Annotated in this window: 110 protein-coding genes (1 of these 110 cut by a window edge); 63 read left to right on the top strand and 47 right to left on the bottom strand. The window is 60.5% G+C overall.

Annotated elements, in window-relative coordinates; translation table 11 throughout:
• Together eutH and exaC are read right to left on the bottom strand one after the other, a co-directional pair.
• Window positions 1–922, bottom strand: partial view of an ethanolamine utilization protein EutH gene (gene eutH, locus ACA057_RS27755; RefSeq protein WP_497343968.1) — the 5' portion only. It extends 359 nt beyond the left edge of the window; the window shows 922 of its 1,281 coding nt (coding positions 1–922); it begins with the start codon at window positions 920–922; the stop codon falls past the left edge of the window.
• A gap of 189 nt (window positions 923–1,111) precedes the next feature.
• Window positions 1,112–2,632 (bottom strand): acetaldehyde dehydrogenase ExaC, encoded by a 1,521-nt coding sequence (gene exaC / locus ACA057_RS27750; protein ID WP_046055564.1) that lies wholly within the window; start codon window positions 2,630–2,632, stop codon window positions 1,112–1,114.
• 322 nt (window positions 2,633–2,954) lie between these two features.
• Here exaC and ACA057_RS27745 point away from each other — a divergent pair, with 322 nt between their 5' ends.
• The 4 genes from ACA057_RS27745 (at window position 2,955) to ACA057_RS27730 (ending at window position 7,311) form a co-directional block, all read left to right on the top strand.
• Complete coding sequence (locus ACA057_RS27745; protein WP_497343966.1) at window positions 2,955–4,868, top strand: sigma-54-dependent Fis family transcriptional regulator; 1,914 nt, start codon at window positions 2,955–2,957, stop codon at window positions 4,866–4,868.
• Window positions 4,869–5,055: 187 nt separating this feature from the next.
• Window positions 5,056–6,405, top strand: coding sequence for a UDP-N-acetylmuramate:L-alanyl-gamma-D-glutamyl-meso-diaminopimelate ligase (mpl, locus tag ACA057_RS27740; protein WP_046055562.1), 1,350 nt, complete (start codon window positions 5,056–5,058; stop codon window positions 6,403–6,405).
• Entirely contained in the window at window positions 6,402–7,034 is a 633-nt protein-coding gene (ubiX, locus tag ACA057_RS27735) for a flavin prenyltransferase UbiX (RefSeq protein WP_497343964.1), read from the top strand. The genes mpl and ubiX overlap by 4 nt, the downstream gene beginning before the upstream one ends.
• A complete protein-coding gene (locus ACA057_RS27730; RefSeq protein WP_497343962.1) occupies window positions 7,027–7,311 on the top strand; it encodes a YceK/YidQ family lipoprotein in 285 nt (94 codons plus the stop codon). The genes ubiX and ACA057_RS27730 overlap by 8 nt, the downstream gene beginning before the upstream one ends.
• A 145-nt stretch (window positions 7,312–7,456) precedes the next feature.
• Here ACA057_RS27730 and ACA057_RS27725 read toward each other — a convergent pair whose 3' ends face one another.
• From ACA057_RS27725 to ACA057_RS27715, 3 genes are all read right to left on the bottom strand, one after another.
• Window positions 7,457–8,098: an NAD(P)H-binding protein gene (locus ACA057_RS27725; protein ID WP_497343960.1), complete on the bottom strand. Its 642-nt coding sequence runs from the start codon at window positions 8,096–8,098 to the stop codon at window positions 7,457–7,459.
• 27 nt (window positions 8,099–8,125) lie between these two features.
• Window positions 8,126–9,844, bottom strand: a complete 1,719-nt coding sequence (locus tag ACA057_RS27720; protein WP_497343958.1) for a C13 family peptidase — start codon at window positions 9,842–9,844, stop codon at window positions 8,126–8,128.
• A gap of 103 nt (window positions 9,845–9,947) precedes the next feature.
• A complete protein-coding gene (locus ACA057_RS27715) occupies window positions 9,948–10,403 on the bottom strand; it encodes a MaoC family dehydratase (protein WP_059402110.1) in 456 nt (151 codons plus the stop codon).
• Window positions 10,404–10,603: 200 nt separating this feature from the next.
• Between ACA057_RS27715 and ACA057_RS27710 the strand changes: the two genes are divergently transcribed.
• Genes ACA057_RS27710 through ACA057_RS27700 form a run of 3 tightly spaced genes read left to right on the top strand, consistent with a single transcriptional unit; the run spans window position 10,604 to window position 12,280 of the window.
• Window positions 10,604–10,966: a CidA/LrgA family protein gene (locus tag ACA057_RS27710; protein WP_059402109.1), complete on the top strand. Its 363-nt coding sequence runs from the start codon at window positions 10,604–10,606 to the stop codon at window positions 10,964–10,966.
• On the top strand, window positions 10,963–11,679 hold the full coding sequence (locus tag ACA057_RS27705; protein WP_401357607.1) for an LrgB family protein: 717 nt from the start codon (window positions 10,963–10,965) through the stop codon (window positions 11,677–11,679). The genes ACA057_RS27710 and ACA057_RS27705 overlap by 4 nt, the downstream gene beginning before the upstream one ends.
• A gap of 10 nt (window positions 11,680–11,689) precedes the next feature.
• A complete protein-coding gene (locus ACA057_RS27700) occupies window positions 11,690–12,280 on the top strand; it encodes an LON peptidase substrate-binding domain-containing protein (protein ID WP_008152802.1) in 591 nt (196 codons plus the stop codon).
• 26 nt (window positions 12,281–12,306) lie between these two features.
• On the opposite strand, the gene ACA057_RS27695 is transcribed toward ACA057_RS27700, so the two are convergent.
• Complete coding sequence (locus ACA057_RS27695; RefSeq protein WP_497343955.1) at window positions 12,307–13,623, bottom strand: bifunctional DedA family/phosphatase PAP2 family protein; 1,317 nt, start codon at window positions 13,621–13,623, stop codon at window positions 12,307–12,309.
• Between the two features lie 176 nt (window positions 13,624–13,799).
• Window positions 13,800–14,498, bottom strand: coding sequence for a DNA-3-methyladenine glycosylase (locus ACA057_RS27690; protein WP_497343953.1), 699 nt, complete (start codon window positions 14,496–14,498; stop codon window positions 13,800–13,802).
• A gap of 177 nt (window positions 14,499–14,675) precedes the next feature.
• Here ACA057_RS27690 and ACA057_RS27685 point away from each other — a divergent pair, with 177 nt between their 5' ends.
• From ACA057_RS27685 to ACA057_RS27625, 13 genes are all read left to right on the top strand, one after another.
• Window positions 14,676–15,947 carry a glutamate-5-semialdehyde dehydrogenase gene (locus ACA057_RS27685; protein WP_497343951.1) on the top strand — a complete coding sequence of 424 codons (1,272 nt, stop codon included), beginning with the start codon at window positions 14,676–14,678 and terminating at the stop codon, window positions 15,945–15,947.
• On the top strand, window positions 15,916–16,638 hold the full coding sequence (gene nadD, locus ACA057_RS27680; protein WP_497343949.1) for a nicotinate-nucleotide adenylyltransferase: 723 nt from the start codon (window positions 15,916–15,918) through the stop codon (window positions 16,636–16,638). Before ACA057_RS27685 ends, nadD begins: the two co-directional genes overlap by 32 nt.
• 73 nt (window positions 16,639–16,711) lie before the next feature.
• On the top strand, window positions 16,712–17,206 hold the full coding sequence (gene rsfS / locus ACA057_RS27675) for a ribosome silencing factor (protein WP_401357614.1): 495 nt from the start codon (window positions 16,712–16,714) through the stop codon (window positions 17,204–17,206).
• Between the two features lie 9 nt (window positions 17,207–17,215).
• Window positions 17,216–17,683: a 23S rRNA (pseudouridine(1915)-N(3))-methyltransferase RlmH gene (gene rlmH, locus ACA057_RS27670; RefSeq protein WP_007937439.1), complete on the top strand. Its 468-nt coding sequence runs from the start codon at window positions 17,216–17,218 to the stop codon at window positions 17,681–17,683.
• A gap of 10 nt (window positions 17,684–17,693) precedes the next feature.
• Window positions 17,694–19,589, top strand: coding sequence for a penicillin-binding protein 2 (gene mrdA / locus ACA057_RS27665; protein WP_497343946.1), 1,896 nt, complete (start codon window positions 17,694–17,696; stop codon window positions 19,587–19,589).
• A 31-nt stretch (window positions 19,590–19,620) separates the two neighbouring features.
• Window positions 19,621–20,724, top strand: a complete 1,104-nt coding sequence (gene rodA / locus ACA057_RS27660) for a rod shape-determining protein RodA (protein ID WP_283184636.1) — start codon at window positions 19,621–19,623, stop codon at window positions 20,722–20,724.
• Window positions 20,725–20,741: 17 nt separating this feature from the next.
• A complete protein-coding gene (gene mltB / locus ACA057_RS27655; RefSeq protein WP_497343944.1) occupies window positions 20,742–21,752 on the top strand; it encodes a lytic murein transglycosylase B in 1,011 nt (336 codons plus the stop codon).
• Complete coding sequence (locus ACA057_RS27650) at window positions 21,752–22,762, top strand: septal ring lytic transglycosylase RlpA family protein (protein WP_497343942.1); 1,011 nt, start codon at window positions 21,752–21,754, stop codon at window positions 22,760–22,762. The genes mltB and ACA057_RS27650 overlap by 1 nt, the downstream gene beginning before the upstream one ends.
• Window positions 22,763–22,944: 182 nt before the next feature.
• On the top strand, window positions 22,945–24,102 hold the full coding sequence (locus ACA057_RS27645; RefSeq protein WP_059402098.1) for a D-alanyl-D-alanine carboxypeptidase family protein: 1,158 nt from the start codon (window positions 22,945–22,947) through the stop codon (window positions 24,100–24,102).
• An 80-nt stretch (window positions 24,103–24,182) separates the two neighbouring features.
• Complete coding sequence (locus ACA057_RS27640) at window positions 24,183–24,458, top strand: DUF493 domain-containing protein (protein WP_008152827.1); 276 nt, start codon at window positions 24,183–24,185, stop codon at window positions 24,456–24,458.
• Window positions 24,458–25,105: a lipoyl(octanoyl) transferase LipB gene (lipB, locus tag ACA057_RS27635; protein WP_038361904.1), complete on the top strand. Its 648-nt coding sequence runs from the start codon at window positions 24,458–24,460 to the stop codon at window positions 25,103–25,105. Before ACA057_RS27640 ends, lipB begins: the two co-directional genes overlap by 1 nt.
• 1 nt (window position 25,106) lies before the next feature.
• Window positions 25,107–26,129, top strand: coding sequence for a lipoyl synthase (gene lipA, locus ACA057_RS27630; RefSeq protein WP_059402097.1), 1,023 nt, complete (start codon window positions 25,107–25,109; stop codon window positions 26,127–26,129).
• 175 nt (window positions 26,130–26,304) lie between these two features.
• Window positions 26,305–27,255, top strand: a complete 951-nt coding sequence (locus ACA057_RS27625) for a S66 peptidase family protein (RefSeq protein ID WP_497343939.1) — start codon at window positions 26,305–26,307, stop codon at window positions 27,253–27,255.
• Between the two features lie 121 nt (window positions 27,256–27,376).
• Here the strand turns inward: ACA057_RS27625 and ACA057_RS27620 are convergent, their stop codons facing one another.
• From ACA057_RS27620 to leuS, 5 genes are all read right to left on the bottom strand, one after another.
• The gene (locus tag ACA057_RS27620) at window positions 27,377–28,699 is read right to left on the bottom strand and encodes a lytic murein transglycosylase (RefSeq protein WP_497343937.1); all 1,323 of its coding nucleotides are present in this window, start codon (window positions 28,697–28,699) and stop codon (window positions 27,377–27,379) included.
• Between the two features lie 62 nt (window positions 28,700–28,761).
• Window positions 28,762–28,926, bottom strand: coding sequence for an alternative ribosome rescue factor ArfA (gene arfA, locus ACA057_RS27615; RefSeq protein WP_059402094.1), 165 nt, complete (start codon window positions 28,924–28,926; stop codon window positions 28,762–28,764).
• Between the two features lie 141 nt (window positions 28,927–29,067).
• Window positions 29,068–30,105 carry a DNA polymerase III subunit delta gene (gene holA, locus ACA057_RS27610; protein ID WP_497343934.1) on the bottom strand — a complete coding sequence of 346 codons (1,038 nt, stop codon included), beginning with the start codon at window positions 30,103–30,105 and terminating at the stop codon, window positions 29,068–29,070.
• A gap of 39 nt (window positions 30,106–30,144) precedes the next feature.
• Entirely contained in the window at window positions 30,145–30,750 is a 606-nt protein-coding gene (locus tag ACA057_RS27605) for an LPS-assembly lipoprotein LptE (RefSeq protein WP_497343932.1), read from the bottom strand.
• Window positions 30,751–30,838: 88 nt separating this feature from the next.
• Window positions 30,839–33,445, bottom strand: a complete 2,607-nt coding sequence (gene leuS / locus ACA057_RS27600) for a leucine--tRNA ligase (protein ID WP_497343930.1) — start codon at window positions 33,443–33,445, stop codon at window positions 30,839–30,841.
• Between the two features lie 279 nt (window positions 33,446–33,724).
• Here leuS and ACA057_RS27595 point away from each other — a divergent pair, with 279 nt between their 5' ends.
• On the top strand, window positions 33,725–34,045 hold the full coding sequence (locus ACA057_RS27595; protein WP_497343928.1) for a hypothetical protein: 321 nt from the start codon (window positions 33,725–33,727) through the stop codon (window positions 34,043–34,045).
• Between the two features lie 106 nt (window positions 34,046–34,151).
• Window positions 34,152–34,931, top strand: a complete 780-nt coding sequence (locus ACA057_RS27590; protein ID WP_497343926.1) for a YdcF family protein — start codon at window positions 34,152–34,154, stop codon at window positions 34,929–34,931.
• A gap of 100 nt (window positions 34,932–35,031) precedes the next feature.
• Here ACA057_RS27590 and lnt read toward each other — a convergent pair whose 3' ends face one another.
• The 5 genes from lnt to miaB all read right to left on the bottom strand — a co-directional run bounded on the left by lnt (window position 35,032) and on the right by miaB (window position 40,446).
• Entirely contained in the window at window positions 35,032–36,555 is a 1,524-nt protein-coding gene (lnt, locus tag ACA057_RS27585) for an apolipoprotein N-acyltransferase (protein ID WP_497343924.1), read from the bottom strand.
• An 8-nt stretch (window positions 36,556–36,563) separates the two neighbouring features.
• Window positions 36,564–37,403: a CorC family transporter gene (locus ACA057_RS27580; RefSeq protein WP_401357630.1), complete on the bottom strand. Its 840-nt coding sequence runs from the start codon at window positions 37,401–37,403 to the stop codon at window positions 36,564–36,566.
• Window positions 37,404–37,408: 5 nt separating this feature from the next.
• The gene (gene ybeY / locus ACA057_RS27575; protein ID WP_497343922.1) at window positions 37,409–37,903 is read right to left on the bottom strand and encodes an rRNA maturation RNase YbeY; all 495 of its coding nucleotides are present in this window, start codon (window positions 37,901–37,903) and stop codon (window positions 37,409–37,411) included.
• Complete coding sequence (locus ACA057_RS27570; RefSeq protein WP_095130815.1) at window positions 37,896–38,912, bottom strand: PhoH family protein; 1,017 nt, start codon at window positions 38,910–38,912, stop codon at window positions 37,896–37,898. The genes ybeY and ACA057_RS27570 overlap by 8 nt, the downstream gene beginning before the upstream one ends.
• 205 nt (window positions 38,913–39,117) lie before the next feature.
• Complete coding sequence (gene miaB, locus ACA057_RS27565) at window positions 39,118–40,446, bottom strand: tRNA (N6-isopentenyl adenosine(37)-C2)-methylthiotransferase MiaB (RefSeq protein WP_401357632.1); 1,329 nt, start codon at window positions 40,444–40,446, stop codon at window positions 39,118–39,120.
• Between the two features lie 135 nt (window positions 40,447–40,581).
• Between miaB and ACA057_RS27560 the strand changes: the two genes are divergently transcribed.
• A complete protein-coding gene (locus ACA057_RS27560) occupies window positions 40,582–40,911 on the top strand; it encodes a DUF1820 family protein (RefSeq protein ID WP_007894425.1) in 330 nt (109 codons plus the stop codon).
• 112 nt (window positions 40,912–41,023) lie between these two features.
• Here the strand turns inward: ACA057_RS27560 and ACA057_RS27555 are convergent, their stop codons facing one another.
• From ACA057_RS27555 to ACA057_RS27540, 4 genes are all read right to left on the bottom strand, one after another.
• Window positions 41,024–41,578, bottom strand: coding sequence for a tetratricopeptide repeat protein (locus tag ACA057_RS27555; protein WP_059402085.1), 555 nt, complete (start codon window positions 41,576–41,578; stop codon window positions 41,024–41,026).
• 225 nt (window positions 41,579–41,803) lie between these two features.
• Entirely contained in the window at window positions 41,804–43,087 is a 1,284-nt protein-coding gene (gene hemL / locus ACA057_RS27550; RefSeq protein ID WP_497343918.1) for a glutamate-1-semialdehyde 2,1-aminomutase, read from the bottom strand.
• A 15-nt stretch (window positions 43,088–43,102) separates the two neighbouring features.
• Window positions 43,103–43,726: a thiamine phosphate synthase gene (gene thiE, locus ACA057_RS27545; RefSeq protein ID WP_497343916.1), complete on the bottom strand. Its 624-nt coding sequence runs from the start codon at window positions 43,724–43,726 to the stop codon at window positions 43,103–43,105.
• Window positions 43,727–43,745: 19 nt separating this feature from the next.
• A complete protein-coding gene (locus tag ACA057_RS27540; protein WP_497343914.1) occupies window positions 43,746–44,543 on the bottom strand; it encodes a hydroxymethylpyrimidine/phosphomethylpyrimidine kinase in 798 nt (265 codons plus the stop codon).
• A 420-nt stretch (window positions 44,544–44,963) separates the two neighbouring features.
• On the opposite strand from ACA057_RS27540, the gene ACA057_RS27535 reads away from it, so the two are divergent.
• The 4 genes from ACA057_RS27535 to ACA057_RS27520 all read left to right on the top strand — a co-directional run bounded on the left by ACA057_RS27535 (window position 44,964) and on the right by ACA057_RS27520 (window position 51,448).
• Window positions 44,964–47,348, top strand: a complete 2,385-nt coding sequence (locus tag ACA057_RS27535; RefSeq protein ID WP_497343912.1) for a 7TM diverse intracellular signaling domain-containing protein — start codon at window positions 44,964–44,966, stop codon at window positions 47,346–47,348.
• Window positions 47,349–47,422: 74 nt separating this feature from the next.
• On the top strand, window positions 47,423–49,069 hold the full coding sequence (locus ACA057_RS27530; protein ID WP_497343910.1) for an acyl-CoA dehydrogenase family protein: 1,647 nt from the start codon (window positions 47,423–47,425) through the stop codon (window positions 49,067–49,069).
• Between the two features lie 173 nt (window positions 49,070–49,242).
• Window positions 49,243–50,742, top strand: a complete 1,500-nt coding sequence (amn, locus tag ACA057_RS27525; protein WP_178114332.1) for an AMP nucleosidase — start codon at window positions 49,243–49,245, stop codon at window positions 50,740–50,742.
• 70 nt (window positions 50,743–50,812) lie between these two features.
• Window positions 50,813–51,448 (top strand): pseudouridine synthase, encoded by a 636-nt coding sequence (locus ACA057_RS27520; protein ID WP_497343907.1) that lies wholly within the window; start codon window positions 50,813–50,815, stop codon window positions 51,446–51,448.
• Here ACA057_RS27520 and ACA057_RS27515 read toward each other — a convergent pair.
• Complete coding sequence (locus tag ACA057_RS27515) at window positions 51,443–51,652, bottom strand: DUF2788 domain-containing protein (RefSeq protein ID WP_007937369.1); 210 nt, start codon at window positions 51,650–51,652, stop codon at window positions 51,443–51,445. The genes ACA057_RS27520 and ACA057_RS27515 overlap by 6 nt on opposite strands.
• Before the next feature lie 215 nt (window positions 51,653–51,867).
• The gene (locus ACA057_RS27510; protein ID WP_007894448.1) at window positions 51,868–52,347 is read right to left on the bottom strand and encodes an Lrp/AsnC family transcriptional regulator; all 480 of its coding nucleotides are present in this window, start codon (window positions 52,345–52,347) and stop codon (window positions 51,868–51,870) included.
• 436 nt (window positions 52,348–52,783) lie between these two features.
• Between ACA057_RS27510 and ACA057_RS27505 the strand changes: the two genes are divergently transcribed.
• Entirely contained in the window at window positions 52,784–53,842 is a 1,059-nt protein-coding gene (locus ACA057_RS27505) for a DUF6515 family protein (protein WP_497343905.1), read from the top strand.
• On the opposite strand, the gene ACA057_RS27500 is transcribed toward ACA057_RS27505, so the two are convergent.
• Entirely contained in the window at window positions 53,839–54,732 is an 894-nt protein-coding gene (locus ACA057_RS27500) for a cation diffusion facilitator family transporter (protein WP_497343903.1), read from the bottom strand. The two genes, ACA057_RS27505 and ACA057_RS27500, sit on opposite strands and share 4 nt — an antisense overlap.
• A gap of 41 nt (window positions 54,733–54,773) precedes the next feature.
• Window positions 54,774–55,193 carry a periplasmic Zn2+ metallochaperone PmcY gene (gene pmcY / locus ACA057_RS27495; protein WP_497343901.1) on the bottom strand — a complete coding sequence of 140 codons (420 nt, stop codon included), beginning with the start codon at window positions 55,191–55,193 and terminating at the stop codon, window positions 54,774–54,776.
• A gap of 110 nt (window positions 55,194–55,303) precedes the next feature.
• Here pmcY and hrpB point away from each other — a divergent pair, with 110 nt between their 5' ends.
• From hrpB to ACA057_RS27480, 3 genes are all read left to right on the top strand, one after another.
• A complete protein-coding gene (gene hrpB / locus ACA057_RS27490; RefSeq protein WP_497343899.1) occupies window positions 55,304–57,823 on the top strand; it encodes an ATP-dependent helicase HrpB in 2,520 nt (839 codons plus the stop codon).
• A gap of 135 nt (window positions 57,824–57,958) precedes the next feature.
• The gene (locus ACA057_RS27485) at window positions 57,959–58,537 is read left to right on the top strand and encodes an NAD(P)H-dependent oxidoreductase (protein WP_497343897.1); all 579 of its coding nucleotides are present in this window, start codon (window positions 57,959–57,961) and stop codon (window positions 58,535–58,537) included.
• Between the two features lie 159 nt (window positions 58,538–58,696).
• Entirely contained in the window at window positions 58,697–59,080 is a 384-nt protein-coding gene (locus tag ACA057_RS27480; protein WP_497343895.1) for a MerR family transcriptional regulator, read from the top strand.
• A 261-nt stretch (window positions 59,081–59,341) separates the two neighbouring features.
• Here the strand turns inward: ACA057_RS27480 and ACA057_RS27475 are convergent, their stop codons facing one another.
• Window positions 59,342–60,271 (bottom strand): LysR substrate-binding domain-containing protein, encoded by a 930-nt coding sequence (locus tag ACA057_RS27475; RefSeq protein WP_497343893.1) that lies wholly within the window; start codon window positions 60,269–60,271, stop codon window positions 59,342–59,344.
• A gap of 227 nt (window positions 60,272–60,498) precedes the next feature.
• On the opposite strand from ACA057_RS27475, the gene ACA057_RS27470 reads away from it, so the two are divergent.
• From ACA057_RS27470 to ACA057_RS27450, 5 genes are all read left to right on the top strand, one after another.
• Window positions 60,499–61,992, top strand: a complete 1,494-nt coding sequence (locus ACA057_RS27470; protein WP_497343891.1) for an aldehyde dehydrogenase — start codon at window positions 60,499–60,501, stop codon at window positions 61,990–61,992.
• A gap of 31 nt (window positions 61,993–62,023) precedes the next feature.
• A complete protein-coding gene (locus ACA057_RS27465; RefSeq protein ID WP_497343889.1) occupies window positions 62,024–63,394 on the top strand; it encodes an aspartate aminotransferase family protein in 1,371 nt (456 codons plus the stop codon).
• Window positions 63,395–63,788: 394 nt separating this feature from the next.
• Entirely contained in the window at window positions 63,789–64,778 is a 990-nt protein-coding gene (locus ACA057_RS27460) for an ABC transporter substrate-binding protein (protein ID WP_497343887.1), read from the top strand.
• A 9-nt stretch (window positions 64,779–64,787) separates the two neighbouring features.
• Window positions 64,788–65,591, top strand: a complete 804-nt coding sequence (locus ACA057_RS27455; protein WP_008149230.1) for an ABC transporter permease — start codon at window positions 64,788–64,790, stop codon at window positions 65,589–65,591.
• Window positions 65,579–66,415: an ABC transporter ATP-binding protein gene (locus ACA057_RS27450; protein ID WP_497343885.1), complete on the top strand. Its 837-nt coding sequence runs from the start codon at window positions 65,579–65,581 to the stop codon at window positions 66,413–66,415. The genes ACA057_RS27455 and ACA057_RS27450 overlap by 13 nt, the downstream gene beginning before the upstream one ends.
• 144 nt (window positions 66,416–66,559) lie before the next feature.
• Here the strand turns inward: ACA057_RS27450 and ACA057_RS27445 are convergent, their stop codons facing one another.
• The 4 genes from ACA057_RS27445 to ACA057_RS27430 form a co-directional block, all read right to left on the bottom strand.
• Window positions 66,560–67,396, bottom strand: coding sequence for an IS3 family transposase (locus tag ACA057_RS27445; RefSeq protein ID WP_497342245.1), 837 nt, complete (start codon window positions 67,394–67,396; stop codon window positions 66,560–66,562).
• Entirely contained in the window at window positions 67,393–67,695 is a 303-nt protein-coding gene (locus tag ACA057_RS27440; protein WP_497342247.1) for a transposase, read from the bottom strand. Before ACA057_RS27440 ends, ACA057_RS27445 begins: the two co-directional genes overlap by 4 nt.
• A gap of 105 nt (window positions 67,696–67,800) precedes the next feature.
• On the bottom strand, window positions 67,801–68,880 hold the full coding sequence (locus tag ACA057_RS27435; RefSeq protein ID WP_497343883.1) for an endonuclease/exonuclease/phosphatase family protein: 1,080 nt from the start codon (window positions 68,878–68,880) through the stop codon (window positions 67,801–67,803).
• Between the two features lie 66 nt (window positions 68,881–68,946).
• On the bottom strand, window positions 68,947–69,621 hold the full coding sequence (locus ACA057_RS27430) for a YciC family protein (RefSeq protein WP_497343881.1): 675 nt from the start codon (window positions 69,619–69,621) through the stop codon (window positions 68,947–68,949).
• A gap of 178 nt (window positions 69,622–69,799) precedes the next feature.
• Here ACA057_RS27430 and ACA057_RS27425 point away from each other — a divergent pair, with 178 nt between their 5' ends.
• The 3 genes from ACA057_RS27425 (at window position 69,800) to ACA057_RS27415 (ending at window position 71,885) form a co-directional block, all read left to right on the top strand.
• Complete coding sequence (locus ACA057_RS27425) at window positions 69,800–70,558, top strand: DUF2076 domain-containing protein (RefSeq protein WP_497343879.1); 759 nt, start codon at window positions 69,800–69,802, stop codon at window positions 70,556–70,558.
• A 213-nt stretch (window positions 70,559–70,771) separates the two neighbouring features.
• Window positions 70,772–71,251 (top strand): LabA-like NYN domain-containing protein, encoded by a 480-nt coding sequence (locus tag ACA057_RS27420; protein ID WP_059402065.1) that lies wholly within the window; start codon window positions 70,772–70,774, stop codon window positions 71,249–71,251.
• 22 nt (window positions 71,252–71,273) lie between these two features.
• Complete coding sequence (locus ACA057_RS27415; RefSeq protein ID WP_059402064.1) at window positions 71,274–71,885, top strand: 3'-5' exonuclease; 612 nt, start codon at window positions 71,274–71,276, stop codon at window positions 71,883–71,885.
• Window positions 71,886–72,006: 121 nt separating this feature from the next.
• On the opposite strand, the gene ACA057_RS27410 is transcribed toward ACA057_RS27415, so the two are convergent.
• The gene (locus ACA057_RS27410; RefSeq protein ID WP_497343876.1) at window positions 72,007–72,462 is read right to left on the bottom strand and encodes an Lrp/AsnC family transcriptional regulator; all 456 of its coding nucleotides are present in this window, start codon (window positions 72,460–72,462) and stop codon (window positions 72,007–72,009) included.
• 163 nt (window positions 72,463–72,625) lie between these two features.
• Here ACA057_RS27410 and yedA point away from each other — a divergent pair, with 163 nt between their 5' ends.
• Both yedA and rhlE1 read left to right on the top strand, forming a co-directional pair.
• On the top strand, window positions 72,626–73,552 hold the full coding sequence (gene yedA / locus ACA057_RS27405) for a drug/metabolite exporter YedA (protein WP_497343874.1): 927 nt from the start codon (window positions 72,626–72,628) through the stop codon (window positions 73,550–73,552).
• A 78-nt stretch (window positions 73,553–73,630) separates the two neighbouring features.
• The gene (gene rhlE1 / locus ACA057_RS27400) at window positions 73,631–74,965 is read left to right on the top strand and encodes an RNA helicase RhlE1 (RefSeq protein ID WP_497343872.1); all 1,335 of its coding nucleotides are present in this window, start codon (window positions 73,631–73,633) and stop codon (window positions 74,963–74,965) included.
• 117 nt (window positions 74,966–75,082) lie between these two features.
• Here the strand turns inward: rhlE1 and ACA057_RS27395 are convergent, their stop codons facing one another.
• Entirely contained in the window at window positions 75,083–76,324 is a 1,242-nt protein-coding gene (locus tag ACA057_RS27395; protein ID WP_497343870.1) for a TIGR03862 family flavoprotein, read from the bottom strand.
• A gap of 280 nt (window positions 76,325–76,604) precedes the next feature.
• Window positions 76,605–77,525, bottom strand: a complete 921-nt coding sequence (locus ACA057_RS27390; protein ID WP_497343868.1) for a histone deacetylase family protein — start codon at window positions 77,523–77,525, stop codon at window positions 76,605–76,607.
• A 74-nt stretch (window positions 77,526–77,599) separates the two neighbouring features.
• Here ACA057_RS27390 and ACA057_RS27385 point away from each other — a divergent pair, with 74 nt between their 5' ends.
• The 3 genes from ACA057_RS27385 to ACA057_RS27375 all read left to right on the top strand — a co-directional run bounded on the left by ACA057_RS27385 (window position 77,600) and on the right by ACA057_RS27375 (window position 79,732).
• Complete coding sequence (locus ACA057_RS27385) at window positions 77,600–78,169, top strand: GNAT family N-acetyltransferase (protein WP_497343866.1); 570 nt, start codon at window positions 77,600–77,602, stop codon at window positions 78,167–78,169.
• Between the two features lie 103 nt (window positions 78,170–78,272).
• Window positions 78,273–79,142 carry an acyl-CoA thioesterase II gene (tesB, locus tag ACA057_RS27380; protein WP_497343864.1) on the top strand — a complete coding sequence of 290 codons (870 nt, stop codon included), beginning with the start codon at window positions 78,273–78,275 and terminating at the stop codon, window positions 79,140–79,142.
• Window positions 79,139–79,732: an HAD family hydrolase gene (locus tag ACA057_RS27375; protein WP_497343862.1), complete on the top strand. Its 594-nt coding sequence runs from the start codon at window positions 79,139–79,141 to the stop codon at window positions 79,730–79,732. The genes tesB and ACA057_RS27375 overlap by 4 nt, the downstream gene beginning before the upstream one ends.
• Window positions 79,733–79,853: 121 nt before the next feature.
• On the opposite strand, the gene ACA057_RS27370 is transcribed toward ACA057_RS27375, so the two are convergent.
• Together ACA057_RS27370 and ypfJ are read right to left on the bottom strand one after the other, a co-directional pair.
• Window positions 79,854–80,813 carry an alpha/beta hydrolase gene (locus tag ACA057_RS27370; protein ID WP_497343860.1) on the bottom strand — a complete coding sequence of 320 codons (960 nt, stop codon included), beginning with the start codon at window positions 80,811–80,813 and terminating at the stop codon, window positions 79,854–79,856.
• A complete protein-coding gene (gene ypfJ, locus ACA057_RS27365; RefSeq protein ID WP_401357668.1) occupies window positions 80,813–81,706 on the bottom strand; it encodes a KPN_02809 family neutral zinc metallopeptidase in 894 nt (297 codons plus the stop codon). Before ypfJ ends, ACA057_RS27370 begins: the two co-directional genes overlap by 1 nt.
• Window positions 81,707–82,037: 331 nt before the next feature.
• On the opposite strand from ypfJ, the gene ACA057_RS27360 reads away from it, so the two are divergent.
• Both ACA057_RS27360 and ACA057_RS27355 read left to right on the top strand, forming a co-directional pair.
• On the top strand, window positions 82,038–82,814 hold the full coding sequence (locus ACA057_RS27360; RefSeq protein ID WP_497343858.1) for an IclR family transcriptional regulator: 777 nt from the start codon (window positions 82,038–82,040) through the stop codon (window positions 82,812–82,814).
• 211 nt (window positions 82,815–83,025) lie between these two features.
• Window positions 83,026–83,904: a DMT family transporter gene (locus ACA057_RS27355; protein WP_497343856.1), complete on the top strand. Its 879-nt coding sequence runs from the start codon at window positions 83,026–83,028 to the stop codon at window positions 83,902–83,904.
• A 46-nt stretch (window positions 83,905–83,950) separates the two neighbouring features.
• On the opposite strand, the gene ACA057_RS27350 is transcribed toward ACA057_RS27355, so the two are convergent.
• Window positions 83,951–85,267 carry an MFS transporter gene (locus ACA057_RS27350; RefSeq protein WP_497350033.1) on the bottom strand — a complete coding sequence of 439 codons (1,317 nt, stop codon included), beginning with the start codon at window positions 85,265–85,267 and terminating at the stop codon, window positions 83,951–83,953.
• Window positions 85,268–85,601: 334 nt separating this feature from the next.
• Here ACA057_RS27350 and quiC point away from each other — a divergent pair, with 334 nt between their 5' ends.
• The gene (gene quiC / locus ACA057_RS27345) at window positions 85,602–87,503 is read left to right on the top strand and encodes a 3-dehydroshikimate dehydratase QuiC (RefSeq protein ID WP_497343854.1); all 1,902 of its coding nucleotides are present in this window, start codon (window positions 85,602–85,604) and stop codon (window positions 87,501–87,503) included.
• 102 nt (window positions 87,504–87,605) lie between these two features.
• The gene (locus ACA057_RS27340; protein WP_497343852.1) at window positions 87,606–88,283 is read left to right on the top strand and encodes a TetR/AcrR family transcriptional regulator; all 678 of its coding nucleotides are present in this window, start codon (window positions 87,606–87,608) and stop codon (window positions 88,281–88,283) included.
• A gap of 75 nt (window positions 88,284–88,358) precedes the next feature.
• Here the strand turns inward: ACA057_RS27340 and ACA057_RS27335 are convergent, their stop codons facing one another.
• The 3 genes from ACA057_RS27335 to ACA057_RS27325 all read right to left on the bottom strand — a co-directional run bounded on the left by ACA057_RS27335 (window position 88,359) and on the right by ACA057_RS27325 (window position 90,710).
• Window positions 88,359–89,213 (bottom strand): shikimate dehydrogenase, encoded by an 855-nt coding sequence (locus tag ACA057_RS27335; protein ID WP_497343850.1) that lies wholly within the window; start codon window positions 89,211–89,213, stop codon window positions 88,359–88,361.
• A gap of 5 nt (window positions 89,214–89,218) precedes the next feature.
• On the bottom strand, window positions 89,219–89,659 hold the full coding sequence (gene aroQ, locus ACA057_RS27330; protein WP_401357677.1) for a type II 3-dehydroquinate dehydratase: 441 nt from the start codon (window positions 89,657–89,659) through the stop codon (window positions 89,219–89,221).
• A 139-nt stretch (window positions 89,660–89,798) separates the two neighbouring features.
• A complete protein-coding gene (locus ACA057_RS27325; protein WP_497343848.1) occupies window positions 89,799–90,710 on the bottom strand; it encodes a LysR family transcriptional regulator in 912 nt (303 codons plus the stop codon).
• Between the two features lie 133 nt (window positions 90,711–90,843).
• On the opposite strand from ACA057_RS27325, the gene ACA057_RS27320 reads away from it, so the two are divergent.
• From ACA057_RS27320 to ACA057_RS27310, 3 genes are all read left to right on the top strand, one after another.
• The gene (locus ACA057_RS27320) at window positions 90,844–91,050 is read left to right on the top strand and encodes a tautomerase family protein (protein ID WP_059402046.1); all 207 of its coding nucleotides are present in this window, start codon (window positions 90,844–90,846) and stop codon (window positions 91,048–91,050) included.
• 212 nt (window positions 91,051–91,262) lie between these two features.
• Window positions 91,263–91,691 carry a DUF4160 domain-containing protein gene (locus ACA057_RS27315; protein ID WP_497343846.1) on the top strand — a complete coding sequence of 143 codons (429 nt, stop codon included), beginning with the start codon at window positions 91,263–91,265 and terminating at the stop codon, window positions 91,689–91,691.
• Complete coding sequence (locus ACA057_RS27310; protein ID WP_497343844.1) at window positions 91,688–92,134, top strand: DUF2442 domain-containing protein; 447 nt, start codon at window positions 91,688–91,690, stop codon at window positions 92,132–92,134. The genes ACA057_RS27315 and ACA057_RS27310 overlap by 4 nt, the downstream gene beginning before the upstream one ends.
• 54 nt (window positions 92,135–92,188) lie before the next feature.
• On the opposite strand, the gene trmA is transcribed toward ACA057_RS27310, so the two are convergent.
• Together trmA and ACA057_RS27300 are read right to left on the bottom strand one after the other, a co-directional pair.
• A complete protein-coding gene (trmA, locus tag ACA057_RS27305) occupies window positions 92,189–93,268 on the bottom strand; it encodes a tRNA (uridine(54)-C5)-methyltransferase TrmA (protein ID WP_497343842.1) in 1,080 nt (359 codons plus the stop codon).
• Complete coding sequence (locus tag ACA057_RS27300; RefSeq protein WP_497343840.1) at window positions 93,265–94,560, bottom strand: NCS2 family permease; 1,296 nt, start codon at window positions 94,558–94,560, stop codon at window positions 93,265–93,267. Before ACA057_RS27300 ends, trmA begins: the two co-directional genes overlap by 4 nt.
• A gap of 214 nt (window positions 94,561–94,774) precedes the next feature.
• On the opposite strand from ACA057_RS27300, the gene ACA057_RS27295 reads away from it, so the two are divergent.
• Entirely contained in the window at window positions 94,775–95,230 is a 456-nt protein-coding gene (locus ACA057_RS27295; protein ID WP_497343838.1) for a DUF4879 domain-containing protein, read from the top strand.
• Window positions 95,231–95,296: 66 nt separating this feature from the next.
• Window positions 95,297–95,848, top strand: coding sequence for a DJ-1 family glyoxalase III (locus ACA057_RS27290; protein WP_497343836.1), 552 nt, complete (start codon window positions 95,297–95,299; stop codon window positions 95,846–95,848).
• A gap of 6 nt (window positions 95,849–95,854) precedes the next feature.
• Here the strand turns inward: ACA057_RS27290 and ACA057_RS27285 are convergent, their stop codons facing one another.
• Window positions 95,855–96,103: a HigA family addiction module antitoxin gene (locus ACA057_RS27285; RefSeq protein ID WP_497343834.1), complete on the bottom strand. Its 249-nt coding sequence runs from the start codon at window positions 96,101–96,103 to the stop codon at window positions 95,855–95,857.
• A gap of 171 nt (window positions 96,104–96,274) precedes the next feature.
• Between ACA057_RS27285 and ACA057_RS27280 the strand changes: the two genes are divergently transcribed.
• Genes ACA057_RS27280 through ACA057_RS27270 form a run of 3 tightly spaced genes read left to right on the top strand, consistent with a single transcriptional unit; the run spans window position 96,275 to window position 99,992 of the window.
• Window positions 96,275–96,808 carry a (2Fe-2S)-binding protein gene (locus ACA057_RS27280; RefSeq protein ID WP_497343832.1) on the top strand — a complete coding sequence of 178 codons (534 nt, stop codon included), beginning with the start codon at window positions 96,275–96,277 and terminating at the stop codon, window positions 96,806–96,808.
• Window positions 96,805–97,791, top strand: coding sequence for an FAD binding domain-containing protein (locus tag ACA057_RS27275; protein WP_497343830.1), 987 nt, complete (start codon window positions 96,805–96,807; stop codon window positions 97,789–97,791). Before ACA057_RS27280 ends, ACA057_RS27275 begins: the two co-directional genes overlap by 4 nt.
• On the top strand, window positions 97,791–99,992 hold the full coding sequence (locus ACA057_RS27270; RefSeq protein ID WP_497343828.1) for a xanthine dehydrogenase family protein molybdopterin-binding subunit: 2,202 nt from the start codon (window positions 97,791–97,793) through the stop codon (window positions 99,990–99,992). The genes ACA057_RS27275 and ACA057_RS27270 overlap by 1 nt, the downstream gene beginning before the upstream one ends.
• On the opposite strand, the gene ACA057_RS27265 is transcribed toward ACA057_RS27270, so the two are convergent.
• Window positions 99,989–101,227, bottom strand: a complete 1,239-nt coding sequence (locus tag ACA057_RS27265; RefSeq protein WP_497343826.1) for an MFS transporter — start codon at window positions 101,225–101,227, stop codon at window positions 99,989–99,991. The two genes, ACA057_RS27270 and ACA057_RS27265, sit on opposite strands and share 4 nt — an antisense overlap.
• Before the next feature lie 485 nt (window positions 101,228–101,712).
• Between ACA057_RS27265 and ACA057_RS27260 the strand changes: the two genes are divergently transcribed.
• The 3 genes from ACA057_RS27260 to ACA057_RS27250 all read left to right on the top strand — a co-directional run bounded on the left by ACA057_RS27260 (window position 101,713) and on the right by ACA057_RS27250 (window position 104,407).
• Complete coding sequence (locus ACA057_RS27260; protein WP_497343824.1) at window positions 101,713–103,149, top strand: cytochrome ubiquinol oxidase subunit I; 1,437 nt, start codon at window positions 101,713–101,715, stop codon at window positions 103,147–103,149.
• A gap of 3 nt (window positions 103,150–103,152) precedes the next feature.
• Window positions 103,153–104,160 carry a cytochrome d ubiquinol oxidase subunit II gene (gene cydB, locus ACA057_RS27255; protein WP_497343822.1) on the top strand — a complete coding sequence of 336 codons (1,008 nt, stop codon included), beginning with the start codon at window positions 103,153–103,155 and terminating at the stop codon, window positions 104,158–104,160.
• A 79-nt stretch (window positions 104,161–104,239) separates the two neighbouring features.
• Entirely contained in the window at window positions 104,240–104,407 is a 168-nt protein-coding gene (locus ACA057_RS27250) for a DUF2474 domain-containing protein (RefSeq protein WP_497343820.1), read from the top strand.
• A gap of 69 nt (window positions 104,408–104,476) precedes the next feature.
• Here ACA057_RS27250 and ACA057_RS27245 read toward each other — a convergent pair whose 3' ends face one another.
• A complete protein-coding gene (locus tag ACA057_RS27245; protein WP_497343818.1) occupies window positions 104,477–105,601 on the bottom strand; it encodes a methyltransferase in 1,125 nt (374 codons plus the stop codon).
• A 179-nt stretch (window positions 105,602–105,780) separates the two neighbouring features.
• Complete coding sequence (locus ACA057_RS27240; protein ID WP_497343816.1) at window positions 105,781–106,494, bottom strand: autoinducer binding domain-containing protein; 714 nt, start codon at window positions 106,492–106,494, stop codon at window positions 105,781–105,783.
• Between the two features lie 332 nt (window positions 106,495–106,826).
• On the opposite strand from ACA057_RS27240, the gene ACA057_RS27235 reads away from it, so the two are divergent.
• Entirely contained in the window at window positions 106,827–107,603 is a 777-nt protein-coding gene (locus tag ACA057_RS27235) for a ferredoxin--NADP reductase (protein ID WP_497343814.1), read from the top strand.
• A gap of 182 nt (window positions 107,604–107,785) precedes the next feature.
• Here the strand turns inward: ACA057_RS27235 and mscL are convergent, their stop codons facing one another.
• The gene (mscL, locus tag ACA057_RS27230; protein ID WP_497343812.1) at window positions 107,786–108,202 is read right to left on the bottom strand and encodes a large-conductance mechanosensitive channel protein MscL; all 417 of its coding nucleotides are present in this window, start codon (window positions 108,200–108,202) and stop codon (window positions 107,786–107,788) included.
• A 560-nt stretch (window positions 108,203–108,762) separates the two neighbouring features.
• Between mscL and radA the strand changes: the two genes are divergently transcribed.
• Entirely contained in the window at window positions 108,763–110,130 is a 1,368-nt protein-coding gene (gene radA / locus ACA057_RS27225; protein ID WP_033054257.1) for a DNA repair protein RadA, read from the top strand.
• 130 nt (window positions 110,131–110,260) lie between these two features.
• Here radA and ACA057_RS27220 read toward each other — a convergent pair whose 3' ends face one another.
• On the bottom strand, window positions 110,261–110,629 hold the full coding sequence (locus ACA057_RS27220) for a PilZ domain-containing protein (protein WP_497343809.1): 369 nt from the start codon (window positions 110,627–110,629) through the stop codon (window positions 110,261–110,263).
• A gap of 159 nt (window positions 110,630–110,788) precedes the next feature.
• Here ACA057_RS27220 and ACA057_RS27215 point away from each other — a divergent pair, with 159 nt between their 5' ends.
• Window positions 110,789–112,855 carry a carbon starvation CstA family protein gene (locus ACA057_RS27215; protein ID WP_497343807.1) on the top strand — a complete coding sequence of 689 codons (2,067 nt, stop codon included), beginning with the start codon at window positions 110,789–110,791 and terminating at the stop codon, window positions 112,853–112,855.
• 14 nt (window positions 112,856–112,869) lie between these two features.
• Window positions 112,870–113,067, top strand: coding sequence for a YbdD/YjiX family protein (locus ACA057_RS27210; protein ID WP_008154232.1), 198 nt, complete (start codon window positions 112,870–112,872; stop codon window positions 113,065–113,067).
• Window positions 113,068–113,069: the final 2 nt, after the last annotated feature.

Here is a 113,069-nt window from a genome sequence, read left to right as displayed (position 1 = left end):
CAGCGCTCAGGCCGATTTTGCTGCCCAGGCTTTCCAGCGGTTTGCCCAGGTATTTGCGCAGCAGGTAAACCATCGGGAACGCACCGGCCAGCATAATGCCGATGTAGCCGGCCGTTTCCAGGGCGCGGGTCTGGTCTTCGGCGTCCGCGATGATCGGGTGGAAGCCCCAGCTGCCGAACACCACAGTGAACACGCCGGTGAAGTACTCGACGATGGAGAACACCAACACCAGTTTGATAGCCGCATCCATCGTACGGCCGAAGATGATGAAACCCTTGATCATCAGGTCGGGCAAGAACCGTAGCCCCACGGCCAGGCCCACGACAAAGATCAGGATCGGCAACAGGTTGGCGAAGATGCTGCCCAGGCCCAAGGCCAATTGATAGGTGGCTTCGCCATTGGTGGACACCAGATCCCGTACCAGCGGGTTACTGAACGCGAGAATGACGCTGGCGATCAGCACGCCCAGCGGGATGGTCAAAATGCCCGACATGATGCCCAGGGCCATGTATTTGTGGTCGCGCTTGTCGAGCATCGCCAGGCCCATGGGGATCGAGAACACGATGGTCGCACCGCCCATGAAACCGGTGATCAGCGCCATCACCAGCGCTTCTTTGCTGGCGGCCAGCGCCGAGGCCAGGTGATAGCCGCCCATGTCCGAGGCGATGATCATGGTCGCCGCCAGGGCCGGGTCGGCGCCCAGAGAGCTGAAGAACGGACCAAAGGCTTTTTCGATGACCACCGTCAGGTAGGGAATGGAAGCCATGATGCCCGCCGCCGGCACGAAGATGTGGCCCGTGGCGTGGATGCCTTCCATGAATTCTTTACCAAGCCCTTCATCGCTGTTGTAGATCGCCGCGAAGGCGCCGAGTACGGCGCAGAGCATGATGAGATAGAGCACGTAATTGCCGATCTGATCCATGCGTTGTGCTTCCTTATTGTTGTTTTTTTATGCGCGGACGCTGCGTGCACGACGGGCGCAGTGCCGTTTGGGGATTTGCGGTTGCTGCAATGCATTCGGCTGCTGATGGGCGCCGAATTTGATGCGAAAAAAGTAGGGGAAACTGATAGTGAAGCGCCTCCCGGCGACCGAAGTCGCCGGGAGGAACAATCAGAAGAAGCCCAACGGATTGATGTCGTAGCTCACCAGCAGGTTTTTGGTCTGCTGATAATGATCAAGCATCATCTTGTGGGTTTCACGACCGACGCCGGACTTCTTGTAGCCGCCAAACGCGGCGTGCGCCGGGTACAGGTGGTAGCAGTTGGTCCACACGCGACCGGCCTTGATCGCGCGGCCCATGCGATAGGCACGGTTGATGTCGCGGGTCCACAGGCCGGCACCCAGGCCGAACTCGGTGTCGTTGGCGATGGCCAGGGCTTCGGCTTCGTCCTTGAAGGTGGTGATGCTCACCACCGGGCCAAAGATTTCTTCCTGGAACACGCGCATTTTGTTGGTGCCCTTGAGCAGGGTCGGCTGGATGTAATACCCGGTCGCCAGGTTGCCCTCGAGTTTTTCCACCTTGCCGCCAGTCAGCAGCTCGGCGCCTTCGCCCTTGGCGATTTCCAGGTACGAAAGGATTTTGTCGAATTGCTGCTCGGACGCCTGCGCGCCGACCATTGTGTCCGTGTCCAGCGGGTCGCCACGTTTGATCGACAGGACTTTCTTCATCACCACTTTCATGAAGTCGTCGTAGATCGATTCCTGCACCAGCGCGCGGGACGGGCAGGTGCAGACTTCGCCCTGGTTGAAGAACGCCAGCACCAGGCCTTCGGCGGCTTTTTCGATGAAGGTTTCTTCGGCTTGCATGATGTCGGCGAAGAAGATGTTCGGCGACTTGCCACCCAACTCCACGGTGGACGGAATGATGTTTTCGGCGGCGCATTTCATGATGTGCGAGCCGACCGGGGTCGAGCCGGTGAAGGCGATCTTGGCGATGCGTTTGCTGGTGGCCAGGGCCTCACCGGCTTCTTTGCCGAAACCTTGCACGACGTTGAGCACGCCCGGCGGCAGCAGGTCGCCGATCAGCTCCATCAGCACGGTAATGCCCAGCGGCGTTTGTTCGGCCGGCTTGAGCACCACGCAGTTACCGGCGGCCAGCGCCGGGGCGAGTTTCCACGCGGCCATCAGGATCGGGAAGTTCCACGGAATGATCTGGCCAACCACGCCCAGCGGTTCATGGATGTGATAGGCCACGGTGTTGCCGTCGATCTCGGCGGCGCTGCCTTCCTGGGCGCGGATGCACCCGGCGAAATAGCGGAAATGGTCGGCCGCCAGCGGGATGTCGGCGTTGAGGGTTTCACGCACGGCTTTACCGTTGTCCCAGGACTCGGTGATCGCCAGGACTTCCAGGTTTTGTTCGATGCGGTCGGCGATTTTCAGCAGCACCAGCGAGCGCGCCTGGGCGGACGTGGCGCCCCAGGCATCGGCGGCGGCGTGGGCAGCGTCCAGGGCCTTGTCGATGTCTTCGGCAGTGGAACGCGGGAATTCGGCAATCGGTTGGCCATTCACTGGCGACGTATTGGTGAAGTACTGACCTTTGACAGGCGCGACGAACTCGCCGCCGATGTAGTTACCGTATTTGCTCTTGAACGAAACGATAGCGCCTTCAGTACCGGGGTGAGCGTAACGCATGATGAGTTTCTCCTTGGCTTCTTGTGTTTATTAGAGAGACGCGCATGTGCGCTTGCTATAAGCGTAGAGCAAAGGTCGGGCCACTGCCTTGCAGGTCAGGCAAATCAAGGCCTTGCGCGATTTTTGTCGGACAAGCGGGCCGCGCCTGTGACGGTTCCGGTACAACCCCTGTGACACTTTGTACCGCTTGTGGCACAGCGTGTGACCGGACGGTCTTGCCAGCATTGCAATGCACGCCGGGCTGGAGGATGCTCGGCTTCACGTGAACGCATCACAGCTGCTACACGGCGCGAGCCAGATCCTGCGGGGAGAATAATAAGAAATGCACGACAACCATTTGAGTCGCCATGCACAGCAAGTGCTGACCGTGACCCAGGGTAAATCGCACCTGCACGGCCCTGGCAGCGATCCGTCGATTGCCCGTTCGTGGCTGCGCTGTCTTGAGGACTATCACCTCGACCCGGCCCTGACCATGGCGCCGACGGTGCTGGAACACGGCCGCGTGCTGGAAAGCCGCGAGCGTTTGCAGCAAGTGCTGCACATCGCCGGCAACGAAATGACCAGTCTGCATCAGCAACTTTCAGGCGCCGGCCATGCGGTGCTGCTGACCGACGCGCGCGGGGTGATCCTCAACTGCGTCACCGCTCCCGCCGAACGCAAGATCTTCGAACGTGCCGGCCTCTGGCTCGGCGCCGACTGGAGCGAAGCCTGCGAAGGCACCAACGGCATCGGCACCTGCCTGGTGGAGCGGCAGTCGCTGACCATCCACCAGGACGAACACTTTCGCGGCCGCCACACCGGCCTGACCTGCTCGGCAAGCCCGGTGTTCGACCCGCACGGTGAACTGCTGGCGGTACTCGACGTGTCTTCGGCGCGGCATGAGGTCTCGCGTCAGAGCCAGTTCCACACCATGGCGCTGGTCAATCTGTCGGCGAAGATGATCGAGAGCTGCTATTTCCTGCGTTACTTCGACAATCAATGGTTGCTGCGTTTTCACTTGCAGGCCGAATCCGTCGGGCTGTTCAGCGAAGGACTGCTGGCGTTCGATGGAGAAGGGCGCATCTGCGCGGTCAACCAAAGCGCGCTGAATTTGCTGGGGCATGTTCGCGGCGGGTTGCTGGGCAAACCGGTGGAGGCGTTTTTCGATTGCTCGCTGGATGAACTGCTCGGCCGCGCGAGCGTGAACGCCAACGCCAGTTGGCCGCTGCGCACCCGTGACGGGCGGAGCCTGTTTGCGGTGTTGCGTGGGCAGCCGCGCAGCATTCCGGCGCCGGTGGTGCACAGTCCGGTGATTGCAGCGCGTTCGCGCCTGTCTGGCATCTGCTTGGGCGATACGGCGTTGCAGGAAGATTTCCGCAAATCCCTGCGGGTTTTCGAGCGTGACGTGCCGCTGCTGATCAATGGCGAAACCGGATCGGGCAAAGAGGCCTTCGCCAAAGCCGTCCACCAGGCCAGCCAACGGGCGGAAAAAGCCTTCGTCGCCCTCAACTGTGCGGCCATCCCGGAAAGCCTGATCGAGAGCGAGCTGTTCGGCTATCGCGGCGGCAGCTTCACTGGCGCACGCAAGGAAGGCATGCGCGGCAAGTTGCAGCAGGCGGATGGCGGCACCTTGTTCCTTGATGAAATCGGCGACATGCCCCTGGCCTTGCAGACGCGGCTGTTGCGGGTGCTGGAAGATCGTCAGGTGGTGCCGATCGGTGGCGAGCCGGAGGCGGTCAACGTACGAATCATCAGCGCCACGCACCGTAATTTGCTGGAAAGGGTGCAGGACGGCAGCTTCCGCGAAGACTTGTATTACCGGCTCAATGGGCTGGAAGTCGCCTTGCCGGCGTTGCGTGATCGCACGGACAAATCGCAGTTGCTCGACTTTTTGCTGGCCGAGGAGGCGGGCGGCGAAACGGTGCTGATCGACGGGCCGGCGCGCCAGGCCTTGCTCGGTTTCGCCTGGCCAGGAAACGTTCGGCAGTTGCGCAATGTACTGCGTACGTTGGCGGCGTTGTGTGACGGTGGGCGGATCGGGCTGGAGGATTTGCCGGCGATGATTCGACAAGCCCGACCGGCGGTGGAGCTGGCGGTTGAGGAAGCGTCCGAGCACCCGCTGGAGGATGCCGAACGGTTGGCATTGTTGAATGCGCTGGAACAGACACGCTGGCATATGACCCATACGGCTGAACAGCTGGGGGTCAGCCGCAATACCCTTTATCGCAAACTGCGTAAACACGGTATCGCCCGGTAGACCGTGTCGCGACCATTCGCGAGCAAGCACGCTCCCACATTTGATCTGCGGTAAACACAATACGTGTGAACACCAGAGATCGAACGTGGGAGCGGGCTTGCTCGCGAAGGCGTCCTCAAATTGGAAACACAAGGTGCGAATTTTCCCACCCTACGCTAACCTGCGGCCATGTTTTACGAGGTCGACTATGCACATTCATATTCTTGGTATCTGCGGCACTTTCATGGGTTCGATGGCGGTTCTGGCCAAAGAGCTGGGCCATCACGTGACGGGCTCCGATGCCAACGTCTATCCGCCCATGAGCACTCAGCTTGAGGCGCAGGGCATCGAGTTGACCCAAGGCTACGACCCGGCGCAGCTCGATCCGGCGCCCGACCTGGTGGTGATCGGCAATGCCATGTCGCGCGGCAACCCGGCCGTTGAATACGTGTTGAATAAAGGCCTGCCGTACGTCTCCGGCCCCCAATGGCTGGCGGATCACGTGCTGCAAGGTCGCTGGGTGCTGGCCGTCGCCGGTACTCACGGCAAGACCACCACCAGCAGCATGCTCGCCTGGGTGCTGGAACACGCGGGCATGAGCCCGGGTTTCCTGATCGGTGGCGTCCCGCAGAACTTCTCGGTGTCGGCGCGCCTCGGTGACACGCCGTTCTTCGTGATCGAAGCCGACGAGTACGACAGCGCCTTTTTCGACAAGCGCTCCAAGTTCGTTCACTACCGCCCGCGCACGGCGATCCTGAACAACCTGGAGTACGATCATGCCGACATCTTCCCCGATCTGCCGGCCATCGAGCGACAGTTCCACCATTTGGTGCGCACCATCCCGAGCGAAGGCCTGGTGATCCATCCGACCACCGAACCGGCCTTGCAGCGCGTCATCGAAATGGGCTGCTGGACCCCGGTGCAAACCACCGGTGCCGGCGGTCAGTGGCAGGTTAAACTGCTCAGTGAAGACGGTTCTAAATTCGAAGTGATGTTCGAAGGTGTGGCCCAAGGCGTGGTCGAGTGGGACATGACCGGCCAGCACAACGTCGCCAATGCCCTGGCCACCTTGGCGGCGGCGCGCCACGTGGGTGTGGTGCCGTCCATGGGCATCGCGGCATTGAGCGCGTTCAAAAGCGTGAAGCGCCGGATGGAGAAAGTCGCGGAAGTGCGTGGTATCACCATTTACGACGACTTCGCTCACCATCCGACCGCCATCGCCACCACCCTCGACGGCTTGCGCAAGCGGATTGGCGATGCGCCGTTGATTGCGATCATCGAGCCGCGCTCCAATTCGATGAAGCTCGGGGCTCACCGCGACGGCTTGCCGGAAAGCGTGGTCGATGCCGATCAGGTGATCTGGTACGCGCCGGCCAATCTCGGTTGGGACCTGGGCGCGACCGCCGCGTTGTGCACGGTGCCGTCGATTGTCAGCGACTCGCTGGAAGGCATCATCGAACGCGTGAAAAGCCAGGCTCAACCCGGCACTCACGTGGTGATCATGAGCAATGGCGGCTTCGGCGGCCTGCACGGCAAACTCGCCGAGGCGCTGCAATGAACAACGGCCCGGAACGCATCACGCTGGCGATGACCGGCGCTTCGGGCGCCCAGTATGGCTTGCGCCTGCTGGACTGCCTGATCCGCGAAGACCGCGAGGTGCACTTCCTGATTTCCAAGGCGGCGCAACTGGTGATGGCCACTGAAACGGACGTTACGTTACCGCCGAAAACCCAGATGATGCAGGCCTTCCTCACTGAATATACCGGTGCTGCTGCCGGGCAGATTCGCGTGTATGGCAAGGAAGACTGGATGTCGCCGGTGGCCTCGGGCTCCGGCGCGCCGGCGGCGATGGTCGTTGTGCCGTGCTCCACCGGGACGTTGTCGGCCATCGCGTCAGGCGCCTGCAACAACCTGATCGAGCGCGCTGCCGATGTGACTTTGAAGGAGCGCCGTCAGCTGATTCTGGTGCCGCGCGAGGCGCCGTATTCGAGCATTCACCTGGAGAACATGCTCAAGTTGTCGAACATGGGCGTGACGATATTGCCGGCCTCGCCGGGCTTTTATCACCAGCCGCAAACCATCGATGATCTGATCGATTTCGTGGTGGCGCGGATTCTCAACCTGCTGAATATTCCACAAGACATGCTGCCGCGTTGGGGCGAACACCATTTGACCAGCGATGAATAAGCTACTGGCGATTTTGTTGGCGTTGCAACTGGCTGGCTGCGCCACGGCGCGCACGCTCGATGCCGCCAAGCCTGGGGCACCCGTGGTGTACTCGGGGACCCGGCTGGATTTGTATGCGATGAACGGCGGGTGCTGTGCCATGGACCGCTTCGGTGCGGAAGCGCCGAGCTATCCGGGCCTAGACCTGCCAGCCAGCGCGTTGCTCGATACGCTGCTGTTGCCGCTGTCGGTGCTCACGGTATTAGGTGTCGGGTTTCAGGCGACGGGTGGGTTGTAGCGTTCGGCTTTGGATCGGTGTCGTGTCCTTCGCGAGCAAGCCCGCTCCCACGTTAGATCTTCAGCGAACACAGAATATGTGAACACCGCCGATCAAATGTGGGAGCGGGCTTGCTCGCGAAGGCGCCCTGTCAGGCGCCACGGAATTATTTGCCTAACTTACGCAACTCGTCCGATTCAACAATCCTCACCCCATCCTGCTCTTCCAGCGCCAGTCGCCACATTGCGCGGGCCAGTTGGCAGGCTTCGATGCCGCGGTATTTGCCGGGGATCAGGCGGGACAAAGGCCCGACGAATTGCTCGGCCATGCGCGGTACGAGGCGATCGCCCAGCAGCAGCGAAGGTCGGCAAATGGTCAGTTGCGGCCAGTCCTGCGCGCGCAGTGCGTATTCCATCTCGCCTTTGACCCGGTTGTAGAAAATCGGCGATCGGCGATCGGCGCCCAGGGCGCTGATCACGATCAAGTGCCGTGCGCCCATCTCCCGCGCACGTTTGGCGAACGCCACTACCATGTCCAGGTCCACCGCGCGAAACGCCTGCTCCGAGCCGGCTTGCTTGATGGTGGTGCCCAGGCAGCAGTAGGCGATGTCGACGCGACCGTTGAGTTTTGGCAGAAACTCCACCGGGTCACCGACCGGGTTTTCAAGATGGGGATGCTCGGCCAGTGGCCGGCGCGAGGGGGCCAAGACCCGGGTGATCGTTGGCTCATTGAGCAGACGATCAAGCAAATGTTCACCGGTCAAACCGGTAGCTCCGGCAAGCAGTACGTGCTGAGGCGTCAAGTACATAGTGTTTCTCCCTTGATACTATTCAGCTTAGTTGCTCTTTGCATCCTTGCTGCCGATAGAGGCACTTTGTAGTGCTTTGCGTGCCTGCTGTTTGCGTAACAGCTGCCAGTGGGAGAGGACGGTTTTTGGTGCCCAGATCTGCGGTTCAGACGCTTCGAAGCTGTCCGCCAGTTCGCGTTCGGCCACGGTGGCCTTGGCCAGCTTGAAGGCTTGCTCCAGGTCGTCGGTCTGGTTCAGCGCCTGGGCGAACAGGGCGTCGCCGAAGTAGGTGAAGTTGGCTTCTTCCGAGCAGCCGAAGGACACTCGGTCCGCGCGCGAGGCGGTCATGATCAGGGTGCGTTCGTCCTTGAGGGCGGGGATGAAGCCGCCGGAGTAGCAGGACGAAATCACGATGATCTTGTCGCGACTTTTCAGCGGTGCGAGGACGGCGGCGAGCTCGTCGGCCGGCAGGTCGGACAGTTCCATGCGTGGCTGGTCGAGTACCAGTTCGTGTTCGCTGGTGCCGTGGCTGGTCAGGTAAATGAAGATCAAGTCTTCCGGTCCGCTGCGTTCGGCCAGGGTCTGGGCGGCGCGGCGCAGATTTTCCCGGGTGGCCATCGGCCGGTCGACGAGGTGGTCGCGATGGTTCACCAGGCGGATCTGGCCAAACGCACCGAAGCGGCTGCTGAGCATGTTGCTGACGTAGTCGGACTCGCGCAGGAACACGCTTTGCTTGCCGTCACCGCCGAGGGTCAAGGTGTACAGTTCAACCGCCGGGGTCGAGGCCGGCACGTTGAGCAGCGCGTCGTCGAGCAAGCGGCCCTGGGCCAGCAAGCCGAGTTCAAGGGAGTCGGGCAGCAGCTTGCCGTCAGCGTCGCGAACGCGCTGGCCGTTGATCCACGTACCGTTTTGCACCGTCCCGTCGGTCAGCACCAGGGTGCCGCGACCGGAATAGCTGTCGCCGTCGAATTGGCCGATGTAGAAACTGCCGTCGGGCAGGTTCAACCGGCCCTGACCGGCAAATCGCCAATCGCTGAACTGGCCGATGTAATGGCTGCCATCGGCGCCGATCAACTCGCCCTTGCCGTTCAGCGAGCCTTCCTTGAACTGGCCCAGCCACACGTCGCCGTCGGCGTTCTCGTAGCGGCCCTTGCCGTGCAGTTGATTGTTCTTGAAGCCGCCGACGTAGATGTCGCCATCGGCGCTGTTGAAGGTCCCGTTGCCTTCCAGCTGACCGTCGGCGAAATGCCCGGTGAACTGATTGCCGCTGGCGTCGCCGCGCTGGCCTTCGCCGTTGGGTTTGCCGTGGGCGAACTGGCCCTGGTACGAGCTGCCGTCGTCGAGTTCGAGACGACCGAGCCCTGAATATTGATCGGCTTTGAATTCGCCGCGATAGGTCATGCCGTTTTCTTTGAGGGTGCCTTCGCCGTCGCGCCGGCCCAGTTTGAAACCGCCGGTGTAGCTGCTGGCGGGGGTGGTCAGCGTACCCTGGCCGTCAAACAGCCCCTGATTGAATTGACCGCGATAGACCTCGCCGTTGCTGCCATGCCATTCGCCCTGACCGTGCCATTGGCCCTTGTCGAAGTCGCCGGCGTACCAGCTGCCGTTCGGGTAGTCGATGCGGCCCTGACCTTGCAGCAGCCCGTTGACCAGGTCACCACGATAGCGTCCGCCGTCCGGTAGGCGGGCGTCGGGGGGCAACAGCGATTCTCCATCGCCGCAAGCGGTGAGCAATAAGGTCAAAGCGACGAGAGCAAGTGAGCGCATAGCGGGATCCGGGCAATTAGGCGACCGAGTATGCCGCAGCTATGTGTCGTATATATAGAGAGACGGCGCGAAACAGCATGAGCTGCTTCGCATCCGGGATGGTTTAGACGAAGCAGAGGGACAGCGGCTCGGCGATATACGCCGGTTTGTCCGACCCTTCGATCTCAAGCGTGGCGGTGGCCTTGAGCAGCCACTGGCCGGGTTTCTTCTCGATGACTTCGTTCATGTCGACCTTGAGGCGCACCCTGGAATTGACCTTCACTGGCTGGATGAAGCGCACGCTGTCCAGGCCGTAATTGACCACCATCTTCGCGCCTTCAGGCAGGATGAGGATGTCTTCCATCAGTTTGGGAATCAGCGACAGCGACAGGAAACCGTGTGCAATGGTGCTGCCAAATGGCGTTTGCGCGGCTTTGACCGGGTCGACATGGATGAACTGGAAATCCCCTGTGGCTTCGGCGAACAGGTTGATGCGCTCCTGATCGATGGTGAGCCATTCGGAACGTCCCAGTTCCTTGCCGACATAATCTTTGAGCTCTGCTACGGGAACAAAGGGCATTGAGATTCTCCTTGGGTTCATCGGTTTTTTTTTAGTTTTGAGGTGGGGGGATTTGACCTCCCGGATTACCACTTTAGATCAACATGGCAAATCGCTCCGGTCAACTGAACATGCTTTTGGCGAATGCCGATCCATAGCGTCGACGTGTTTATAATGCTCGGCCCGCCACTGCGGGAGATGGTTTTTGCGGGAGAGGAAGGATGTTGTTACGTGGCCTGACCTGGCTGGTGCTGTTTCAATTGCTCGGCACCGCGATCAATCACTTGTTTTTACCGATACTGCCGGGGCCGATTGTCGGCCTGCTGCTGTTGCTGGTGTACCTGATCAGCCGTGGCCAGGTCGGTGAACCCCTGAGCCTCGCGGCCAGCAGTTTATTGCGTTACTTGCCGTTGCTGCTGGTGCCGCCGGCCGTGGGCGTGATGGTTTACGCCAAGGACATTGCGGCGGATTTCTGGGCCATCGTCGGCGCGCTGGTGTTGTCGCTGTTGTTGTCCATGGCCTTCGCGGGTGTGTTGATGCAGCGCATGGTCAAGCGTCACGCGCATCGCGGAGAGGGCCAATGATCCTCGATTGGCAGGGCGCCGTGGATTCGGTGGTTCACCATCCCTTGTTCGGCATCGGTGTAACCTTGGGCGCGTATCAACTGATCCTGGCGGCGTTCGAGAAAACCCGCTGGATCTTTCTGCAGCCGGTGTTGGTGTCGATGCTGCTGGTGATCGGCGTGCTGCTGGGTTGTGGCCTGACTTACGCCGAGTACCGCAAGAGCACCGAGATCCTCAGCATCTTGCTCGGCCCGGCGACGGTTGCACTGGCGGTGCCGCTGTATCTCAACCTGCGGCGGATTCGGCAGTTGTTCTGGCCGATTTTTACTACGCTGGTGATAGGCGGAGTGGTTGCCACGGGCATGGGCGTGTTGCTGGGCTGGTCGTTCGGCGCCGAACACATGATCCTGATGACCATGGCACCGAAGTCGGTGACCTCGCCGATTGCCATGCTGGTGGCCGAGCAGATCGGTGGCGTCGCGGCGCTGGCGGCGGTGTTCGTGTTGATTACCGGGGTGATCGGGGCGATCTTCGGGCCGGCGCTGTTGACCCGCCTCGGTGTCCACAGCCCTGAAGCGCGCGGCATGGCGCTGGGCATGACCGCCCACGCGGTCGGCACGGCGGTGGCCATGCAGGAAAATGAAGAATGCGGCGCCTTCGCGGCGCTGGCGATGAGTCTGATGGGTGTGGCCACGGCGGTCTTCCTGCCGTTGGCGGTGTCGATGATGGTGTAAGGAAATGTCTATGAGCCTGCCGCTTTTTCCGCTGAACACGGTGCTGTTTCCTGGCTGCATCCTCGACTTGCAGATCTTCGAGGCGCGCTACCTGGACATGATCAGCCGCTGCATGAAACAGGGCGGCGGCTTCGGCGTGGTGTGCATTCTTGACGGCGAAGAAGTCGGCATCGCCCCGGCGGGTTATGCGCTGGTCGGGTGCGAAGCGCTGATCACCGATTTCAAGCAGCAGGACAATGGCCTGCTGGGGATTCGGGTGCAGGGCGGCCGGCGTTTTCACGTGTTGCGCACCGAGATCCAGCGCGATCAGTTGACCGTCGCCGAGGTCGAGTGGCTGGAAGATGAGCCGGAGCAGCCGTTGCAGGATGAGGACGCCGACCTGGTCGCGCTGCTCAAGGCCCTGGCCGAACACCCGATGGTCGAGGCGTTGAACATGGGCACCGAGGCGACCGGGCAACAGTCGCTGGCTAATCAGTTGGCGTACCTGCTGCCCTTTGCCGAAGTGGACAAGATCGACCTGCTGCAACTCGATGACCCACAGCAACGGCTGGATGCGATTCAGGCGCTGCTGGACGAACTGCAAGGCGAATTGTTCGCCTGACTTGTAGCAGCTGCTACAAATCAGTGTCAGTAGGCGTATCGCAACATGGTGTGCGGCAAATGCCTCAGCGCGAAGAACCCGAACAACGCCACCATCGCCGGCAACACCAACCACCAGACCTTCGGCGGCATGGCGTTGAGTGACGTCTGTCGCTGACTCAGCCACAAACTCGCCGCACACACGCACGCCGCCAGCATCGCGCCGGCCAGCACATCGGTCGGCCAATGCGCCCCCAGATACACTCGCGACAGGGCAATTGCCAGTGCCGGCAAGCAACCGACCAGTAACCAGGTCAGGCGCATCCGTGGCGGTTGTCCGCGGCCGGCCAGTACGGCGAGGGTCAGGAACAGCGCGAAGGCGCCCGACGCATGGCCGCTGGGCATGCTGAAGCTGGTCAGCGGATCGGTCAGCACTTCCGGGCGCACGCGGGCGAAAAAGTGTTTGGTCACGGTGTTGGCCAGCGCGGTGCAGAGCATTGTGCCGCCGGCGAAAATCGCCTGGCGCCATTGGCGAGTGAGCAACAGCAGGACTGTCAGCAGGGCGCTGAAGATCAGCATGTTGCGGAACTCGCCGATCAGCGTGAACACAACGGCCACTTCATCGAGCATCGGGCTGCGGTGTTCCTGCACCAGCGTCAACACCCCCTGATCAAGGGCCGTCAGGTGCGGATAACCGATGAACAGCCCCGCCAGAATCATCAGACTCATGCCGGTAATAAACACGGTGGCCTTGCGATGGCGACGCAGGCTGCTGGTTGCGCTCAGCCCCACCATCACCGCGATGCTGCCGGCCACAATCCCGGCCTCAGGCCAGAAACCTTCCGGCAAGGGCAAGCGAATCGCCGCGCCCGTGGCCCAGCCCGGCAGCAGGTAGGCAACGCTCCAGCCGGCGGCGGCCAACAGGCTGACGGCGACGAAGCGCGGGAAGGGCATGTCGAACATCCCGGCGACCATTGGCAGCATGGGGCGCAACGGGCCGATAAAGCGCCCGACCAGCAGGCTGGCGATGCCGTAGCGCTGGAAATACGCTTCGGCACCGGCAATCCACTCCGGGTGATGGCGCAACCCCGGCAGGCGCCGGATGTTCTGATGGAAATGCCGCCCTATGAAGTACGAAACAATGTCCCCCAGCACGCCGGCGAGAAAGCCCAGCAACAGGGTTTCACCCAACGACAGCGCGCCACTGCCGGCCAGCACCGCGACGGCAAACAGCAGCACCGTGCCGGGTACGATCAACCCGGCAATCGCCAGGCACTCCACAAACGCCACGATGAATACCGCCGCCGCCAGCCATTGCGGGTTGACCGTCAACCAACCGGTCACGCTATCGAGCCATGGGCCCATAAAAACCACTCCATTGAATGTTCAATTGGCCCAAGGGCCGAACGCAATCTTCAAAACGCTATAAATCCCCTGTGGGAGCGAGCCTGCTCGCGATAGCGCAGTGTCAGGCGACATCTATCTCGACGGTCAGGGCGCCTTCGCGAGCAGGCTCGCTCCCACAATGGTTTCTTTCATCATCAGGACAGTAAAAAATAATCGCGACCTTCGACCTGCCCCCGCCGCAGCGGGTTCCGCGTGCAATACGGGGCGTAGGCCGCGTCGACGAAGCGGTACATCAAGTGTTCATCCCTTCCATGGGGAATGCCCAGTCGCGTGGTCTGGATGATATGGATCGGTGCCGGGCCGACATCTTCCACCAGCAACACTTCATGATCGAAACGCTTGGCGTCCCAGACCGGCACTTTCAAACCCATGGCCTTGCACAGCAATGTCTGCCCGGCGCAGAGCTTCTGCGACGGGCGAGGGCGGCCCTGCGCATCCGGGTTGTTCAAGAGCATCTGCGCCAGGCTCGCCGGCCCGCTCAACTCATCGACCCACGGATAGGCGGATTTGATCAGCACGGCGTTGCCCGGGCCCTGTGCACTGAAGTTCAGGGAATCGCCACCTCGGGCGTAATACATATAGATGTGACCGCCATCCAGAAACAAAGCCTTACGTTTTTCTGTGTAGCCGAGGGAGGCATGGCTGCCTTTTTCTTCGCAGTAATAGGCTTCGGTTTCAATGATTCGAGCGCTGAGCCACAACTCGCCGACCCGGTGACGGATGACTTTGCCGAGTAAATCCCGGGCCAGTTTCTGGGCATCGCGGTCGAAAAAAGCGTCCGGCAGCCCGGTGGGCAGGCTTGAAGCAGACGCACGAACAGTCAGATTGGACATGATGAACGGCATTAATCAGGGCTGATTGAGTCGTGATGATAACAATTTGCAGCTTAATCCCGGCTGAACGTCGGCAAATTGCCCTCCATTTCGACCATCCGCCCGTCACCGCTGTTAGTCCAGAGACGCGACAGCTATAATCTGCCGCTTTCCTCTTTGCCAAGACCCCAGCAGACAATGACTGAGTCCGTTCTTGACTACATGACCCGCTTGGGTCGCGCTGCCCGCGCAGCTTCCCGCATCATCGGCCGTGCCAGCACCGCGCAGAAAAACCGCGCCTTGCAGGCGGCTGCCAATGCGTTGGACGCTGCACGCGCCGAGTTGACCGCTGCCAATGAGCTGGATCTGGCGGCAGGCCGCGCCAATGGTCTTGAACCTGCTCTGCTGGAACGCCTGGCGCTGACGCCAGAGCGCATCGACGGGATGATCGTCGGTCTGCGCCAGGTCGCAGCGCTGCCGGACCCGGTCGGCGCGATCCGCGACATGAGCTACCGCCCGTCGGGCATCCAGGTCGGCAAGATGCGCGTGCCGCTGGGCGTGATCGGGATCATCTATGAGTCCCGGCCGAACGTCACCATTGATGCGGCAAGCCTGTGCCTGAAGTCCGGCAACGCGACCATCTTGCGTGGCGGCTCCGAGGCGATTCATTCCAACCGTGCCATCGCTGCCTGCATCCAGCGCGGTCTGGCCGAGGCCGAGTTGCCCGCCGCCGTGGTGCAAGTGGTCGAGACCACGGATCGTGCCGCCGTTGGCGCGCTGATCACCATGCCGGAATACGTTGACGTCATCGTGCCCCGTGGCGGCCGTGGCCTGATCGAACGGGTCAGCCGCGATGCCCGCGTGCCGGTGATCAAGCACCTGGACGGCATCTGCCACGTCTACGTCAGCGCGCACGCCGATCTGCCGAAAGCCCAGCGTATCGCGTTCAACGCCAAGACTTACCGTTATGGCATCTGCGGTGCGATGGAAACGCTGCTGGTCGATCAAGCCGTTGCTAAAGATTTCCTGCCGTCCATGGCAGCCCAGTTCCGCGAAAAAGGCGTCGAACTGCGCGGTTGCGAGCGTACCCGGGCGATCATCGAGGCCGTTGCCGCGACGGATGAAGACTGGAACACCGAATACCTGGCGCCGATCCTCTCGATCCGGGTGGTCGACGGGCTGGACCAGGCCATCGAGCACATCAACACGCACGGCTCCCATCACACCGATTCGATTGTCAGCGAAAACCTCGCCGACACCCGGCGTTTCGTGGCCGAAGTCGATTCGTCGTCAGTGATGATCAACACCCCGACGTGCTTCGCCGATGGCTTTGAATACGGATTGGGTGCCGAGATTGGCATTTCTACTGATAAGCTGCACGCCCGCGGCCCGGTGGGCCTCGAAGGTCTGACCTGCGAGAAGTACATCGTGGTCGGTGATGGCCAGTTGCGCGGCCAGGCGTCAGTCTGACTTGGGCGACCTCGACTTGTCAGCCCAGGAATCCGCCAGCGAGCCTGCGCCTCGGCGCATCGGCATGCTGGGCGGGACTTTCGACCCGGTGCACATCGGCCATTTGCGCGGTGCACTGGAAGTCGCCGAATCGCTGGCGCTCGATGAGTTGCGCCTGACACCCAGTGCCAGGCCACCGCATCGCGGTACGCCGCAGGTGTCGGCGAAAGACCGTCTGGCGATGGTCGAGTGCGCGGTGGCCGGTGTGGCGCCGCTGGTGGTGGATGCCCGCGAATTGCAGCGGGACAAACCGTCCTACACTATTGATACCCTGGAGTTGATGCGCGCCGAACTGGCCGCCGAGACCCAGGTTTTTCTACTTTTGGGCTGGGACGCATTTTGCGGCCTGCCCACTTGGCACCGCTGGGAAGAGTTGCTCCAGCATTGCCACATCCTGGTGCTGCAACGCCCGGATGCCGACAGCGAACCGCCGGATGCCTTGCGCAACCTGCTGGCAGCGCGCTCGGTGAGCGACCCGCTGGCCCTCAAAGGGCCGAGCGGACAGATTGCATTCGTCTGGCAGACGCCGCTCGCGGTATCCGCCACCCAGATCCGTCAACTGCTGGCCAGCGGTAAGTCGGTACGTTTCCTGGTGCCCGACGCGGTCCTGGCCTACATCGATGCGCACGGTCTCTACCGTGCGTCGAACTGAAAAGAGGGCACGCTTCCAGGCACGAAATGACGTGTAGTGAAGCGCCCGAACATACGAGCAAAACGAGTTTTATATGACTGACAAAGACGTAACTAAAGTAAAGCGCAAAGGCACGTTCAAGAGCGCCCCGCTGCCAGTAGAGGCTCCAACCGGCGCGCCACTGGTCGGCGAAGAACTGGTCAAGGTTGCCGTAGCTGCCCTGGAAGACGTCAAGGGCCAGGACATCCAGGTCATCGACGTTCGTGAAAAGCAGAGCATCACTGACTTCATGATCATCGCCACCGGTACCTCCAACCGCCAGATCGGCGCGATGCTGGACAAGGTCCGCGAAGCGGTCAAAGCCCTGGGCGTCAAGCCATTGGGTGAAGAAGGCAAGGGCGACAGCGACTGGGTTCTGCTGGATATGGACGACGTCATCGTACACATGATGACCGCCTCGGCTCGCCAGTTTTACGACCTCGAACGTCTGTGGTCCGGTGCAGAACAGAGCCGTGCTCTGAACGCGGCTCACCACAGCCCGGAAAACACCCATGAGCACTTCGTCAAGCTCAACAAAGACCAGCAATAAGGGCCCGCTGTGCGACTGCGACTGATCGCCGTCGGTTCACGCATGCCCAAGTGGGTGGAAGAAGGCTGGCATGAATATGCCAAGCGTCTTCCATCCGAGCTGGCGCTGGAACTGGTGGAAATACCGCTCAACACCCGTGGCAAGAACGCCGACGTGGCGCGCTTTATCCGACAGGAAGGCGAAGCCATGCTGGCCAAGGTCGGGCCGAACGAGCGGGTTGTCACCCTCGAAGTCCACGGCAAGCCCTGGAGCACTGAGCAACTGGCGGTCGAACTCGATCGCTGGCGGCTGGACTCGCGCACGGTGAATTTCATGGTCGGCGGCCCCGAAGGGCTGGCGCCGGAAGTCTGTGCCCGGGCCGATCAGCGCTGGTCGCTCTCGCCGTTGACGTTGCCGCACCCGTTGGTGCGAATCCTCATCGGCGAACAGCTGTATCGTGCCTGGACAGTGCTGTCCGGCCACCCTTACCACAAGTAGTTCTGCCCTCATGTCCCAGCCGATCCGCATCAAGGACCACGAAAAAGACGCCCGTCTGGTGCGTGGCCGCGTCGTGTTCGGGGCCATTGCGGTGGTGACGCTGATCTGCGTGCTGATTGCGCGGTTGTATTTCCTCCAGGTAATCCAGTACGAGTACCACTCGACCCTGTCGGAAAACAATCGCGTCCATGTGCAGCCGATTCCACCGACGCGCGGGCTGATCTTCGACCGCAATGGCGTGGTGGTGGCCGATAACCGGCCGAGCTTCAGCCTGAGCATGACCCGCGAGCGCTCCGGTAACTGGCAGCAAGTGCTCGACGTGATCGTCGAAGTGCTGGAGCTGACGCCGGAAGATCGGGTGATCTTCGAGAAACGCATGCGCCAGGGGCGTCGGCCGTTCGAGCCGGTGCCGATCCTGTTCGAGCTGACTGAAGAGCAGATTGCCCGCATCGCGGTGAACCAGTTCCGCCTGCCCGGCGTGGAAGTGGTCGCCCAGCTGGTTCGTCACTATCCGCAGGGCGCGCACTTCGCGCACTCGGTGGGTTACATGGGGCGGATCAACGAGAAAGAGCTGAAGTCGCTCGACCCGGTCAATTACAGCGGCACCCACCACATCGGCAAGACCGGCATCGAGCGTTTCTACGAGCCGGAATTGCACGGTCAGGTGGGTTACGAAGAAGTCGAGACCAACGCTCGGGGCCGCGTCTTGCGCGTACTCAAGCGTACCGATCCGATTCCCGGCAAGGACATCGTCCTGAGCCTGGACATCAAACTGCAAGAAGCCGCCGAGGCCGCGCTGGGTGGTCGCCGTGGCGCGGTAGTGGCGCTGGACCCGAAAACCGGCGAAGTGCTGGCGATGGTCAGTCAGCCGAGTTTCGACCCGAACCTGTTTGTCACCGGCATCAGCTTCAAGGCCTATTCCGAACTGCGCGACTCCATCGACCGGCCACTGTTCAACCGCGTCCTGCGGGGGCTGTACCCGCCGGGCTCGACCATCAAGCCCGCGGTGGCGATTGCCGGCCTGGATGCGGGCGTCGTTTCGGCGTCGAGTCGGGTCTACGACCCTGGCTATTACCAGTTGCCCAATTACGACCACAAATACCGCAACTGGAACCGTACCGGCGACGGCTACGTCGATCTGGACACGGCGATCATGCGTTCCAACGACACCTACTTCTACGACCTGGCCCACAAGCTGGGGATCGATCGGCTGTCGGCCTACATGGGCAAGTTCGGCATTGGCCAGAAGGTCTCGCTGGACATGTTCGAAGAGTCGCCGGGGCTGATGCCGACACGCGAATGGAAGCGCGCAACCCGCCGTCAGGCCTGGTTCCCGGGTGAGACGCTGATTCTGGGGATCGGCCAGGGCTACATGCAGTCGACGCCGTTGCAGTTGGCCCAGGCCACGGCACTGGTGGCCAACAAAGGTGTGTGGAACCGTCCGCACCTGGCCCGCACTGTCGAAGGTGAGAAACCCAAGGATGACAATCCGATGCCGGACATCATCCTGCGCGACCCGTCCGACTGGACCAAGGTCAACCACGGCATGCAGCAGGTGATGCACGGTGCCCGGGGTACCGCGCGCAAAGCAGCGATCGGTTCGCAATACCGGATTGCCGGCAAGAGCGGTACGGCCCAGGTGGTCGCGATCAAGCAGGGTGAGAAGTACGACCGCTCCAAGGTTCAGGAGCGCCATCGCGACCACGCCTTGTTCGTCGGCTTCGCGCCGGCCGACAACCCGCAAATCGTAGTGTCGGTGATGGTCGAGAACGGTGAGTCCGGTTCCGGCGTCGCCGCGCCCGTGGTGCGTCAAGTCATGGACGCCTGGCTTCTGGACCAGGACGGCCGACTGAAAGCCGAATACGCCAGCCCTATCAGTGCGGAGGCTACGGCCCGTGAAGAGTAATTTCGATCGCATCCTCTCCAGTGAGGATGTAATGCGTCGCCGTGCGACGCTGTTGCAACGCATGCACATCGACGGCCCGTTGCTGATCCTGCTGCTGACCCTCGCCGCCGGCAGCCTGTTCGTGCTGTATTCGGCCAGCGGCAAGAGCTGGGACCTGCTGGCCAAGCAAGCCACTTCGTTCGGTATCGGCCTGGTCTCGATGATCGTCATCGCCCAATTCGAACCGCGCTTCATGGCGCGCTGGGTGCCGGTCGGCTATGTACTTGGCGTGCTGTTGCTGGTGGTGGTGGATGTCATGGGCCACAACGCCATGGGCGCCACGCGCTGGATCAACATTCCCGGGGTGATCCGCTTCCAGCCCTCGGAATTCATGAAGATCCTGATGCCGGCGACCATCGCCTGGTACCTGTCAAAGCGCACTTTGCCGCCGCAGCTCAAGCATGTGGGCGTCAGTCTGTTTCTGATTGGCTTGCCGTTCATCCTGATCGTGCGTCAGCCCGACCTCGGCACTTCGCTGCTGATCCTCGCCGGTGGCGCGTTCGTTCTGTTCATGGGCGGCCTGCGCTGGCGCTGGATTCTCAGCGTGATTGCCGCGGCTGTGCCGGTGGCGGTCGGCATGTGGTATTTCATCATGCACGACTACCAGAAGCAGCGAATCCTGACGTTCCTCGACCCTGAGAGCGATCCGCTGGGCACCGGCTGGAACATCATTCAATCGAAAGCCGCCATCGGTTCCGGCGGCGTGTTCGGCAAGGGCTGGTTGCTGGGCACCCAGTCGCACCTGGACTTCCTGCCGGAAAGCCACACCGATTTCATTATCGCGGTCATGGGCGAAGAATTCGGCCTGGTGGGCATCTGCGCACTGTTGCTGATTTACTTGCTGTTGATCGGTCGCGGGCTGGTGATTACCGCCCAGGCCCAGACATTGTTCGGCAAATTGCTCGCGGGCAGCCTGACCATGACGTTTTTTGTTTACGTTTTCGTCAACATCGGTATGGTCAGTGGCCTGTTGCCGGTCGTGGGGGTGCCTTTGCCGTTCATTAGCTACGGAGGAACTTCGCTGGTGACGCTACTGTCAGCGTTTGGGGTTTTGATGTCGATCCATACCCATCGTAAGTGGATCGCACAGGTTTGAATAAGGTGAAGATTTCAATGCAAGTAATGCGTGGCTGGGCGACTCGAAATGCGCCATGGGTCGGCCTGGTAAGCATCCTTGGCACAGCGCAGGAAGCGTTGGCCGGCGATTACGAAGGCTCACCCCAGGTGGCTGAATTCGTCGGTGAAATGACCCGCGACTACGGTTTTGCCGGTGAACAGCTGATGGGCGTGTTCCGCGAAGCCGAGCGCAAGCAGGCGATTCTGGACGCGATCTCGAAACCTGCGGAACGGGTCAAGCAGTGGAACGAATATCGGCCGATGTTCATCACCGACGCGCGCATCGCCCGTGGTGTGGATTTCTGGCGGCAGCATGAGGCGGTCCTGGCTCGTGCCGAGCAGGAATACGGTGTACCGGCGCAGGTGATCGTTTCAATCATCGGCGTCGAGACCTTTTTTGGTCGCAATACCGGCAACTACCGGGTCGTCGACGCCTTGTCGACCCTGGGTTTCGACTATCCTCCCCGTGCCGAATTCTTCCGCAAGGAATTGCGCGAATTCTTGCTGCTGGCCCGGGAAGAGCAGGTCGATCCGCTGACCCTCAAGGGCTCATACGCCGGCGCCATGGGCTTGCCGCAGTTCATGCCGAGCAGTTTTCGTGCGTATGCGGTGGATTTCGACGGTGACGGCCACATCAATATCTGGACCAATCCGGACGATGCCATTGGCAGCGTCGCCAGTTACTTCAAGCGTCATGGCTGGGTGGCGGGCGAACCGGTGGTCAGTCGCGCCGATGTGCGTGGCGAGCAGGTGGACGCGGGTTTGACCACCGGCATCGAACCGACTAAAACCGTCGGGGAGTTGCGGGCTCTAGGGTGGTCAAGTCATGATGCGCTGCGCGATGATATGCCGGTCACGGCTTTCCGCCTGGAAGGTGACAATGGCCCCGAATACTGGATGGGCCTGACGAATTTTTACGCGATCACGCGTTATAACCGCAGCGTGATGTACGCCATGGCCGTACATCAACTGTCTGAACAGCTGGTTCAAGCACGGGGCGTCAAGTAATGCGGGCATTGCCTATGAATAAACCCCTGAAGCTGATGGCATTTGCCGCGTTGGCAGTGCTGGTCGCCAGTTGCTCGACCAGCCGCTCGCCGACGCAGAAATCCCCCACCGCCGTGCGCTCTGCGCCGGGGCTGGACATCAACCGGGCGCACAAAGACGGCGCGCCTTGGTGGGACGTCGATGTGTCGCGCATCCCGGACGCCACGCCGACCCTGCATTCCGGTCCTTATAAGGCCAACCCGTACACTGTGCTGGGCAAGACGTATTTCCCGCTGCAGGAGTCCAAGACCTACGTGGCCTCGGGCACGGCGTCGTGGTACGGCACCAAATTCCATGGTCAGAACACCGCCAACGGCGAAGTCTATGACCTGTATGGCATGAGCGCCGCGCACAAGACCTTGCCACTGCCGAGTTACGTCCGGGTGACCAACCTGGACAACAACAAGAGCGTGATCCTGCGAGTCAACGACCGCGGTCCGTTCTACTCGGACCGGATCATCGACTTGTCCTACGCTGCCGCCAAGAAGCTCGGCTATGCCGAAACCGGTACGGCGCGGGTCAAGGTCGAAGGCATCGATCCGCAGCAATGGTGGGCAGCCAAAGGCCGACCGGCGCCATTGATGCTCAACGAGCCGCAAATCGCGCAGAATAACGCCCCGGTGATTACGGCCTCGGCCGGCACCGTCGAACAATGGACACCACCGCCGCAGCAACACGCGGCCGCCGTGGTGCCCGTGCAGATCGATGCAAAAAAAAACGCTTCTGTACCAGCCTCTGGCCAGTATCTGCAGGTGGGCGCGTTCGCCAACCCGGACGCTGCAGAACTCCTGAGATCGAAGCTGAGCGGGATGGTGAGCGCTCCGGTGTTCATCAGTTCGATCGTGCGCAACCAACAGACACTGCATCGGGTGCGCCTGGGGCCGATCGGCTCGCAGGGTGAAATCCAGCAGGTGCAGAACAGTGTGCGAATGGCCAATCTCGGTTCACCGAGCCTGGTCACCGCCGAGTAATACGTAGTACTTGATTGAGGGTTCACTTGCGGTTTGGGGGGTGAACCTGGTTGTTGGCTCGTTAAAGAACAAAAGCCCGGCAAGGGTTCTGAGTGAACAACTGAACACGCGACAGCTCGTTAGAAAGCTGTCTGATTAGTTTTGCCCCCAGGGCAGTTTCCATTAGCGATTTCGAGAGACGGATGAACATCACCACCTTTGCCAAACGACTGTGCCTGCTAGTACCGCTGCTCCTCTCGCCTGCCGCGTTCGCGGTCGAGATGATGCCGTCGCCACCACAACTGGCCGCTAAATCCTACGTGCTCATGGACGCCAGCAGCGGCAACGTGCTGGTCGAGAACAATGGTGACCAGCGTCTGCCGCCGGCCAGCCTGACCAAGCTGATGACCGCGTACATCGCGACCCTGGAAATCCGTCGTGGCCAGATCGGTGAAAACGATCCGGTGACCGTCAGCGAAAACGCCTGGCGTACCGGCGGTTCGCGGATGTTCATCAAAGTCGGCTCGCAAGTGACGGTCAGCGACTTGCTGCACGGCATCATCATCCAGTCGGGTAACGACGCCAGCGTTGCGCTTTCCGAGCACATCGCCGGCAGCGAAGACGCGTTCGCCGACATGATGAACAAAACCGTGGCCGACCTGGGCATGACCAACAGCCACTTCATGAACCCGACCGGCCTGCCGAACCCGGAGCACTACTCGTCGGCTCACGACATGGCCGTGCTGGCTCGCGCAATCATCCACGAAGACCCGGCTCACTATGCGATCTACTCGCAGAAAGAGTTCTTCTGGAACGGCATCAAGCAACCTAACCGTAACCTGCTGCTGTGGCGCGACAAGACGGTCGATGGCCTGAAAACCGGTCACACCGACGAAGCCGGCTACTGCATGGTGTCTTCGGCCGTACGTGACGGCATGCGCCTGATCGCCGTGGTGTTCGGCACCAACAGCGAAGTGGCACGTGCGTCTGAAACCCAGAAGCTGCTGACCTACGGTTTCCGCTTCTTCGAAACCCAGACCTTCTATCAGAAAGGCGCCGAGCTGGCTCAGGCTCCTGTCTGGAAAGGCACCACCAACCAAGTCAAGGCCGGCCTGGCTGAAGACCTGACCATGACCCTGCCGAAGGGCCAGCTGAAAAAGCTCGCCGCCAGCATGACCATGAACCCGCAACTGGTTGCGCCCATCGCCAAGGGCGACGTGATCGGTAAAGTCGAAGTGAAACTGGACGACAAGGTGGTGCACAGCGCTGACCTGATCGCTCTGGACGCAGTCGAGGAGGGTGGTATCTTCCGTCGCATGTGGGATAGCATCCGTCTATTCTTCTACGGCTTGTTCAACTGAATTAGTGTGGACTTGCATGGCTGCGCTCCAATCCGGAGCGGGGCCATGTCCGTTGCCACGGCTTACGAGGCCGTTACGCCATGACAGACACCGAAGTAAAGGCGCCAAAGATCGAATTCCCCTGCGCGGATTACCCGATTAAGGTAATCGGCGACACCGGCGTGGGTTTCAAGGACAAGATCATTGCGATCCTTGAAAAACACGCCACCGTTGACCACAAGACCCTGGCCGAACGCCAGAGTACCAACGGCAAGTACACCACCATCCAGTTGCACATCATCGCCACCGGTCAAGAGCAGCTGTACGACATTAACAGCGAGTTGCGGGCGACCGGTTTCGTGCACATGGTGCTGTGATGTCTGGCACGCTGGGCTTTCGCGAGCTCGGCCAGATGGCCTACGAGCCGGTCTGGCATGCCATGCAGCGCTTCACCAACGAACGCGGCAGCGATGCCGCCGACGAGATCTGGCTGGTCGAGCACCCACCGGTGTTCACCCAGGGCCAGGCCGGCAAGGCCGAGCATTTGTTGTTGCCGGGAGATATTCCGGTGGTGCAGGTCGATCGGGGTGGTCAGGTGACTTACCACGGGCCGGGCCAATTGGTCGCGTACCTGTTGCTCGACGTGCGCAAGTTGGGTTTCGGCGTGCGTGACCTGGTCAGCCGCATGGAGCTCTGCCTGATCGAGTTGCTGGCCAGCTACGGCGTCACCGCCGCGGCCAAGCCGGACGCGCCGGGCGTTTACGTCGACGGGGCGAAAATTGCTTCGCTGGGTCTACGGATCCGCCACGGTTGTTCCTTTCATGGCCTGGCCCTGAACGTGGACATGAACCTGGAACCGTTTCGACGGATTAATCCCTGCGGCTACGCCGGGCTGGCAATGACCCAGCTGAGCGATCACGCAGGATCGATTGAATTTGCCGAGGTAAGTGCCCGGCTGCGCGCGCAGCTCGTCAAACACCTCGACTATGCTGAGCAGACGACCCTAACGGGCGGAATCGACTGATATGACTACTGATGCAGTGCAAACCATGATCCCGACGCTCGATGTCACCGAGCGTCCGGCCCCGCGTGCCAAGGTTGAAGCCGGCGTCAAGCTGCGCGGCGCCGAGAAGGTTGCACGTATCCCGGTGAAGATCATTCCGACCACCGAACTGCCAAAGAAGCCTGACTGGATCCGCGTGCGCATCCCGGTTTCCCCGGAAGTCGACCGCATCAAGGCCCTGTTGCGCAAACACAAGCTGCACAGCGTCTGCGAAGAAGCGTCCTGCCCGAACCTGGGCGAGTGCTTCTCCGGCGGCACCGCGACGTTCATGATCATGGGCGACATCTGCACCCGTCGTTGCCCGTTCTGCGACGTTGGCCACGGTCGTCCGAAGCCACTGGACGTCAACGAACCGGAAAGCCTGGCCATCGCCATCGCCGACCTGAAACTCAAGTACGTGGTGATCACTTCGGTAGACCGCGATGACCTGCGTGACGGCGGTGCCCAGCACTTTGCCGACTGCATCCGCGAGATCCGCAAGCTGTCGCCGAACGTGCAGCTCGAAACCCTGGTCCCGGACTACCGTGGCCGCATGGACGTCGCGCTGGAAATCACCGCCGCCGAGCCGCCTGATGTGTTCAACCACAATCTGGAAACCGTGCCGCGCCTGTACAAGGCCGCGCGTCCGGGTTCGGACTACCAGTGGTCGCTGACCCTGCTGCAACGTTTCAAGCAGATGATGCCGCACATTCCGACCAAATCCGGCCTGATGCTGGGCCTGGGCGAGACCGACGAAGAAGTCATCGAAGTCATGAAGCGCATGCGCGAACACGACATCGACATGCTGACCCTCGGCCAGTACCTGCAACCGTCGCGCAGCCACTTGCCGGTCCAGCGTTTCGTGCACCCGGACGTGTTCGCCTGGTTCGCCGAGGAAGGCTACAAGATGGGCTTCAAGAACGTCGCTTCTGGCCCGTTGGTGCGCTCCTCGTACCACGCCGACGAGCAGGCGAAGCTGGTCAAGGCCGAGCTGATGTCGTCCTGATCTGCCGCCAGACATAAAAAACGCCCGCCAGGCATTCAGCCTCGCGGGTGTTTTTTTGCCTTGCCCACGGCCACAACCGCCTTTTCCTGCAACCTGCGGGGCAACGAAGCCTCTTCTGTTTGTCTCCGTTCCTGACTACTGTGTGCTTGACGCTTTCACGCAGGGAGATTCATGGATGACCGTTCGACCGACCCACACCCTTTGCCCTCATGCACCCGTTCCGGCCTTGCCGTCGGAAGGGTTGATCGGCGTCATCGCGCCTGCCGGTCCTGCGGCGCTGGACACCGATAAGGCCGTTGCCTGGATGCGCGCTCGCGGGTATTCGCTGCGGGTATTTCCCGGGGTGTATGAGAAGGATGATTATCTGGCCGGCAGCGATGAGGTGCGGCTCAATGATCTGCATGCAGCGTTCGCCGACAGCGAGGTGGACGCGATCATCTGCCTGCGCGGTGGCTACGGTACACCGCGACTGCTTGATCGAATCGATTTTGAACTGCTGCGCAACAATGCCAAGCCGTTCATTGGCTATAGCGATATCACCGCGCTGCACCTGGCGATCAGCCGGTACGCGGGTTTTGTGACCTTTCATGGTCCGATGCTCAACGCTGATGTGCTCGGCGACAAGCAACAACCCACCGAGTCCTCGTTTTTCAACCTGCTCAGAGGGCAGGTGAAGGCCGGCAGCGTGCTGACGCACCCGGTGGCCTACCCATTGACCACGATCGAACCTGGCATCGCTCACGGGCGTTTGTTGGGCGGCAATCTGTCGATGATCGCCGCGACCATGGGTACGCCGTACGAGATTGATGCCGAGGGCGTCATTCTGTTCATCGAGGACATTAACGAGCCGCTGTATCGCATCGACCGGCTGCTGACCCATCTGCGTTTGGCGGGCGTGTTAAGCAAGCTGCGAGGGGTTCTGGTGGGGGATGTGGCAGGAGTGGACAGCGATGCGCTGGCGCGCTTGCTCAAGCAGACCTTCGAGCCATTGCGCATTCCGGTGCTGGCGGGATGGCGCAGCGGGCATTGCGATCCGAACCTGACGTTGCCGATGGGCGCGCTGGTGAGGCTGGATGCGGGGAACAGGGAATTGGTGTTGGAGCAGGATGTGGTGATCAGGCGGTAGACATTCATCGCCTGATCGTCAGTCATCGCGAGCAGGCTCGCTCCCACATTGGATCTTCAGTGAATACAGCATTTGTATTCGACGCAGATCAGTGTGGGAGCGAGCCTGCTCGCGATGCTTTTTAGCGGCTACGCAGGCCTTCCAGCAACTTGTGCGTCGGATAACCATCCGCCGGCCAGCCGAACGACTGCTGGGCGCTGCGGATTGCCTTGCGGGTGTTGGCGCCGATGATGCCGTCGGCCGTGCCCGCGTCGTAGTTCTGCGCACTCAGCAAGCTTTGCAGTTCCATCCGTTCGCTGCGGCTCAGGGGCAAATCGTCTTTGGGCCACGAGCCGTTGATCAGGCCTGAACCGTTGAAACGCTCGGACAACAGGCTTACCGCCAACGCATAGGACGACGAATTGTTGTACTTGAGGATCGCGCGGAAGTTGTCGAGCACCAGGAACGCCGGGCCGCGGTAACCGGCTGGCAGCAGCAGGGCGGCAGACAGGTGTTCGGAGCCTGCTGGAACCTGGCCGCCATTGGGCAGTGTCACGCCCAGTTGCTGCCATTCGGCGACGCTCTTGCGAATCGTGCCATCGGCCAGCACGTAGTTGAAGCTGCCTGGCAGTTGCACTTCGAAGCCCCACGGCTGGCCTTTCTGCCAGCCGGAGCTTTGCAGGTAGTGCGCGGTCGAGGCCAGGGCATCGGCGGAACTGCCCCAGATATCGCGACGGCCGTCGCCATCGAAGTCCACCGCGTGGGTGTTGTAAGTGGTTGGAATGAACTGGGTCTGGCCCATGGCGCCGGCCCAGGAACCGAGCATTTTCTCCGGTTCGATATCACCCTGTTGCAGGATTTGCAGGGCGGCGATCAGTTGCGCGTGGGCGAAACCAGGGCGCCGGCCTTCGTAGGCCAGCGTCGCCAGGGAGTTGATCACTGACTTGCTGCCCTGGAACTGCCCGAAGTTACTCTCCATGCCCCACACCGCGACCAGGGCCTGGCGATCGACGCCATAGCGCTGTTCGATGCTTTGCAGGATGTCGGCGTATTGGCTGACCAGCGCCTCGCCTTTACGCACGCGCAGTGGCGAAAGGGCGCCGTCGAGGTATTCCCACACGGGGCGAGAGAATTCCGGCTGGCTACGGTCGGCGCGGATCACGCTGTCGTCGAAGCTGATATTGGCGAAGGCGCGGTCGAACAGATCGGCGCGAATACCGGCGGCCAGGGCGTCCTTGCGGAAACCGGCCTGCCATTCGGCAAAGGTCTGGGTCGGCTGGATGTCGAGGTTTTCACCGCTCGGCACCACGGGCGGAATCACCGCAGGGGCGGTCGCGACGGGGAGGGTCTGAAGCGGTTGGGCGTCGGCGGCGGTCGGTTTTTCCGCGCAAGCGACTAGCAAGATGAGGCTGGAGGCAGCGATCAGTTGGCGCAGGTGCCAACGACGGGAAAGACAAAAGGGCATGCACGGGTCCAGGGAATACGGATCAGGTGCAGACCTTAACATGTTGAGCGAGCGCCTGCCTTTCAGGCGGCCAGAAAGTAAGAAGCCTCCCAGCTTTTAGACTGGAAGGCTTCGCGGCGGTAGCTGCCTTTGCCCTTGCCGGCGGGTTCCTGACGGCTGCGGAACAGTGGCTGGGCGATGATCGATTTGGCCTTGTTGGGGCCATTCCTGGATGGCTTTTTGCTCATGATGATTGCTCGCAAGTGAGTGGGTTTTGCGGGGCAAATCATCGGCTCAAGTTGGGGTTCTGTCTAGTCCCCACGTTGCGTAGGACCTTTCGCCGATCACCGGACCTGTAGCAGCCTTCGGCAGCGCTACAGGGGGCGCGTTTACTCCGCGGGCAGCATCAATCTCTGGCCAGCCATCAGCAACGTCAGCCGGCTCAGGCTCATCCACGGCGAACCCGCGGCCTGGCCTTTGATCTGGGCGTCGATGCGCTGTGCTTCCAGCAACAACTGCGCCCAGCGTTGCGCCGAATAGCGTTGCAGGGCTTTGCTCATCAGCGGTTTGCGCTTGTCCCAGACCGGCGGTCGGGCCTGGCTGAAGGCTTTGTCCAGCGGCACACCCTGGCTGTATTGCAGTGACAGGTTGGCCAGCAGGCGCAGTTCGCGGGCCAGGGCCCAGAGAATCACCGGTGGTTCGACGCCTTCACCGCGCAGCCCTTCGAGCATGCGCAAGGCGTGGGCGGCTTCACCGTTGAGAATCGCATCGGTCAGCCCGAAGACGTCGAAGCGCGCACTGTCGGCCACCGCCGCTTGCACGGTTTCAACAGTGATCTGACCACCTTCGGCCATCAACTTGAGCTTTTCGATTTCCTGGGCGGCGGCCAGCAGGTTGCCTTCAACCCGTGCCGCGATCAGTTCGACCGCGTCCTGGCTGGCGGAAAGCCCGGCCTGGGACAACCGTTGGCGGATCCAGCTCGGTAACTGATTGGCATCCACCGGCCAGATCTGCACGAACTGGGTCTGCTGGCCTTCGACCAGCGCCTTGCCCCACTTGGTTTTCTGCGCACTGCCATCGAGCTTGGGCAGGCTGATCAGCAAAATAGTGTCTTCGGCCGGCCGCGAGCAGTATTCGATGAACGCCGCAGCGCCTTTGTCGCCGGGTTTGCCTGACGGCAGACGCAGTTCCAGCAGGCGTTTTTCGGCGAACAACGACATGCTCGCGCCGGCTTGCAGCAGCGTACCCCAGTCGAAACTGGCGTCGGCGGCGAAGACCTGGCGCTCGTCGAAACCTTGTTGGCGGGCGGCGGCACGAATCGCGTCGGCAGCCTCCTGACACAACAGTGGGTCATCGCCACTGATGATGTAGACCGGCGCAAGGGGGCCTTGCAGGTGTTTGGCGAGTTGGGCGGGAGCGAGTTTCATAGGCGAGGGCGAACGGGGCGCCTGAGCGCCCCGTAAGTCTTATTGCTGCGGCAGTTGGATGGGCGACTGACGCGGCGTTTCCGCTTCAGACTTCTGCGCCGCTTCCAGCGCTGCGGCTTCAGCCTTGGCTTTGGCCTCGGCCGTCTGTTGCAGCTGATCCAGTTGAGTCGGAGTGAGCTGCTGCAGGCGCAGCATCATGCGTTGAACCAGTTCGCGACGCATTTCGATGCGGGCATCGTTGGCTTCCTGATCGGACCCCACCAGGTTGTTGCCGTCGTGAATGAAGACTTTCTGTACTTCAAGCTTGTCGGTCATCAGCGGCAGGTTGCCCTGGCCACGAATGTCGTAGCTGAGCACGGTCGTCATCTGGTACTCGCCCGTACGACCGGCGCCTGCGTAGCTGAGGATGCGCTGGCTTTCCTGCTCGTCGGTCAGAATCAGTTTGTACGGTGCGCCGCTGTAGACCTTGACGCCGCTGCCGCTCAGAACCTGACGCAGCTGGGTGACGGTTTCGCCATAGGCGTTGCGGGCGGTCAGGTCGAGTTCCTTGATCGCCAGTTCAGTGGTGCCGGTGCCGCGCAGCTGGAAACCGCAGGCGCTCAGCAGAACGGCGAGGCCTATCACCAGCAAATTGCGTTTGATCATCTTGTTGCTCCCCTTGAAACCATGTGGGCCGATCTTGCGGCCCGAAAGGTTTTACTCGGCGCCAGGCATGACCTGGCGCCCGATCCAATTAGCTGGCGACGATATTGACCAGTTTCCCGGGCACTACGATCACTTTACGAATCGTCAGACCGTCGACGAAGCGCAGCACGTTCTCGTTGGCCCGTGCAGCGGCTTCGACGTCTTCGCGGCTGGCGCTGGCCGGCATTTCGATGTGTCCGCGCAGCTTGCCGTTGACCTGAATCACCAGTTGCAGGCTGTCCTGCACCAGCGCGCTTTCGTCCAGCTTCGGCCAGCCTGCGTCGATCACAGGGTCAGCATGACCCAGTCGATTCCACAGCTCGTGGCTGATGTGCGGAGTGATTGGCGCCAGCAGCAGGACCACGGTTTCCAGGCCTTCATGAATCAGTGCGCGATCCTGTGCGGTGCCTTGCGGGGCTTTTTCCAGCACGTTCATCAGCGTCATCACCTGGGCGATGGCGGTGTTGAATTTGTGGTTCTGGCCGACGTCGTGGCTGGCCTGCTTGATGGCCTGGTGGATCGAACGGCGAATGGCTTTCTGCTCGTCGTTCAGGCTGGCGACGTCCAGTGTGCCCGGCAGGCCCTGAGTGACGTGCGCTTGCGCCAGGCGCCAGACGCGCTTGAGGAAGCGGTGCGAGCCTTCTACGCCCGAGTCGGACCATTCCGCGCTCATGTCGGGTGGCGAGGCGAACATCATGAACAGGCGGCAGGTGTCTGCGCCGAACTGGTCAATCATCGACTGTGGATCGACGCCGTTGTTCTTCGACTTGGCCATCTTCTCGGTGCCGCCGATCTCGACCGGCAGGCCGTCTGCGATCAGCTTGGCGCTGACAACCTTGGCCTTGCTGTCGCGTTCGAGTTCGACGTCCGCCGGGTTGAACCAGGTGTAGGCACCGTTGGCTTCGCGACGATAATAAGTCTCGGCGATCACCATGCCTTGGGTCAGCAGGTTCTTGAACGGCTCGTTGGAGCTCACCAGGCCTTCGTCGCGCATCAGCTTGTGGAAGAAGCGCGCGTACAACAGGTGAAGAATCGCGTGTTCGATGCCGCCGATGTACTGATCCACCGGCAGCCAGTGGTCGGCCGCGGCTTTTTCCACCAGCCCGCCTTCATAGTGCGGCGAGGCGTAGCGGGCGTAGTACCACGAGGACTCGACGAAGGTGTCCATGGTGTCGGTTTCACGCTTGGCAGGCTGGCCGCATTTCGGGCAAGCGCACTCGTAGAACTCGGGCATGCGTGCCAGTGGCGAGCCGGCGCCATCCGGTACGACGTCTTCCGGCAATACGACCGGCAGTTGATCTTCCGGGACCGGCACATCACCGCAGGTGTTGCAGTGGATGATCGGGATCGGGCAGCCCCAGTAGCGCTGGCGGCTGATGCCCCAGTCGCGCAGGCGGAACTGGGTGCGCGAGGCGCCGAGGTTTTTCTTGATCAGCGCGACTTCAATGGCGTCGAACGCACCTGGGAAGTCGAGGCCGTCGAACTCGCCGGAATTGATCAGCGTGCCGTGCTCGCCGTAGGCGTCCTGCCACGGAGCCGGGTTGGTGTCACCTGCGCTGGTGCGCACCACCGATTTGATCGGCAGGTTGTATTTGGTGGCGAATTCGAAATCCCGTTCGTCGTGAGCCGGTACAGCCATGACCGCGCCGTCGCCGTAGTGCATCAGCACATAGTTGGCGACCCATACCGGGAGTTTCTCACCGGTCAGCGGGTGCTCGACGAACAACGAAGTCGGCAGGCCTTTTTTCTCTTGGGTGGCGACGTCGGCTTCGGCAACGCTGCCGCCCTTGCATTCAGCGATGAACGCTTGCAGCTCAGGATTGTTCTGTGCGGCCAGGGCAGCCAGGTGGTGTTCGGCGGCGACGGCAACGTAGGTCGCGCCCATCAGGGTGTCCGGACGGGTGGTGAACACCTTCAGTGCGCCGGTTTCGCCGATGGAGTCGACGTTGTACGGGAACTGCACTTCCATGCCGCGGGACTTGCCGATCCAGTTGCGCTGCATGGTCTTGACCTGTTCAGGCCAGCCCGGCAGATCGTCGAGGCTTTCCAGCAGCTCATCCGCGTACGCGGTGATCTTGAAGTAGTACATCGGGATTTCGCGCTTTTCGATCAGCGCGCCGGAACGCCAGCCGCGGCCGTCGATCACTTGTTCGTTGGCCAGGACGGTCTGGTCGACCGGGTCCCAGTTCACGGTGCCGCTTTTTTTGTAGATCACGCCTTTTTCGAACAGGCGAGTGAACAGCCATTGTTCCCAGCGGTAGTAATCCGGCTTGCAGGTGGTCACTTCGCGCGACCAGTCCACCGCCAGGCCCAGGCTGCGCAGCTGGGTTTTCATGTAGGCGATGTTTTCGTAGGTCCACTTGGCCGGCGCTACGTTGTTCTTCATCGCGGCGTTTTCCGCGGGCATGCCAAAGGCGTCCCAACCCATGGGTTGCAGGACGTTCTTGCCTAGCATGCGCTGGTAGCGGGAGATCACGTCGCCGATGGTGTAGTTGCGCACGTGCCCCATGTGTAGCTTGCCGCTGGGGTAAGGGAACATCGACAGGCAGTAGAACGTCTCCTTGCCTGGCTGTTCACTGACTTCAAAGGACTTTTGCTCGTCCCAGAATGACTGGGCGGCGGCTTCGATTTCACGGGGCTGATATTGTTCGTGCATGGCTACTTTTGAACTGAATAGGGGTGGCCTAATCCTCTTCAATGCAACGTTGGACATTGATCACGCCAAATCGGCGTTTCGGTGTCCAGACGAGCTGGAAGTGGAGTTACAGGAAGCGCCGTAGCATACATGACCGCGCTCTACCGAGGGAAACCCTGATTACTGCCGCAGGTCACCCGAAACCCGCTGCGAGGGCCGTTGGTCGCAGCACTCAGCCGGTTTGTTGATGGAAGCTAAGCTCTAAATGGGGAGTAAGTCTTATCTTCAATGAGGTGAGGGATGGTTGAGTCACGGCAGAAAGTTACAAAACCGGAGCTTTACGAAAGACTGATCGATCGTCTGGGAATGGCCCTGGACGCGGCTAAAACCGCTGACCGGTTACGCGACGAACGACCGCTGGAACTGGAACTGCGTGGCTTGAGCCCCGCAGAGTTTGCACTGGTCAAGGCGTATCTCGATCGCAGTGAACGTGAGACACAGGGATGCTTGTCAGAAGCAGTGAAGCAACTCGACGCACCACGTTCGGCCAAGATCATCTGGCTCAAGGACAAGACTCCCGGCAGAGACGCGGTAAAGGTCCGGTCTCTGCAATTCAAGTAAGGGCACTTGAAGCCATGTCGTATGGTTTTTTGAAGCATAGTCCTTCCGTATCTGTTGTCGCATTGCGTCAACCCACTTAGGCTTCGGGCATCTCTGGAGATGCTCGATGCCTTTTCGTTATTTCGTAAAACAACTTCTATTGCCGCCCGGCCTTCTTTTGCTGCTGTTGGTGCTCGCCTGGTGGCTCCGCCGCTCAAGACCGCGACTTGCCAGCCTGTGCTTCGTCCTCGGCGCGGGCGGCTTCTGGCTGATGAGCTTGCCAGTGGTGGTGCAATGGAGCGCCGAACTGCTTGAGCGTGAGCCGCCGCTGGCTCGCGACGAGTGGGCAACATTGACTCAGCATGCCGACGCGATTGTGGTGCTGGGTTCGGGGCGCGAGCGGGGCGACCTGGCGTGGGGCGAAGACCAGCCGACCGGCGTGGGCCTGGAGCGCCAGCGGTATGCGGCGCGATTGGCCAAGGCGTCCGGCCTGCCGATCCTGACCAGTGGCGGCCTGCATTACGGCACGCCGCCGACTGAAGCCAAAATCATGGCGGACTCTTTGCTCGATGATTTCGGCGTGACGGTTCGTTGGCAGGAAGGGCGTAGCCGCACGACCTGGGAAAATGCCCGGTTCAGCGCGGAGGTGTTGTTGCCGCAAGGGATCAAGCGCGTGGTGCTCGTGACCCAGGCGTGGCACATGCCGCGCGCGGTCTGGAGTTTCCAGAAGGCCGGGTTTGAGGTGGTGCCGGCGCCGATGGGCTTTCTGGGCGTGGACAATGCCCGGCCATTGGGTGGCTGGTTGCCTGAATTCAAGTCGATCTGGCAGAGCGGGCAATTGATGAATGAAGCGGTGGGGCAGGTCGGGTATTCGTTGTTTTACCGGAGTGAGGTCACCGCCGATTGATGCGGCGTCTGCTGTACCGCCTTCGCGAGCAAGCCCGCTCCCACATTTGATCTGCGTCGTACACAAATCAAATGTGGGAGCGGGCTTGCTCGCGAAGCTTTTAAACGGTCTTGGCCATCCGGCTGGCTATCAACGCCCAGCCAAACAACAACACACACACGATGATCAGCGGCCACGAACGCCATTCCAGATACGGCGTCAGGTTGTGCATCGGCACCACTTCGCCGTACAGAATGCCGCGTTCGAACTGCGGGATCTGCACCGTGATCTGCCCGAACGGGTTGATCAGGCCGGTTACGCCGTTGTTGGTGGCGCGGATCATCCAGCGACCGGCTTCAAGCGCGCGCATCTGTGCCATCTGCAAATGTTGCAGCGGGCCGATGGATGTGCCGAACCAGGTGTCGTTGCTGATGGTCAGCAGCAGATCGCTTCGGGCGGCGAGGCTGGCGGCGAATTCTGGATACACCACTTCGTAGCAGATGAACGGCGCAATCTGATAACCCTTGGCCTGCAGCATCGGCTGATCGACCGGGCCACGGGCAAAGTCCGACATCGGCAGGTCGAAGAAGGCAATCAGGCCGCGCAGCACGTCCTGCAACGGCACGTACTCGCCAAACGGCACCAGCTTCTGCTTGAGGTAGGTGCCATCACCTTCACCGACCACGGTAATGCCATTGAAGAAACGCTTTTCGTGGCGGACTTCTTCGCGAATCGGTACGCCGGTAATCAGCGCGGATTTACGCTCGGCCGCGAAGTTGCCCATCATGTTCAGGTAGCCCTCGGCGGACTCCTTGAGCACCGGGACCGCCGTTTCCGGCCAGATCAGCAGGTCGACCCGCTTGGAGCTGAAACTCATGTCGCGGTACAGCGCCAGCTGCGCGTTGAGCTGCGTCGGGTCCCACTTCATGCTCTGTTCGATATTGCCCTGAATCGCCGCGACACTCAGCGGTGCGCCCGCCGGGGTTGTCCAGGCGTGTTCCTTCAGCGCCATGCCGGCCACCCAAGGCCCGATCAGCAACAACACGCCCGCCGCAATGAAGCCTTTGCGCCCCGTACGCACCAGGCGCGCAGCGTTGTAGATCAGCGCCGCCGTCAGGGCCAGGGTGAAGGAAATCAGCCACATCCCGCCGACCGGCGCGAGCCCGGCCAATGGCCCGTTGAGTTGGCTGTAACCGGAATAGAGCCACGGGAAACCGGTCAGGAACCAGCCGCGAAAGGCTTCCTGGCCGACCCACAAGGCGGCAAACGCCAAGGCATCGGCCAGCGGTGCCTCGTTACGGCGCAACCAGCGCGCCCAGATCCAGGCGGGCAGGGCGAAGAACCAGGCAATCGCCGCCGTGAAGATCAGCATCAGGAAACCGGCCAGCAGCACCGAGGCGCCGCCGAAGTGGTGAATGCTGTAGTAGATCCAGCTGGTGCCGGCGCCAAACAGGCCGAAACCGAAACACCAGCCACGGCCCAAGGCCTGGCGGGGATTCAGTTCGCGCAAACCGGCATAGAAGAAACCGACCGCCAGCAACGCCAGCGGCCAGATATCGAACGGCGCCAGGGCCAGGGTGGTGAGTGCACCGGCCGCCACGGCCAGCAGGTTACCGGGCCAGCCGGGGCGGGTTACGCGGAGCATGTCAATCCTTAGCGTGCAATAGGCGTCAGGCGCAGCAAGTGAATCCGACGACTGTCGGCGTTCAGGATGCGGAAGCGATACGGGCCGATTTCGGTGATTTCGTTGCGTTTGGGCAAGTGCCCGAACGCGCTCATCACCAGACCGCCGACGGTGTCGAATTCGTCATCGGAGAATTGGCTGTCGAAGAATTCGTTGAAGTTCTCGATCGGCGTCAGGGCCTTGATCAGGAAGTCACCGCTGGGCAGTGGCTTGATGTAGCTGTCTTCTTCGACGTCGTGTTCGTCTTCGATGTCGCCGACGATCTGTTCCAGCACGTCTTCGATGGTCACCAGACCCGCCACGCCGCCGTATTCGTCAATGACGATAGCCATGTGGTTGTGGTTGGCGCGGAACTCGCGCAGCAGCACATTCAGACGCTTGGACTCCGGCACGAAAGTGGCCGGGCGCAGCAGGTCCTTGATGTTGAAGCTGTCGCCGTTCTCCTTGAGGATCAACGGCAGCAAGTCCTTGGCCAGCAACACGCCCATCACGTCATCGTGGCTTTCGCCGATCACCGGGTAGCGGGAGTGGGCCGAGTCGACCACGGCCGGCAGGAATTCGCGGGGTGTCTGGGTCGCCTTGATGCTGACCATCTGCGAGCGCGGGACCATGATGTCCCGTACTTGCAGGTCCGCAACCTGGATGGCGCCTTCGACGATGGCCAGCGCTTCGCTGTCCAGCAGTTTGTTTTGGTGTGCGTCGCGCAGCAGCTCAAGCAGCTCCTGGCGGTTCTTCGGCTCGTGGGCAAAAGCCTGGGTGAGCTTACCCAGCCAAGACTTTTGCCCGTTGCTCGATCGATCTTCGCTCATAGCGATTACTCTGAATCCTTTGTTGTTACGATTGGGGGTGTGTCAGTTTCGTCGTCCGCATACGGGTCTCGATGACCCAATTCTGCAAGCAACGTTCGTTCCAGTGCTTCCATTTCTTCGGCTTCCTCGTCCTCTATATGGTCGTAACCAAGCAGATGCAAGCAGCCGTGAATGACCAGATGCGCCCAGTGGGCCTTGAGTTCCTTGCCTTGTTCGGCGGCTTCGCGTTCGACCACCGCCACGCAGATCACCAGATCGCCCAGCAGCGGGATGTCGAGAAACTCGTCAGGCACGTCGGCAGGGAACGATAAGACGTTAGTGGCGTAATCCTTTTGCCGCCAGGTGTGATTCAGTTCGCGCGCTTCCTCTTCATCGACCAGGCGAATGGTCATTTCGGAATCAGCCGTGCGCTGGCGCAGAGCCAGTTCGCACCATTGGCGGAACTCGGCTTCGCTTGGGGCATGCGCTTGGGTAGCCAGTTGCAGATCAAGCTCAAGCATCGTGGCGATTGTCCTTGGAAGAGAACTTCGCCGGTTCGTCAGCCACACGATTCTCGAAGCGCTCGTAGGCTTCGACAATGCGCTGCACCAGTGGATGGCGCACAACGTCCTTGGGCATGAAATGAGTGAAGCTGATACCCGGCACGTCTTTGAGCACTTCGATCACATGGTGCAGCCCGGACTTGGTGCCTTTCGGCAGGTCGACCTGGGTGATGTCACCGGTGATGACCGCTGTGGAGCCGAAGCCGATCCGGGTCAGGAACATCTTCATTTGCTCGACGGTAGTGTTCTGGCTTTCGTCGAGGATGATGAAGCTGTTGTTCAGCGTACGACCGCGCATGTAGGCCAGCGGCGCGACTTCAATGACCTGGCGCTCGATCAGCTTGGCCACGTGTTCGAAACCAAGCATTTCGTAGAGTGCGTCGTAGAGCGGGCGCAGGTACGGGTCGATCTTCTGGGACAGGTCGCCGGGCAGGAAGCCGAGTTTTTCGCCCGCTTCAACCGCCGGGCGGACCAGCAGGATGCGGCGAATCTGCTCGCGTTCCAGCGCGTCTACCGCGCAGGCAACGGCCAGATAGGTCTTGCCGGTACCGGCCGGGCCGATGCCGAAATTGATGTCGTTACCGAGGATTTCCTTCACGTAGCGCAACTGATTCAAGCCGCGAGGGCGAATCATGCCTTTTTTGGTGCGCAGGGCGACGGAAGGTTCGGACGGGGAAACGTTGTCCAGCTCTTCGACGGCCGATTCCTGCAGGAACAGGTGAACCATGTCCGGCGACAGCTCGGTACCCTTGGTTTCCCGGTACAGGCGGCGCAGGAGGTTTTCCGCGGAGGTGGTGTGTTTGGGTTCGCCGATCAGTTCGAACTGGTCTCCGCGGTTGCGGATCTCGATATTCAGGCGCTGCTCGATCAAGCGCAGATGCTCGTCGAATTGCCCGCACAGATTGGCGAAGCGGCGAGCCTCAAAGGGCTCGAGGATAAAACGATGTGGTTCTATGGGTGCGTTCAAGGTCGTATTTAGCCGCCCTGGGGCAATTAAGATGAAATCAAGGATAACGCCAGAGGCTCGGGTGCGAAAGCTCTTAAATATCGCAACGTCGCACCCCGTCCTTGTGGGAGCCGGGCTTGCCCGCGATGAACGATTACACGGTGTGTCAGGCAGACCGCATCGTGGCCATCGCGGGCAAGCCCGGCTCCCACAGGGAATTGTGGGGTTATTGGATCAGCGAGCCCCGCAGCGAGTGCGGTTGCGCGGCGTCGATGTGCACGTCGGCGAACTGGCCGATCAAGGTCGGGTTGTCGCAGCGGAAGTTGACGATGCGATTATTCTCGGTCCGGCCTTGCAGCTCGCCGGGGTCTTTTTTCGAATAATCGGTGACCAGGATCCGCTGGATCGAACCGACCATTTGTCGGCTGATCTCGAAACCTTGCTGGTTCAGGCGATGTTGCAGGGCGTTGAGGCGTTCTTTTTTCAGCGCTTCCGGCGTCTCGTCGGCCAGGTCGGCGGCAGGCGTGCCCGGGCGCTGGCTATAAACGAACGAATAGGAAAAGTCGAAACCGACGTCTTCGATCAGTTTCATGGTCTGTTCGAAGTCTTTCTCGGTCTCGCCCGGGAAGCCGACGATGAAGTCCGAGCTGATGCAGATCCCCGGCACGGCGGCGCGCAGTTTGCGCAGTTTGGATTTGTATTCCAGCGCCGTGTGGTTGCGCTTCATTGCTGACAGAATCCGGTCCGAGCCGGATTGCACCGGCAAGTGCAGGTGTTTCACCAGTTCCGGTACGTCGGCGTGGGCCTGGATCAGGCTGTCGGAGAATTCCAGCGGGTGCGAAGTAGTGTAGCGAATGCGGTCGATGCCATCGACGGCGGCCACGACGCGGATCAGCTCGGCGAGATCCGCCAGGCGTCCATCGTGAGTGGTCCCGCGATAGCCGTTGACGTTCTGCCCCAGCAGGGTCACTTCACGCACACCGTTTTCGGCCAGGTGGATGATCTCGGCGATCACGTCATCGAACGGCCGGCTGACTTCTTCGCCACGGGTGTAAGGCACCACGCAGAACGTGCAGTACTTGCTGCAGCCTTCCATGACCGACACGTAAGCGCTCGGGCCGTCGATACGAGGCTCGGGCAAATGGTCGAATTTTTCGATTTCCGGGAACGAGACGTCGACCTGCGGCAGCTTGGTCAGGCGTGCGGCGTCGATCATTTCCGGCAGGCGGTGCAGGGTCTGCGGGCCGAACACCACGTCGACGTACGGCGCGCGATCGCGGATGGCCGCGCCTTCCTGGCTGGCCACGCAACCGCCGACGGCGATCACCATGTCCGGGTTCGCCAGTTTCAGTTCACGCCAGCGGCCGAGCTGGGAATACACCCGGTCCTGGGCGCGTTCGCGGATCGAGCAGGTGTTGAGCAGGATCACGTCGGCGTCTTCAGCGCGAGCGGTGACTTCCAGGGCCTGGTGTTCACCCAGCAGATCGACCATGCGCGAGCTGTCGTACTCGTTCATTTGGCAACCGTGGGTTTCGATGTAAAGCTTCTTGGCCATGGACAGAGTCATCACGTGATTCAAAGAACCGCGCATTATAGGGAACATGTTCCCAGGTTCCTACCGCTGTGCGTCCGGCGGCTATGCTATAGTTCGCGCCCTCATTTTTATCCCCCGATGTGTTGCTCGCCCACCATGACCAAACGTGAAGCTCCAATCTACAAGGTGATTTTCCTCAACCAGGGCCAGGTGTACGAAATGTATGCCAAGCAGATCTATCAAAGTGATCTGTGGGGCTTCCTGGAAGTGGAAGAGTTCGTCTTTGGCGAGCGCACGCAAGTGGTCGTCGATCCGAGCGAAGAGAAGCTCAAGGCTCAGTTCGAAGGCGTTGTGCGCAGTTTTGTGCCGATGCATTCGATCGTGCGCATCGACGAAGTCGAGCGTCTCGGCACCCCGAAAATCAGCGAAGCCCGCGGCGCGGTCGGCAATGTCATGCCGTTTCCGATGCCGATGCCTGAGAAGTAAGGTTCGAGACCGGGTCGCCCCTTTCGCGGGCAAGCCTCGCTCCTACAGGGCTGGCGCTGCCCTTGTAGGAGCGAGGCTTGCCCGCGAAAGCGTCAGCAGGAACGATGCAAAACTAAGGAAGTGGCGAAAAAGGCGTACGCCCATCGGCGCTTTGCAATTCCATCAGGTACTTGCGGAATATCTGCCCCAGTACCTGAGTCGCCACCTCAAGTTCTTCGCGTGGCATCTTCTCGGCGACTTCGTCAGCCGTGTCCAACGCATCTTCCGCGCCATTGACCGCCGCCATTTTCAGCACGATGTACGCCTGAACGTTATTGGCCGGTACGCCTTCGCCGTGGAAAAACATGGTACCGAGTTTGAATTGCGCCTGGGCGTGGCCTTGCAGCGAGGCCTTTTCGAAGTAGTCCAGGGCTTTCTTGAGGTCGCGCGGGGTGTTATTGCCGTCGTAGTAGAACTCACCCAACTCGTATTGCGCTTGCGCATCCCCTTCATCCGACGCTTTCTGGCAGGCAGCGAGTGCCTGAGCCAGGTCTTGCGGCTGAGTATTGAGGGTGCAACGACCCATCGCTGGGATTAACAACGAGTTGCCGCCTGCTTGTGCGAGCGCGAGCAGGGGCTGAAGGAGCAACAGGCAGCCCAGTGCAAGGGCGCGGCCGGTGCGGTTCATGGGAATCGACTTACCTCTGAAGGGCGCGCGGACCCATCGAGGGGATCCAATAAGCGCGCATTATGAAATAAGCAGGGCCAACCTTACAAAGTCTTTACTCGTTTTTCTGCTGCGCGGGGAATATATCGCCCACTTTGCGGCTGATTGCCGGCAGAAGCGTAGGAAAAGAGGCGGGAATGTAGGTGAAAGCTGACGCTGGCAATCGCCAACGTCAGCGCAACAGCGTTACTTCAATGCGGCAAATGCACGTTCGGCGGCATCCAGGGTCAGTTTCAGCTCGGTGTCGCCGTGGGCGATCGAGGTGAAGCCGGCTTCGAATGCGCTCGGTGCCAGGTACACGCCACCTTCCAGCATCAGGTGGAAGAAGCGCTTGAACAGGTTTGCGTCGCTGCCCATCACGTCATCAAAGGTCACGATGTCGTCGGCGCCGCTGAAGTACAGACCGAACATACCGCCGGCCTGGGTGGTCACGAACGGAATGCCGGCGGCATCGGCGCGTTGTTGCAGGCCGTCGAGCAGGCGGCTGGTGTAATCAGTCAGCTCGGCGTGGAAGCCCGGACGGCTGATCAGGCGCAGGGTGGTCAGGCCGGCAGCCATCGCCAACGGGTTACCCGACAACGTGCCTGCCTGGTAGACCGGGCCCAGTGGCGCGATGTGCGACATGATTTCGCGCTTGCCGCCGAAGCAGCCGACCGGCATGCCGCCACCGATGATCTTGCCGAAGGTGCTCAGGTCCGGCGTCACGCCGTAGTGGGCTTGTGCGCCGCCGAGGGCGACACGGAAACCGGTCATCACTTCGTCGAAAATCAGCACCACGCCGTGCTGGTCGCACAGGGTCCGCAGGCCTTCGAGGAAACCCGGTGCCGGCGGCACGCAGTTCATGTTGCCGGCCACCGGTTCGACGATGATGCAGGCCACGGTCTGGCCGACGTCGGCGAGCATGGTTTCTACCGCGTCGATGTCGTTGAACGGCAGGGTCAGGGTGTGTTTGGCGAAATCTGCCGGCACACCGGCCGAGCTCGGCACACCTTGGGTCAGGGCGCCGGAACCGGCCTTGACCAGCAAGCTGTCGGAGTGACCGTGGTAGCAGCCTTCGAACTTGATGATGCTGTCGCGACCGGTGAAACCACGGGCCAGGCGGATCGCGCTCATGGTGGCTTCGGTGCCGGAGCTGACCATGCGCACCATCTCCATCGACGGCACGATCGAGCAGACCAGATCAGCCATCTGGGTTTCCATCTCGGTTGGCGCGCCGTAGGACAAACCGTGCTCCAGCTGTTTACGCACCGCGTCCAGCACGTCCGGATGGCTGTGGCCGAGAATCATCGGGCCCCAGGAACCGACGTAATCCACATAACGCTTGTCGTCTTCGTCGGTGACGTAGGCGCCTTCGGCGTGTTTGAAGAACAACGGCGTGCCGCCAACGCTCTTGAAGGCGCGAACAGGCGAGTTCACGCCACCGGGAATGTGTTTCTGGGCATTGGCAAACAGGGTTTCGGAACGAGACATGATCGGGCTCTCAAATCAGATTTTCAGTAGTTCGTTGAAGGCGCGGGCGCGGCGTGTGACTTCAGCCGTGCTCTCGGCGCCAAACAGGCCATGCACCACCGCCAGCAGATCGACCCCGTGGGCCACCAGCGGGGCGGCGTTGTCCAGGGTGATGCCGCCGATCGCGCAGATCGGCAGGTGCAGTTTGCTGCGGGCCTGATCGAGCAGTTCGAGGCTGCACGTCGGGGCGCCGGGCTTGGTGCTGGAATTGAAAAAGCGGCCGAAGGCGACGTAACTGGCGCCTTCCTTGGCGGCTTGCTCGGCGAGTTCGAGTTGCGCGTGGCAGGTCGAACCGATGATCGCCTGGCGACCCAGCAGCGCGCGGGCCGGGGTCAACGGGCCATCGGTCTGACCCAGGTGCACGCCGACGTTCAGGCGTGCGGCCAGTTCGGCATCGTCGTTGATGATCAGGCGAGTCTTGTAGCGTTCACACAGATCGCGCAGGGCTTGGGCCTCACGCAGTCGGCGGGCCTCGTCGCTGCTCTTGTCGCGGTATTGCAGCAGGGTGACGCCGCCTTCCAGCGCCGCCTCCACGTACGTAAGAAATTTACCGGCCAGTAGCTGGCTGTCAGTAATGGCGTACAGGCCACGTAGTTTCATCGGACAAGCCTCAATGGCGTTACGAACAGAAATCCAGCGGCAGGCGGCGTGGCACGAATTGGCCTTTGCCCAGCTGCTCGGCATCTCGCAGGGTGCGCCAAGTGTAGTCAAGCGCGGTCTTCACGGCACTGGCGAGGTGTTCACCCTGAGCGAGACGACCGGTCAACGCGCTGGCCAACGTGCAGCCGGAACCGTGATAGCTGCCGGGCAAACGCTGGCAGGTAAAGGTTTGGCGGCTGCCGTCACGGCTGTACAAGCGATTGTGGATTTCGTGTTCATCGCCATGGCCGCCGGTGATCAGCAGGTGTTTGACGAACGGCAGGAGTTTTTCAGCGCATTCGTCCGCGGTGCCTTCGGGCAGTTCGGCGAGGATTCGGGCTTCGGGAAGGTTAGGGGTGGCAATGATGGCCAGGGGCAGAAGGCGTTCGCGCATGGCGTAGCCGACTTCGTCCTTGCCCAATCGTCCGCCGCCACCGGCGCGCAGCACCGGGTCGCAGACCATCGGCAAATGCGGGTGCGCCTGGAGCAGTTCGACGACGGTGTCGACCATTTCCAGGGAACCGAGCATGCCCAGTTTGACCGCCGCTACCGTCGAGTCGTTGAGCACGGCGTTGGCCTGGGCCAACACCCACTCACGGTCGAGGACGCGGAAGTCAGTGACGTTGACCGTGTCTTGCACGGTCAGGGCGGTGACGGCCGGAGCCGCATGGCAACCCTGGGCGAGCAGGGCTTCGATATCTGCCTGCAAGCCGGCGCCACCACTTGGGTCGTGGCCGGAGAGACAGAGGACAACGGGGCGAGAGCTGTAGATATTCATGGTGCGCGAGCTTACCACCAGTCGACCAGCGAGTCATGAAGGACCCTGTAGCAGCTGGCGAAGCCTGCGTTCGGCTGCGAAGCAGTCGCTCAATCGGGCACTGCGGTGTTTCAGTTAATCGGGGATTCAGGATTTACGACTGCTGCGCAGCCGAACGCAGGCTTCGCCAGCTGCTACAGGATTGGGGTTGGCCGCCGATGCAGAGTCAGGGGCTGATCGGGCCATCAGCTTTAGCACAAATTTAGGTGCTGGAACGCCCGTACTAGAGCCTTTGTAGGAAAAATTTCAATGGTGCTCAATGGCCACCAGCGGCTATGCTAGAGTGGATCCAAATCAATAACAGGTAATACCGGTTTTACGTCTACTCAAAAGGAATGAGGGGCTTCCTGAGATAACCGGACAGGCCACGCTGGGGCTTAAATGCGCTATTTGCTAATGTTGCTGTTGTGCTTGCCCCTCCTGGCGAGCGCCGTCGAATTCGATGAATTCACTCAAAGCCTTCCCCTGGGCCGAACCCTGCAAGTGTTCGAAGACGCCGGTGGCCAGGCGACCATCGCCGATGTGCGTGCGCAAGCCGCGGCCGGAAACTTCAAACCCCACGATAAAGACACCCTCAATGCCGGTTATTCGCGTTCGGCGTTCTGGCTGAAAATCGACCTGCATTACCGCCCGACCAACCCCGCCGTGCAACGCACCTGGTTGCTCGAACTGGCTTATCCGCCGCTCGATCACCTCGATCTCTACGTGCCCGATGCGGCCGGTGTTTATCAGTTGGTCCAGCGGACGGGTGATGCCTTGCCGTTCGCCAGTCGTGAGATCCGGCAGAACAACTACCTGTTCGCTCTGAATTTCACCCCCGACCAGGCGCAAACCGTGTACCTGCGTCTGGAAAGCGAAGGCTCGGTCCAGGCGCCCGTCACGTTGTGGTCGAGCACCGCTTACCTCGAAGAGCAGCCGGTCCGCCTGTATGTGCTGGGGCTGATCTATGGCGTGTTGGCGGGGATGCTGGTCTACAACCTGTTCATCTACCTCAGCGTGCGCGACACCAGTTACCTCTATTACATCTTCTACATCGCCTCGTTCGGTTTGTATCAGCTGTCGGTCAACGGCGCGGCTGTGGAGTATTTCTGGCCGGACAACCCTTGGTGGGCGAATGCCGCGACGCCGTTCTTCATTGGCTGCGCCGGGCTGTTCGGCAGCCAGTTTGCCCGCAGCTTCTTGCAGACAGCCGAGCACAGTCGCTGGCTCGACCGCTTGCTACAGGCGTTGATTGCGTTTGGCGCGTTGGTGGTCGGGTTGTCGCTGATGACCAGTTACGGCCTGGCCCTGCGTCTGGCGACGGCCTTGGCGCTGACGTTCACCGTGGTGATTTTTGCCGCGGGGATTTTGGCCTGGCTGCGTGGTCTGCGAGTGGCCCGGTATTTCATCATTGCCTGGTCGGCGTTTTTGCTCGGTGGCATCGTCAACACCATGATGGTGCTGGGCTATCTGCCGAACGTGTTCCTGACCATGTATTCCAGCCAGATCGGTTCGGCGATCGAGGTCGCGCTGTTGTCCCTGGCCTTGGCCGACCGCATCAACGCGATGCGCGAGCAGCAGGCGCAGACGCTGTTCGACGCCGGCCAGAAGCTTGAAGTGCTCAACCAGCAACTGGCGCACAGCAACAAGCTCAAGGACGAATTCCTCGCCACCCTGACCCACGAACTGCGTACGCCCATGAACGGTGTGATCGGTTCGCTGGAACTGATGCAGACCGTCGAGATGGACCCGGAACTGGAGCAGTACCAGCAAACGGCCGCCGGTTCGGCGCGCGACATGATGCGCATGGTCAATGGCATCCTCACCCTGACCGAGTTGCAGGCCGGCCGGCTCAACGCGACGGCGGCCACCTTCAGTTTGCGCGGCGTGGTCGAGGCCTTGCGCGTGCAGTTCGAGGGCAATGCCTGGAGCAAGTCGCTGGATTTCAAAGTCGAGTTGACGCAAGGGCTGCCGGACCGCTTGCACGGTGACAGCGCCAAGTTGACGCAATGCCTGGAATGCCTGCTGGACAACGCGATCAAGTTCACCCGGATCGGCGGGTTGGCACTGCGGGTCACGGGCAAACCTGTGGAGCCCGGCCGGCTGGCGTTGTCCTTTGCGGTGATCGACACCGGCATCGGCTTCACCGATCTGGGGGAGGCGACGATGTATCAACGGTTCTTCCAGGTCGATGGATCGATGACCCGCGAGTACGGCGGTCTGGGCATCGGTCTGGCCATCTGTCGGCAACTGATCGAATTGCTCGGCGGGCGCCTGACGCACCGCTCCGAACCTGGGCGCGGCAGCCGCTTCCAGCTGGACGTCGAGTTCGAGTTGCCGGTCGTGGAGCGGGTGGCAACGCCCTTCATTCCCCGGGATTTCCCGCGCCTGCGGCTGCCGCAGGATTGCACCGTGCTGCTGGTGGATGACAACAGCATCAATCAACTGGTGATGCGCGGCATGTTGCTCAAGCTTGGATTTCGGGTGCGGACTGCCGACAACGGTCATGCCGCCCTCGATTATTTGCAGCGTGAAACCTTCGACGCGGTGCTGCTGGATTGTCAGTTGCCGGCGCTGGACGGCGTATCGTTTTGTTGCCAGATTCGCGCGTTGCCGGGTTGCAGCGAACTGCCGGTGTTCGTGATTGCCGTCAGCGTTGAACGGGAGCGCTGCCCGACCGGTGCCTTGATTGATTACCTGGGCAAACCGGTGAAGTTCGAAGATTTGCAGGCGGCGTTGTATCGACGGGTGCTCTGCCCAAGGCAGGGCGAAAGCGCCGACAGTTAGGCAGATATGACACTTTGTTCGGCCACGGGGCGGTGCTTAACTGAAATCCCTTGGCTGACTAAAGGAGCCCCGTCATGAACCTGCATCAGTTCGCCGAAACCCACGAAGTCACCAACCAGCCGCCGTCGCTGGACGGCACCAACCTGTATCGCATCGACCTGCCTTTGCAGGAGTGGTCGCGGCGTTTCGGGGCCGGGTGGGCCGAGTCGCGGATCGACGCTTACGGCGCACTGGCTGGCGGGCCGCTGATGGAAGCAGGGTTCCTGGCCAATCAGAACAAGCCGGTGTTCAGCAGCCATGACCGTTACGGTCATCGCATCGACCTGGTGGAATTTCACCCGGCTTATCACGAACTGATGCGCACCGCGGTCGAGCACGGTTTGACCTCGTTGCCCTGGGCGCATCCGCAGCCCGGCGCCCATGTCGCTCGCGCCTCCATGACGTATCTGCACAGCCAGGCCGAAGCCGGCAGCGGCTGCCCGCTGACCATGACGTTCGCCAGCGTTCCGGCCCTGCGCCTGCAAGCGGACCTGGCCAAGCAGTGGCTGCCGAAGATTCTCGCCACCGAATACGACCCGCGCAACGTCGGCATGGCCCACAAGGCCGGTGTCACCATCGGCATGGCCATGACCGAGAAACAAGGCGGCACCGATGTGCGCGCCAACACCACCAAGGCCTATCCGGTTGGCGCCAGCGGTCCGGGCCAGGCTTATGAACTGGTGGGCCACAAGTGGTTCTGCTCGGCGCCGATGTGCGACGCCTTCCTGACCCTGGCCCAGACGGACAAGGGCTTGACCTGTTTCCTGCTGCCGCGTCATCGCCCGGACGACACGCGCAATCAGTTCTACATCCAGCGGCTGAAAAACAAACTCGGCAATTGCTCCAACGCGTCCAGCGAAGTGGAGTTCCGTGGCGCGCTGGCGTGGATGGTCGGCGAAGAGGGCCGAGGTGTTCCGACCATCATCGAAATGGTCGCCATGACCCGCTTCGATTGCATGGTCGGTTCCAGCTCGCTGATGCGCCAGGCCCTGACCCAGGCCAGCCACCACTGCGCGCACCGCAAGGTCGGCGGCAAGTTGCTCAGCGAACTACCCTTGATGCAGAACGTCCTGGCCGACCTGGCGCTGGAAAGCGAAGCGGCCCTGGCGCTGAGCCTGCGCATGGGCAAAGCGCTGGATCATCTGGATGACAGCCATGAAGCGAAATTCGCCCGGCTGGTGACGGCGGTGGGCAAGTACTGGATCTGCAAACGCGCCCCCGGAATGATCAACGAAGCCGCCGAGTGCATGGGCGGTGCCGGTTATGTCGAAGACAGCATCCTGCCGCGTTTGTACCGTGAGGCGCCGGTCAATTCGACGTGGGAAGGTTCCGGCAACGTGCAATGCCTCGACGTGCTGCGGGCCTTGTCGAAAGAACCGGGCGTGCTCGATGTGTTGTTCAGCGAGTTGGGCGATGGCCATGGCGATAAACGCCTGGCCGCGCACATCAGTCAATTGCAGGCAGCCTTCAAGGACACCGGCGACATTCAATACCGCGCCCGGCAGTTGACCGAAGACATCGCCCTGGGGCTGCAGGCCAAGCTGTTGCTGGAGGCCGGCAACGCTGCTGTCAGTGATGCCTTTATTGCCAGTCGTCTGGGGTCGGCGGGGCGGGTGTATGGCGCGTTGCCGCGTGGGTTGGAGGTGGAAGCGATCGTGGCCCGGTCGACTCCGCTTTTATGATCGACACCGATCCACTGTGGGAGCGAGCCTGCTCGCGATAGCGATTCAACATTCAACAGTTATGTCGACTGTCATACCGCTATCGCGAACAGGCTCGCTCCCACAGTGGATCCAGGGTGGACTTGGGATTTGTGTAGCCATCGCTGTTCCCGTGAAGCGATGTTGCAGGCAAGATGAAGCTCTGCAAGTCAGAACACAGGATGCTGATCGTGACCGAAGCTTTTATTGTCGTTCAAACCGCCGAGCAAGCCGTGGACCGGCTTGCGCTCTTGCACAATCGTGCAACCACCGCGCTGAACCAGGCGCTCAAGCGTTACCTCAAGGATCGTGTCGAGCCGGACGCCGAACAGCGTGCGATGTTTCGTTATCCCGAACTGCGTCTGACCTACCATTGCCAGGGCGAAGTCCCACAGACCACGCGTGCCTACGCCAAGGTTCAGCTGCCGGGGACCTACAGCGTCACCGTCACCCATCCGGCCGCGTTCCGTAAATACCTGCTGGAACAGCTGGTGCCGTTGATGCACGACTTCACCGTGACCGTGGAAGTCGGCGTCAGCCAGCAGAACATTCCTTATCCGTACGTGGTCGAGCAGGGCGATGAACTGGCCGGCTCCGGCGTCACCGCCGCCGTGCTGGCGCGGGTGTTCCCGAGTACCGACCTGTCGGCCGCGACCGATGGCATTGCCGATGGTCTGTACGATTGGGAAAACACCGATCCGCTGCCGCTGGCCCTGTTCGATGCCGCGCGAGTGGATTTCTCCCTGCGCCGACTGGTGCATTACACCGGCAGCGACTGGCGTCATGTGCAGCCGTGGATTCTGCTGACCAACTACCACCGGTATGTCGACCAGTTCATCGTCCATGGTCTTGAGCAATTGCGCAGCGACCCGCGTTTCGTGCGCATGGTGTTGCCGGGCAACGTTATCATCGAAAAGAGCATGGACCACGGCGAAGCCTCGGCGATTGCCGCGGGCGTGGTCTGGCACCGTTATCAAATGCCGGCTTATCACCTGATCGCCAGCGATGGCCACGGCGTGACGCTGGTGAACATCGGCGTCGGCCCGTCCAACGCCAAGAACATCACCGACCACCTGGCCGTGCTGCGTCCGCACTGCTGGCTGATGATCGGTCACTGCGGCGGCTTGCGTCAGTCGCAGACCATTGGCGACTACGTACTGGCTCACGCCTACATGCGCCGCGACGGTATTCTTGACCGTGTCGTGCCGCCGAACATTCCGATTCCGGCCCTGGCGGAAGTGCAGATGGCGTTGCAGCAAGCGGCGGCGAATATCACCGGTGAGAAGGGTGACGAACTGAAGAAACGCTTGCGCACCGGCACCGTGCTGACCTACGACGACCGTAACTGGGAATTGCGCTGGGCTCAGGAACGTCCGCTGATCAACCTGTCTCGCGCCGTGGCGGTGGACATGGAAAGTGGCACCATCGCCGCGCAAGGTTATCGTTTGCGAGTGCCGTACGGCACGTTGCTCTGTGTGTCGGACAAACCGTTGCACAGCGAAATCAAGCTGCCGGGTTCGGCCAACGCCTTCTATGAGCGCGCGGTCAGCCAGCACTTGAAGATCGGCATTGAGGCGGTGGACCTGTTGCGCACCGAACTCAACTCGTTGCACTCGCGCAAACTGCGCAGCTTCGACGAGCCGCCGTTCCGCTGATAGTGGTCATGGTCATTTAGCGGTCAGGGCACTAGCATTAGCAGCCCTGACCGCTAGATGTTCACATCCCATGTCCCGTCCGCCACGTCCCGTTTCCCGCCGCCCTGGCGCGGATAGCCCGAAACCAGCACCACGCCGTGTCGCCAAGGCGCCGCCGGCCGAGCCGAAGCTGATCCTGTTCAACAAACCGTTCGACGTGCTGACGCAATTCAGCGACGGCGAAGGGCGGGCGACGCTCAAGGATTACATCGAGATCCCAGGAATTTACCCGGCCGGGCGGCTGGACCGTGACAGTGAAGGTTTGCTGCTGTTGACCAACGACGGTCAGCTTCAGGCACGTATCGCCGACCCCAAGCACAAGTTGGCCAAAACCTATTGGGTGCAAGTCGAAGGCGAGCCAAGCGCCGAGCAGTTGCAGCGTTTGCGCGATGGCGTGGAGCTGAATGACGGCATGACCTTGCCGGCCGAGGCGCGGCAGCTCGATGAGCCTGAGCTGTGGCCACGCAACCCGCCGGTACGCTTTCGCAAAACCGTGCCGACCTGCTGGCTGGAGCTGATCATTCGCGAAGGGCGCAACCGTCAGGTACGGCGCATGACTGCGGCGGTTGGCTTGCCGACGTTGCGCCTGGTGCGGGTCAAAATCGGCGACTGGTCGATCGAAGGGCTCGATCAGGGCCAGTGGAAGGAAGTGCCAGCGCGGTTATAACGTGCCGGATTCGATCAGACCGATGACCACGCTTTTGATCACAAATGCAGCGACGCCCAGGCCCAGTACAAAGAACAGGATGAAAGAACCAAAGCGTCCGGCTTTGGATTTCTTCGCCAGATCCCAGACGATAAAACCCATGAAAATGATCAGGATGCTGACCAGGCCGGTCATCATCCACTCTTCAAATACTGCAGGATCCATTAAATACTCCAGCGCGGGCAGGGCTAAAAGGGCGCGGGGAGTATACGGCACGGCGAGTGGGGCGGGCATTGACCTGCGGCAGTGTGCCGCAGTCATTCGTCGCCTGTGCCGGCCCCTTCGCGGGCGAGCTTCGCTCCTACAGGGTTCGTGTCGAGCCGAAATCCTGTGACCGTCCCCAAATTCTGTAGGAGCGAGGCTTGCCCGCGAAGGCGTCATCAGCTGCGCAAATGAGTCAACGGCAGCTCAGTACTGTTCAACACCTGATTCAACACAAAACTCGACCGCACACTCGTCACCCCTTCAATCCGCGTCAGGTGCCCCAGCAGCAATTTCTGATAATGGTCCATATCCGGCACCACCACCTTGAGCTGATAATCGGCGTCCATCCCCGTCACCAGGCTGCATTCGAGCACCTGCGGCAATGTCCGGATCGCCGCTTCGAAGTTCTCGAAACGCTCCGGCGTATGCCGGTCCATGCCGATCAGCACGTAAGCCGTCAGGCTCAGACCGAGCATTTTGCGGTCCAGCAGCGCGACCTGGCGGGTGATGTAGCCGTCGTCTTCCAGTTGCTTGACCCGGCGTGAGCAGGGCGAGGGCGACAGGCCGATGCGTTCGGCCAGCTCCTGGTTGGAAATGCGCGCGTCACGCTGCAATTCCGCCAAAATGCTCAGGTCGTATCGGTCGAGTTTGCTCATCAATCAGGCCTTTGTCATAACTATTGCGGCAGATTATCTATCCAGGGTTAAAAATTGCGCAAGTGATGTTTATTTAAGCAATCTTCGCAATCCCCTGCCGGCGCCCGCGGCCTATTCTTATCACCAGAATCACTGCTCGGACAAACAGTCCACAGCGGCTCGCCCAATCAGGCCAGCTGCGGTCGCCACCCCCACAGGGGATGTGTCGGCCCCCGAGCTACACACTGTCCAGAAGACGGCGTGAGGTGAGCCGACGTCATAAGCGTCGAGCACGGACGAAGTTCTCAAAGGGAGGCCGACGGGTCTCCCTTTTCTTTTGCCTGCGATTTGTTGCCCGCCCCTCAATAAATAAGTTGCGCGACTGATAACCTGTTGCAGAACCGGCCTGCGCTTTCCCAGTCTTACGTACAGGCCCTAACCCGCAGTGAGGAAAAGCATGAAGTCGCGCATCTGGCGTTTGGCCGGTGTTGGTTTGCTGTGTGTAAGTGTCACTGCGCAATCGCTGGCCGATGAGCCGCAAAACCGTGGTCCCGAAGGCGGACAACAGGGCTCGGACGGCCATCAAGGCAACAATCAGGGGCGTGGCGGCAACAATAATCAGCAGCGCCCGCAAAATAATCAGCCTCCTCAGAACAATCAACCGCGTCAGCAGAACAACGAGATCATTCGGGGCGATAACAGCCGCCAGTTCGAGCACAACGGCCAGAATCAGTACGGTGGTCAGGGGCAGAATCGGCAGCAGCCCAACTACAACAATCCGGTTCGGTCACCGCCGCCACCGCCGCAACTTCCGGCCAATGACTTGCCGATCCAGGGCCGGCCCGACACCGTGCGCCAGACCCAGCAACCACAGCGTGGTTACTATCAGGACGTGCCGCGACGCAACGATAACAACCAGCACTGGCAGAACAATGGCCCGCGTCCCGATGATCATCGCTGGGCGGGTCGCCCGGACGGGCACGGAAATGGCTGGGGACCGGGTCCGCAGTACCGGCCCGGTCATGTGATCGATCGCTTCCCGGACCGTGATTACCGCGTGCCGTACCGTGGGCAGGATTACTTCTACTCCGGTGGCTACTGGTATCGCCCGCAAGGTCCGCGGTATGTGGTGGTGCAGCCGCCGCGCGGGATTCGCGTCAGTTATTTGCCTGACTACGCGCGCGAAGTGTGGATCGGCGGTGCGCTGTTGTTCCTCGCGGCCGGTTCGTATTACGCCTATCAGGAGAACACGCAGGATTACGTCGTGGTCGAGCCGCCGGTGCAATCGCAGCCGCAACCGGTCAGCAACAGTTACGACGTGGAGGCGTATCCAGCCAACGGCCAGTCGCCGGAGCAGGTCAACCAGGACGGTTACGAGTGCTATCAATACGCGGTGCAGCAGAGTGGTTTCAATCCGCGAACCGCCACCTATCAACCGGACCCATCAGTGGTGCAAGCCTACCGCCAGGCCCAGGGCAACTGCCTGAGCAGTCGCGGCTATCAGGTGAGCTTCTAAGCGCTGGCGGCTTTCACCACTTCCTGCGGGTCGGCGTGCACCAGCACTTCGGCTCGCGGGTAGGCGGCATGAATCGCATCGGCGGCTTGATCGCTGATGCCGTGGGCGACTGACAGGGTCAAGTGCCCCGGCAATTCCAGGTGCAGCTGCACGAACCACTGGTTACCGGAGATCCGCGTGCGCAAGTCATGCGCACCCAACACGCCCGGTACGCTGCAAGCCAGTTCGAGCATGTGCTGGCTGATGTCCGGCGGCAGTTCTTCATCCATCAACACCGTAAAGCTTTCCCGGGCGATTTGAATGGCGCTCCAGAAAATGTACACGGCGATTCCCAGTCCAAACCACGGGTCCACCTGATGCCAGCCAAACCCGGCGAGCACCAGCGCCACCAGAATGCTGCCGTTGAGCAGCAGGTCCGAGCGGTAATGCAGGGAATCGGCGCGCACGGCATTGGAACCGGTCGCCTTGACCACGCGATGTTGCAACGTCAGCAAGGCCAGCGTCAGCGCCAGGGAGAACACGATCACTGCGATGCTGATCCACGGCGCGCCGACCGGCTCCGGATGTTTCAACCGGTCTATCGCCTGCAAGGCAATCAGCACCGCACTGCCACCAATGAACAGCGCCTGAGCCATGCCTGCCAGCGACTCGGCCTTGCCATGCCCATAGCGATGATCATCGTCGGCGGGGCGCAAGGCGTAATGCACGGCGAGCAGGTTGAGCAGCGAGGTGACGCCGTCGAGTGCCGAATCGGTCAGCCCGGCGAGCATGCTCACCGAACCGCTCAACCACCAGGCGATGGCTTTGGCGACGATCAGCGTACACGCCACCGCCACCGAGGCGCGCGTCGCCAGCCGCAGCAGGCGGGCGTGTTCGGAGCTGGAAATCATAGGTGCGACTTGTCCTTTAAGTGTTACTTCACCGGCACGGATTACGCAGCAGGTCGCAGGCCGAACATGGCCAGTTGCTGGGTGCTGCCCTTGTGCTGGATCAGGCGTGGGTCATCCAGCGGGAAGCTGCGGCCCAGTTCAGTTTCCAGAATAGTCTGCAGCTTGTGGTTATCGACCTTGCCGTCAGCGCCGATGGCTTCCTTGAGTTTTTCCGGCGCCACTTGCGCGGTCTTGCCCGGTTCGAAGTAAATCGCGCCAGTGGCAAAGTCGACCGCAAAAGCGATCAGGCCGGGAATGATGTAGAACAGCAGGCCTACGGCATCAAGCACGGCGATGGCCGGGTCGATCTTGCCGTCAATCTGGCCACGGCGATCCGGGTAGAAAATCGATCCGCAGGCGGTCACTTGGGTAAGCAGGGTGGCGACCAAAACACCGCCAATCAGGCGAAAGGGAACACGCATATGAAATCTCCTGAGTCATCTGGATAACGAAGCGTCGTTGATATGAATTAGGACCGCAACGAATGGCAAGCAGTTCGCCGTTATACTCGCGCCTCTGTTTGGGAGCCAGCATGATTTCTTTGCCGATTGATGAAGTTTTACCCGCGCTGCGTGAAGCCTTGGCGACACGCCATGAAGCTGTGCTCGAAGCGCCGCCCGGCGCCGGTAAAACCACCCGCGTTCCACTGGCCTTGCTCAACGAGCCGTGGCTGTCCGGGCAGACGATTCTGATGCTCGAACCGCGCCGGTTGGCGGCGCGCGCAGCGGCGGAGCGCCTGGCCAGTGAGTTGGGTGAGAAGGTCGGTGAAACCGTCGGTTACCGCATTCGGCTGGACAGCAAAGTTGGCCCTGATACTCGCATCGAAGTGGTCACCGAGGGCATCCTCACTCGGCGTTTACAGGACGATCCTGCGCTGGAAGGCGTGGGTCTGCTGATCTTCGACGAGTTCCATGAACGCAGTCTCGACGCTGACCTGGCATTGGCCCTGAGCTTGAATGGCCGGGAGCTGTTTCGTGACGATCAGCCGCTGAAAATCCTCTTGATGTCGGCAACCCTTGAAGGCGAACGCCTGGCCGGGTTGCTTGATGACGCGCCGATCCTGCGCAGCGAGGGCCGCATGTACCCGGTCGCGATGCGCTGGGGGCGGCCGTTTCAACCGGGCGAGTTCATCGAGCCGCGTCTGGTGCAGACCATTCTCGAAGCCCTGAATGACGAGACCGGCAGCGTGCTGGTGTTCCTGCCGGGGCAGGCGGAAATCCGTCGTGTGCATCAGCAACTGGCCGATGCGTTGGGCGAGAGCACGCAGGTGTTGCTCTGCCCGTTGCACGGTGAACTGGACCTGGCGGCGCAACGTGCGGCGATCGATCCGGCACCGGCGGGCAAACGCAAAGTGGTGCTGGCGACCAACATTGCCGAGACCAGCCTGACCATCGACGGCGTGCGCGTGGTGATTGATGCCGGGTTGGCGCGGGTGCCGCGTTTCGATCCGGGCAGCGGCATGACCCGTCTCGATACCCAGCGCATTTCCCGAGCCAGTGCCACCCAGCGTGCGGGCCGGGCAGGGCGACTCGAACCTGGCGTGTGTTATCGCTTGTGGTCGCAGGATCAACACGAGCAACTGGCGGCCTACGCCAGTGCTGAAATTCTGTCGGCGGACCTTGCCGGCCTAGCGTTGCAGCTCGGGCGCTGGGGCGTGACACCGACGCAGTTGGTGTGGCTCGACGTGCCGCCCGCCGCCGCTTATGCCCAGGCGCAGGATTTGCTTGAGCGCCTGGGCGCATTGGACGGTGAGGCGCTGACGCGTCACGGTCAAGCGATGGCCGAGCTGCCGGCGCATCCGCGCATCGCGCATTTGCTGTTGCGCGGGCAGGCGCTCGGGCTCGCGGACATGGCGTGTGATGTCGCGGCACTGCTCGGCGAGCGGGATATTTTGCGTGGCGCCGGGGCGGATCTGCACAGCCGACTGGTGCTGTTGTCCGGCGAAGAACGCGCCGCACGTGGCGCTCAGGGGGGCGTTCAACGTGCCCGGCAATTGGCTCGACAGTATCGCGGTTACCTGCGCGGCAAAGCGTCGGAGCCGGTCAGCGATCCCGATCATCCGCGCTGGCTCGGTGCGCTGCTGGCGTTGGCTTATCCGGATCGGGTCGCGCAACAACGGCGGGCCGGTGGCGCGGAATATCGACTGGCCAATGGGCGTGCCGCGCTGTTCGCCGAAGCGGACAGTTTGATGAAACAGCCCTGGCTGGTGATCGCCGATCTCGGCAGCCGTCAGGGCCAGCGTGAAGAACGGATTTATCTGGCGGCGGATTTCGATTCGGCGTTGTTCGATTCAGTACTGGCCGAGCAAGTGCGCGTTGTCGATCAACTGGACTGGGACGAGCGCGAAGGCGTGTTGCGGGCCGAGCGGCAGCGCAAGGTCGGGGAGTTGATCCTCAGCCGCGAACCGTTGACCGGGCTTGATGAAACGGCACGCAGTCAGGCGCTGGTGAATCTGGTGCGGCGTAAAGGCCTGGAGCTGTTGCCATGGACGCCGGAGTTGCGTCAGTGGCAGGCGCGGGTGGCGTTGTTGCGACAGTTGGACCTTGGCGGCAAGGGCGAAAGTGAATGGCCGGATGTCAGCGACGCGGCGCTGCTCAAAAGCCTTGAGCACTGGCTGATGCCGTACCTGGGCAAAGTCTCGCGGCTCAGCCACTTTGCCAATCTGGACTTGTCGAGCATCGTCCATAACTTGCTGCCGTGGCCGCTGCCACAACGGCTGGATGAGCTGGCGCCGCATCATTTGAGCGTGCCGTCGGGGTCGTCGATTCGTCTGGATTACAGCGAGCAGCCGCCGATTCTGGCGGTGCGGTTGCAGGAGTTGTTTGGTCTGGCCGAGACGCCGCGCATTGCCGGTGGCCGGCAAGTGGTCAAGCTGCACCTGCTGTCCCCGGCGCGGCGGCCGGTGCAGGTGACGCAAGACCTGGCGAACTTCTGGCGCAGTACGTACGCCGAGGTGAAGAAGGATTTGAAGGGGCGGTATCCGAAGCATTATTGGCCGGATGATCCGCTGGTGGCCGAGGCCACCGCGCGGATCAAACCGCGCAAGGTCTAGCGACCACGCGCCGCCAAGTCATGCGCTCTGTATAAAGATAAAGGCCTGATTGTCCGCAAGCCCGGCTGAATCACCCATTGACTCTCCCGTTACGGGCACACCCTACCCTGAAAGCTCCACTTTCAGGGTGTAGTGATGATGAGCAAGCGCGTACTGGTAATTTTGGGGCACCCATCAACCGACAGCTTTTGTGGTGCATTGACCGAGACGTATGTCGAGGCGGCAAAAAGTGCCGGGCATGATGTACGTCTGTTACGACTGGATGCGCTGAGCTTCGATCCGGTGCTGCACGATGGCTATAAACAGACTCAGCAACTGGAGCCCGATCTGCTCAGGGCCCAGGCCGATATCACCTGGGCTGAGCACCTGGCATTTGTCTATCCGATCTGGTGGGGTGGCATTCCGGCCTTGATGAAAGGCTTCTTCGACCGGATCTTCTTGCCCGGTTTTGCCTTCAAATACCGCGATGGCAAAGCCTTCCCCGACAAGCTCTTGAAAGGACGGACCGCTCACCTGCTGGTCACGATGGACACGCCACCGTGGTACTACAAATGGGTCTATCGCATGCCTGGCGTGCACCAGGTGCGCAAGACCACGCTGGAGTTCTGTGGCATCAAGCCGTTAAAGACCCTGACGTTTGGACCGCTGCTCGGTTCCAGGCCCAACCAGCGGGATGCCTGGCTCAAGCAAGCTCAAGATATCGCCAGCCACTGATACACCCGTCGTGCAGCATCGCCTTGCAACAGGCGATGCCCGCTTCATCCCTGCCAGTGCGCGCCATTTGATGTCCTCGGGTTCCCGCCTTCGCATGCATATGTAAAGATGCCGCCGCGCGAGCGCGCGCCCCTTTCCTGGCTTAAAAAGGACTTTTTCATGTACATCGGCAAAGCAGCCCAGTTGTCGGGCACGACGATCAAAAGCATCCGCCACTATGAAGACATTGGCTTGTTGCCGCCACCCCAGCGCGAAGGCAAATACCGGGTCTATAGCCAGCAGAGCGTTGAACTGCTGACGTTCATCAAATGCGCCCAGCAACTGGGTTTCAAGCTCAAGGAAATGCAGGCGATCCTCCAGGATCACCGTGGCCAGGAGCTGCCATGGGACCTGGCGAACCAGGCGATCGCCGACAAGAAAGTGGAACTCATGACCCAGATCGAAGGGTTGCAGAAGGTTTACGCCGGGCTCGAGGAGTTTGAAACCAGCCTGAAAGACGCCCAGTACCAATGCCAGTTCGAACACTTTGCCAAATCCGCTTGAGCGAACTTGCTGCATGGCCTGATGAAACGCGGTGCGCTGTCCGGGTACGCCGTTTCAGCGCTTAGCTCAAGGCTCCCTCGCGCTCTGGATGTTCGCCTTGATCTGCCCGCGGCTCAGGCACGATTGCCGCAAAGAACCAGGGAGAGATCAAGGTCACGAGCAAGATGGTCATGACGCCACTGGCTCGCGTTGGGCGTTTACGATGACGCGTGCTGTCTGGAAATCAACGCTGCCTTCAAGTCTTTCGTGAGCGGCTCGCGCCTACAGGGTTGGGTGTGATTTTTGGGATTTGGCGGTGAGTTGCTCTCGACAATAATCGGCAAACAACTGCGCCGGTTTGGTCAGTTGCCCACGCTTGAGCCACGCCGCCACCAGCCCTGAGCCGGTGACGTCTTCGACGATGTCCACGCACACCACTTTCTGGCCGTCATAGGTGCATTCCGAATGCGGCCTCGTGACCAGGATCGAGAAGCCGAACCCTTGCCCGACCATCCCTCGTACCATTTCGATCGACGGTGAGCTGAAGGCGATGTTCGGCGTCAGCTGCAACTCTTCGAACAGGCTGACGAAGTAGGTCCGGCTCGGTTGCACGTCCAGCAGAATCATCGGCTCCAGGCACAGATCGCGCAGCGACACTTGCTTGAGCTGAGCGAAGCGATGATCCGCCGGCAGCAACGCATAAGGCCGTTGCGCCGGCATCAGCGGTTCGGTCTGGATGGTGGCGTCGAGGTCGTGTTCATACAGGATGGCGAAGTCGAAGGTGCCTGACGTCAGGCCTTGCACCAGCTCTTGCTGCTCGCCGTCGCGGATGCGGATTTTCACCCCCGGATACAGCGCCGAGAAGCCGGCAATCAATTGCGGCAGGTACAACGGTGCGACGGTTTCGAAGCAGCCGATATCGATTTGCCCGGCGACCACGTCGTTGTCGGCCAGGGCGTTCTGTTCGAACTCCTTGGCCATGCGCAGCAGTTCCTGGGCCTTGCGGTAGAAGCGCGCGCCGCTGGGAGTCAAGGACACGCCCTGGGCGTGATGGCGGATCAGCAGTTGCACGCCGAAGCTGTCTTCCAGGCCTTTGATCGCCGTGGATATCGCGGGTTGGGCGATGTACAGCTTGCGCGAGGCCTCGGCGACGCTGCCGCACTCGACGGTGGTGATGAAGTACTTCAATTGACGCAGGTTGTAGGCAGCCACGGCAAACCTCGGGGTGGATGATGTCGACATCCAAGCAAATTGCGAGCCGCCCGCATCCGTTCTGACGACGGTGTTTTTATGCCTGAACAATAGCCCTTATGCGGTTCGACTGGGGAAATTGGCTGCCCAGTTTTTTCATCGTCTGCGAAGACATTTTTACTATTTTTCCTCGACACAGGCCTGGGCCAACATCCAAAACACAAGAAAAGCCCCTGGAGCATCTGAACGTGTTCGAGCTTGCATACTGGCAAAACAAGGCCGCTGCACTGCAGTTTCCCGATCAAGCCGTGATCGATGGCAAACGCTGTTCGGCGCAGTCGGGGCAAACCTTTGCCGCGATCAACCCCGCCACCGGCCAATGCCTGGCGAATGTCGCAGCATGCGGCGCGGAAGACGTGGACGCGGCGGTGCGTAATGCGCGGCAGGTGTTCGAGGCCGGCAGATGGTCGGCGCGCTCGCCCGGTGAGCGCAAGCACGTGCTGCTGCGCCTGGCCGATCTGATCATGGCCCATCGCGAAGAGCTGGCGTTGCTCGATTCGCTGAACATGGGCAAGCCGGTGATGGATGCCTACAACATCGATGTGCCGGGCGCCGCCGGGGTGTTTCGCTGGTACGCCGAAAGCCTCGACAAACTCTACGACCAGATCGCCCCCAGTGCGCAGAACGTGCTGGCGACCATCACCCGCGAAGCGCTCGGTGTGGTGGCGGCGGTGGTGCCGTGGAATTTCCCGCTGGACATGGCTGCATGGAAGCTCGGTCCAGCACTGGCGGCGGGTAATTCGGTGATCCTCAAACCGGCCGAGCAGTCACCGTTTTCCGCCCTGCGCCTGGCTGAGCTGGCGCTGGAAGCCGGCTTGCCGGCAGGTGTGCTCAACGTGCTGCCGGGGCTCGGCGAGCAGACCGGCAAAGCCCTTGGTTTGCACCCGGATGTCGATTGCCTGGTGTTTACCGGCTCTACCGAAGTCGGCAAATATTTCATGCAGTACTCGGCGCAATCGAACTTGAAGCAGGTGTGGCTGGAGTGCGGTGGCAAGAGTGCGAACCTGGTGTTCGCCGACTGTCAGGACCTTGAGCTGGCCGCAGAAAAAGCCGCGTTCGGAATTTTCTTCAATCAGGGTGAAGTCTGCTCGGCCAACTCGCGGTTGCTGGTGCAGCGTTCGATCCATGATGAGTTCGTCGAACGCCTCAAGGCGCAGGCCGAACGTTGGCAGCCGGGCGATCCATTGGACCCGTCGAGCCGCGCCGGGGCCATCGTCGACAGCCGCCAGACCGCCCACATCATGAAGTTCATCCAGCAGGCCGAACGCCAAGGCGCGACGAAGGTGTGCGGCGGCCGGCAGTCGATTTTCAATGGTTCCGATAACTTCATTCAGCCAACGATGTTCACTCACGTCAGCCCGGCCATGCCGCTGTTTCGCGACGAGGTCTTCGGACCAGTGCTGGCGGTCACCGCGTTCGATGACGAGGCACACGCTTTGCAACTGGCCAACGACAGCGTCTACGGTTTGGCCGCCTCGCTGTGGACCGACGACCTCAATCGTGCCCACCGCGTAGCGCGGCAATTGCGCGCGGGTACGGTGTCGGTCAACAGCGTCGATGCGCTCGACGTGACCGTGCCGTTCGGTGGCGGCAAACAGTCCGGTTTCGGCCGTGACTTGTCGCTGCATTCATTCGATAAATACACCCAGTTGAAGACCACCTGGTTTCAGCTGCGCTCATAACAGCCGCTAAAAACAAAACGGAGAACTGGCGATGACCACACCACGTGAAACCCGCGACTACCAGGCCGCCGATGCTGCGCACCACATCCATGCGTTCGTCGATCAAAAGGCGCTCAACGAAGAAGGGCCTCGGGTGATGGTCCGGGGCGAGCGCCTGCACCTGTGGGACAACGATGGTCGGCGTTACCTCGACGGCATGTCCGGGTTGTGGTGCACCAACCTCGGTTATGGCCGCAAGGATTTGGCTGCTGCGGCGACTCAACAATTGGAGCAGTTGCCGTACTACAACATGTTTTTCCACACCACCCACCCGCAGGTGATCGAGCTCTCGGAGTTGTTGTTCAGCCTGTTGCCCGGCCACTACAGCCACGCGATCTACACCAACTCCGGCTCCGAAGCCAACGAGGTATTGATCCGCACCGTGCGGCGTTACTGGCAGGTGCTTGGCAAGCCCGAGAAGAAAGTCATGATCGGTCGCTGGAACGGCTACCACGGCTCGACCCTGGCGGCGACAGCGCTCGGTGGCATGAAGTTCATGCACGAAATGGGCGGCATGCTGCCCGACATTGAACACATCGACGAGCCGTACTTCTTTGCGCACGAGGGCAACCTGACGCCGGCTGAATTCGGCCTGCGGGCGGCGCAGCAACTGGAAGCGAAGATTCTCGAACTCGGCGCCGACAAGGTTGCCGGATTCATCGCCGAACCGTTCCAGGGCGCCGGCGGAATGATCTTCCCACCAGAAAGTTACTGGCCGGAAATTCAGCGAATCTGCCGCAAGTACGACGTGCTGTTATGCGCCGACGAAGTGATCGGTGGCTTCGGTCGCACCGGCGAATGGTTCGCCCACGAGCACTTCGGTTTCGAGCCGGACACCTTGTCGATCGCCAAGGGTTTGACCTCGGGCTACATCCCCATGGGCGGGTTGATCCTGTCGAAGAAAATGGCCCAGGTGCTGGTGGAGCAGGGCGGGGTATTTGCCCACGGCCTGACCTATTCCGGGCACCCGGTGGCGGCGGCGGTGGCGATTGCCAACCTCAAGGCCTTGCGCGATGAAGGGGTGGTGACGCGGGTCAAGGATGACATCGGGCCGTACCTGCAACAGTGCCTGCGCGAGGTGTTCGGCACTCACCCGTTGGTGGGCGATATTCAGGGGGTCGGGATGGTGGCGGCGTTGCAGTTGGCCGAGGACAAAAGCACTCGCAAGCGCTTTGCCAATGAGAACGATATCGCTTGGCGATGCCGCACGATTGGTTTCGAGGAAGGGGTGATTATTCGCTCGACGCTGGGGCGGATGATCATGGCGCCGGCGTTGATTGCCAGTCGTGAAGAGGTTGATGAGCTGGTTGGCAAAACCCTGAAAGCTGTTGATCGTACTGCGCAGGAATACGGTCGGCTCTGACATTGCCAGAAGGTCCTGCGGACCTTATCGCGGGCAAGCTCGCTCCCACAGGTTATGTGTCGTGCCGGAATTCTGAGGCCAACACGAATCCTGTGGGAGCGGGCTTGCCCGCGATAGCTATTACCGATTTAACACACCTCTCACCTTTTGCACCCACCTCGGGCATCCCCGCCCACAGCGCCCTTTTACGGCGCACGCTACCCAGTTTTTTCATCTCTCCCATCGACATATTTCCTAATTTTCCTATTCCCCGCCGTGGGCCAACATCGACCTCGCCAGTCAGCCAAACGCTGACCACCGAAAGGTCCTTCAGAGACCACCGGTTGCTACTGCTCCAAGGCCACTGGCCGTACTGCCCATGACAAAACTAAATCAACAGCTTTGGGAGTGCTCCATGATCGAGTCCTTGCTCACCCGCTTCGCTCATCCACTGGCGGTCACCGCCATCGCCGCGACGGTCGCCACCAGCGCCCAGGCCGGCACCCTGTCCATCGGTCACACCACGTGGGTCGGCTACGGCACCCTCTACCTCGCCCAGGACCTGGGCTACTTCAAGGAAAACGGTTTGACCGTCGAGTTGCCGGTGGTCGAAGAGGCCTCGATGTACATGGCCGCTCAGGCGTCAGGCGAATTGTCGGGCTCGGCGTCGACCATCGACGAAGTGCTCAAGTACCGCCCGCAATTCTGCTTCAAAGCGGTGGCCGCACTGGATGACAGCCATGGAGGCGACGGTGTTCTGGTCGGCAAGGACGTCAAGAGTCTGCAGGAGCTGAAGGGCAAAGCCGTGGCGGTGAACGAAGGGTCGACCTCGCAGTTCTGGCTGTCTTATTTGCTGAAAAAACACGGCATGACAATGAGCGACATCACCGTGCAGAACATGACGGCTGACGACGCTGCTACTGCGTTCATCGCCGGTCGCGTGCCGGCCGCCGTCACCTGGGAACCGCATCTGTCGATGGTGCGCAGCAAGCAGCAAGGCAAGGTGTTGATCGACAGCAGCAGCACGCCGGGAGTGATCGTCGACGTGGTGGTGCTCAACTGCACGGTCATCGAAAAACAGCCAGAAGACGTCAAGGCATTGGTGGCGGGTTTGTATAAAGCCGTCCAGTACACCAAGGACCACCCGGAGGAAGCCTACAAAATCATGGCCAAAGGCGTCGGCGGCTACCTGGCCGATCCGAAGGAACTGGCCGCCGCCGCGCAAGGCGTGCGCTTTTACGATCAGGCCATGAGCGAGAAACTCCTCGGCTCGCCAGGCAAGCCGGGCGACAGCGAACCGCTGATCAAACTGGCCAACGAGACCGCCAGTGAATTGCAGGGCAAACCCTACAACGTCAGCAATGACGACCTGATCGACAACCGCTTCGTCAGCCCGACGCTCTAGGAGGTCCGCATGTTCAAGCGCAATTCATGGCTGAGCCGCTGCATCACGCCCAAGACCGGTTTGCCGGTGTCGGTGATCTGGAGTGCAAGCGGGCTGGCCTGGGTCTTGTTGGTCGGCCTGTGGGCCGGGTTGTCCTATGGCGGCGTGGTGCCGGGCATGTTTCTGCCGACACCGGGCGCGGTGGTCGAGGCCGCCGTGCGCCTGAGCCGCGATGGCACGCTCGGCCTGCATGTGTGGGCCAGCCTCGAAGTGGTGATGGTCGGCTTCATCGTGTCGTCGCTGGTGGCGGTGCCGCTGGGGTTGTTGATGGGCAGCTTTCGCATCGTCCAGGCGTTCCTCGAACCGATGGTCAATTTCATCCGTTACCTGCCGGTGACCTCGTTCGTGCCGCTGTTCATTCTGTGGATCGGCATCGGTCTCGAACAACGGGTTTCAGTGATCATCTTCGGGGTGTTTTTCCAGCAACTAGTGATGATCGCGGACGTGTCCAAGGGCATCTCCAAAGACTTGATCAACGCCTCTTACACCTTGGGCTCGAACCGGCGCGATGCGGTGCTGCATGTGATCGCTCCGGCGTCGTTGCCGGGTGTGCTCGACACCTTGCGCGTGACCATGGGCTGGGCCTGGACGTACCTGGTGGTTGCCGAACTGGTCGCGGCTTCCAGCGGCCTGGGTTACTTGAGCCTCAAAGCCATGCGCGGCTTTCAAGTGGATGTGATTTTCCTGGCAATCGCGATCATCGGCCTGCTGGGCCTGGTCACCGATCAACTGTTCCGTTTCCTTCGTTTGAGGATCGCCGCATGGGCTCAGTAACCGCCGTCAACCCTCGTTTCGTCACGCCCCAGGCGGCCCCGGTGCAAGCTGCGCCACGGCTGCAAGTGGACAAGGTCAGCCTGCGCTATCAGAAACCTGACGGCGGCATGTTCACGGCGCTGGAACAGGTGTCGTTTGAAGTGCCGGATCAGCAATTCGCGGTGTTGGTCGGGCCGTCGGGCTGCGGCAAGTCGAGTTTGCTGTACCTCACTGCCGGTCTGAATGAGCCCACCGAAGGCGAGATTTATGTGGGTGGTCAGCAAGTGCAAGGGCCGGGCGCGGATCGCGGCATGGTGTTCCAGAGCTATACGCTGTTCCCGTGGCTGACCGTGCGCCAGAACGTCGAGTTTGGTCTGAAGCGTCGTGGCATGGCGGCGGCCCAGCGCAAGGAAATCGTCGATTACTATGTCAATGAAGTTGGCCTGACCGGGTTCGCCGACAACTACGCCAAGCAGTTGTCCGGCGGCATGATGCAGCGCGTGGCGATTGCTCGGGCGCTGGCCAATGACCCGCAAATCCTGCTGATGGACGAACCCTTCGGCGCGCTCGACAGCCAGACGCGTTTGCAAATGCAGCAGCTGTTGTTGCGGGTCTGGGGCAACAGCAAGAAGACCGTGCTGTTCGTCACCCACGACATCGACGAGGCGATTCTGTTGGGCGATCGGGTCTACGTGATGGGCGCGCGACCTGGGCGAATCAAGCAGATTCTCGACGTGCCGATCGAACGCCCACGGACCCTGGACATGGTCATGGAGCGCTCATTCATCGAGATGAAGCGCAAGATCTTAGGGCTGTTGCATGACGAACTGGAGGAGGCGCATTAAGCCGATTTCCCGTCATGCCCAAATCCCTTGTGGGAGCGAGCCTGCTCGCGATTGCGATTGATCATTCAACAATGATGTCGACTGACACTACGCCATCGCGAGCAGGCTGAACTGGTCAAGTAATCTTGGACACCGATTAAGGTTTCACGCCGCCAACTTCTCCCTGGCGACTGGTGACCGATAGTCGTTGTAGCTATGCGGCCTGGTGATGTTGTAGCGCGATACATAGCGCTGCACATCCGCTCGGGCCTCATGTTCCGATCCGTAGCCTGCTTCTGGCACCCACTCTGATTTCAAACTTCCAAAGAAACGCTCCATCGGAGCGTTGTCCCAGCATTCGCCTTTACGGCTCATGCTCTGCCGGAGTCCATGTTCCAGCAGTTCATTTCTGAATTTATGGCTGGTGTACTGGCAACCCTGGTCGGAGTGAAACAGTACGTCTTTTGGGCGACCGCGTAGTTCAATCGCCATCCGCAGGGCTTCGCAGGTCAGCGTGGCATCGGAGATCATCGAAAATGACCAGCCCACGATCCGGCGAGCGAACAAGTCCAGAACTGCCGCGAAATACAGCCAGCGCTTGCCGACTTTGATGTACGTCACGTCCCCACACCACACCTGATTGACCGCCGTAACATCAAACTTGCGTTTGAGCATATGCGGTGCCACCAAAGCTTCCACGCCGGGTGACTTGTACTTATGGCGCCGGCGTTGACGGCTGACAATGCCTGCTTCTCGCATCAGGCTGCGAGCCATGAATCGCCCGACATCATACCCGCCGGCTTGCAGCTGTTTAGCCAAGGTACGAGCACCCGCAGACTCTCTCGACGCCCTGTGGTGTTTGAGCAGCATGGCCTTGAGCCTCTCTCGCTTAGGACTCACTTTGCCTTGGCGCTGACGCCATGCGTAAAAGCTACTGCGGTTTATTCCGAAGACACGACAGCAATCGTTAACGCCGTACTGCTCGCCCAGCTCACAGATCAACGAGAGTGATCTTTGGCGTCCAAAAGCAGGAGAGCACTGGCCTTTTTTAGGATTTCGATATCCCGGTCTCTTTGCCTGAGCAAGGCTTTAAGTTCCTGGATCTCTCGCTGATCCGCGGTAATCGCCTTGGCTCCCACCGGAGTCGAACCCAAGCGTTCCTTACGAACCTGATCGACCCAGCGGCGCAAGGCCGTAGGGCCAATATCCAAACTGGTGCAGACCTCGGGAACGGACTGCCCCTCGTCCAGCACCATGCTGGCAGCCTTGAGTTTGAACTCATTGGAATAAGATTTACGCATATCCAAACACCTCAGATTTGGGCGCCATCATAGCGCCCGATTGAGGTGTCCAAAATCATTAGGCCAGTTCAGGCTCGCTCCCACAGGTTTTGCGTCGCGCCGGGGTTAGGGGGCGGCAGGCAAGAGGAACCGTGCAATCACCGGCAAATGATCGGAGATCCGCAAGGTATCGTCCTGCCTCACCATCGCTTCCACCCGTTTGATCCGCGTGCTGTAGAACAGGTAATCGACGGTCCGGTCCGGTCCGTTCAACCCCGGGTCGTTCGGGTAATGGGTCAGCCAGCGCGCACGGTCGATGCCGCTGGCTTCATTGTTGGTGGGGATCATCGGGTACTTGTCCCACAGCACATGCAGCGCGCTGTCGGCGGAGTAGGGCGTGCGTTGCTCGGCCGGCAGGCGTTGATATTGGCCCAGCGGCAACAGGTTGAAGTCACCCCCAATCAGCCACGGCGTGCCACGGCTTTCGTACTTGTCGAGGACTTTGGCCACGGCAGTCACCTGTGCTTGCAGCGTTTCGTCAGGCTGGATCACCCGGTCCAGATGAGTGTTGAGCACCGCGATCTGCCCGCCGTCACTCAGGGGCAGGTACGTGACTAACAAGGCGTTTTTCGGTTTGAACTGGCGGCTGATCAGATTGGCCGGGGCGACGGGCAATTGCAGGCGTTCGGCGTGTTCGATCCGGTAGCGGCTCAGCGTTGCCAGTTGCCGGCCGACGCTGCCGAAGATGTGCGGTTGCGGCACGAAGTCGGCTTTCCAGTCGAAGGCGTGAGCGCTGCACGGATAAAGGTCGGCGAGCCGTTCTTCAAGCAGTTTGATCTGGTTCTGGTAATCGCTGGCCTTGGCGCCGTCATCGAGTTCTTGCAGCAGGACGATGTCCGGTTGCTCATCGCGAATCACCCGCGCCACTTCATCGAGGCTGAACGCCATGTCTTCAGGGGTGGGCTTTTCGTCGCTGCCGGCGGCCAGGTCATTCCAGAACACGTAGCGCTTGCCCGCCAGGTACTGAACGTTCCACGTCATCACTTTCAACGCCTGGCCGGGCACCAGGGTGGGCGCCTGGGCGCTGCAATTGACGGGCAGCACCTCCTTGGCTTCGGGGCGCCAGGTCAGGCTGTAGATCAGCGACATCAACACGCCGATGACAATCAGCAGGCCCAGCAGGGTGTAGCGCAGTAGACGGGTCATGGCTCGGCTTATAGCGTTACAAAAGATGGCCCCGAGCATAACCGAGACCTGCGCCGAAGCCCACGGTCAGAGCTGCCCGTCGATTTTCTCGGGGGCGTCGCCGATCAGCATGAACAGGCGGAACAGCACCACGCTGACGAACAGTTGCAGGAAGCTGTGAGCGCTGTCGATCAGCAACGAAATCACCGGGTTCTGCGGCTCGGGGTACATCGCCAGGGTGGCGCCCTTGAGCACCCACAACGGGCCCATGACACACAGGATGCACACCAGAATGCGCAGGAAATGGCCGCGGGTCAGGCGCAGGCTTTCCTTCATCGCCGCCAGCGGGGCCATGCCGCGCAGCACCAGCAAATACTCGCCAAACGCCAGGGTCACCATCAGCCAGATGCCCGGCAGGAAATACAGCGACAGGCCGATCAGGATCAACAACGTATTGAGCGCCGTCAGCACGGCAAAACGCGGCCACAGGTAGGCGGACCTCGACAGCAGGTCGCGATTGCGCGGCGATTCGCCACGGCTGCGGGCGTCGAGAAACAGGATCAGCGCGGCGGTGTACAGCGGGTAAACCAACAAGCCGACCATCACGCTGATGCCGGGAAAACTGTCGGGCTCCGTGGAGTGGTCGACCACTTGTTGCAACAGCGCCTCCAGAATCACCAGCGGCAGGCACAGCTGGACGATCTGGCCCAGATTGCGCTTGAAGAAATACAGAGAGTCACGCAGTACATCGAACGAATTCATCAGTCGGTATCGCAGGTGGGAAGCAGTGGCTCACTTTAACCGATCAAGTGCCGGGAGGCGCAAACGTAAACGTTCGGTAAAGATCATTGAAACATCCTGTTTCAGCCTCCATTACGAAGGAGCACCTTATCCACAGTGGATGAGGGCGCCGATATTCCCGGCAATCTACGAGGTCGCCATGAACAGCGAAGAACAAACCCTGATCGATGGACTGTTTTCCCGGCTGCAACAGGCCGAAACGGACTCAGCCCCGCGCGACGCCCAGGCTGAGGCGCGGATCAAGGAACACCTGACTCGCCAGCCTGCGGCGGGCTATTTCATGACCCAGGCGATTCTGGTGCAAGAGGCCGCCATCAAGAGCCTCGACCAACAGAACAAGCAACTCACCCAGCAAGTCCAGCAATTGCAGGCCGAACTGCAATCGGCCAAAGCCCAGACCACCGCGCCGGCACCCAGCACCGGTGGCTTTTTGTCGAGCATCTTCGGTGGCGGTTCCCGCGATCCGCAGCCAGCGCCTACGCAAAGCGCACCGGCATCGAACGGTGGCGGCTGGCGTGAACCGGCGCGGCCGTCATTCAATTCGCAGCCGCCACAACAGAACTTTGGCGCAGCCCCGCCTCAGCAGAATTACGGCCAGCAACAGCCTGCTGCCGGCAGTGGATTCCTCGGTGGTGCGCTGAAAACCGCCGCCGGTGTGGCGGGTGGCGTGATGCTGGCGCAAGGCATCAGCAGCCTGTTCCATCACAATCAGCAGCCGGAAGTGGTTGAAGTGATCAAGGAAGAGCCGGCTCAGGTCAACGATCAGAGCGGTGACAACGGCTCGGTCGATGAACAGCGTGTGGCTGACAACTCCAGTGATCAGGGCGGCTTTACCGACGCCGACTACAGCGATGACAGCTCATCGTTCTTCGGCGGCGACGACGATTCCTTCGTCTGATTCACTGTGGCGAGGGAGCTTGCTCCCGCTGGACTGCGTAGCAGGCCCCTGAGGTTCTAGAGCAAGGGGGCGCTTCGCACCCCAGCGGGAGCAAGCTCCCTCGCCACACGGCCGATTATTCGCGGAACAATCCTTCAGGCTGGCATACTGGGCAACTTTTCGGGCCTGGTGCCTGATCCTGCCCGCGCTGCGGCGCGCCAACGAGGATGACCGGTGAAAAAAATCGCAGTGTTCGCCGATGTCCAGAACCTCTATTACACCGTGCGTCAGGCCTATGGTTGCCATTTCAACTATGCCGCGTTGTGGGCTGACATCAGCAAACAGGGCGAGATCGTCGAGGCCTATGCCTACGCGATCGATCGCGGTGACAGCAAACAGCAGCAGTTCCAGCAGATCCTGCGCAACCTCGGTTTCGTCGTGAAGCTCAAGCCCTACATCCAGCGCAGCGATGGCTCGGCCAAGGGCGATTGGGACGTGGGCATCACCCTCGACATCATGGACGCCGCCGATCATGTCGACGAAGTGGTGCTGGCCTCCGGCGACGGTGATTTCGACATGCTGCTGGAGCGCATCATCGCCAAGCACGGGGTTCAGGCCGTGGCTTACGGCGTACCGGGCCTGACCGCCAACTCGCTGATCCGCGCCGCCAGCCGCTACGTGCCGATCGAAGGCGCGTTGCTGCTCAAGAATTGATTTTTACGGAGTTGAAACAGGTTTGGAACGCATAGCAGTCATCGACTTTGAAACCACCGGGATCTCCCCGAGCAGCAGCTGCCGTGCCACGGAAATTGCCGTGGTGATCCTTGAACAGGGGCGCATCGTCGAGCGTTACCAAAGCCTGATGAACGCCGGCGTGCGCGTGCCAGGCTTCATCGAACAACTCACCGGCATCAGCAACGCCATGCTGCGCACCGCGCCATCGGCTGAGCAGGTGATGAACGAGGTCAACGAGTTCGTCGGCATCACACCACTGCTGGCCCACAACGCTGCGTTCGACCAGAAGTTCTGGGATTTCGAACTGGGGCGCATCAAGCGCACGCGTTTGCAGAACTTTGCCTGCTCGCTGCTACTGGCCCGCCGCCTGATGCCCGCCGCGCCGAACCACAAACTCGGCACCCTCACCACGTTCGCCAACCTGCCGCACACCGGTAAAGCTCACCGGGCGATGGCGGATGCGGAAATGGCGGCAAACCTGACGGCGCACCTGGCCCAGGAACTGCGGCAGAAGCATGGGTTGCGGGAGTTGTCGCATGATCTGTTGGTCAGCTTGCAGAAAGTGCCGGCGGCGAAGATCAATGAGCATCTCAAGCGGCATCGCGGTTTCTAAGAACACCGCAAATCCCCTGTGGGAGCGAGCCTGCTCGCGATAGCGGTCTGACAGTCGGCATCAATGTTGACTGACACTCCGAGATCGCGAGCAGGCTCGCTCCCACAAGGACTGCGCTGTTTCAGACTTTGCCATTGCTTTCCAATTGCCCCAACGGCACGCGTTTCTCTATCGCGCTCGACAGCACAATCGACGTCTTGCTGAACCCGAACTTGGCAATCCGGTTAATCAACTCTTCCAGCTCCGGCATCGAGCCCACCGCCGCTTGCATGATCACGCACGGATCGCCCGTCACCCGGTGACACTCGGTCAACTGTGGGATTTTGATCAGGTCGTCGTAGGCCTTCTGGTTGCCGTGTTGGTTCAGGCGCAGTTCGATCACACACTGGATCGGCAACCCTAGCTTGGCCATGTCGACTTTCGCCTGGTAACCGGTGATCACCCCACAGGCCTCGAGTTTGGCCACGCGTTCGGCCACGGCCGGGGCGGACAGGTTCACTTTGCGCGCCAGGTCGGCGTAGGACGCACGACCGTTTTCCAGTAAGGCGCTTAGGAGCATGCGGTCGTATTTGTCCATCGTGGTATTCCTGAAAAATGACTGACTTTCGAAAGCACGGTTTATGCCGCAAATCTCCGTGTTTTGAAAAGTGTACCGGCGCTATAAACAGGTTTTGTAACTTATTTTACGCCGCTGGCCTTTCTAGAATAGCTGTTCACTTGTCCTGCCTACGAGCTGCCCCATGCCTGGCTTACGTCGTTTTTCCTTACCGTTGATCGCCGCTTTTTTCGCGCTGTACGTGATTTGGGGCTCGACTTACCTGGTGATTCGCATCGGTGTGGAGTCCTGGCCGCCGTTGCTGCTCGCCGGTATCCGCTTCGTGATCGCCGGGACGTTGATGTACGGCTTCCTGCGCTGGCGCGGGGCGCCGGCACCGACCTGGGCGCAGTGGAAAGCGGCGGGGATCATCGGGATTTTGCTGCTGGCCTGCGGTAATGGCGGGGTGAGCGTGGCTGAACACATGGGCGTGGCCTCCGGTGTGGCGGCGCTGGCGGTGGCGACGGTGCCGTTGTTTACCTTGCTCTGCGGATATTTCTGGGGCGCGCGTAATACCCGTCTCGAATGGGCCGGCATTGCGCTCGGGCTGATTGGCATCGGCATGCTCAACCTTGGCTCCAACCTGCAATCGAGTCCGTTGGGCGCGTTGTTGCTGGTGTTTGCGGCGGCGTCCTGGGCCTTTGGTTCGGTGTGGAGCAAGCACTTGCCATTGCCGCAAGGCGCGATGGCCAGTGCCGTGGAAATGCTGGTGGGCGGCGTGGCCCTGTTGATAGGCAGTGCGCTGAGCGGTGAGCACCTGGAGAGCATGCCGCCGATTGAAGGCTGGGCAGCCTTGGCTTATCTGACCTTTTTTGGTTCGATCATCGCCTTCAACGCTTATATGTACCTGCTGAAAAACGTGCGTCCAGCGGCTGCGACCAGTTATGCCTACGTCAACCCGGCCGTGGCGGTGTTGCTGGGAATCGTGTTTGTCGGCGAGACCATCGGGATCGAAGAAGCGCTGGCCATGCTGGTGATCATCAGTGCCGTGGTGCTGATCGGCTTGCCGCAGTGGCGCCGGGCTCCGGAACGGCCTGCTGCAGTGGTGCCGACAGAATCGAGTGTGAATTAGGGTAAACTGCGCGCCATTGCATCTTGTTTTGCACACTTGTTTTGAAAAACCCGCGCTGAATTTTCCTACGGTAATCCCATGACTTTCGCCTCCCTTGGCCTGATCGAACCCTTGCTGCGCTCTCTCGAGAAGCTCGGCTACCAGACCCCGACGCCGGTTCAGGCGCAAGCCATTCCGGCGGTGCTGGCCGGTCGCGACCTGATGGCCGCGGCCCAGACCGGCACCGGCAAGACCGCCGGTTTCGCGCTGCCGCTGCTGCAATTGTTGGCCATGGAAGGACCGAAAGTGGCGTCCAACTCGGTACGCGCGCTGATCCTGGTGCCGACTCGTGAGTTGGCCGAACAGGTTCATGAAGCCGTGCGCCAGTACGCCGAGAACCTGCCGTTGAGCACTTATGCGGTGTACGGCGGCGTCAGCATCAACCCGCAAATGATGAAGCTGCGCAAAGGTGTCGACGTGCTGGTGGCGACGCCGGGTCGGTTGCTCGACCTGTATCGCCAGAAGGCCCTCAAGTTCAATCAGCTGCAAACCCTGATCCTCGACGAAGCCGATCGCATGCTCGATCTGGGTTTCTCCGAGGAGTTGGGGAACATTTACCGCGTGCTGCCCAAGCAACGTCAGACGCTGTTGTTCTCCGCGACCTTCTCCGACGCGATCCGCTTGCTGGCCGGACAAATGCTCAACGATCCGCTGAGTATTGAAGTCAGCCCGCGCAACGTGGCTGCCAGCACCGTCAAGCAATGGGTCGTGGTGGTGGACAAGAAGCGCAAACCCGAGCTGTTCGTTCACTTGATGCGCAAGGGCAAGTGGAAGCAAGTGCTGGTGTTCGCCAAGACCCGCAACGGCGTGGACGCGCTGGTGGAAAAACTCCAGGGCCTGGGCATCAACGCCGACGGTATCCACGGCGACAAACCGCAGGCGACGCGTCAGCGCGCGCTCGACCGTTTCAAACTCAGTGAAGTGCAGATACTGGTCGCCACTGACGTCGCGGCCCGTGGTCTGGATATCGAAGACTTGCCGTTGGTGGTCAACTTCGACCTGCCGATCGTGGCGGAAGACTACATCCACCGTATCGGTCGAACCGGCCGTGCGGGTGCAAGCGGGCAGGCCATTTCGCTGGTGTGCGCCGATGAAGTGAATTTGCTGTCAGCCATCGAGACGTTGACCCGTCAGACGTTGCCTCGCCAGATGGAACATGATTTCGAACCTGAGCACCGCGTGCCGGATACCGATGCCAGCGGTCAGGTGGTCAAGAAACCGAAAAAGCCGAAGAAGCCAAAGACCTCCGGTGGCGGTAAGCGCAACCTGGGTAAGTGGGTTGAGAGCGGTGATAATTCGGCGCCGGAACCTTCGATCAAGCCTGTGCGAAAAGTACCGGTGTTCAATACCGGGCCGCGCAAGAAGAAGCCTTGATGAGCTGCGTCGCCTGTTAAGCCGCCTTCGCGAGCAAGCCCGCTCCCACACTGAATCTTCATACGGCTCAGATCAAATGTGGGAGCGGGCTTGCTCGCGAAGGGCGCACCTCTGTATTCAACCTTTACGCTGCAACCACTCCACCATCCCCAACCCCGCCGCGCGCCCACTGGCGAAACACGCGGTCAGCAGATAGCCGCCCGTCGGCGCTTCCCAATCGAGCATCTCCCCCGCGCAGAACACACCAGGCAATGGCTTGAGCATCAAGCGTTCATCCATCGCCTCGAACATCACGCCTCCGGCGCTGCTGATGGCTTCGTCCAATGGGCGGGTTTTCACCAGTGTCAGTGGTAATGCCTTGATCGCTTTGGCCAGCAACGCCGTATCGGCGAAGGTGCCGGCCGGCGTGAGCTCTCGCAGCAATGCCGCTTTGACGCCATCAATACCCAGCTGACTGTGCAGGTGTTTGGCCATTGATCGTGAACCGCGCGGTTTGCTCAACGCCGCTTGTACTTTATCCACAGGCTTGCCCGGCAACAGGTCGAGATGAATCGTCGCCGCGCCGTGCAGGTTGATGGCCTCGCGGATCGGTGCCGACAGGGCGTAGATCAAACTGCCCTCGATCCCTGTCGTGGTAATCACACATTCGCCGAGTCGTGGGACGTCGTCATTGAGGCCAATGGCGATGTTTTTCAGCGGCGCACCGGCGAATTTGCTGACCATCAATTCGCTCCAGGCCTGCACCTCGAAGCCGCAATTACTCGGTTGCAACGGCGCCAGTCCTACGCCGCGCTGTTCCAGTGGCAGCCTCCAGGCGCCGTCCGAACCGAGGCGCGACCAACTGCCGCCGCCAAGGGCCAACAGGGTTGCATCGGGCGTTAAGGTTTTCTCGCCCTCTGGGCTTGCTACTTTCAAACTGCCATCGGCATTCCAGCCCAGCCAACGGTGGCGGGTGTGGATAACGACGCCGGCATCGCGCAGGCGTTTAAGCCAGGCGCGTAACAGCGGTGCGGCTTTCATGTCCGTGGGGAAAACCCGGCCGGAGCTGCCGACAAAGGTTTCAATGCCCAGGTCATGAATCCATTGGCACAACGCTTCGGCACCGAAGCCCCGCAGCAGCGGTGCAATGTGCGGGGCGCGTTCGGCGTAGCGGGAGAGAAACGCCGGGTAGGCTTCGGAATGGGTGATGTTCATGCCGCCGACACCGGCCAGGAGGAATTTTCGTCCCACTGACGGCATGCCATCGTACAGGTCGACCTTGATCCCGGCCTGGCTCAGCACTTCAGCCGCCATCAGACCGGCGGGGCCGCCGCCGATGATGGCGACGTGAGGGGAGAGGGAAGTGCTGGGCTGAGTCATGATGAGAGCTGCGGTGTGGCGGAATAGCCGCGCATTCTAGCAGTACACGATAGCTGTGGGAGCGGGCTTGCCCGCGATAGCTTACTGTCAGCCAACAACGATGTTGAATGTGCTGCCCTCATCGCAGGCAAGCCCGCTCCCACAGGGATTGGTGATGGACTTGTAGGCTGATCAAAAAACAACCACCGCTCTGTAGCCTATACCGCTCATGGGCTGTAGGCGCTTTCACTCAGGTTATCCACAGGCGGTTCCACAGGCATTGTGGGTAAAGACTCACAGATCAATGACAACCTGATGACTGCCAGACCCGCTGGGCGCTGTGATGCAGGATGCCATGGCGGCGGGCGAGGGCCTTGCGGTCCTTGCTGTAGCCGCCGCCGATCACCCCGACCACCGGAATGTCGCGGCCCAGGCAATGACGCATCACGCTTTCATCACGTGCAGCGACGCCTTCGTCTGTCAGCTTCAGGTAACCGAGGGCGTCATCTTTATGCACATCAACGCCGGCGTCATACAACACCAGGTCCGGCTGGTAGAGCGGCAGCAAATAGTTGAGCGCATCGTCCACGACCTTCAAGTAATCGACGTCGCCCATGCCCATCGGTAGCGGAATGTCCCAGTCACTTTCGGCTTTGCGTGCCGGAAAATTCTTCTCGCAATGCAGGGAAACGGTTATCGCCTCCGGGGTGTTGTGCAGGATCCGTGCAGTCCCATCGCCCTGATGCACATCGCAATCGAAGATCAGCACCCGATTCACACGACCACTTTCCAGCAGGAAATGGCTGATCACCGCCAGGTCGTTGAAGATGCAGAACCCGGCAGGATGGTCGTAATGCGCGTGATGGGTGCCGCCCGCCAAGTGACAGGCCAAGCCATGTTCCAGCGCCTGCTCCGCCGCCAGCAACGAGCCGCCGACCGCCCGCACCGTACGCCGGGCCAGGGCTTCGCTCCACGGCAGGCCGAGGCGCCGCTGGTCTTCGCGGGACAACTCGCCACCCATGTAGCGTTCGATATACGCAGGGTCATGAGCGAGGGCGAGAATCTCTGGCGGGCACAGCTCCGGGCGCAGCAGATCGGCGTCGAGGGTCAGCCCGCTGTCCACCAGGTGATCACGCAGCAGGCGAAATTTGTCCATGGGGAAGCGGTGTTCCGCCGGGAACTCGGGGCTGTAGTCTTCGTGGTAGATCAACGGCAGGGGCATGATGAAATCGTGTAGGAGTGAGTGAACGATCCTACCAGCGATGTAGACTTGCGGCATGGAATTGGAGGGGCACGATGGAGCCGATACTGGAACTCGAGAGCGCGCGACTGCTGTTGCGGCAGTGGCGCGATGAGGATTTGCCGGCGTTTGCGGCGATGTGTGCCGATCCACAGGTGATGCGCTATTTCCCGGCACCCTTGAGTCGTCTGGAAAGTGCATCGCTGATCGGGCGGGTTCGGGGGCATTTTGCCGAGCACGGCTTCGGCTTCTGGGCGCTGGAGCGCAAGGACACCGGCGCATTTATCGGTTTTACCGGGCTGGCTGTGGTCGGTTTCGACGCGCCCTTCACCCCGGCCACCGAAATCGGTTGGCGCCTGGCCCGCGAGCACTGGGGCCTGGGTTACGCCAGTGAAGCGGCGTGGACCGCTCTGCGCTGCGGGTTTGACCGGTTGGCGCTGAAGGAGGTCGTGTCATTTACGACCGACGCCAACACGCCTTCGCAGAAAGTCATGCAGGCGATCGGCATGCAGCATGATTCAGCCGATGATTTCGATCACCCGACACTCGCCGCCGATCATCCCCTGCGTCACCATGTGCTGTACCGGATTTCCCGTGAACAATGGCTGCAAACCTTGCATGGATAAGCGGGCACGGACGTTTACAATGGCCGAAAGGGCCCTGGCCAGAAACTGAATCGACCGCCGCAGCCAAGACTGCGCGGCATTGCGTTGTGTGAGGAGACTCTGAATGAGCCAAGTGTTGGATGATCTGGTTGACCTGCTGACCCTGGAACCGATCGAAGAAAACCTGTTCCGTGGCCGCAGTCAGGACCTGGGTTTTCGTCAGTTGTTCGGCGGTCAGGTGATTGGTCAGTCCCTGTCGGCGGCCAGTCAGACGGTCGAAGAAACGCGCCACGTGCACTCGATGCACGGTTATTTCCTGCGTCCGGGCGATTCCGCGTTGCCTGTGGTGTATCAGGTTGATCGGGTGCGCGACGGTGGCAGCTTCAGCACGCGTCGGGTGACGGCGATACAGAAAGGCAATCCGATTTTCACCTGCAGCGCCTCGTTCCAGTACGACGAAGAAGGCTTCCAGCACCAGGCCGAGATGCCGATTGTGGTCGGCCCGGAAAACCTGCCGTCGGAACTGGAACTCACCCAGCAGCGTGCGCACCTGATTCCGGAGCACATGCGCGAAAAATTTCTGTGTCCGAAACCTATCGAATTCCGACCGATTACCGAGAAAGATCCCTACAACCCGCAACCCTCCGATCCGATCAAGTACGTCTGGTTTCGCGCCGACGGTGCTTTGGCCGACTCTCCTGCGCTGCATAAATATTTGCTGGCCTACGCCTCGGACTTCGGTCTGCTGACCACGTCGATGCAGCCCCACGGCAAATCGGTCTGGCAGAAAGATATGCAGGTCGCGAGCCTCGATCACGCGCTGTGGTTCCACGCCGATCTGCGCGCCGATGACTGGTTGCTCTACGCGATGGACAGCCCGTGGGCGGGTAACTCTCGCGGCTTCACCCGTGGCAGCGTGTTCAATCGCGCCGGGCAACTGGTGGCCTCGGTCACTCAGGAAGGCCTGATTCGCCATCGCAAGGATTGGGCATGAGCCTGGCCGAGGTGCGGCACTGGGTGTTCGACATGGACGGCACCCTGACGGTGGCAGTGCATGACTTCGCGGCGATTCGCGTGGCGTTGGCGATCCCGGCCGAAGACGACATCCTGACCCACCTCGCCGCACTGCCGGCTGAAGAGGCGGCGGTCAAACACGCGTGGTTGCTGGAGCACGAACGAGACCTGGCGCTGGGCTCGAAGCCGGCGCCGGGTGCGGTGGAACTGGTGCGTGAATTGGCTGGGCGCGGTTATCGCCTCGGCATCCTGACGCGCAATGCTCGCGAATTGGCGCATGTGACGCTGGAGGCGATCGGTCTGGCCGACTGCTTCGCGGTGGAGGATGTGCTGGGTCGCGATGAAGCGCCGCCAAAACCTCATCCGGGTGGTCTGCTGAAATTGGCCCAGGCCTGGCAGGTGCCGGCGAGCGAGATGGTGATGGTCGGTGATTACCGCTTTGATCTGGATTGCGGTCGGGCGGCGGGCACGCGGACGGTGTTGGTGAACCTGCCGGATAATCCGTGGCCTGAGTTGACGGATTGGCATGCGCAGGATTGTGTTGAGCTGAGGCGGATGCTGTTGGCTTGAGGGCCCCATCGCGGGCAAGCCCGCTCCCACAAGGTTCTATGTTGAACACAATACTTTGCCCAACACAAAATCTGTGGGAGCGGGCTTGCCCGCGATGGCGTCAGATCAGGCGCCACCAAACCTACTGACCGAACAACGCTTTCTGCCCCTCCGGCGAATTAAACATCCCATCCCCATCATGCCCGACCCCGGGCACTTCGATCAGTTGCTGACTCAGCCCTTGAGAATGCAGCCGCTTCAGATAAGCAAAATAATTGCGCCCGCGCGCCAATCGATTCGCTCCCTGGGCTTTGGCCTCGCAGCTTTTATCCAGCGCCGGATGATTCGGGTCGATGTCCTGCTGCCCGAGTAGATAAACGATGTCACGCGTGGCGTAGTTTTCCTGCAACTGCGCAGGCGTTTGTCCCTCGGCGTAGGCGGGCAGGTCCGCCAGCCCGTACTTCCAGCGATTGAAGCCTGGGCAACCGGCGTGGTTGAACGCCACCGGCCGGCGCTCATCGAAGTACGCATAAGAAGACGGGTTGGCGATCACGTATCGCACCTGAATTCCGGCCGCCTTGAGTTCTGGTTGAGCGTGACCCAGCAACGCATAGCGCTGCACCACCTGAGCCCCACCCGAGTGACCGGCGATGACAATGTGCTTCACGTCCGGAAACTGTCGGCGATCGCCAATTCGGGCGATGATTTCGTCGAGTGCCGCGTAGGAACTCAGAGGGAACGGCGCGGTGGATAAACCACCGGCCATCCAGTCATTGCCCTGCCAGCGCAATACGCTGTCAGCCACGGGATGGGTCGCAACGTCGGTTTCATTGAGAAATTGCGGGGCGATCACCAGCGTGTTCGCAGTTTGTCCCGCCTGGTCGGCCGCACGCTCGGCACTCTGGCGGTAGGTTTCGGCATTGCGTAATCGACCATGGATGATGATCAGTACGCGTTCGATTTTGCTCGGCGCCGGGCCGATGCCCACCGCGATCTCACCTTCTTTCAACAGCAGCCGGCCTGGGCTGAGTTCTTTAACGCCGTGTTCGGCAGCCTGGGCGCTTGCGCAGGTAAACAGTAAAGCCAACAGCCACTTATTCATTAAAGGTTTTTCGCTGCAAAGGTGTCGCACTGGCCAACCTGGCCTTGGGCGAATCCGGTTTTAAACCAGCGCACCCGTTGCGCTGACGTACCATGGGTAAACGAGTCCGGCACCACGCGACCCTGACCTTGTTGCTGCAAACGGTCGTCGCCGATGGCGTTGGCGGCGTTCAAGGCTTCTTCGATATCACCCGGTTCCAGCCAGTTCAGACGCTTCTGCGCATTGTTCGCCCAGACCCCGGCCAGGCAATCGGCCTGCAGTTCCTGACGCACCAGCAATCCGCCATCGCCTTCCATCTGCCGGCCTTGTTGGCGAGCCGTCTGAATTTTCGCTGATACGCCGAGCAAGGTCTGAACGTGATGTCCGACTTCGTGAGCGATCACGTAGGCCTGAGCGAAGTCACCGGCGGCCGCAAAGCGCTGAGACATCTCCTGGAAGAAACTCGTGTCCAGATAAACCTTCTGGTCTGCCGGGCAATAGAACGGACCGGTGGCCGAACTGGCCAGACCGCACGCCGAGTTGACGCGGCCACTGAACAGCACCAGGGTCGGTTCCTTATATTGACGACCGGCCTGCTGGAAAATCTGGCCCCAGGTGTCTTCCGTATCGCCAAGGATCGAGCGCACGAATTCGGCGCCTTCATCATTGGCCGGTGGCGCCTTGCGGGTTTGGCTGGTGGTCGGTGCCGATTGCTCGCTCATCTGACCGGTGAGTTGCCCGAGGATTTGCATCGGGTCCTGGCCGGTGAGCCAGCCGATCCCGACGATCAAAATGATCGCCGTCAGGCTCAGGCCCTTGCCACCACCGAAGCGCATCCCGCCGCCGCCACCGCCGACATCATCGCCACGGGCATCGACCACGTTGTCGCTGCGTCGGCCTTTTTTCCATAGCATGTGGGAATCCTCTGATTGTCCGTGGGGATGAGTGTTGTTGCTGAGTGGGAGCGGCGCCAGTCCGGTCGTCCATCTTTTGCTGCGCACAGGCGTTTTCCCGGCAACCTGGGCTGGGTTGCCGGGAACATCCAGACTCGTATTGAACACGGACTACCCATCTAATTCCTTCAGGCGATGGGTTTTTATCGAGCAGGCGACCGCCTGCGTCGCGGGATTACTGGTCGAACGCGTCCCACACCGGCGGACAGTGCCGCGATGGGACGTTGGGTTCCAGATTTCGCATTCATCCGGTTGTCTTCTAGAATCGAACAAATTTTGTGTGGAAACCCTCATGGCCGGCAGTCAGATCGAACGTGTTTTCAGCGTGCTGGAAAGCCTCACCCGTGACCCACGCGGCCTGCCGATGCAGACGCTGGCGGAGCAACTGGACATCCCCAAAAGCGCGACCCATCGTCTGCTCGCCGAACTGATTCGCCTGGGTTATGTGCGGCAGAATCCGGAGAATTTGCGTTATCACCTGTCGACCAAGCTGGTGGCGATGGGCTTTCGTTACTTGTCGAGCAGCGGTGCCGATATCGTTCAGCCGGTACTCGATCGTCTGGCGCAGGAAACCGGTGAGCTGGTGCGTCTTGGGGTGATCGAAGGCGAGCGACAGGTCTGGATCGCCAAGTCCCAGGGCGCCCGTTCCGGTCTGCGTTACGACCCGGACATGGGCCGTGATGCACCGTTGTTCTACACCGCGTCGGGGCATGCGTGGCTGGCGTGCATGAGCGATGCCGAAGCCTTGTCACTGGTGGAGCGCCAAGGCAGCGATCGGCCGAAGGACCTGGGGCCGAATGCACCGCGCTCCAATATTGAACTGCTGGAACGCCTGCGTCTGGCCAGGGAACAGGGCTATGCCTGGGTCGAGGAAAGTTCGGCAGTGGGAACGTCGGCGATTGCGGCGGTGGTGCGGCATCCGGGGGATGGCCGGGTGATTGGCGTGCTGAGCATCGCCGGGCCCAGTGCGCGGATGCCGGGGGCACGGCTGCATGAGTTGGCGCCGTTGTTGTTGAAGTTTACCGAGGAGTTGGCGGCGGCGAGCCTGGCTTCGGAATTATTCAGTTAGTCCTGGCGCCGCTCCCGCATTTGATCGTAGATAATCAAAGATGTGCGATGTTCGAACACTTTCGATCCTCGTGCGTGCAAGAATCTGGAATCTGGTTCTAAATTGTTTGAGTTCGACCCTGGCGAACGAATTTTCTCCCGAGCCAGTCTGACGGTACTGTAGGAGCACGGCGTGCCCGCGATGCTTTTGACTCTATGAACAAGGATACCTAATGACCGTCAGCACTCCGCTTTCCGGCGTCAACCAGCCCTTCAAAGGGATCCTGCTGATTGTTCTCGCGACCTTCCTGTTTTCCAGTCATGACGCCTTGTCGAAGTACCTTTCGGGGTTCTACCCGATTGTCATGGTGGTGTGGGCGCGTTATCTGGTTCACACCCTGCTGATGGCGGGAATTTTTCTGCCGCAATCCGGGCTGCGTGTCCTACGGTCCAAGCGTCCGTTGCTGCAATTGCTGCGGGCGTTGTGTCTGCTGGGCACCAGTTTGTTTTTCACCACCGGCTTGCAGTACATCCCGTTGGCCGAAGCCACGGCGGTCAACTTTCTCGCACCGGTCCTGGTGACCGCGCTGTCAGTGCCGTTGCTCGGGGAGCGGGTGACGCGCGGTCAGTGGATCGCGGTGATTTGTGGATTCATCGGTGTGGTGATCATCGTCCATCCTGGCGGTGAGTTATTCACCCCGGCCGTCTTGCTGCCGCTCTGCTCGGCGCTGTTCTTCTGCTTCTATCAGCTGCTGACCCGCATGCTCAGCAAAATCGACAGCCCGACCACCAGCAACTTCTTCGCCGGCTTGTGCAACACCTTGGTGATGAGTGCGCTGGTGCCGTTCTTCTGGCAGGTCCCGAGTCTGGGGCACGGGGCAATGATGCTGGCGCTGGGCGCGTGCGGGATGACGGCGCATCTGTTTCTGACCCAGGCGTTTCGGCATGCGGCACCGGCATTGCTGGCACCGTTTGGCTACTGCCAGATTGTGTTTGCCGGTCTGCTGGGCTGGTTGGTGTTTGCGCACACGCCAACCCTCACCGCGGTGATCGGGATTGCCGTGATCTGCTGTAGCGGACTGGCAGCGGCCTGGCAACAAAGTCGCCGCTGAGAAGAGCGATGCAGGCCTGGAATCAGGCCTGCCGGTTGAAGGGATATTACTCGGTGAGGGTCGGAATCTTGCGCGGCGCCATGAAGTACATCCAGATCAGCGCGATGAAATACATCGCCGGAATCATGGTGAACAGCACGGTGTAGTTATTGTTGGTGATGGTCAGAATGTGCCCGACCAACTGGGTCATGAACATCCCGCCGATGGCCGCGCACATGCCGCCGAAGCCGAATACCGTGCTCATCATGTGTTTAGGTGTGTAGTCCATCACCAGGCTCCAGATGTTGGCGGTCCAGGCCTGGTGGGCACCAATGGCCAGGGAGATGGCGAACACCGCGACCCACAGATTGCTCGAACCTGCGGCCATGATTACGCCGATGATGCAGCAGGCGAACAGGAACATCGACATCAGGCGTGCCTTGATCGGGTTGATCCCGCGACCGATCAGGAACGAGGAGAGGATCCCGCCACCGACGCTGCCGAAGTCCGCCGTGAGGTAGATGATGATCAGCGGAATGCCCATCTGGGTCACGTTGATGCCCAGGTTGTATTGCTGATTGAGAAACGGTGGCAGCCAGTACAGGTAAAACCAGAACACCGGAGCCGTCATCGAATAGGCGAGGGCGAACGCCCAGGTGCCGCGCATGCGCAGGATTTTCGAGAACGGCACGCGGGTTTGTTCCGGTTCGACTTCCTTCTGGATGTAGTCCAGTTCCGATTGTTTAACGCTCGGATGCTCTTCCGGGTTGTAGTACTTCAAACCCCAGAACACCAGCCAGATCCCGCCCAGCGCCGACATGCACAGGAACGCCGCCTGCCAGCCCCAGACGTGGAGGATCAGCGGCAACAGCATCGGTGTGAGCATCGCACCGACGTTGGTCCCGGCATTGAAAATACCGGTGGCCACGGCGCGCTCGCCGGCCGGGAACCACAACCGGGTGGTTTTCACGCAGGCCGGGTAGTTGGCGGCTTCGGTCAGGCCGAGGATGAAGCGGCACACCATAAAGCCGACCGCTGAAGTGGCCAGGCCATGGGCGCCGGTCGCCAGGCTCCAGAGCAGCACGGCACAGAAGAACACGCGCTTCACGCCGACGCGGTCGATCAAGCGGCCTTGCAGCACGAAACCGATGGCGTAGCCGACCTGGAACCAGAAGTTGATGTTGGCGTAGTCCATCGCCGTCCAGCTCATTTCCTTGGCCAGGATCGGCTGCATCACGCCCAGTGCTGCGCGGTCGATGTAGTTCAGGGTGGTGGCGAAAAACACCAGCGCCAGCATGCCCCAACGGGTTTTGCCGACCGCCATGGCGCCACGGATTTTATCGCCGATACCGCCTGTGGCAGGAGTCATGGAGCGACGCTCCATGGGAGAGCTTCGAGAAGGAGTCATGTAGGCCACCCGATTATTTTTATGTGGTGTGCTGCGTCGTGGAAAACCAAACCCGGTGGTTTATGACCGGACTCAATGTGCAGTCGATGTTGCGCAGTGGACGAAAAATCGTCAATTCACTAACGGCCATTGTGTTCGATAATCGCACGCAAAACTAACCGGGTAGTACACTTTGAATTGCTGTGTTGAATCCCGCAGCCAATAATTCACTTCAAGAGAAAATCGAACCCTGTAGCAGCAGGCTTCACCAGCTGCTACGTACAGCATGCTATGCCCTAACAAGATGGTCTCCACCACCGGGAGTCGACCTATGCAGCGTTCCATTGCCACCGTTTCCTTGAGCGGTACCCTGCCGGAAAAACTCGAAGCGATTGCCGCCGCCGGTTTCGACGGCGTGGAGATTTTCGAAAACGACCTTCTCTACTACGACGGCAGCCCTCGGGAAATTAAACAGATGTGCGCCGATCTCGGCATCGCTATCACGCTGTTTCAACCCTTTCGGGATTTCGAAGGCTGTCGCCGTGATCGCTTGTCACGCAATCTTGAGCGGGCCGAACACAAGTTCGACCTGATGCAGGAACTCGGCACCGACCTGGTGTTGGTGTGCAGCAACGCTTCGGCTGACTCCATCGGCGACGAGCAAATTCTCGTCGACGACTTGCGCCTGCTCGCTGAACACGCCGGCGCACGCGGCCTGCGGATCGGTTACGAAGCACTGGCCTGGGGCCGTCACGTCAATACGTATCAACAGGTGTGGAACATCGTCCGCCAGGCCGATCACCCGAATCTCGGCGTGTTGCTCGACAGCTTCCACACCCTGTCGCTCAAGGGCGATCCAGGCGCGATCGCCGACATTCCCGGCGACAAGATCTTCTTCGTGCAAATGGCCGATGCGCCGATTCTCGCGATGGACGTGCTGGAGTGGAGTCGGCATTTCCGCTGCTTCCCGGGCCAGGGCGAATTCGATCTGGCGGGTTTCCTCGCGCCGATCATCAAGAGTGGCTACACCGGGCCGTTGTCGCTGGAGATCTTCAACGACGGTTTTCGCGCCGCGCCGCCACGGGCCAACGCCGCCGATGGTTTACGTTCATTGCTCTATCTGGAAGAGAAAACCCGCCAGCGCCTGGAGCAGGAAGCCAGGCCGGCGGCCAATCTCGACATTTTGTTCGAGACGCCGCAGGCCAGTGAATACAACGGCATCGAGTTTCTTGAATTCGCCGTGGATGAAAGCCTTGGCGCCAAGCTGTCCCATTGGCTGGAGCGGCTGGGGTTCGTCAAGGCCGGCCAGCACCGCTCCAAGAGCGTCAGCCTGCTGCGTCAAGGCGATATCAACCTGATCCTCAACTCTGAGCCTTACTCGTTCGCGCACAGTTTTTTCGAGGCACACGGTCCATCGCTGTGCGCCACCGCCGTGCGGGTCAAGGACAGCACCAGTGCGCTGGCCCGGGCCGTGGCTTACAAAGGCCAGCCGTATCGCGGGCTGGTCGGCCCCAATGAACTGGAACTCGCCGCCGTGCGCGCGCCGGACGGCAGCCTGATTTACCTGGTGGACCAGGACGCAGACGTCTACGGCACCGACTTCAATCTGCAGCCAGTCGCCGAGGCCAGTGGCGGCCTCAAGCGCATCGACCACATGGCCATGGCGCTGCCGGCCGACAGCCTCGACAGTTGGGTGCTGTTCTATAAAAGCCTGCTGGATTTCGAGGCTGACGATGAAGTGGTGTTGCCCGATCCGTACGGCCTGGTGAAAAGCCGGGCGTTGCGCAGCCGTTGCAGTTCGATTCGCTTGCCGCTGAACATATCCGAGAACCGCAACACCGCCATCTCACATGCGTTGTCGAGTTATCGCGGCTCCGGCGTGCATCACATCGCGTTTGATTGCGACGATATCTTCGCCGAAGTCAGTCGGGCGAAAGAGGCGGGCGTGCCGCTGCTGGATATTCCGCTCAACTACTATGATGACCTCGCCGCGCGGTTCGATTTTGACGACGAGTTCCTCAGTGAACTGGCCTACTACAACGTGCTCTACGATCGCGATGCCCAGGGCGGCGAGCTGTTTCACGTTTACACCGAGCCGTTCGAAGGGCGGTTCTTCTTTGAAATCATCCAGCGCAAGACCGGCTATGCCGGTTACGGCGCGGCGAATGTGGCGGTGCGCCTGGCGGCCATGGCCAAATCCCGAAGTGGAGCCATCCGTCAGGCAAAGTTGTAGGGAATTCGTAACCGCGAGGCTAAACCGCTGCCGCACGGCTTCCTTCAGTGTGCGGCGCGGCCCATAATCGCCAGCTTGTGCAGTGATGGCCGTGAGCCCGCAATGACAATAAATTCGAAACTCTCCGTTACGCCCGACGAGCCCATTGCCGAACCGCGCAAGAGTCGCAAGAACAACCCGGAAAAGACCCGCGAGAACATCCTTCAAGAGGCCATTGTCGAGTTCGTCCAGCAGGGGCTTTCCGGCGCCCGCGTCGATGCAATCGCCGAGCGCATCCACACCTCCAAGCGCATGATCTATTACTACTTCGGCAGTAAGGAACAGCTCTACATCGAGGTGCTGGAGAAACTCTACGGCGATATCCGCAGCACCGAAAACCGTCTGCACCTGGCTGAACTGGCGCCGGTCGAGGCCATTCGGCGGTTGGTGGAGTTCACCTTCGATCACCATGATCGCAACGTCGATTTCGTGCGCATCGTCTGCATCGAGAACATTCACAACGCCGAGTATGTGAAGCGCTCCGATGCGATCAAGGCGATGAACAACACCATTCTCGATTCACTGGGCGTGATTTTGCGCCGGGGCGCCGAAGACGGTGTGTTCCGTGCCGGTCTCGATCCGTTGGATGTGCACTTGCTGATCAGTTCGTTCTGCTTCTATCGCGTGTCGAACCGCCACACGTTCGGTGAGATTTTTCAGATCGACCTGCCGGATGAAGGCATCAAGCAGCGCCATCGGGAAATGATTTGCGAGTCGGTGTTGCGGTACTTGCAGGCCTGACGCCTTCGCGGGCAAGCCTCGCTCCTACAGGTTCTGCTTTGTTCCTGTAGGAGCGAGGCTTGCCCGCGAAGCTTTTCAGCCATTCATGCTTTGAAAATGCGCCAGCATTCGTTGGGCGTCCGGCACCACGCCGCTGAACAACTCAAACGCTTTCACCGCCTGAAACACCGCCATGTTGCCGCCATCCAGCGTCCGACAGCCCAAGGCGCGGGCGTGGCGCAGCAGTTCGGTTTCCAGTGGGAAGTAAACAATTTCCGCCACCCACAATTCAGCCCGAAGCAGTTCCACCGGCACCGGCATGCCGGGCAGTTTTTTCATGCCCATCGGCGTGGTGTTCACCAAGCCATCTGCCTGGGCCAGGGTGCTTTGCAGGTCATGGCCGGCAACAGCCCGTCCGGGGCCAAAGTGCTGATTCAGGTTATTTGCCAGCGATTGAGCGCGGCCGTCATCCACGTCGAAAATGCTCAGCAGCTGTACGCCTTCGCTCAGTAACGCGTGGGCCACCGCCGCACCGGCACCACCGGCGCCCATTTGGACGACGCGCTCCAGGGCAACGCCCTTCAAGCCGCGCCGAAAACCCTCGGCAAAACCCAGGCAATCGGTGTTGTGGCCGATGCGTTTACCGTCCTTCAACACCACCGTGTTCACCGCGCCGATTCCGCGGGCTTCCGGCGACAATTCGTCGAGCAGCGGGATGATCGCCTGCTTGCACGGAAAGGTGATGTTCAGGCCGGTGAAGTTCATGCGTTCGGCGGCTGTCAACAGGTCGGGCAGGGCGCTGCTGTCGAGTTGCAACGGGTCGAGATCGATCAAGCGATAAAGGTAACGCAAGCCTTGGGCATCGCCTTCGTGCTCGTGCAGCGCCGGGGTGCGGGAAGCCTGGATGCCGGCGCCGATCAGTCCGGCCAGTACTGCATTGTTCTGAGTCACGGCATTCACCCCTTCAAGCGCAAGCTGAAATGCTCCAGCGCCAGGCGGTAGCCATGGCTGCCGAACCCGGCCATCACCGCAGTGGCAATGGCCGAGACGAAGGAGTGATGACGGAAGGGCTCGCGGGCGTGGACGTTGGACAAATGGACTTCAATCACCGGCAGTTCGCTGGCGACCAGGGCATCGCGTATCGCCACCGACGTGTGGGTCCAGGCGGCCGGGTTGATGACGATACCGGCGCAGCGGCCACGGGCGGCGTGAATCCAGTCGAGCAGTTCGCCTTCATGGTTGGTCTGGCGAAATTCAACTGCCAGGCCGAACTCTTCGGCGGCACGTCCGCACAAGGCTGAGATATCTGCCAGGGTTTCGTGACCGTAAGTCGCCGGTTCACGGGTGCCCAGCAGGTTCAGATTCGGGCCGTTGAGCACCAGAACGATTGGGGACATCGGAGTCTCTCCACTTATTATTTTTGGCATTGGCTGAGGGTTTCAGCCTGTGGAGATAAATTGTACTAGCTGGTTAATTTGGTCAATTGAAGAGGCGACGTCTTCGGTTTTTGTGTGCGGTGATCGGACGATTTCGACGTCAGCGCGGCAGATGCTCCACCAGGAAGTCGACAAATGCCCTCACCCGCAATGGCATATGACGACTCTGCGGATAGAGTAGGGTGAACGGCCGCGAGCGTCCGCCATAGGGCTTGAGCACTTCCACCAGCGAGCCATTGGCCAATTCTTTTTCGACGATGAAGCGGTAGGTCTGGAACAAACCCGCTCCGTGCTTGGCCAGGGTCACTCCGCCCAGTACGTCGTCGGAACAACTGAGATTGCCCTCGGCCAGAATCTCCCGTTCAATGCCATTGTCGTTGAAGAGCCAGGCAATCCGCCGACCGCTGCTGGGCAGTTCATACTGGATGCACTCGTGCTGTTTGAGATCGTCCAGCGTTTGCGGAACGCCCGCGTGCTTCAGGTAGTCGGGACTGGCAATCATCACCAGCGCTGCGTCTTCAAGGTGTCGGGCGATCAGGCCGGAATCCGGAATCGCCCGCACGCGAATAGCCATATCATAGCCTTCGCCCACGAAATCGATGTTCCGATTACTGATGTGCGACTCGACCTTCACTGACGGAAAGCGCGCCCGAAATTCAGGCAGCAGCGGCAGGATCCGGTGGTGTGCGTACGTCGTGGGAATACTGATGCGCAAGGTGCCGGAAGGTTGCTGCTGCTGGCCCATGACCTCGCGTTGGGCCTCGACCAGCTGCGCCAGCGCCTGACGACATTCCTCGTAGTACCGGCGACCACTGTCGGTCAGCTTCACGCTCCGAGTGGTGCGCGCGAACAACCGCACACCCAGGCGTTCCTCCATGCGAGACACCGACCGGCTCACCGCTGCCGGCGTCACGCCAGCCCCCAGTGCGGCAGCGGTAAAACTGCCAGCCTCGGCGGCGAGACAAAAAAGCTCGATGCTGCCCAACTGAAGATCGTCGAATTGTCGCTGCATGATTAATTACACCGGGGATCAAATAAAGTGTGCGGATCAGTATTTATCAGATGCCTGCACACCGATACAGTGAGTTCGCGATGAGCAGTGAAAAGCGCTATGCCTTTCTTAATCAGCCAGCAGGAGCGACACCATGCCTTTCGTTAGCGTACGCATTACCCGTGACGGCGTGACCCGGGAGCAGAAGGCTCAGGTCATTGCCGAGATCACCGACACCTTGAAGCGCGTCCTCGGCAAGCCGCCGGAGTTGACCCACATCGTGATTGAGGAAGTCGATACGGATAACTGGGGATATGCGGGCATCACCACAACCGAGTATCGAAAAAACCAGCCAGGTTGATTTCCTGACAAGCCAAGACTGCCGTCCTCGTGACGGCTTTTTTGTGGGCACGATGAAAGGATTGCTTACCAATTTTCGGTGTTATCCACCGACTTGAGACGAGGCTTGGCACTAGGCTCAGAGGCGTAGTAAGGATTCAGTGTCGCACCGGTGATCGGATTTTCCAGGGAATGTCGAGTCTTTGGACTCATTAACCTAACGGATGGGTTAGCATGAGATTGTTCAGCTACAAAGGCTTTTCAATGGTGATCATGTTGCGCGATGAACACTGCCCGCCGCATGCCCATGTGGATGCCGGAACGTGGAGTGCGCGCTTCAAGTTCAGCTTCTGGCACAACAGTGTCGAGCTGTGGGACGTGGTTCCTCATTCAAACCGGCCGCCGGTGGCCGTGCTCGAAGGATTGCGTCATGCACTACGACAACCGGCTCACTTGCGGCGTGCCCGTGCCATCTGGTGGGACAAGTTGAACACCGTCTGCCTCGATCATCAGATATGGGACTGGCAGATCAGCGAAGTCGTGGTGGTAAAAAGGATTGCGAGTACGACCTGGATGATTGGCTCGGCTTGCTATGAACCTGAGACAAACAAGACCCTGCTGGCGCTGATTGGCGTTCCAGAGGGCGTGGAGATCCAGTTATGAAAACGGTACAGGCAGGAATGCTGGCTGATCGGCCCGTCACCGATGCGGTGCTGGATGAAGCCATCCAGCGTGGGCAAGTGCGCCACAAAGGCGGTTTGCAGGCGACTTCGGTGACCTTTGTGGAGCCGTGCCTGGCGGTCGGTTTCATTGATGGCAGTGGCGTACTGTTGCCCGTGCAGCACTATCCGGAATTCGATGAGTTCGGCGTCGAGGATTTCGCAGACCTGAAAGTCGGTTTTTCCGGGACTGCCCTTTGCCACGAGGGCAAGGATCTGCACGTTTCCATCGCCGGGATGATTTCGGCCAGCAAGCCGCTGATGGACATGGCCGCCTCGGTCATCGCCTCGCGTAATGGTCGCCAAAGCAGCGCCGCCAAAGCCGAGGCAGCGCGAGCGAATGGCCGCAAGGGCGGGCGTCCACGCAAGGCCGATGTCACCGATTGAGCGCGCACAAAAAAGCCGTCGTACTGACGGCTGTTTTGTAGCGGGCAGCTGCAATCAACGACGGGTCAACAACACGCCGGATTCCATGTGATGCGTCCACGGGAACTGGTCGAACATCGCGCATTGGGTAATGCGATGGGTGTCGTGCAGTTGAGCGATGTTGGCCGCCAGGGTTTCGGGGTTGCAGGAAATGTACAGGATGTTGTCGAAGCGTCGGGTCAGCTCGCAGGTGTCCGGGTCCATGCCGGCGCGCGGCGGATCGACGAAGACGCTACCGAACTCGTAGCTCTTGAGGTCGATGCCATGCAGGCGACGGAACGGGCGCACTTCATTCAGGGCTTCGGTCAGCTCCTCGGCGGACAAGCGCAACAGGGTGACGTTATCCACAGCATTTTCGCTGAGGTTGCTCAACGCGGCATTGACTGACGCCTTGCTGATTTCGGTGGCCAGCGCCTTGCGCACGCGGGTTGCCAGCGGCAGCGTGAAGTTACCGTTGCCGCAATACAGCTCCAGCAAATCGTCGGAACGATCACCCAGTGAGTCGTAAGCCCAGTTGAGCATCTTCTGGTTCACGGTGCCGTTGGGCTGGGTGAACGCGCCTTCTGGTTGGCGGTAGCTGAATGTGCGACCGCCGACATCCATCCGCTCGACCACGTAATCCTGGCCGATGACTTCGCGCTTGCCCTTGGAGCGACCGATGATGCTGACGTTCAGGTCGGCGGCCAGTGTCGATGCCGCCGCGTGCCAGTGCTCATCCAGTGGGCGGTGATAGCACAAGGTGATCATCGCATCGCCGGCCAGGGTGGTCAGGAACTCCACCTGAAACAGTTTGTGGCTCAGGGCCGCGCTCGCTTGCCACGCCGCTTTCAGTCGCGGCATCAACTCATTGATGCGCAGGCTTGCGATTGGAAATTCTTCGATCAGGATCGGCGTGCGCTTGTCGTCCTGGGAAAACATCGCGTAATGGCGCTCGCCGCCTTCGCGCCACAGGCGGAATTCGGCGCGCAGGCGGAAGTTCTGCAGCGGCGAGTCGAATACGGCCGGCTCAGGTGCATCGAACGGGGCCAGCAGATCACGCAGGCGCGTGACCTTTTCTTCAAGCTGAACGGCGTAAGCCTGGGAATCGAAAGTCATGCGTTGAACCAACCCAACTTGATCACGAACAGAATCGACAGAATCACCAGCGCCGGGTTCAGCTCACGGCCGCGACCGGACAGCAGCTTGATCGCGGTCCAGGAGATGAAACCGAAGGCGATGCCGTTGGCGATGGAATAAGTGAACGGCATGGCCAGCGCAGTGACCACGACCGGTGCGGCAACGGTAATGTCGTCCCAGTCTATTTCGGCCAGCCCGGATGTCATCAATACCGCGACGAACAGCAGTGCCGGTGCGGTGGCGAATGCCGGAATGCTGGCCGCCAGCGGCGAGAAGAACAGTGCGAGCAGGAACAGAATCGCCACCACGATGGCGGTCAAGCCGGTGCGGCCACCGGCACTGACGCCGGCTGCGGATTCGATGTAGCTGGTGGTGGTCGAGGTGCCCAGCAGCGAACCGGCCATGGCCGCGGTGCTGTCGGCGATCAGGGCACGCCCCATTTTCGGCATGTGGCCGTCCTTGCCCATCAGGCCGGCGCGCTTGGCGACGCCGATCAGGGTGCCGGAGTTGTCGAACAGGTCGACGAACAGGAAGGCGAAAATCACGCTGACCAGACCGATGTCCAGTGCGCCCTTGATGTCCAGTTGCAGGAAGGTTGGCGCCAGCGATGGCGGCAACGACATCACACCGCCGAACGGGGTGAAGCCCATCAGGATCGAAACGATGGTCACCGCCAGGATGCCGATCAGCACCGCACCGCGCACGGCGAGGGCTTCGAGGGCGACGATCAGGGCAAAACCGAGCGTGGCGAGGATCGGTGCCGGTTGTTTCAGGTCACCAAGGCCGACCATGGTCGCTGGGTTGCTGACAACGATACCGGCGTTGTGCAAGGCGATCAGCGCGAGGAACAGGCCGATACCGGCGGCAATCGCCGATCGCAGTGGCAACGGAATGCTGTTGATGATCCATTCACGGATGCGGAAGATCGACAGCAGGAAGAACAACACCGCCGAAATGAACACCGCGCCCAGTGCCACTTGCCACGTGTGGCCCATGTGCAGGACAACGGTGTAAGTGAAGAAGGCGTTCAAGCCCATACCCGGCGCGAGAGCGATCGGGTAGTTGGCGATCAGGCCCATCACCGTGGAGCCGATGGCCGCGGCCAGACAAGTCGCGACGAACACCGCACCTTTGTCCATGCCGGTCTCGCCGAGGATGCTCGGGTTGACGAACAGAATGTAGGCCATGGCCAAAAAGGTCGTGATGCCCGCTAGAATCTCGGTCCGCACGTTGGTGTTATGTGCCTTGAGTTGAAACAGCCTTTCCAGCATGTCTGCTCCCCGTGGCGCGCCCGGCGCCGTGAATGTATCGACCTCAACAGCAAAGCACAGACCATTGCAGGCGCCTGGTAATTTTCTGTGGGTCGGAAAAAGCCGCGCATCATACCAGCAGCGTGGGGCTGTGGCTGCTTATGGCTGCGATCGTCGTCGATGTTTTGCGCTAAAGCCAAGTGAGCCATACTGCGCGCTGGCTTTGGGGGTACGTATGCATTGCATTAAAAAGCGTCTGACGGGTGTGTTCGCAATGACGATGGCCTTGTTCCTGGGAGCGCAAACCGCCTCGGCGGCCTCGGCACCACCGTTGACTCAGGTGAAAGTGCTCAAGGTCGAATCACCGGGCTGCGGCTTTGAAGATATTGCCGAGGGGCAAGCGCAGACGCGCTGCAATCACAGCGGCCCGAATATAAAGGTCTACGTGCTGGAGGTTGGCTATGGACGCCAGCCGCAGGTCGCGCTGGATGGTTTTGAAGTGGACGGCACCCGGACCAAAGTCTGCGCGTTCGCTAATGGCAACCTGACTGACTGCTCCGAACGGACGAAAGTCGTCGGCTATCTGTACATCTTTAATCTGGCGGGCAAACAGGAAGGCACCTTCACCTTCAGCAACACCTCGATCAACGCGCCGGGCAATACGATGTCGACGCAGCTTTACATCAAGTAACGGCAGGCTCGAACGAGGGTCAGGAAAGCTGACTACGCTTTAAAGATCATTCTGTGGACTGAGCCCATGACTTTTAGAGCCCTGATTACCCTTGCCGAGGGCATCGATGACTTGCAAACAGCGACCCTGATCGATGTGTTGCGCCGCGCCAAGGTTGAAGTGGTGGCGGCCAGCATCGAGGGGCGGCGCATGATCACCTGTGCCCGCGGCACCCGACTGACCGCCGATGCGATGCTGGTGGATTTACTGGCGCAGCCGTTTGACCTGATCGTCCTGCCGGGTGGTGCCGTCGGCGCACAACATCTGGCCTCCCATCAACCCTTGCAACAATTGATCAAGGATCAGGCGGCGGCCGGGCGCCTGTTCGCCGGCATCGCCGAGGCTCCGGCGCTGGCGCTGCAAGCCTTTGGCGTACTGCGACAGCGGCGCATGACCTGCCTGCCATCGGCCAGCCATCAACTGTCGGGGTGCAACTTCGTCGACCAACCAGTGGTGGTCGACGGCAACTGCATCACCGCCCAAGGCTCGGGGGCGGCTCTGCCATTTGCGTTGGCGCTGGTGGAGCACCTTTGCGGCAAAGCCACGCGAACGGCGGTGGCGGGGGAGTTGGTGGTTTAGAAAATGTCAGGCGTGGGCGGCGATAGGTTCGATGAACGGTTGCTCACGGTGCTCCGCTTGCCAGAGGTCGTAGTCGGTCTGAACGCCTAACCACATCCGGGCCTTGCCAATTCCAGCACGCTCCAGATGTACCGCCAGGTCCGGACTGATCGGTGCGTGGCCGTGCAGCACTCTCGATAGATGCGGGCGTGCAAACCCAAGGTGCCGAGCCAGTTTTGTGACGCTAATGCCCAGATCGGGCAATACATTACGCATTCATGCTCTATCTATGCATTGCACCAGGCCGGCAAATTTGTGCTTGGTGCAATATTCGGCGTTTTCCAGGCCGATCAATGCCCTTGAACGCTCACGCCACCCCGAAGTCGTACTCCTTATGACGGCGGTTTGCCGAAACGCCGCGAACATACGACCAATCGTGAGGTGTTTATGAGCGCTACCACTCCCGACGTTGCGCAGCCGCCATTCGTCCGCCATCCGCTTGGCCTGAATATCAATGGTCAGGAATGTCAGCTAGAGGTGTGGCCCTGGACCACGCTGCTGGACCTGCTGCGAGAGCAACTGGACCTGATCGGCACGAAAAAAGGGTGCGATCACGGTCAGTGTGGCGCTTGCACAGTGTTGCTCAATGGCAAACGAGTGAATGCCTGCCTGACACTGGCGGTGATGTGCGACGGTGCCGAATTGACCACGATCGAAGGCATGGCCAGCGGTGATGAACTGCACCCGATGCAGCAGGCCTTTATCAAGCACGATGCCTTTCAATGCGGTTACTGCACACCGGGTCAGATCTGCTCGGCGGTGGGGCTGGTCAATGAAGGCCGGGCGCAAACCACCGAGCAGATTCAGGAGTTGATGAGCGGCAATCTTTGCCGATGCGGTGCCTACAGCAATATTCGCGATGCTATTGAAGAGGCCCTTCCTGCTTGCCGCCAACGTCTCGGCCAAGGGGGTGGCCAATGAACCCTTTCCATTACAGCAAACCCGATTCTGTGCAAGATGCGGTTCATCTCGCCACCCCGGCGTCGCGGTTTATTGCCGGCGGTACGAACCTGCTGGATTTGATGAAGGAAAATGTCACCCGTCCCGAGCACTTGATCGACATCACGGGTCTGCCTCTACGCGAAGTTACCGAAACCGCCAGGGGGGGGGTGATGATCGGCGCTCTGGTCAGCAACGCGGACCTGGCCTGGCACCCGCTGATCGAACAGCGCTACCCACTGTTGTCTCAGGCAATCCTGGAGGGCGCTTCGCCGCAACTGCGCAATATGGCCAGCACTGGCGGCAACCTGTTGCAACGCACTCGCTGCTACTACTTTTACGACGCCAGCGTGCCGTGCAACAAACGCGAGCCCGGAAGCGGTTGTCCGGCGCGGGACGGCCTGAACCGCATCCACGCCATCTTCGGCACCAGTGCGCAGTGCGTCGCCACTCATCCATCCGACATGTGTGTTGCCTTGGCGGCTCTGGAGGCGGTAGTCCACGTGCAAGGCCGTGGCGGCGCGCGGGCCATTGAGTTTGCCGATTTCCATCGTTTACCTGGCGATACCCCCGAGCGTGACAACCAATTGGCCGACGATGAACTGATCACCGCCATCGAACTGCCCGCCAGCGGTTTTGCCGAGCACAGTCATTATCTGAAAATTCGTGATCGAGCTTCTTATGCTTTTGCATTGGTCTCAGTGGCTGCGGCGCTCGACGTAAACGGGCCGATCATTCGCGAGGCGCGGCTGGCCCTTGGTGGAGTGGCCCACAAACCTTGGCGCGACAAGGCAATGGAGCGCTGGCTGGTCGGCAAGGCAGTCAGCCGCGAAACCTTCAACGCGGCCGCGGATGCGTTGCTGCAAAACGCCGAACCTCTCGAACACAACGCTTTTAAAGTCAAACTGGCGCGCCGCGCCATCGTCCGCGCGCTGAGCGATGCTGCGCTGGGAGGCCAAGCCTGATGAATACTTTCACCAAGCCTTTGGGCCAACCGCTGGATCGGGTCGACGGTCAGCTCAAGGTGACCGGCCAGGCCCGTTATGCCGGAGAGTTTCCCGAGGAAGGGCTGCTTCACGGCAGCGTGGTTTCCAGCAGTATCGCTTGCGGTCGGGTCATCAGCATTGATGCGTCGAAAGCCTTGGTCCTGCCGGGTGTGGTCGCTGTGATCGATCATACGAGCCGGCCGAAGATCGCCAGTTACGACAGCGATTATGATGACGCCGATTCGGCCGAAGGCTCGCCGTTTCGCCCGTTGTACAACGACCGTGTCCTATACAGCGGTCAGCCGTTGGCACTGGTCGTTGCGGACAATCTTGAAGTGGCGCGCTATGCAGGTTCGTTGATAAAGATTGAATACGAGACAGAGGCTCATCAGACCGATCTCTTATTGATGCAAGGTGAAGCCCACCCGGCCCCCGCCGAATTGCCCAAACCGCGTGGGAATTTTCAGGCTGAGTTTGCCGGCGCGGCCATGAGCCTGGATCTGAACTACAGCACGCCGATCGAGCACCATAACCCGATGGAACCTCACGCCAGCACAGTGCTGTATCAGGCTGATGGCGGCTTGCACATCCATGATAAAACCCAGGGCACGCAGAATTGTCAGTCTTATGTGCAGAAGGTATTCGGTCTGGAGAAAGAGCAGGTCAGAATTTTCGCCGCTTATGTGGGCGGTGCATTCGGCTCAGGTCTTCGCCCGCAGTATCAGCTACCACTGGCGGTGATGGCGGCTCTGGCACTCAAGCGTTCGGTGCGGGTGAGCCTTACGCGCCAGCAGATGTTCACGTTCGGCTATCGGCCTCGCACCTTGCAGCGTCTGCAATTGGGCGCCGCAGCCAATGGTCGTCTGTTGGCGGTCGCTCATACCGCTATCGGCCAGACCTCGCGTTTCGAGGACTTCACCGAACATGTGGTGGAGTGGAGCGGCATGCTCTACCACTGCGACAACATTCGACTCACCTACAAATTGCTGCCGCTGGACGTTTACACGCCATTGGACATGCGTGCCCCCGGCGCGGCGATGGGGTTGATCGGCCTCGAATGTGCGATGGACGAACTGGCCTGCGCGCTGGCGATCGACCCGGTGCAGTTGCGCTTGATCAACTATACCGAACGCAATCAGAACGAAGACAAACCGTATTCCAGCAAGGAGCTGCGCGAGTGTTACGCCCAAGGCGCGAAACGCTTCGGCTGGGAAAAACGCAATGCTGAACCCCGCAGCATGCGCCGGGGTCGGCAATTAGTCGGTTGGGGCATGGCCGGTGGCGTCTGGGAGGCGATGCAACAGAAGGCCAGCGCCAGAGCCAGCCTCGATCACAACGGCAAACTGACGGTCAGCAGCGCGACGACAGACATCGGAACTGGAACCTACACGGTAATGACCCAAATTGCCGCTCAAGCGTCGGGGGTTTCGCTGAAGAACGTCACTTTTATCCTGGGGGATTCTTCATTACCGACCGCGCCGTTGCAAGGCGGGTCGTTCACCGTTTCGTCGGTCGGCACCGCCGTCCAACAGGCCTGCGAGGCTTTAAAGGAAAAACTGCTCGCGGTCGCGCGGCAGACCCATCCGCCATTCAGTGGAGTGACTTCGGAGCAAGCCGATTTTGATGAAGGGCATCTGTCTTTCGGAGATGCACGGGTGTCCTTGGCTGAACTGGTCCGAGCCAGCGGCGAAAAAACGCTCGATGTTCAGGTGGACGCCGAGCCTGACAAGAAACGCGAAGCCTATGCCACCGCGACTCATTCGGCAGTGTTCGTCGAGGTATTGGTGGACGAGGATCTGGGTTCGGTGAAGGTCAGCCGAGTGGTCAGCGCCATCGCGGCGGGCCGAGTGGTCAATCCGAAAATGGCTCGTAGTCAGATCCTCGGCGGTGTGGTTTGGGGCATTGGCATGGCGCTGCACGAAGAAACCCAGATCGACCATTCGCTGGGCCGCTACATGAATCACAGCCTGGCCGAATACCACTTTCCGGTAAACGCTGACATCGGCGACATTGACGTGCTGTTTGTCGAAGAACACGACGCAATCGTCAATGCGCTGGGTTCCAAGGGCGTGGGCGAAATCGGCATCGTCGGGGTCGCGGCGGCGGTGGCCAATGCCATTTATCACGCCACCGGGAAACGGGTGCGGGACTTCCCCATCACCCTGGACAAACTGCTTTAGACCCTGGCTTCCTCCACCGGCACATGCATGCGGTCGCGGCTGGCCAGGGTCGGGAACAGTTTGATCCACGCCCCGGTCACCACCAGCGTGCCGATGCCACCCATGACTACCGCCGGCACGGTGCCGAACCAGTGAGCGGTCAGGCCGGATTCGAATTCGCCCAACTGGTTCGAAGCGCCGATGAACAACCCGTTCACGGCGCTGACCCGGCCGCGCATTTCGTCCGGGGTTTCCAGTTGCACGAAGGACGCGCGGATCACCATGCTGATCATGTCCGCCGCGCCCAGTACCACCAGCACCGCGAGGGAAAACCAGAACGAGGTCGACAGCCCGAAGGCGATGGTCGCGACACCGAAGATGCCCACGGCGGTGAACATCACCCGTCCCACTTTGCGCTCCACGGCAAACCGCGCGAGGTACAGCGACATCAGCAGTGCGCCGACCGCCGGTGCCGAACGCAGCAGGCCCAATCCCCAGGGGCCGGTCAGCAAAATGTCCTTGGCAAACACGGGCAGCAACGCCGTGGCGCCGCCGAGCAATACGGCAAACAGGTCCAGCGAGATCGCCCCGAGAATGTCCGGACGACTGCGAATGAAACGGATCCCCGCCAGCAATGAATCCAGGGTCGCCTTGCCCTTGTTCAGCGGCGTTTGCCGGGCGGGGAGGTTGAGCATCAGGGAACAGGCGATGACGTACAGGATCACCGTCGGGCCATAGACCCAGACGCTGCCGAACGCATAGAGCAAACCGCCGAGCGCCGGCGCGACAATCGTCGCCGATTGCTGAGCCGATTGTGCGGCGGCGACGGCGCGGGGAAACAGCGCGCTGGGCACGATGCTCGGCAGCAACGCTTGGGTGGTCGGCATCTCGAAGGAGCGGGCGGCACCGAGCAGGAACGCGAGGATGAAGATCATTTCGCGGGTGACATGGTCGGTGGCGCTGCCAATGGCCAACGCCAGGGCGATCAACGCTTGCAGGGACTGGCAGATGGCCGCGACTTTGCGCCGGTCATAACGGTCCGCGACGTGCCCGGTGTGCAGCATGAACAGCACGCGCGGGGCGAACTCGACCAGACCGACCAGGCCCAGATCCAGCACGTTGCCGGTCAGCTGATACAGGTTCCAGCCGATGGCCACGGTGAGCATCTGAAAACCGCTGGCGGTGAACACCCGAGCCAGCCAGAACGCGATGAAAGGACGGTGATGACGTAACAGCAAGGGCGCTAGGCTGGGCATCTGGAAGCAGGTCTTGAGCGAGGGGAAGGTCGAGGTTATCACCAAGCTGTAACCAGAAGTTACGGTGAAGGAAAATTTAGTTAGCAAGACATCGATCTGAAAACACGAGAGTCCCCTGTGGGAGCGGGCTTGCCCGCGATAGCGGCGGATCAGTCGATATCAATGTGCCTGACACACCGCTTTCGCGGGCAAGCCCGCTCCCACAGGGAATGTGTTGCTGCTTATGACCAGGCTACTGAGGCAACCTGTCACGCGGCAAAAGACCACACCGTCCATCGCCTGAAATGCGACTACTCTTTTAGCGTTGCTTGATCCAGATCAAGACGCTTGGCGCAATTGATCCGGTGGCCAGATGGCCAGATTCCCTACGTTGTGATGATTGTAAAAAAAGAACGAATTCAAATTCGCCACACTCCATATCCGTGGGGGCCGTGGGTGTAGGGCCACAAGCCCTCCAGCCGGTATTACCTGACAGAGGAAGACTTATGTTCGGTTTGGAGGCGCTCGATCTCGCCCGAATTCAGTTCGCGTTCACCATCTCGTTCCACATCCTGTTCCCGGCCATCACCATCGGCCTGGCGAGTTACCTGGCGGTGCTCGAAGGCTTGTGGCTGAAAACCCATAACGACACTTACCGCGATCTGTACCACTTCTGGTCGAAGATCTTTGCCGTCAACTTCGGCATGGGGGTGGTCTCCGGGCTGGTCATGGCCTATCAGTTCGGCACCAACTGGAGCCGCTTCTCGGACTTCGCCGGTTCCGTGACCGGGCCGTTGCTGACCTATGAAGTACTCACCGCCTTCTTCCTCGAAGCCGGTTTCCTTGGCGTCATGCTGTTCGGCTGGAACAAGGTCGGGCGCAATCTGCATTTCTTCGCTACGGTCATGGTGGCCATCGGCACCCTGATTTCGACCTTCTGGATTCTCGCCTCCAACAGCTGGATGCAGACCCCACAGGGCTACGAAATCGTCAACGGCCAAGTCATTCCGGTGGACTGGCTGGCGGTGATCTTCAACCCGTCGTTCCCGTACCGCTTGATGCACATGGCGACCGCGGCGTTCGTGGCCACGGCATTCTTCGTCGGTTCCTCGGCAGCCTGGCATTTGCTGCGCGGCAAGGACAACCCGGCGATCCGCACCATGCTCTCGATGGCGATGTGGATGGCCTTGATCGTCGCACCGATCCAGGCCGTCATCGGTGACTTCCACGGCCTCAATACGCTTGAGCATCAGCCGGCGAAAATCGCCGCGATCGAAGGTCACTGGGAAAACAAAGGGGATGAGGCGACGCCGCTGATCCTGTTCGGCTGGCCGGACATGAAAGAAGAACGGACCAAATTCGCCGTCGAGATTCCGTACCTGGGCAGCCTGATCCTGACGCACTCCCTGGACAAACAGGTGCCGGCGCTCAAGGAGTTTCCGCCGGAAGACCGGCCGAATTCAACCATCGTGTTCTGGTCGTTCCGGATCATGGTCGGCCTGGGCTTCCTGATGATCTTCACCGGTTTGTGGAGCCTGTGGCTGCGCAAGCGCGACAGGTTGTATACCTCGCGTCCGTTCCTGTACCTGGCGTTGTGGATGGGGCCGTCCGGCCTGATCGCGATCCTCGCCGGTTGGTTTACCACTGAAATCGGCCGTCAGCCGTGGGTGGTCTACGGTTTGATGCGCACGGCGGATGCGTCCTCCAATCACAGCTTCATGCAGATGAGCATCACGTTGGTCCTGTTCGTCGTGGTGTATTTCGCGCTGTTCGGTGCCGGTCTTGGCTACATGATGCGTTTGGTGCGCAAAGGGCCGAAGATCGACGAAGGCAAGGAAACCAACGAGGGTGGTCCCGGGCAGAAGCGTACGCCGGCCCGTCCGTTGTCCGCTGCCGACGACGATCACGCCGATGCCGACCCCACCGTGACCAAGGAGATTTGAATCATGGGTATTGATCTTCCGCTGATCTGGGCCGTGATCATCATCTTCGGCATCATGATGTACGTGGTCATGGATGGTTTTGACCTCGGCATCGGGATTCTCTTCCCGTTCATTCCGGGCAAAAGCGACCGCGACGTCATGATGAACACCGTCGCCCCGGTCTGGGACGGTAACGAAACCTGGCTGGTGCTCGGTGGCGCCGCGTTGTTCGGCGCCTTCCCGTTGGCCTATTCGGTGGTGCTGTCGGCGTTGTACCTGCCGCTGATCTTCATGCTGATCGGGCTGATTTTTCGCGGCGTGGCGTTCGAGTTCCGCTTCAAGGCCAAGGACGACAAGCGTCACCTGTGGGACAAGGCCTTCATCGGCGGCTCGGTGGCAGCAACGTTCTTCCAGGGCGTGGCGCTGGGTGCGTTCATCGATGGGTTGCCGGTGGTCAATCGCCAGTTTGCCGGTGGATCACTGGACTGGCTGACACCCTTCACGCTGTTCTGCGGCATCGCGCTGGTGGTGGCGTATGCGCTGCTCGGTTGCACCTGGCTGATCATGAAAACCGAGGGCAAGTTGCAGGCGCAGATGCATGACCTGGCGCGGCCATTGGCATTCGTGGTGTTGGCGGTGATCGGTATCGTCAGCATCTGGACCCCGCTGGCCCATGCCGAGATCGCGGCGCGCTGGTTCACTTTGCCCAACCTGTTCTGGTTCCTGCCGGTGCCGATTCTGGTGTTGGTCACCATGTACGGACTGATCCGCGCCGTGGCTCGCAATGCACACTACACGCCGTTCCTGCTGACGCTGGTGCTGATCTTCCTCGGCTACAGTGGCCTGGGCATCAGCCTGTGGCCGAACATCGTGCCGCCGTCGATCTCGATCTGGGACGCCGCCGCGCCACCGCAGAGCCAGGGCTTCATGCTCGTGGGCACGCTGTTCATCATCCCGTTCATCCTGGGTTACACCTTCTGGAGCTACTACGTGTTCCGCGGCAAGGTTACCCATGAAGACGGTTACCACTAGACTCCCCAAACCTGTGGGAACGGGCTTGCCCGTGATGGCGCCGGCAGCGGCGCCGTCGATCTGAAGGAGGAGCGAAGCAATGACCAACAAACACACCTTGCACGACATTGAAGAAGCCGAAAAAAAGCCGCTCTGGCAGCGACTCGGCTGGCTGGCAATGATCTGGACCGGCAGCGTCGTGGCGCTGTTTATCGTCGCGAGCCTGATGCGTATGTTCATGAACGCCGCGGGCCTGTCCACCCACTGATCCCATCCCGATGCCTTTGGGCACGGATTTACAACCCTCCTGCGCTGGAGGGTTTTTTTTTGCCTGGGATTATTTGCGTGCTTTAAGAATGACGAACTTGGGCGTGGCAGCCACTTGTTCGACGCCACGGAATAACCGTGCAAGCTTGCTGTGATAACCCAGATGACGGTTGCCGACGATGTACAACGCGCCGCCCACCACCAGCGCTTCCCGGGCTTGCTGGAACATGCGCCAGGCCAGGAAATCGCCCACCACCTGTTGCTGGTGAAACGGCGGGTTGCACAGCACCACGTCCAGAGACTGAGGCTCCTGACCCGCCAGGCCATCGCCGGCACGCACGATAACGTCCCGCTCACCCAGCGCCGCACGCCAGTTTTCGGCCGCCGATTGCACGGCCATGAACGACTCGTCCACCAGCGTGTAGTGCGCCTCAGGGTTTTGCAGGGCACTGGCGATGGCCAGGACACCGTTGCCGCAACCGAGGTCGGCGACCCGCGCCGCGCCAAGGTTCTTCGGCAAGTGCGGGAGAAACGCCCGCGTGCCGATATCCAGGCCTTCGCGGCAGAACACATTGGCGTGGTTGAGCAGTTCGATCGCTGGCTCGTCGAGACGATAGCGGGTTGGATAGGGTGACGTGGCGGGTGCTTTGGCTTCTGGTGTGGCGATCAACAGCCGCGCCTTTTTTACCGCCAATGAAGCCTGTACCGGACCGATGTAGCGCTCCAGCAAATCCCCGGCCGCGCGCGGCAGATGCTTGACCATCGCGGCGGCAATCACCTGAGCGTCCGGCGCCAATTGGCCTTGCAGGCGGATCAGTTGTTCTTCCAGCAGCGCCAGGGTTTTCGGCACCCGGATCAACACACGATCGAACGGCCCGACCAAGGCTTCGCTGGCCGGTACGCCAGGCACGGCATCAAACGCCAGGCCGTTGCGGATAAGGTTCTTTTCCAGCCCTTGAAGGGCCAGGAACGAGTCGCCGCTGCTGATCACCCGGACCTTGCCTGCCAAACTCGCCGCCAAGGCACCAAAACTGTCGTTGAGCACCAACACTCGGGTGTCCGCCGCCGGTTGCTGTGCGGCCAGGTGACAGAGCAGGTATTCGTCCGCCGCATCGAAGGCTTGCAGCGGTTCGTTCGGCTGGTCGGGCTGGCGGATCAGGTCGAGTTGGGCGAAGGGCGTTTCGAGCAGGGGCATGGGGCGGGGGCTCTGGAAAATAAACAGGTGTCCCGCAGCCCGGGGGCGTTGTAGCGGGCGGGACCGTCCGAGTGGACTGCGACGTGGTGTCTCACACGTCATCACTCAGGAATGATCGCAAATGGTACGTTTTTTTCGATTGGATTACCCGCAGGTTTTCCTGTTGGAACCGAGCGCTTTCAGAGGAAATGGAACCTGGCCGCAGCGATCACCGCCGCCATCTTGTTGTTGACGCCGAATTTCTCGATTGCACTGTGTACGTGGAAATGTACCGTGCGTTCGCTCAGGCACAGGATTCTGGCGACTTCGTACGCTGTCTTGCCATCGGCCGACAGTTGTAATACCTCGATTTCCCGTGGTGATAAATGCGGTGCCTGGGGGCGAGGCGGTCTTTGCGGTTGAGCTTGCATCGCCAGGGCATGCAGGTGGTGGCTGATGAATACCGTGAAGCCGAGGTTTTCATACAGCTCATAGGCCGTGATCGGGCAATGACTTCTGGCCAGGCTCAAGATGCTGCTCAAACCGCTGTGTTCATCATGGATCGATTGCGACCAGCCATGCTGCAATCCTTGCTGTTGCAGCGATTTCCAGAGCCATGGCGTCTTGGCAAACAGCGCTTCGCTCCAAAGTATGGGCAACATGGAGTGATTGCAGTGCGCCACTATCGGGTCTATCGCGGTAGCGTTGTTTTTTTCATATTGCGTATTCCAGTCAAGCGGGAAATTGTTCAGGTTAACGCTGCTGCAGCCGGTCTCGCTTGTACGTGAACTTGTTGAAAAGGCACAAAATTTGTAACCAAGGTTCTTAACAAAGTTGAGTGCTATTTTATAGGCAGTGTCGATTTCCTTTGCGTGAGCTAATTGTTTTAGTTGAGATTCCTTCCACATCTCCATCGCGTTTCTCCATTTTTGCCTCAGGGTGCTTTTTGGATCCAAGATCCGGCACGCAACGAGTGTAGGATAATTCCTACTGTTGTGCTTTGACTTTTTTGCTCTTGCCAATGTGACGAAGTGCATATCTAGTTCTTAAACGTTGTAACGTATTGAGATAGCAAGTGACATGTAATGAAGGTGGTTGTACAGGTTCGTTAATTGCTGAGTTGTAATTGGGAAGGGTGCGAACCAAGTAGGACTTTATCTACACACACTAAAGCCACTACAAATCACCGGTGTTTACGTCGCCTGCTTTGCGGGACACTGTGGCTATCTGTTGAAGGGAGCGACCCATGACCGCCAGTGCAGAAAAATTCACTCGCCAGACCTTGCTCGATGTCCAGCCATTGACCCCGAGCCTGTTCACCCTGCGCACCACCCGGGATCCAGGTTTTCGATTTCGCGCAGGGCAATTCGCCCGGTTGGGCGTGACCAAAGCTGACGGCAGCACGGTCTGGCGGGCTTATTCTATGGTGTCGTCGCCCCATGACGAATTCCTTGAGTTCTTCTCTATTGTGGTGCCGGGGGGCGAGTTCACCAGCGAGCTGAGCCGGCTGGAAGTTGGCGATACACTGCTGGTCGAGCGTCAGGCCGTTGGTTACCTGACGCTTGATCGCTTTATCGACGGACGTGACCTCTGGCTGTTGTCCACGGGCACTGGAGTGGCGCCGTTTCTGTCGATCCTGCAGGACTTCGAGGTCTGGGAAAAATTCGAGCGAATCATTCTGGTGTACAGCGTGCGCGAAGCGCGGGAGCTGGCCTATCAGGAGTTGATTGCAGGGCTGGCGCAGCGCGATTACCTGGAAGAGTACGCCCACAAGCTGCAGTTCATCGCTACCGTGACGCGTGAGCAGCATCCTGGAACCCTGAATGGCCGGATTACCGCGCTTATAGAAAGTGGCGAGCTGGAGCGGGCAGCCGGCGTGGCGCTGACCGCCGAACACTCGCGGGTCATGCTGTGCGGCAATCCACAAATGATCGATGACACGCGCAAGTTGCTCAAACAGCGGGATATGAACTTGAGCCTCACTCGACGGCCCGGGCAAGTGGCGGTGGAAAACTACTGGTAAAGCGCGTAGGCCCAGTCAGTTAAGGAAACGCTGACCCTTTTAGGAGCGAGCTTGCTCGCGATGGACGTCAATGATAACGCGTGTTTGCTGGCTAAATACGTCGCCCTCAGGTCCATCGCGAGCAGGCTCGCCCCTACACATTTCCTTAACTGCGTGAAGGCGCCGTTTTTGAATGCAACACGTCACTCAGGCCGGTTGTTCTGGGCCTTGAGCAGGTCGCGGATCTCACCCAGCAGCTCTTCTTCCTTGGTCGGAACCGGCGGCAGGGTTGGCGCAACGGCTTCTTCGCGCTTCAGGCGGTTGATGGCTTTGACGCCCATGAAGATCGCGAAGGCGACGATGATGAAGTCGATCATGCTCTGGATGAATTTGCCGTACGCCAGCACCACCGCCGGGACGTTGCCATCAGCCGCCTTGAGCGTAATGGCCAGGTCGCTGAAGTCCACCCCACCGATCAGCAAGCCAATGGGCGGCATGATGACGTCGCCGACAAACGACGAAACGATCTTGCCGAAGGCGGCGCCGATGATGATACCCACGGCCATGTCGACCACGTTGCCTTTGACCGCGAAGGCCTTGAACTCACTTATCACGCCCATAGGTTGATTCCTTATTACAGATGAGGTTGGTGAAGGCAGTGTAAATCAGCAAAACAGATCTTGCTTGAAACACCCGCTTTAGGGGCTTGCCTGCTATCGACCTGATGGTTGGAGAAAAGTTTTCAAAACGCCATCATTTCTGAAAGAGCGGGGTAAGGTCCTTGCGAAGGGGAAAGGTGGGGCAGTTGATAAAACCGGGGTAAAAAGTTGTCATTCGAAAGTGTGAAGAACATAAAATTCGACGCAAAGGAAAGCCGTCGATGTTCGAAGATCAAGCGCTCAGTGGAAGATTGCTGGATGCGTTTTTATTAAAAAGACTCACTAATTGAAGTGGGGTTGTACGCCCGTGCCTTACTTGCTTAAGAGTTGTACAAATTTTGCTTCTATTTAATGGGGTGTGCTCTACGTGTCAGCCTGTAAAGTTGTACAAGTTTCCCTGAATTGTAATACGGTTGGTGTTTTCAAAAAGTCCGAAAAACATTCTGCCAACGCCGCCCGGCAACAGCGCGCGCTGATCCGCTCCAGCTGAGCTATCATCGCGGTTTTTGCCGGGAGATCAGATGGCCAAGGCCAAACGCATGTACGGCTGCACAGAGTGTGGCTCAACCTTCCCCAAGTGGGCCGGCCAGTGCGGCGAGTGCGGGGCCTGGAACACCCTGACTGAAACCATGGTGGAAAGTGGCGGGGCAGCAGCCCCGAGCGGCCGCACCGGGTGGACCGGTCAGCAGGCCCAGATCAGGACCCTGGCCGAAGTCAGTGTCGAAGAAATCCCGCGTTTCTCCACCGCGTCCAGTGAGCTGGATCGGGTGCTGGGTGGCGGTCTGGTGGACGGTTCAGTGGTGTTGATCGGCGGTGACCCGGGCATCGGCAAATCGACCATTCTGCTTCAAACCTTGTGCAACCTCGCCAAAGTCATGCCAGCGCTGTACGTCACCGGCGAAGAATCCCAGCAACAAGTGGCCATGCGCGCTCGCCGTCTCGGCTTGCCGCAGGATCAACTGCGGGTGATGACCGAAACCTGCATCGAAACCATCATCGCGACGGCCCGGCAGGAAAAGCCCAAGGTCATGGTGATCGACTCGATTCAGACGATCTTCACAGAGCAACTGCAATCGGCACCCGGCGGCGTGTCTCAGGTTCGGGAAAGTGCAGCGTTACTGGTGCGCTACGCCAAACAGAGCGGCACGGCGATTTTCCTGGTCGGCCACGTGACCAAAGAAGGCGCATTGGCCGGTCCGCGCGTGCTGGAGCACATGGTCGACACCGTGCTGTATTTCGAAGGCGAGTCCGATGGGCGCTTGCGTTTGCTGCGAGCGGTGAAAAACCGTTTCGGCGCCGTCAACGAACTGGGCGTGTTCGGCATGACTGACAAAGGCTTGAAAGAAGTCTCCAACCCATCGGCGATTTTTCTGACGCGTGCGCAGGAAGAAGTCCCAGGCAGCGTGGTCATGGCAACATGGGAAGGCACACGACCGATGCTGGTGGAAGTCCAGGCGCTGGTGGATGACAGCCACCTGGCCAATCCGCGCCGGGTGACCCTCGGTCTCGATCAGAACCGACTGGCGATGTTGTTGGCGGTTCTACACCGTCACGGCGGCATTCCGACCCACGACCAGGACGTGTTCCTCAATGTGGTCGGCGGGGTGAAGGTCTTGGAAACGGCTTCCGACCTGGCATTGATGGCGGCGGTGATGTCCAGTCTGCGCAACCGGCCATTGCCCCATGATTTGCTGGTGTTCGGTGAAGTGGGCTTGTCCGGCGAAGTACGCCCGGTGCCAAGCGGCCAGGAGCGTTTGAAAGAAGCCGCCAAACACGGCTTCAAGCGCGCCATCGTGCCCAAGGGCAATGCACCGAAAGAGGCACCGCCAGGGTTGCAGATTATTGCGGTAACCCGCCTGGAACAGGCACTCGACGCCCTGTTCGAATAGTCCTGTGCGAAGCAGGGCCCTGTGGGAGCGGGCTTGAACTGCGATTGCGCTCTGACAGTCGGCATTAATGCGGGAGCCGAAACCGTCATCGCGGGCAAGCCCGCTCCCACATTAGTCGGTGATTCGACTTTTAAACCTCGATCAGGGCACCCAATTCCCGCTCAAGCTCCTGCGGATCTGCAAGATTGAGCTCGATCAACCGCCGCAGGCGTTCGATGGACTCCAGGCTGATGTGTTTGCAGACAAATCCAAGCTGGCCATGGTCATCGTGGGTCAGCTGTACATCCATCTTGATGTTGACCTCGTCGTTGAGATGAACATCGATCAGGAAATGCCACTCCGGATTACCCAGCCAAGGCTCGGGCTTTTCGATCAGCACGCCCTTGAGCGACAAGTCGATCAGCTTCACTGGCCAGGTGAATTCCCCCTGGATCAGCTCGGTTCGGGCATCGAACGCAATTCGTTTGAAGCGGCGGCGATCGCCCAGGTGGTCGCTCATGGCAGAGTCCTCGATAAGGTTCGCTGACTATAGACCCGCATTGTCAAAGCCTGCCAGCCAAGACAATCCTCCAGAACAATGTTGGGTATGGCCTTTGCTGCCAGTAGCGCTAAACTCGGGGTGGCTGTCTTTCTTGTCCACTCTGGCTGGAATCATAAAATGAAAAATAATAATAGCCTGGCACGCCACATACCCTGGCTACTGCTGGCAATCGTAGGAGCGTGCGCTCTTGGTGTAGTGGCATTGCGCCGAGGCGAGGCGATCAACGCCTTGTGGATTGTGGTCGCTGCCGTGGCCATTTATCTGGTCGCGTACCGCTATTACAGTCTGTTCATCGCTAACCATGTGATGCAACTCGACCCGCGACGGGCCACCCCCGCCGTGCTCAACAATGACGGTCTGGACTACGTCCCTACCAACAAACACATCCTTTTCGGTCACCACTTCGCCGCCATTGCGGGCGCGGGGCCGCTGGTCGGTCCGGTGTTGGCCGCGCAGATGGGCTACCTGCCCGGCACGCTCTGGCTGATTGCCGGGGTGGTGCTGGCCGGTGCGGTTCAGGACTTCATGGTTCTGTTCATGTCCACCCGCCGCAATGGCCGCTCATTGGGCGACATGGTCCGTGAAGAAATGGGCCGCATCCCCGGGACCATCGCGCTGTTTGGCTGTTTCCTGATCATGATCATCATCCTCGCGGTGCTGGCGCTGATCGTGGTCAAGGCCCTGGCCGAAAGCCCGTGGGGGATTTTCACGGTGATGGCGACCATCCCGATCGCGATGTTCATGGGCATTTACATGCGCTACATCCGCCCGGGGCGCATTGGTGAAATCTCCGTGGTCGGCGTGCTGTTGCTGCTCGGTTCGATCTGGCTGGGCGGGCAGATTGCCGCCGATCCGGTCTGGGCCAAGGCGTTCAGCTTCACTGGCGTGCAGATTACCTGGATGCTGGTCGGTTACGGTTTCGTGGCCGCTTCGTTACCGGTCTGGCTGATTCTGGCGCCGCGTGACTACCTGTCGACCTTCCTCAAAATCGGCACCATCGTGGCGTTGGCGATAGGCATCCTGGTCACCATGCCCGAGCTGAAAATGCCGGCATTGACCCAGTTTGTCGATGGCACCGGTCCGGTGTGGAAGGGCGGTCTGTTCCCGTTCCTGTTCATCACCATCGCCTGTGGCGCGGTCTCCGGTTTCCACGCGCTGATCTCGTCCGGCACTACGCCGAAACTGCTGGATAACGAGGTCAACTCCCGTTACATCGGTTACGGCGCCATGCTGATGGAATCCTTCGTCGCCATCATGGCGATGGTGGCCGCTTCGGTGATCGAACCGGGCGTGTATTTCGCCATGAACAGCCCGGCGGCCGTCGTCGGCGGTGACGTAGTGGCTGTCGCACAAACCGTCAGCAGCTGGGGCTTTGCAATCACCCCGGAAGCACTGCAAGCGGTGGCCAAGGACATCGGTGAAACCACCATCCTGGCCCGTGCTGGCGGTGCGCCGACCCTGGCGGTCGGTATCGCGCAGATCCTGCACAGTGTGCTGCCGGGTGAAAACACGATGGCGTTCTGGTACCACTTCGCTATCCTGTTCGAAGCGCTGTTCATCCTGACGGCTGTGGACGCCGGTACTCGTGCCGGCCGTTTCATGCTGCAGGACTTGCTGGGTTCCTTCGTGCCAGCGCTGAAACGCACCGAATCCTGGACCGCCAACCTGATCGCGACCGCCGGTTGCGTGGCAATGTGGGGCTGGTTGTTGTACCAAGGCGTGATCGATCCGCTGGGTGGCATCAACACCTTGTGGCCGCTGTTCGGTATCTCCAACCAGATGCTGGCCGGTATCGCGCTGATGCTCGGCACGGTGGTGCTGATCAAAATGAAACGCCAACGCTACGTCTGGGTGACCATGCTGCCAGCGGTATGGTTGCTGATCTGCACCACCACCGCAGGCTTCATCAAGCTGTTCGACGCCAACCCGGCGATCGGCTTCCTGTCGCTCGCCAAAAAATACAGCGATGCCCTGGCCAACGGCCAGATCCTCGCCCCGGCCAAGGACATCACTCAAATGCAGCACGTGATCTTCAACGCCTACACCAACGCAACGCTGACGGCGCTGTTCCTGTTCGTGGTCTTCAGTATCCTGTTCTATGCGCTCAAGGTCGGTATTTCCGCCTGGGGCACCAAGGAACGCACGGATAAAGAAGCGCCATTCCAGGCCCTGCCGGATGCGTGATCGAGGATTGCAGCATGTTCAATGACCTGAGTCGCCTCGGTAAATACCTCGGTCAGGCCGCGCGCCTGATGGTCGGCATGCCCGACTACGACAATTACGTCGAGCATATGCAAACCAAACACCCGGACAAACCGGTGATGACCTACGAGATGTTCTTCCGGGAACGTCAGGAAGCTCGTTACGGTGGCAAGGGTGGGCCAAAGTGCTGTTGATC

This window comes from Pseudomonas sp. LBUM1661, from assembly GCF_059695925.1.
Note: the sequence above shows the minus strand (reverse complement) of the source record. Positions and strands in the feature narration are given on the sequence as shown.

Coding starts and splice junctions, on each gene's coding strand:
- ACA057_RS27450 (WP_497343885.1), top strand. CDS start 65,579: ATGGGCTCAGTAACCGCCGTCAACCCTCGTTTCGTCACGCCCCAGGCG.
- ACA057_RS27210 (WP_008154232.1), top strand. CDS start 112,870: ATGTTCAATGACCTGAGTCGCCTCGGTAAATACCTCGGTCAGGCCGCG.
- miaB (WP_401357632.1), bottom strand. CDS start 40,446: ATGGCCAAGAAGCTTTACATCGAAACCCACGGTTGCCAAATGAACGAG.
- ACA057_RS27715 (WP_059402110.1), bottom strand. CDS start 10,403: ATGCCCTTTGTTCCCGTAGCAGAGCTCAAAGATTATGTCGGCAAGGAA.
- ACA057_RS27590 (WP_497343926.1), top strand. CDS start 34,152: ATGCCTTTTCGTTATTTCGTAAAACAACTTCTATTGCCGCCCGGCCTT.
- ACA057_RS27385 (WP_497343866.1), top strand. CDS start 77,600: ATGGAGCCGATACTGGAACTCGAGAGCGCGCGACTGCTGTTGCGGCAG.
- ACA057_RS27215 (WP_497343807.1), top strand. CDS start 110,789: ATGAAAAATAATAATAGCCTGGCACGCCACATACCCTGGCTACTGCTG.
- ACA057_RS27620 (WP_497343937.1), bottom strand. CDS start 28,699: ATGCCCTTTTGTCTTTCCCGTCGTTGGCACCTGCGCCAACTGATCGCT.
- ACA057_RS27340 (WP_497343852.1), top strand. CDS start 87,606: ATGACAATAAATTCGAAACTCTCCGTTACGCCCGACGAGCCCATTGCC.
- ACA057_RS27220 (WP_497343809.1), bottom strand. CDS start 110,629: ATGAGCGACCACCTGGGCGATCGCCGCCGCTTCAAACGAATTGCGTTC.
- ACA057_RS27650 (WP_497343942.1), top strand. CDS start 21,752: ATGCGGGCATTGCCTATGAATAAACCCCTGAAGCTGATGGCATTTGCC.
- ACA057_RS27430 (WP_497343881.1), bottom strand. CDS start 69,621: ATGAATTCGTTCGATGTACTGCGTGACTCTCTGTATTTCTTCAAGCGC.
- hemL (WP_497343918.1), bottom strand. CDS start 43,087: ATGTCTCGTTCCGAAACCCTGTTTGCCAATGCCCAGAAACACATTCCC.
- ACA057_RS27315 (WP_497343846.1), top strand. CDS start 91,263: ATGAGATTGTTCAGCTACAAAGGCTTTTCAATGGTGATCATGTTGCGC.
- lnt (WP_497343924.1), bottom strand. CDS start 36,555: ATGCTCCGCGTAACCCGCCCCGGCTGGCCCGGTAACCTGCTGGCCGTG.
- hrpB (WP_497343899.1), top strand. CDS start 55,304: ATGATTTCTTTGCCGATTGATGAAGTTTTACCCGCGCTGCGTGAAGCC.
- ACA057_RS27350 (WP_497350033.1), bottom strand. CDS start 85,267: ATGGAGCGTCGCTCCATGACTCCTGCCACAGGCGGTATCGGCGATAAA.
- ACA057_RS27245 (WP_497343818.1), bottom strand. CDS start 105,601: ATGCCCCTGCTCGAAACGCCCTTCGCCCAACTCGACCTGATCCGCCAG.
- ACA057_RS27260 (WP_497343824.1), top strand. CDS start 101,713: ATGTTCGGTTTGGAGGCGCTCGATCTCGCCCGAATTCAGTTCGCGTTC.
- ACA057_RS27290 (WP_497343836.1), top strand. CDS start 95,297: ATGACTTTTAGAGCCCTGATTACCCTTGCCGAGGGCATCGATGACTTG.
- ACA057_RS27325 (WP_497343848.1), bottom strand. CDS start 90,710: ATGCAGCGACAATTCGACGATCTTCAGTTGGGCAGCATCGAGCTTTTT.
- ACA057_RS27515 (WP_007937369.1), bottom strand. CDS start 51,652: ATGGATCCTGCAGTATTTGAAGAGTGGATGATGACCGGCCTGGTCAGC.
- amn (WP_178114332.1), top strand. CDS start 49,243: ATGAAGCTCTGCAAGTCAGAACACAGGATGCTGATCGTGACCGAAGCT.
- ACA057_RS27605 (WP_497343932.1), bottom strand. CDS start 30,750: ATGATCAAACGCAATTTGCTGGTGATAGGCCTCGCCGTTCTGCTGAGC.
- ACA057_RS27580 (WP_401357630.1), bottom strand. CDS start 37,403: ATGAGCGAAGATCGATCGAGCAACGGGCAAAAGTCTTGGCTGGGTAAG.
- radA (WP_033054257.1), top strand. CDS start 108,763: ATGGCCAAGGCCAAACGCATGTACGGCTGCACAGAGTGTGGCTCAACC.
- pmcY (WP_497343901.1), bottom strand. CDS start 55,193: ATGCGTGTTCCCTTTCGCCTGATTGGCGGTGTTTTGGTCGCCACCCTG.
- mrdA (WP_497343946.1), top strand. CDS start 17,694: ATGTCCCAGCCGATCCGCATCAAGGACCACGAAAAAGACGCCCGTCTG.
- ACA057_RS27265 (WP_497343826.1), bottom strand. CDS start 101,227: ATGCCCAGCCTAGCGCCCTTGCTGTTACGTCATCACCGTCCTTTCATC.
- ACA057_RS27485 (WP_497343897.1), top strand. CDS start 57,959: ATGATGAGCAAGCGCGTACTGGTAATTTTGGGGCACCCATCAACCGAC.
- ACA057_RS27705 (WP_401357607.1), top strand. CDS start 10,963: ATGATCCTCGATTGGCAGGGCGCCGTGGATTCGGTGGTTCACCATCCC.
- ACA057_RS27320 (WP_059402046.1), top strand. CDS start 90,844: ATGCCTTTCGTTAGCGTACGCATTACCCGTGACGGCGTGACCCGGGAG.
- ACA057_RS27510 (WP_007894448.1), bottom strand. CDS start 52,347: ATGAGCAAACTCGACCGATACGACCTGAGCATTTTGGCGGAATTGCAG.
- ACA057_RS27695 (WP_497343955.1), bottom strand. CDS start 13,623: ATGGGCCCATGGCTCGATAGCGTGACCGGTTGGTTGACGGTCAACCCG.
- leuS (WP_497343930.1), bottom strand. CDS start 33,445: ATGCACGAACAATATCAGCCCCGTGAAATCGAAGCCGCCGCCCAGTCA.
- tesB (WP_497343864.1), top strand. CDS start 78,273: ATGAGCCAAGTGTTGGATGATCTGGTTGACCTGCTGACCCTGGAACCG.
- ACA057_RS27745 (WP_497343966.1), top strand. CDS start 2,955: ATGCACGACAACCATTTGAGTCGCCATGCACAGCAAGTGCTGACCGTG.
- ACA057_RS27440 (WP_497342247.1), bottom strand. CDS start 67,695: ATGCGTAAATCTTATTCCAATGAGTTCAAACTCAAGGCTGCCAGCATG.
- quiC (WP_497343854.1), top strand. CDS start 85,602: ATGCAGCGTTCCATTGCCACCGTTTCCTTGAGCGGTACCCTGCCGGAA.
- holA (WP_497343934.1), bottom strand. CDS start 30,105: ATGAAACTCGCTCCCGCCCAACTCGCCAAACACCTGCAAGGCCCCCTT.
- ypfJ (WP_401357668.1), bottom strand. CDS start 81,706: ATGCTATGGAAAAAAGGCCGACGCAGCGACAACGTGGTCGATGCCCGT.
- ACA057_RS27505 (WP_497343905.1), top strand. CDS start 52,784: ATGAAGTCGCGCATCTGGCGTTTGGCCGGTGTTGGTTTGCTGTGTGTA.
- ACA057_RS27425 (WP_497343879.1), top strand. CDS start 69,800: ATGAACAGCGAAGAACAAACCCTGATCGATGGACTGTTTTCCCGGCTG.
- ACA057_RS27375 (WP_497343862.1), top strand. CDS start 79,139: ATGAGCCTGGCCGAGGTGCGGCACTGGGTGTTCGACATGGACGGCACC.
- ubiX (WP_497343964.1), top strand. CDS start 6,402: ATGAACAACGGCCCGGAACGCATCACGCTGGCGATGACCGGCGCTTCG.
- aroQ (WP_401357677.1), bottom strand. CDS start 89,659: ATGTCCCCAATCGTTCTGGTGCTCAACGGCCCGAATCTGAACCTGCTG.
- ACA057_RS27595 (WP_497343928.1), top strand. CDS start 33,725: ATGGTTGAGTCACGGCAGAAAGTTACAAAACCGGAGCTTTACGAAAGA.
- ACA057_RS27465 (WP_497343889.1), top strand. CDS start 62,024: ATGACCACACCACGTGAAACCCGCGACTACCAGGCCGCCGATGCTGCG.
- ACA057_RS27720 (WP_497343958.1), bottom strand. CDS start 9,844: ATGCGCTCACTTGCTCTCGTCGCTTTGACCTTATTGCTCACCGCTTGC.
- rhlE1 (WP_497343872.1), top strand. CDS start 73,631: ATGACTTTCGCCTCCCTTGGCCTGATCGAACCCTTGCTGCGCTCTCTC.
- rodA (WP_283184636.1), top strand. CDS start 19,621: ATGCGTCGCCGTGCGACGCTGTTGCAACGCATGCACATCGACGGCCCG.
- ACA057_RS27690 (WP_497343953.1), bottom strand. CDS start 14,498: ATGTCCAATCTGACTGTTCGTGCGTCTGCTTCAAGCCTGCCCACCGGG.
- arfA (WP_059402094.1), bottom strand. CDS start 28,926: ATGAGCAAAAAGCCATCCAGGAATGGCCCCAACAAGGCCAAATCGATC.
- ACA057_RS27480 (WP_497343895.1), top strand. CDS start 58,697: ATGTACATCGGCAAAGCAGCCCAGTTGTCGGGCACGACGATCAAAAGC.
- mscL (WP_497343812.1), bottom strand. CDS start 108,202: ATGGGCGTGATAAGTGAGTTCAAGGCCTTCGCGGTCAAAGGCAACGTG.
- ACA057_RS27435 (WP_497343883.1), bottom strand. CDS start 68,880: ATGACCCGTCTACTGCGCTACACCCTGCTGGGCCTGCTGATTGTCATC.
- ACA057_RS27235 (WP_497343814.1), top strand. CDS start 106,827: ATGACCGCCAGTGCAGAAAAATTCACTCGCCAGACCTTGCTCGATGTC.
- ACA057_RS27370 (WP_497343860.1), bottom strand. CDS start 80,813: ATGAATAAGTGGCTGTTGGCTTTACTGTTTACCTGCGCAAGCGCCCAG.
- ACA057_RS27410 (WP_497343876.1), bottom strand. CDS start 72,462: ATGGACAAATACGACCGCATGCTCCTAAGCGCCTTACTGGAAAACGGT.
- ACA057_RS27625 (WP_497343939.1), top strand. CDS start 26,305: ATGACCGTTCGACCGACCCACACCCTTTGCCCTCATGCACCCGTTCCG.
- ybeY (WP_497343922.1), bottom strand. CDS start 37,903: ATGCTTGAGCTTGATCTGCAACTGGCTACCCAAGCGCATGCCCCAAGC.
- ACA057_RS27460 (WP_497343887.1), top strand. CDS start 63,789: ATGATCGAGTCCTTGCTCACCCGCTTCGCTCATCCACTGGCGGTCACC.
- ACA057_RS27560 (WP_007894425.1), top strand. CDS start 40,582: ATGACCAAACGTGAAGCTCCAATCTACAAGGTGATTTTCCTCAACCAG.
- ACA057_RS27520 (WP_497343907.1), top strand. CDS start 50,813: ATGTCCCGTCCGCCACGTCCCGTTTCCCGCCGCCCTGGCGCGGATAGC.
- ACA057_RS27240 (WP_497343816.1), bottom strand. CDS start 106,494: ATGGAGATGTGGAAGGAATCTCAACTAAAACAATTAGCTCACGCAAAG.
- lipB (WP_038361904.1), top strand. CDS start 24,458: ATGTCTGGCACGCTGGGCTTTCGCGAGCTCGGCCAGATGGCCTACGAG.
- ACA057_RS27730 (WP_497343962.1), top strand. CDS start 7,027: ATGAATAAGCTACTGGCGATTTTGTTGGCGTTGCAACTGGCTGGCTGC.
- ACA057_RS27530 (WP_497343910.1), top strand. CDS start 47,423: ATGAACCTGCATCAGTTCGCCGAAACCCACGAAGTCACCAACCAGCCG.
- nadD (WP_497343949.1), top strand. CDS start 15,916: ATGGCCAGTTGCGCGGCCAGGCGTCAGTCTGACTTGGGCGACCTCGAC.
- ACA057_RS27285 (WP_497343834.1), bottom strand. CDS start 96,103: ATGCGTAATGTATTGCCCGATCTGGGCATTAGCGTCACAAAACTGGCT.
- ACA057_RS27700 (WP_008152802.1), top strand. CDS start 11,690: ATGAGCCTGCCGCTTTTTCCGCTGAACACGGTGCTGTTTCCTGGCTGC.
- lipA (WP_059402097.1), top strand. CDS start 25,107: ATGACTACTGATGCAGTGCAAACCATGATCCCGACGCTCGATGTCACC.
- ACA057_RS27395 (WP_497343870.1), bottom strand. CDS start 76,324: ATGACTCAGCCCAGCACTTCCCTCTCCCCTCACGTCGCCATCATCGGC.
- ACA057_RS27645 (WP_059402098.1), top strand. CDS start 22,945: ATGAACATCACCACCTTTGCCAAACGACTGTGCCTGCTAGTACCGCTG.
- ACA057_RS27355 (WP_497343856.1), top strand. CDS start 83,026: ATGACCGTCAGCACTCCGCTTTCCGGCGTCAACCAGCCCTTCAAAGGG.
- yedA (WP_497343874.1), top strand. CDS start 72,626: ATGCCTGGCTTACGTCGTTTTTCCTTACCGTTGATCGCCGCTTTTTTC.
- trmA (WP_497343842.1), bottom strand. CDS start 93,268: ATGACTTTCGATTCCCAGGCTTACGCCGTTCAGCTTGAAGAAAAGGTC.
- ACA057_RS27390 (WP_497343868.1), bottom strand. CDS start 77,525: ATGCCCCTGCCGTTGATCTACCACGAAGACTACAGCCCCGAGTTCCCG.
- ACA057_RS27555 (WP_059402085.1), bottom strand. CDS start 41,578: ATGAACCGCACCGGCCGCGCCCTTGCACTGGGCTGCCTGTTGCTCCTT.
- cydB (WP_497343822.1), top strand. CDS start 103,153: ATGGGTATTGATCTTCCGCTGATCTGGGCCGTGATCATCATCTTCGGC.
- ACA057_RS27360 (WP_497343858.1), top strand. CDS start 82,038: ATGGCCGGCAGTCAGATCGAACGTGTTTTCAGCGTGCTGGAAAGCCTC.
- thiE (WP_497343916.1), bottom strand. CDS start 43,726: ATGAAACTACGTGGCCTGTACGCCATTACTGACAGCCAGCTACTGGCC.
- ACA057_RS27640 (WP_008152827.1), top strand. CDS start 24,183: ATGACAGACACCGAAGTAAAGGCGCCAAAGATCGAATTCCCCTGCGCG.
- ACA057_RS27540 (WP_497343914.1), bottom strand. CDS start 44,543: ATGAATATCTACAGCTCTCGCCCCGTTGTCCTCTGTCTCTCCGGCCAC.
- ACA057_RS27725 (WP_497343960.1), bottom strand. CDS start 8,098: ATGTACTTGACGCCTCAGCACGTACTGCTTGCCGGAGCTACCGGTTTG.
- mltB (WP_497343944.1), top strand. CDS start 20,742: ATGCAAGTAATGCGTGGCTGGGCGACTCGAAATGCGCCATGGGTCGGC.
- ACA057_RS27280 (WP_497343832.1), top strand. CDS start 96,275: ATGAGCGCTACCACTCCCGACGTTGCGCAGCCGCCATTCGTCCGCCAT.
- ACA057_RS27250 (WP_497343820.1), top strand. CDS start 104,240: ATGACCAACAAACACACCTTGCACGACATTGAAGAAGCCGAAAAAAAG.
- ACA057_RS27300 (WP_497343840.1), bottom strand. CDS start 94,560: ATGCTGGAAAGGCTGTTTCAACTCAAGGCACATAACACCAACGTGCGG.
- rsfS (WP_401357614.1), top strand. CDS start 16,712: ATGACTGACAAAGACGTAACTAAAGTAAAGCGCAAAGGCACGTTCAAG.
- ACA057_RS27710 (WP_059402109.1), top strand. CDS start 10,604: ATGTTGTTACGTGGCCTGACCTGGCTGGTGCTGTTTCAATTGCTCGGC.
- mpl (WP_046055562.1), top strand. CDS start 5,056: ATGCACATTCATATTCTTGGTATCTGCGGCACTTTCATGGGTTCGATG.
- ACA057_RS27310 (WP_497343844.1), top strand. CDS start 91,688: ATGAAAACGGTACAGGCAGGAATGCTGGCTGATCGGCCCGTCACCGAT.
- ACA057_RS27275 (WP_497343830.1), top strand. CDS start 96,805: ATGAACCCTTTCCATTACAGCAAACCCGATTCTGTGCAAGATGCGGTT.
- exaC (WP_046055564.1), bottom strand. CDS start 2,632: ATGCGTTACGCTCACCCCGGTACTGAAGGCGCTATCGTTTCGTTCAAG.
- ACA057_RS27535 (WP_497343912.1), top strand. CDS start 44,964: ATGCGCTATTTGCTAATGTTGCTGTTGTGCTTGCCCCTCCTGGCGAGC.
- ACA057_RS27270 (WP_497343828.1), top strand. CDS start 97,791: ATGAATACTTTCACCAAGCCTTTGGGCCAACCGCTGGATCGGGTCGAC.
- ACA057_RS27685 (WP_497343951.1), top strand. CDS start 14,676: ATGACTGAGTCCGTTCTTGACTACATGACCCGCTTGGGTCGCGCTGCC.
- ACA057_RS27295 (WP_497343838.1), top strand. CDS start 94,775: ATGCATTGCATTAAAAAGCGTCTGACGGGTGTGTTCGCAATGACGATG.
- ACA057_RS27500 (WP_497343903.1), bottom strand. CDS start 54,732: ATGATTTCCAGCTCCGAACACGCCCGCCTGCTGCGGCTGGCGACGCGC.
- ACA057_RS27455 (WP_008149230.1), top strand. CDS start 64,788: ATGTTCAAGCGCAATTCATGGCTGAGCCGCTGCATCACGCCCAAGACC.